This is a genomic window from Vibrio chemaguriensis, from assembly GCF_012275705.1.
GTDB classification, from domain to species: Bacteria; Pseudomonadota; Gammaproteobacteria; order Enterobacterales; family Vibrionaceae; genus Vibrio; species Vibrio diabolicus.
The window spans coordinates 230686-346028 of record NZ_SHOE01000002.1 but is presented as its reverse complement, the minus strand read 5'-3'; the positions used below and the strand labels follow the sequence as shown (position 1 = coordinate 346028).

General features: G+C 44.3%; 107 protein-coding genes, 2 tRNA genes and 1 riboswitch (2 of these 110 only partly in view). Of the genes, 56 read left to right on the top strand and 53 right to left on the bottom strand.

Annotated elements, in window-relative coordinates:
* The 12 genes from thrS to pheT form a co-directional block, all read left to right on the top strand.
* A protein-coding gene (gene thrS, locus EX191_RS03850) for a threonine--tRNA ligase (protein ID WP_005395892.1) crosses the window boundary here: on the top strand, positions 1–1196 show its 3' portion. Its footprint begins 733 nt before the window's first position; 1196 of the gene's 1929 nt are visible here — the last part of the coding sequence; its start codon lies off the left edge, out of view; its stop codon occupies positions 1194–1196.
* Between the two features lie 3 nt (positions 1197–1199).
* Positions 1200–1751 carry a translation initiation factor IF-3 gene (gene infC / locus EX191_RS03845; RefSeq protein WP_074191168.1) on the top strand — a complete coding sequence of 184 codons (552 nt, stop codon included), beginning with the start codon at positions 1200–1202 and terminating at the stop codon, positions 1749–1751.
* 121 nt (positions 1752–1872) lie between these two features.
* Positions 1873–2067, top strand: a complete 195-nt coding sequence (gene rpmI, locus EX191_RS03840; protein ID WP_005377932.1) for a 50S ribosomal protein L35 — start codon at positions 1873–1875, stop codon at positions 2065–2067.
* Between the two features lie 40 nt (positions 2068–2107).
* Complete coding sequence (gene rplT, locus EX191_RS03835) at positions 2108–2461, top strand: 50S ribosomal protein L20 (RefSeq protein WP_004727974.1); 354 nt, start codon at positions 2108–2110, stop codon at positions 2459–2461.
* Positions 2462–2651: 190 nt separating this feature from the next.
* Entirely contained in the window at positions 2652–2969 is a 318-nt protein-coding gene (locus EX191_RS03830) for a heavy metal-binding domain-containing protein (protein ID WP_005377919.1), read from the top strand.
* 366 nt (positions 2970–3335) lie between these two features.
* Complete coding sequence (locus EX191_RS03825) at positions 3336–4145, top strand: helix-turn-helix domain-containing protein (protein ID WP_046874836.1); 810 nt, start codon at positions 3336–3338, stop codon at positions 4143–4145.
* A 489-nt stretch (positions 4146–4634) separates the two neighbouring features.
* Positions 4635–5423 carry a TetR/AcrR family transcriptional regulator gene (locus EX191_RS03820; protein ID WP_005395898.1) on the top strand — a complete coding sequence of 263 codons (789 nt, stop codon included), beginning with the start codon at positions 4635–4637 and terminating at the stop codon, positions 5421–5423.
* Between the two features lie 247 nt (positions 5424–5670).
* Positions 5671–8049 (top strand): efflux RND transporter permease subunit, encoded by a 2379-nt coding sequence (locus EX191_RS03815; protein WP_193447170.1) that lies wholly within the window; start codon positions 5671–5673, stop codon positions 8047–8049.
* An 18-nt stretch (positions 8050–8067) separates the two neighbouring features.
* Positions 8068–8859 (top strand): outer membrane lipoprotein-sorting protein, encoded by a 792-nt coding sequence (locus tag EX191_RS03810; protein ID WP_048626274.1) that lies wholly within the window; start codon positions 8068–8070, stop codon positions 8857–8859.
* 10 nt (positions 8860–8869) lie between these two features.
* Positions 8870–10045, top strand: coding sequence for a hypothetical protein (locus tag EX191_RS03805; protein ID WP_167426676.1), 1176 nt, complete (start codon positions 8870–8872; stop codon positions 10043–10045).
* 191 nt (positions 10046–10236) lie between these two features.
* Positions 10237–11220, top strand: coding sequence for a phenylalanine--tRNA ligase subunit alpha (pheS, locus tag EX191_RS03800; RefSeq protein WP_005385470.1), 984 nt, complete (start codon positions 10237–10239; stop codon positions 11218–11220).
* Between the two features lie 18 nt (positions 11221–11238).
* A complete protein-coding gene (gene pheT, locus EX191_RS03795) occupies positions 11239–13644 on the top strand; it encodes a phenylalanine--tRNA ligase subunit beta (RefSeq protein ID WP_193447169.1) in 2406 nt (801 codons plus the stop codon).
* Between the two features lie 217 nt (positions 13645–13861).
* Here pheT and EX191_RS03790 read toward each other — a convergent pair whose 3' ends face one another.
* A complete protein-coding gene (locus tag EX191_RS03790) occupies positions 13862–14743 on the bottom strand; it encodes an AEC family transporter (RefSeq protein WP_047008656.1) in 882 nt (293 codons plus the stop codon).
* A 533-nt stretch (positions 14744–15276) separates the two neighbouring features.
* Between EX191_RS03790 and ihfA the strand changes: the two genes are divergently transcribed.
* A complete protein-coding gene (gene ihfA, locus EX191_RS03785; protein WP_005377899.1) occupies positions 15277–15573 on the top strand; it encodes an integration host factor subunit alpha in 297 nt (98 codons plus the stop codon).
* A gap of 123 nt (positions 15574–15696) precedes the next feature.
* On the opposite strand, the gene EX191_RS03780 is transcribed toward ihfA, so the two are convergent.
* Entirely contained in the window at positions 15697–16476 is a 780-nt protein-coding gene (locus tag EX191_RS03780) for a RelA/SpoT domain-containing protein (RefSeq protein ID WP_006741655.1), read from the bottom strand.
* A 316-nt stretch (positions 16477–16792) separates the two neighbouring features.
* On the opposite strand from EX191_RS03780, the gene EX191_RS03775 reads away from it, so the two are divergent.
* Positions 16793–17443, top strand: a complete 651-nt coding sequence (locus EX191_RS03775) for a thiopurine S-methyltransferase (RefSeq protein WP_193447168.1) — start codon at positions 16793–16795, stop codon at positions 17441–17443.
* Between the two features lie 71 nt (positions 17444–17514).
* Here EX191_RS03775 and purT read toward each other — a convergent pair whose 3' ends face one another.
* From purT to EX191_RS03740, 7 genes are all read right to left on the bottom strand, one after another.
* On the bottom strand, positions 17515–18690 hold the full coding sequence (gene purT / locus EX191_RS03770) for a formate-dependent phosphoribosylglycinamide formyltransferase (protein WP_193447167.1): 1176 nt from the start codon (positions 18688–18690) through the stop codon (positions 17515–17517).
* A 145-nt stretch (positions 18691–18835) separates the two neighbouring features.
* A complete protein-coding gene (gene cdd / locus EX191_RS03765) occupies positions 18836–19723 on the bottom strand; it encodes a cytidine deaminase (RefSeq protein ID WP_005397788.1) in 888 nt (295 codons plus the stop codon).
* 443 nt (positions 19724–20166) lie between these two features.
* Positions 20167–20844 (bottom strand): LrgB family protein, encoded by a 678-nt coding sequence (locus EX191_RS03760; protein WP_193447166.1) that lies wholly within the window; start codon positions 20842–20844, stop codon positions 20167–20169.
* 1 nt (position 20845) lies between these two features.
* Complete coding sequence (locus EX191_RS03755) at positions 20846–21220, bottom strand: CidA/LrgA family protein (protein WP_005397786.1); 375 nt, start codon at positions 21218–21220, stop codon at positions 20846–20848.
* 55 nt (positions 21221–21275) lie between these two features.
* Positions 21276–22697, bottom strand: a complete 1422-nt coding sequence (gene sbcB / locus EX191_RS03750; RefSeq protein ID WP_085343178.1) for an exodeoxyribonuclease I — start codon at positions 22695–22697, stop codon at positions 21276–21278.
* 156 nt (positions 22698–22853) lie between these two features.
* Positions 22854–24227: an L-cystine transporter gene (locus tag EX191_RS03745; RefSeq protein ID WP_054867346.1), complete on the bottom strand. Its 1374-nt coding sequence runs from the start codon at positions 24225–24227 to the stop codon at positions 22854–22856.
* 200 nt (positions 24228–24427) lie between these two features.
* Complete coding sequence (locus tag EX191_RS03740) at positions 24428–25117, bottom strand: NAD(P)H-binding protein (RefSeq protein ID WP_193447165.1); 690 nt, start codon at positions 25115–25117, stop codon at positions 24428–24430.
* A 247-nt stretch (positions 25118–25364) separates the two neighbouring features.
* Here EX191_RS03740 and cobT point away from each other — a divergent pair, with 247 nt between their 5' ends.
* From cobT to btuD, 8 genes are all read left to right on the top strand, one after another.
* Positions 25365–26408 (top strand): nicotinate-nucleotide--dimethylbenzimidazole phosphoribosyltransferase, encoded by a 1044-nt coding sequence (gene cobT, locus EX191_RS03735; protein WP_193447164.1) that lies wholly within the window; start codon positions 25365–25367, stop codon positions 26406–26408.
* Complete coding sequence (locus EX191_RS03730) at positions 26408–27214, top strand: adenosylcobinamide-GDP ribazoletransferase (protein ID WP_193447163.1); 807 nt, start codon at positions 26408–26410, stop codon at positions 27212–27214. The genes cobT and EX191_RS03730 overlap by 1 nt, the downstream gene beginning before the upstream one ends.
* Positions 27211–27744: a bifunctional adenosylcobinamide kinase/adenosylcobinamide-phosphate guanylyltransferase gene (gene cobU, locus EX191_RS03725; protein ID WP_005397778.1), complete on the top strand. Its 534-nt coding sequence runs from the start codon at positions 27211–27213 to the stop codon at positions 27742–27744. Before EX191_RS03730 ends, cobU begins: the two co-directional genes overlap by 4 nt.
* Positions 27745–27755: 11 nt before the next feature.
* Positions 27756–28370 carry an alpha-ribazole phosphatase gene (gene cobC / locus EX191_RS03720; RefSeq protein ID WP_193447162.1) on the top strand — a complete coding sequence of 205 codons (615 nt, stop codon included), beginning with the start codon at positions 27756–27758 and terminating at the stop codon, positions 28368–28370.
* Between the two features lie 128 nt (positions 28371–28498).
* Positions 28499–30295, top strand: coding sequence for a M3 family oligoendopeptidase (locus tag EX191_RS03715; protein ID WP_193447161.1), 1797 nt, complete (start codon positions 28499–28501; stop codon positions 30293–30295).
* 274 nt (positions 30296–30569) lie between these two features.
* Positions 30570–31598 (top strand): succinylglutamate desuccinylase, encoded by a 1029-nt coding sequence (locus EX191_RS03710; RefSeq protein ID WP_005377878.1) that lies wholly within the window; start codon positions 30570–30572, stop codon positions 31596–31598.
* An 82-nt stretch (positions 31599–31680) separates the two neighbouring features.
* Positions 31681–32676 carry a vitamin B12 ABC transporter permease BtuC gene (btuC, locus tag EX191_RS03705; RefSeq protein ID WP_047008668.1) on the top strand — a complete coding sequence of 332 codons (996 nt, stop codon included), beginning with the start codon at positions 31681–31683 and terminating at the stop codon, positions 32674–32676.
* Entirely contained in the window at positions 32663–33430 is a 768-nt protein-coding gene (gene btuD, locus EX191_RS03700; protein WP_193447160.1) for a vitamin B12 ABC transporter ATP-binding protein BtuD, read from the top strand. The genes btuC and btuD overlap by 14 nt, the downstream gene beginning before the upstream one ends.
* 68 nt (positions 33431–33498) lie before the next feature.
* Here btuD and EX191_RS03695 read toward each other — a convergent pair whose 3' ends face one another.
* From EX191_RS03695 to EX191_RS03685, 3 genes are all read right to left on the bottom strand, one after another.
* Positions 33499–34074 (bottom strand): nucleoside triphosphate pyrophosphohydrolase family protein, encoded by a 576-nt coding sequence (locus EX191_RS03695; RefSeq protein ID WP_193447159.1) that lies wholly within the window; start codon positions 34072–34074, stop codon positions 33499–33501.
* A gap of 110 nt (positions 34075–34184) precedes the next feature.
* Positions 34185–34757, bottom strand: coding sequence for a DUF1415 domain-containing protein (locus EX191_RS03690; RefSeq protein WP_012841901.1), 573 nt, complete (start codon positions 34755–34757; stop codon positions 34185–34187).
* Positions 34758–34846: 89 nt separating this feature from the next.
* Positions 34847–36070: an MFS transporter gene (locus EX191_RS03685; RefSeq protein ID WP_193447158.1), complete on the bottom strand. Its 1224-nt coding sequence runs from the start codon at positions 36068–36070 to the stop codon at positions 34847–34849.
* A 106-nt stretch (positions 36071–36176) separates the two neighbouring features.
* On the opposite strand from EX191_RS03685, the gene EX191_RS03680 reads away from it, so the two are divergent.
* The gene (locus tag EX191_RS03680; RefSeq protein WP_136976270.1) at positions 36177–37046 is read left to right on the top strand and encodes a LysR family transcriptional regulator; all 870 of its coding nucleotides are present in this window, start codon (positions 36177–36179) and stop codon (positions 37044–37046) included.
* A gap of 27 nt (positions 37047–37073) precedes the next feature.
* Here the strand turns inward: EX191_RS03680 and EX191_RS03675 are convergent, their stop codons facing one another.
* Positions 37074–37304, bottom strand: a complete 231-nt coding sequence (locus EX191_RS03675; RefSeq protein WP_005377871.1) for a glutaredoxin family protein — start codon at positions 37302–37304, stop codon at positions 37074–37076.
* Between the two features lie 138 nt (positions 37305–37442).
* On the opposite strand from EX191_RS03675, the gene EX191_RS03670 reads away from it, so the two are divergent.
* Positions 37443–37958 (top strand): M48 metallopeptidase family protein, encoded by a 516-nt coding sequence (locus tag EX191_RS03670; protein ID WP_054867354.1) that lies wholly within the window; start codon positions 37443–37445, stop codon positions 37956–37958.
* Positions 37945–39072, top strand: coding sequence for a 23S rRNA (adenine(1618)-N(6))-methyltransferase RlmF (gene rlmF, locus EX191_RS03665; RefSeq protein WP_193447157.1), 1128 nt, complete (start codon positions 37945–37947; stop codon positions 39070–39072). Before EX191_RS03670 ends, rlmF begins: the two co-directional genes overlap by 14 nt.
* Before the next feature lie 72 nt (positions 39073–39144).
* Here the strand turns inward: rlmF and EX191_RS03660 are convergent, their stop codons facing one another.
* The 6 genes from EX191_RS03660 to EX191_RS03635 form a co-directional block, all read right to left on the bottom strand.
* Complete coding sequence (locus tag EX191_RS03660) at positions 39145–39465, bottom strand: hypothetical protein (protein ID WP_005397755.1); 321 nt, start codon at positions 39463–39465, stop codon at positions 39145–39147.
* Between the two features lie 70 nt (positions 39466–39535).
* Complete coding sequence (locus EX191_RS03655) at positions 39536–41128, bottom strand: S41 family peptidase (protein WP_193447156.1); 1593 nt, start codon at positions 41126–41128, stop codon at positions 39536–39538.
* 364 nt (positions 41129–41492) lie between these two features.
* Positions 41493–42257, bottom strand: a complete 765-nt coding sequence (locus EX191_RS03650) for a transcriptional regulator (protein WP_193447155.1) — start codon at positions 42255–42257, stop codon at positions 41493–41495.
* 30 nt (positions 42258–42287) lie between these two features.
* Positions 42288–42962, bottom strand: coding sequence for a GntR family transcriptional regulator (locus EX191_RS03645; RefSeq protein WP_005377862.1), 675 nt, complete (start codon positions 42960–42962; stop codon positions 42288–42290).
* A gap of 152 nt (positions 42963–43114) precedes the next feature.
* On the bottom strand, positions 43115–44647 hold the full coding sequence (locus tag EX191_RS03640; RefSeq protein ID WP_193447154.1) for an aldehyde dehydrogenase (NADP(+)): 1533 nt from the start codon (positions 44645–44647) through the stop codon (positions 43115–43117).
* Between the two features lie 21 nt (positions 44648–44668).
* On the bottom strand, positions 44669–45670 hold the full coding sequence (locus tag EX191_RS03635; RefSeq protein WP_193447153.1) for a 4-hydroxyproline epimerase: 1002 nt from the start codon (positions 45668–45670) through the stop codon (positions 44669–44671).
* Between the two features lie 109 nt (positions 45671–45779).
* On the opposite strand from EX191_RS03635, the gene EX191_RS03630 reads away from it, so the two are divergent.
* The 7 genes from EX191_RS03630 (at position 45780) to EX191_RS03600 (ending at position 53590) form a co-directional block, all read left to right on the top strand.
* Positions 45780–47036, top strand: coding sequence for an NAD(P)/FAD-dependent oxidoreductase (locus tag EX191_RS03630; RefSeq protein ID WP_193447152.1), 1257 nt, complete (start codon positions 45780–45782; stop codon positions 47034–47036).
* Positions 47037–47160: 124 nt separating this feature from the next.
* Positions 47161–48234 (top strand): polyamine ABC transporter substrate-binding protein, encoded by a 1074-nt coding sequence (locus EX191_RS03625; protein ID WP_017633955.1) that lies wholly within the window; start codon positions 47161–47163, stop codon positions 48232–48234.
* A gap of 87 nt (positions 48235–48321) precedes the next feature.
* Positions 48322–49296: a bifunctional Delta(1)-pyrroline-2-carboxylate/Delta(1)-piperideine-2-carboxylate reductase gene (gene lhpI / locus EX191_RS03620; protein WP_193447151.1), complete on the top strand. Its 975-nt coding sequence runs from the start codon at positions 48322–48324 to the stop codon at positions 49294–49296.
* A gap of 56 nt (positions 49297–49352) precedes the next feature.
* Positions 49353–50267, top strand: a complete 915-nt coding sequence (locus EX191_RS03615; protein WP_005377851.1) for a dihydrodipicolinate synthase family protein — start codon at positions 49353–49355, stop codon at positions 50265–50267.
* 73 nt (positions 50268–50340) lie between these two features.
* Complete coding sequence (locus EX191_RS03610) at positions 50341–51462, top strand: ABC transporter ATP-binding protein (RefSeq protein WP_048626301.1); 1122 nt, start codon at positions 50341–50343, stop codon at positions 51460–51462.
* Positions 51459–52739 carry an ABC transporter permease gene (locus EX191_RS03605; RefSeq protein WP_193447150.1) on the top strand — a complete coding sequence of 427 codons (1281 nt, stop codon included), beginning with the start codon at positions 51459–51461 and terminating at the stop codon, positions 52737–52739. Before EX191_RS03610 ends, EX191_RS03605 begins: the two co-directional genes overlap by 4 nt.
* 2 nt (positions 52740–52741) lie before the next feature.
* The gene (locus tag EX191_RS03600; protein ID WP_005393492.1) at positions 52742–53590 is read left to right on the top strand and encodes an ABC transporter permease; all 849 of its coding nucleotides are present in this window, start codon (positions 52742–52744) and stop codon (positions 53588–53590) included.
* A gap of 121 nt (positions 53591–53711) precedes the next feature.
* Here EX191_RS03600 and EX191_RS03595 read toward each other — a convergent pair whose 3' ends face one another.
* On the bottom strand, positions 53712–54146 hold the full coding sequence (locus EX191_RS03595; protein WP_193447149.1) for a hypothetical protein: 435 nt from the start codon (positions 54144–54146) through the stop codon (positions 53712–53714).
* A 301-nt stretch (positions 54147–54447) separates the two neighbouring features.
* Between EX191_RS03595 and EX191_RS03590 the strand changes: the two genes are divergently transcribed.
* A complete protein-coding gene (locus tag EX191_RS03590) occupies positions 54448–56892 on the top strand; it encodes a collagenase (protein ID WP_193447148.1) in 2445 nt (814 codons plus the stop codon).
* Positions 56893–57053: 161 nt separating this feature from the next.
* Here EX191_RS03590 and EX191_RS03585 read toward each other — a convergent pair whose 3' ends face one another.
* The 7 genes from EX191_RS03585 to EX191_RS03555 form a co-directional block, all read right to left on the bottom strand.
* The gene (locus tag EX191_RS03585) at positions 57054–58850 is read right to left on the bottom strand and encodes an aminopeptidase P family protein (protein WP_193447147.1); all 1797 of its coding nucleotides are present in this window, start codon (positions 58848–58850) and stop codon (positions 57054–57056) included.
* On the bottom strand, positions 58850–59842 hold the full coding sequence (locus EX191_RS03580; RefSeq protein ID WP_193447146.1) for an ABC transporter ATP-binding protein: 993 nt from the start codon (positions 59840–59842) through the stop codon (positions 58850–58852). Before EX191_RS03580 ends, EX191_RS03585 begins: the two co-directional genes overlap by 1 nt.
* A gap of 9 nt (positions 59843–59851) precedes the next feature.
* The gene (locus tag EX191_RS03575) at positions 59852–60835 is read right to left on the bottom strand and encodes an ABC transporter ATP-binding protein (protein ID WP_170890591.1); all 984 of its coding nucleotides are present in this window, start codon (positions 60833–60835) and stop codon (positions 59852–59854) included.
* 9 nt (positions 60836–60844) lie between these two features.
* A complete protein-coding gene (locus EX191_RS03570; protein WP_005377839.1) occupies positions 60845–61777 on the bottom strand; it encodes an ABC transporter permease subunit in 933 nt (310 codons plus the stop codon).
* Positions 61778–61786: 9 nt separating this feature from the next.
* On the bottom strand, positions 61787–62707 hold the full coding sequence (gene oppB, locus EX191_RS03565; RefSeq protein ID WP_005377838.1) for an oligopeptide ABC transporter permease OppB: 921 nt from the start codon (positions 62705–62707) through the stop codon (positions 61787–61789).
* Positions 62708–62851: 144 nt separating this feature from the next.
* Entirely contained in the window at positions 62852–64462 is a 1611-nt protein-coding gene (locus EX191_RS03560) for a peptide ABC transporter substrate-binding protein (protein WP_193447145.1), read from the bottom strand.
* Positions 64463–64722: 260 nt separating this feature from the next.
* A complete protein-coding gene (locus tag EX191_RS03555; protein WP_150918575.1) occupies positions 64723–65829 on the bottom strand; it encodes a M20/M25/M40 family metallo-hydrolase in 1107 nt (368 codons plus the stop codon).
* Positions 65830–66368: 539 nt separating this feature from the next.
* Here EX191_RS03555 and hppD point away from each other — a divergent pair.
* From hppD to EX191_RS03515, 8 genes are all read left to right on the top strand, one after another.
* A complete protein-coding gene (hppD, locus tag EX191_RS03550; RefSeq protein ID WP_005377835.1) occupies positions 66369–67442 on the top strand; it encodes a 4-hydroxyphenylpyruvate dioxygenase in 1074 nt (357 codons plus the stop codon).
* Positions 67435–68565, top strand: a complete 1131-nt coding sequence (locus EX191_RS03545; RefSeq protein ID WP_193447144.1) for a homogentisate 1,2-dioxygenase — start codon at positions 67435–67437, stop codon at positions 68563–68565. Before hppD ends, EX191_RS03545 begins: the two co-directional genes overlap by 8 nt.
* Before the next feature lie 9 nt (positions 68566–68574).
* Entirely contained in the window at positions 68575–69612 is a 1038-nt protein-coding gene (locus tag EX191_RS03540; RefSeq protein ID WP_006741620.1) for a fumarylacetoacetate hydrolase family protein, read from the top strand.
* A 21-nt stretch (positions 69613–69633) separates the two neighbouring features.
* The gene (gene maiA, locus EX191_RS03535; RefSeq protein ID WP_006741619.1) at positions 69634–70302 is read left to right on the top strand and encodes a maleylacetoacetate isomerase; all 669 of its coding nucleotides are present in this window, start codon (positions 69634–69636) and stop codon (positions 70300–70302) included.
* Positions 70303–70496: 194 nt separating this feature from the next.
* The gene (locus EX191_RS03530) at positions 70497–71156 is read left to right on the top strand and encodes a DUF2726 domain-containing protein (protein WP_005393459.1); all 660 of its coding nucleotides are present in this window, start codon (positions 70497–70499) and stop codon (positions 71154–71156) included.
* Positions 71157–71276: 120 nt separating this feature from the next.
* Complete coding sequence (locus EX191_RS03525) at positions 71277–71615, top strand: hypothetical protein (RefSeq protein WP_005377830.1); 339 nt, start codon at positions 71277–71279, stop codon at positions 71613–71615.
* Between the two features lie 179 nt (positions 71616–71794).
* Positions 71795–71871, top strand: a tRNA-Val gene (locus EX191_RS03520).
* 32 nt (positions 71872–71903) lie between these two features.
* A tRNA-Val gene (locus EX191_RS03515) sits at positions 71904–71980 on the top strand.
* Positions 71981–72118: 138 nt separating this feature from the next.
* On the opposite strand, the gene EX191_RS03510 is transcribed toward EX191_RS03515, so the two are convergent.
* Together EX191_RS03510 and EX191_RS03505 are read right to left on the bottom strand one after the other, a co-directional pair.
* Positions 72119–72415 (bottom strand): YkgJ family cysteine cluster protein, encoded by a 297-nt coding sequence (locus tag EX191_RS03510; protein WP_193447143.1) that lies wholly within the window; start codon positions 72413–72415, stop codon positions 72119–72121.
* A gap of 223 nt (positions 72416–72638) precedes the next feature.
* A complete protein-coding gene (locus tag EX191_RS03505; RefSeq protein WP_005393454.1) occupies positions 72639–73085 on the bottom strand; it encodes a DUF3291 domain-containing protein in 447 nt (148 codons plus the stop codon).
* 388 nt (positions 73086–73473) lie between these two features.
* On the opposite strand from EX191_RS03505, the gene EX191_RS03500 reads away from it, so the two are divergent.
* On the top strand, positions 73474–74970 hold the full coding sequence (locus tag EX191_RS03500; RefSeq protein WP_006741617.1) for an EAL domain-containing protein: 1497 nt from the start codon (positions 73474–73476) through the stop codon (positions 74968–74970).
* Between the two features lie 173 nt (positions 74971–75143).
* Here EX191_RS03500 and EX191_RS03495 read toward each other — a convergent pair whose 3' ends face one another.
* Positions 75144–76031, bottom strand: a complete 888-nt coding sequence (locus EX191_RS03495) for a DMT family transporter (RefSeq protein ID WP_005393452.1) — start codon at positions 76029–76031, stop codon at positions 75144–75146.
* A gap of 110 nt (positions 76032–76141) precedes the next feature.
* On the opposite strand from EX191_RS03495, the gene EX191_RS03490 reads away from it, so the two are divergent.
* The 5 genes from EX191_RS03490 to EX191_RS03470 all read left to right on the top strand — a co-directional run bounded on the left by EX191_RS03490 (position 76142) and on the right by EX191_RS03470 (position 78857).
* Positions 76142–76624 carry a MarR family winged helix-turn-helix transcriptional regulator gene (locus EX191_RS03490; protein WP_005393451.1) on the top strand — a complete coding sequence of 161 codons (483 nt, stop codon included), beginning with the start codon at positions 76142–76144 and terminating at the stop codon, positions 76622–76624.
* A gap of 24 nt (positions 76625–76648) precedes the next feature.
* A complete protein-coding gene (locus EX191_RS03485; RefSeq protein WP_005393450.1) occupies positions 76649–77002 on the top strand; it encodes an MmcQ/YjbR family DNA-binding protein in 354 nt (117 codons plus the stop codon).
* A 77-nt stretch (positions 77003–77079) separates the two neighbouring features.
* On the top strand, positions 77080–77514 hold the full coding sequence (locus tag EX191_RS03480) for an Mpo1 family 2-hydroxy fatty acid dioxygenase (protein WP_012841889.1): 435 nt from the start codon (positions 77080–77082) through the stop codon (positions 77512–77514).
* Positions 77515–77722: 208 nt separating this feature from the next.
* Complete coding sequence (locus tag EX191_RS03475; protein ID WP_046874879.1) at positions 77723–78034, top strand: hypothetical protein; 312 nt, start codon at positions 77723–77725, stop codon at positions 78032–78034.
* A gap of 208 nt (positions 78035–78242) precedes the next feature.
* Complete coding sequence (locus EX191_RS03470; protein ID WP_104971620.1) at positions 78243–78857, top strand: sugar O-acetyltransferase; 615 nt, start codon at positions 78243–78245, stop codon at positions 78855–78857.
* Positions 78858–78901: 44 nt separating this feature from the next.
* Here the strand turns inward: EX191_RS03470 and EX191_RS03465 are convergent, their stop codons facing one another.
* From EX191_RS03465 to metA, 7 genes are all read right to left on the bottom strand, one after another.
* Positions 78902–79993, bottom strand: a complete 1092-nt coding sequence (locus EX191_RS03465; RefSeq protein WP_193447142.1) for an outer membrane protein — start codon at positions 79991–79993, stop codon at positions 78902–78904.
* Between the two features lies 1 nt (position 79994).
* Complete coding sequence (locus EX191_RS03460; RefSeq protein ID WP_005393443.1) at positions 79995–80471, bottom strand: hypothetical protein; 477 nt, start codon at positions 80469–80471, stop codon at positions 79995–79997.
* A gap of 9 nt (positions 80472–80480) precedes the next feature.
* A complete protein-coding gene (locus EX191_RS03455; protein WP_414718279.1) occupies positions 80481–83648 on the bottom strand; it encodes a response regulator in 3168 nt (1055 codons plus the stop codon).
* A gap of 157 nt (positions 83649–83805) precedes the next feature.
* On the bottom strand, positions 83806–85965 hold the full coding sequence (locus EX191_RS03450) for a GGDEF domain-containing phosphodiesterase (protein ID WP_193447140.1): 2160 nt from the start codon (positions 85963–85965) through the stop codon (positions 83806–83808).
* On the bottom strand, positions 85965–86894 hold the full coding sequence (locus tag EX191_RS03445) for a phosphate/phosphite/phosphonate ABC transporter substrate-binding protein (protein ID WP_193447139.1): 930 nt from the start codon (positions 86892–86894) through the stop codon (positions 85965–85967). The genes EX191_RS03450 and EX191_RS03445 overlap by 1 nt, the downstream gene beginning before the upstream one ends.
* Positions 86895–87163: 269 nt before the next feature.
* The gene (gene pilW / locus EX191_RS03440; RefSeq protein ID WP_109168405.1) at positions 87164–87889 is read right to left on the bottom strand and encodes a type IV pilus biogenesis/stability protein PilW; all 726 of its coding nucleotides are present in this window, start codon (positions 87887–87889) and stop codon (positions 87164–87166) included.
* A 178-nt stretch (positions 87890–88067) separates the two neighbouring features.
* Entirely contained in the window at positions 88068–89009 is a 942-nt protein-coding gene (gene metA, locus EX191_RS03435; RefSeq protein WP_006741610.1) for a homoserine O-acetyltransferase MetA, read from the bottom strand.
* Between the two features lie 340 nt (positions 89010–89349).
* Between metA and EX191_RS03430 the strand changes: the two genes are divergently transcribed.
* Both EX191_RS03430 and EX191_RS03425 read left to right on the top strand, forming a co-directional pair.
* Positions 89350–89736, top strand: a complete 387-nt coding sequence (locus EX191_RS03430; RefSeq protein WP_182036544.1) for a DUF6559 family protein — start codon at positions 89350–89352, stop codon at positions 89734–89736.
* A 173-nt stretch (positions 89737–89909) separates the two neighbouring features.
* Entirely contained in the window at positions 89910–90245 is a 336-nt protein-coding gene (locus tag EX191_RS03425; protein WP_065646842.1) for a DMT family transporter, read from the top strand.
* A gap of 74 nt (positions 90246–90319) precedes the next feature.
* Here EX191_RS03425 and EX191_RS03420 read toward each other — a convergent pair whose 3' ends face one another.
* On the bottom strand, positions 90320–91747 hold the full coding sequence (locus tag EX191_RS03420; protein ID WP_150918594.1) for an APC family permease: 1428 nt from the start codon (positions 91745–91747) through the stop codon (positions 90320–90322).
* A gap of 696 nt (positions 91748–92443) precedes the next feature.
* On the opposite strand from EX191_RS03420, the gene EX191_RS03415 reads away from it, so the two are divergent.
* A complete protein-coding gene (locus tag EX191_RS03415) occupies positions 92444–93394 on the top strand; it encodes an LpxL/LpxP family Kdo(2)-lipid IV(A) lauroyl/palmitoleoyl acyltransferase (RefSeq protein WP_041853039.1) in 951 nt (316 codons plus the stop codon).
* 70 nt (positions 93395–93464) lie between these two features.
* Here the strand turns inward: EX191_RS03415 and EX191_RS03410 are convergent, their stop codons facing one another.
* A complete protein-coding gene (locus EX191_RS03410; RefSeq protein WP_193447138.1) occupies positions 93465–94937 on the bottom strand; it encodes a carboxypeptidase M32 in 1473 nt (490 codons plus the stop codon).
* Positions 94938–95160: 223 nt separating this feature from the next.
* Between EX191_RS03410 and EX191_RS03405 the strand changes: the two genes are divergently transcribed.
* A complete protein-coding gene (locus tag EX191_RS03405; RefSeq protein WP_047008704.1) occupies positions 95161–95796 on the top strand; it encodes a LysE family translocator in 636 nt (211 codons plus the stop codon).
* A complete protein-coding gene (locus EX191_RS03400; RefSeq protein ID WP_193447137.1) occupies positions 95796–96362 on the top strand; it encodes a threonine transporter RhtB in 567 nt (188 codons plus the stop codon). The genes EX191_RS03405 and EX191_RS03400 overlap by 1 nt, the downstream gene beginning before the upstream one ends.
* 114 nt (positions 96363–96476) lie before the next feature.
* Here the strand turns inward: EX191_RS03400 and EX191_RS03395 are convergent, their stop codons facing one another.
* Positions 96477–97853 carry an alanine/glycine:cation symporter family protein gene (locus EX191_RS03395; protein WP_193447136.1) on the bottom strand — a complete coding sequence of 459 codons (1377 nt, stop codon included), beginning with the start codon at positions 97851–97853 and terminating at the stop codon, positions 96477–96479.
* Positions 97854–97975: 122 nt separating this feature from the next.
* Positions 97976–98075, bottom strand: a riboswitch (glycine riboswitch).
* A gap of 530 nt (positions 98076–98605) precedes the next feature.
* On the opposite strand from EX191_RS03395, the gene EX191_RS03390 reads away from it, so the two are divergent.
* Together EX191_RS03390 and EX191_RS03385 are read left to right on the top strand one after the other, a co-directional pair.
* On the top strand, positions 98606–98764 hold the full coding sequence (locus tag EX191_RS03390; RefSeq protein ID WP_005377784.1) for a hypothetical protein: 159 nt from the start codon (positions 98606–98608) through the stop codon (positions 98762–98764).
* A 31-nt stretch (positions 98765–98795) separates the two neighbouring features.
* A complete protein-coding gene (locus tag EX191_RS03385) occupies positions 98796–99530 on the top strand; it encodes a hypothetical protein (protein WP_046874891.1) in 735 nt (244 codons plus the stop codon).
* A gap of 91 nt (positions 99531–99621) precedes the next feature.
* Here EX191_RS03385 and EX191_RS03380 read toward each other — a convergent pair whose 3' ends face one another.
* The 13 genes from EX191_RS03380 to proV all read right to left on the bottom strand — a co-directional run bounded on the left by EX191_RS03380 (position 99622) and on the right by proV (position 112724).
* Entirely contained in the window at positions 99622–100005 is a 384-nt protein-coding gene (locus tag EX191_RS03380; RefSeq protein ID WP_005393414.1) for a hypothetical protein, read from the bottom strand.
* Between the two features lie 100 nt (positions 100006–100105).
* Entirely contained in the window at positions 100106–100471 is a 366-nt protein-coding gene (locus EX191_RS03375; RefSeq protein ID WP_193447133.1) for a VOC family protein, read from the bottom strand.
* Positions 100472–100612: 141 nt separating this feature from the next.
* Entirely contained in the window at positions 100613–102562 is a 1950-nt protein-coding gene (locus EX191_RS03370; RefSeq protein ID WP_193447132.1) for an LTA synthase family protein, read from the bottom strand.
* Between the two features lie 186 nt (positions 102563–102748).
* On the bottom strand, positions 102749–104161 hold the full coding sequence (locus EX191_RS03365; RefSeq protein WP_193447131.1) for a sensor histidine kinase: 1413 nt from the start codon (positions 104159–104161) through the stop codon (positions 102749–102751).
* The gene (locus EX191_RS03360) at positions 104151–104807 is read right to left on the bottom strand and encodes a response regulator (protein WP_109168399.1); all 657 of its coding nucleotides are present in this window, start codon (positions 104805–104807) and stop codon (positions 104151–104153) included. The genes EX191_RS03365 and EX191_RS03360 overlap by 11 nt, the downstream gene beginning before the upstream one ends.
* A 3-nt stretch (positions 104808–104810) precedes the next feature.
* The gene (locus tag EX191_RS03355) at positions 104811–105446 is read right to left on the bottom strand and encodes a tetratricopeptide repeat protein (protein WP_193447129.1); all 636 of its coding nucleotides are present in this window, start codon (positions 105444–105446) and stop codon (positions 104811–104813) included.
* Positions 105447–105460: 14 nt separating this feature from the next.
* Positions 105461–106255, bottom strand: a complete 795-nt coding sequence (locus EX191_RS03350; protein WP_193447128.1) for an SDR family oxidoreductase — start codon at positions 106253–106255, stop codon at positions 105461–105463.
* A gap of 8 nt (positions 106256–106263) precedes the next feature.
* The gene (locus EX191_RS03345; RefSeq protein WP_193447126.1) at positions 106264–106947 is read right to left on the bottom strand and encodes an iron-containing redox enzyme family protein; all 684 of its coding nucleotides are present in this window, start codon (positions 106945–106947) and stop codon (positions 106264–106266) included.
* A 25-nt stretch (positions 106948–106972) separates the two neighbouring features.
* Positions 106973–108532 carry an AMP-binding protein gene (locus EX191_RS03340; RefSeq protein WP_193447125.1) on the bottom strand — a complete coding sequence of 520 codons (1560 nt, stop codon included), beginning with the start codon at positions 108530–108532 and terminating at the stop codon, positions 106973–106975.
* A gap of 80 nt (positions 108533–108612) precedes the next feature.
* A complete protein-coding gene (locus tag EX191_RS03335) occupies positions 108613–109224 on the bottom strand; it encodes a thermostable hemolysin (protein ID WP_193447124.1) in 612 nt (203 codons plus the stop codon).
* 216 nt (positions 109225–109440) lie between these two features.
* Complete coding sequence (gene proX / locus EX191_RS03330; RefSeq protein WP_005393392.1) at positions 109441–110448, bottom strand: glycine betaine/L-proline ABC transporter substrate-binding protein ProX; 1008 nt, start codon at positions 110446–110448, stop codon at positions 109441–109443.
* A complete protein-coding gene (gene proW / locus EX191_RS03325) occupies positions 110441–111532 on the bottom strand; it encodes a glycine betaine/L-proline ABC transporter permease ProW (RefSeq protein ID WP_046874899.1) in 1092 nt (363 codons plus the stop codon). The genes proX and proW overlap by 8 nt, the downstream gene beginning before the upstream one ends.
* Positions 111533–111536: 4 nt before the next feature.
* Entirely contained in the window at positions 111537–112724 is a 1188-nt protein-coding gene (gene proV / locus EX191_RS03320; RefSeq protein WP_005393388.1) for a glycine betaine/L-proline ABC transporter ATP-binding protein ProV, read from the bottom strand.
* A 438-nt stretch (positions 112725–113162) separates the two neighbouring features.
* Between proV and EX191_RS03315 the strand changes: the two genes are divergently transcribed.
* Positions 113163–115043 carry a DUF294 nucleotidyltransferase-like domain-containing protein gene (locus EX191_RS03315; protein ID WP_006741594.1) on the top strand — a complete coding sequence of 627 codons (1881 nt, stop codon included), beginning with the start codon at positions 113163–113165 and terminating at the stop codon, positions 115041–115043.
* A protein-coding gene (locus tag EX191_RS03310) for a 3'-5' exonuclease (protein WP_005393383.1) crosses the window boundary here: on the top strand, positions 115043–115343 show its 5' end (the start). The gene runs 446 nt beyond the window's last position; 301 of the gene's 747 nt are visible here — the first part of the coding sequence; it begins with the start codon at positions 115043–115045; its stop codon lies off the right edge, out of view. Before EX191_RS03315 ends, EX191_RS03310 begins: the two co-directional genes overlap by 1 nt.

Sequence of the window (115343 nt, the reverse complement as noted above, 5' to 3'; positions counted from 1 at the left end):
ACCGTAAGATTGGTAAGCAACTAGACCTATTCCACATGCAGCAAGAAGCACCGGGTATGGTGTTCTGGCATCACAATGGTTGGTCTATCTTCCGTGATCTAGAAGTATTCATCCGCGCTAAGCTAGATGAGTACGGTTACCAAGAAGTAAAAGGTCCGCTAATGATGGACCGTGTTCTTTGGGAACGCTCAGGTCACTGGGATAAATACGCTGATGCAATGTTCACAACTTCTTCTGAGAACCGTGAATACGCAATTAAGCCAATGAACTGTCCAGGTCACGTACAGATCTTCAACCAAGGTCTAAAATCGTACCGCGACCTACCGCTACGCATGGCAGAGTTCGGCTCATGTCACCGTAACGAACCATCTGGTGCACTGCACGGCATTATGCGTGTACGTGGCTTTACTCAGGATGATGCTCACATTTTCTGTACTGAGAGCCAAATCCAAGAAGAAGTAACAAACTGCATCAAGATGGTGTACGATACGTACCAAACATTTGGTTTCGACAACATCGTAGTGAAACTGTCTACTCGTCCAGAGAAACGTGTAGGTTCAGATGAAATCTGGGATCAATCTGAAGAAGCATTGAAGCAGTCTCTTGAATCGATGGATATCCCATACGAAATTCAAGAAGGTGAGGGTGCGTTCTACGGTCCTAAGATTGAATTCACACTATACGATTGTCTAGACCGCGCTTGGCAGTGTGGTACTGTCCAGCTAGACTTCAACCTACCAGGTCGCCTAGGCGCTACTTATGTAGGTGAAAATAACGAACGTCTTGTACCGGTAATGATTCACCGTGCGATTCTAGGTTCACTAGAGCGCTTCATTGGTATCCTTATCGAAGAATATGCTGGTTTCTTCCCAACTTGGTTGGCGCCAGAACAAGCAGTTCTTATGAACATTACTGATAAACAGTCAGGTTATGTTCAAGAAATAGTACAAAAACTACAAAAAAGTGGAATTAGAGCTAAAGCGGACTTGAGAAATGAGAAGATTGGCTTTAAAATCCGCGAACATACTTTGAAGCGTGTACCGTATATGCTTGTTGTTGGTGACCAAGAAATGGAAGCTGGCGAAATTGCAGTACGTACTCGTAAAGGTAAAGATCTTGGTAAATTTAAAGTGGATGATTTTATTGCATACATCCAAGACGAGATCTCTAGCCGTAAGCTCAATCTGGAGGAATAAGCTATTAAAGGCGGAAGACGTGGCCAACAGCCGGTAAAACAAAACCCGCACCGTATCAACGGTGAAATTCGTGGTATTCGTGAAGTTCGACTAACAGGCGCTGACGGTGAATCAGTTGGTGTTGTATCGATTCAAGAAGCCATTGCAGCTGCTGAAGAAGCTGGTATGGATCTCGTTGAGATCAGTCCTAACGCCGAGCCACCTGTTTGTCGTGTGATGGACTATGGTAAGTTCCTCTTCGAGAAGAGCAAAACTGCTAAAGAGCAGAAGAAGAAGCAAAAGCAGGTCCAGATCAAGGAAGTAAAATTCCGTCCTGGAACTGATATTGGAGACTATCAGGTAAAACTACGCAACCTGACGCGTTTCCTTGAAGAAGGCAACAAAGTGAAGGTAACAATTCGCTTCCGTGGCCGAGAGATGGCACACCAAGACATCGGTGTTGACGTTCTAAATCGTCTTAAGGAAGATACTGCAGAACTTGCTGTAGTTGAATCTTTCCCTAAGAAGATTGAAGGTCGCCAGATGATCATGGTGCTAGCCCCTAAAAAGAAGTAATTAACGGCTCATCAAGTAATTAAAACCTAGCCGCTTTCCTTTCGATAAAGGCATAACGGCTGGGTTTTGTTCGCCCTAATTACGTTGTTTATTAAACCTACTCAATGCGGAGTTATTCATCATGCCTAAGATGAAAACCAACAAAGGTGCTGCTAAGCGTTTTAAGAAAACTGCTGGTGGTATTAAGTACAAGCACGCTACAAAACGTCACATCCTGACTAAGCGTACTACTAAGAACAAGCGTCAACTACGTCCGAATGCAATCCTTCCAAAATGTGAAGTGGCTGCAGTAATCCGTATGTTGCCATACGCTTAATTCTTTTTAGTTATCAATCGTTTAGTTTAGGAGAAGCATAATGCCTCGCGTAAAACGTGGTGTACAAGCTCGTGCACGTCATAAGAAAGTTCTAAAACAAGCTAAAGGTTACTACGGTGCGCGTTCACGTGTTTACCGCGTAGCTTTCCAAGCAGTTACTAAAGCTGGTCAATACGCTTACCGTGACCGTCGCGCTAAGAAACGTCAATTCCGTCAACTATGGATTGCACGTATCAATGCGGCATCTCGTCAAAATGGTCTATCTTACAGCCGTTTCATCAACGGTCTTAAGAAAGCATCTATCGAGATCGACCGTAAGATCCTTGCGGACATCGCAGTATTCGACAAAGCTGCATTTGCAGTTCTAGTTGAAAAAGCGAAAGCTGCTCTTTAATTAGCAGTTTAGGATTAAGAGAAGGAGAGCATTAGCTCTCCTTTTTTATTGCTAAAATATATACCCAAATATTTTTCAGTTTTTCCATTCAGAATCTTGTCTATCAGTCTTCCCGATTTGATTAGTGATCGCTGCTCTATTGGTAATAAAATGGCTTGGGTATATATTTTACGTTTATAAGGGACTAAAAATGATCTACACAACGACAGAAAGCATTCCGGGCAAGCAGATCTCTGAAATAAGAGGGGTTGTAACTGGCAATGTTGTTCAATCAAAACACATCGGTCGTGACCTCATGGCGGGTATCAAAAGCATTGTTGGCGGCGAAATTCGCGGTTACACGGAAATGATGACCGACGCGCGTGATATAGCTATACAGCGCATGGTAGCAGATGCTGAATCTAAAGGTGCCGATGCAATTGTAGGGATTCGATTTACCACAAGCTCAATCGTAGATGGTTCTTCGGAAATTTTGGCATTTGGTACTGCAGTGAAACTGGCGGACTAGTCTACTTGAATAGCATTGCAAAAATGCTAACAGAGAGCGGTGAATTATTATGCATTTACCGTTCTGTTCCTTTTAGGTTAATTATTCTAGATTTTTGCAGAGCGAATAGGTTTATATTCTCAACTCTACGTTACTATTAAAATTAATTGCGATAATTTAGAGTAATTGCTTCACTTTTGTTTTGTGTATCATTTTATATTCATAATGAAATTGAATTCATATTGAATTTTCCATTTATTTTGTGAATTTTGATTTCGATATATTAATTCATATTTTTCTTATAAAAATATGAACTTATACCTTGCCAAGCGGTTCTAAATTGTTACAAATACTATACAGCTGTAACATTGCCAAAAGGAATTGTAGATGAGAGATCTGACTCCCGAATACTTGCTAGCCGCATTACGCCAAGCGATTAAAACAAAAGGGCTAACATATCGAGAGCTATCTGAGAAAATGGGCATGCCGCTGTCCACTTTTAAGAGACACTTAACAAGCACAAATCTCGCTTTGGATAAACTGCTTGAATATTGTAGAGCTGTTGATTGCACGTTAGATGAACTACAAAAGCTTGCGAATCAATTACAAGGCGAAGACGAGGATTACTTTAGCCGTACGCAAGATGAAGTTTTTTTTCAATTTCCCCATCTTTACGATTTTTATCGTGAATTGAGAATGCTGCGAGGCAAAGATGGATATTCCATTTTAAAGAAAAAGTATGATTTGTCTGAGCAGAGCATGTCTGATTACCTAAAAGCTTTGGAGTTATTGGATCTTGTTTACGTTGATGAAGATAAAAATATAACGTTGCACGGGCCGTTATATTACAGCTATGCAGAAAACTCCAAGCTCAATGATAAATATACGGAAATCATAAAAGAACAGACAACAACCCACGATAAATGCGTTCGTGTGGCTTTGGCACGCATGAAAATTACCGAAGAGCAGCTTTTGCAATTGGAAGATCAAGTCGCAAAAACGGTTATCGATTTTCATTCCCAAAATGTTGTGGCAGAGAACTTCAACGTCTCTGATTTTACTAATATTGTTCTACTTGCAGGGCCACATCAACCAGTCACATTCTCTGATGGAATTATCGAGACAGAAGGGCGATTTATTGACGATATTCGTTATGCCATTGCATCTGCAGGTGATAAACCAAGCCTCTCGATTTAGAAATTCAGTCTTTTACTTAAAGAGAATCGCTTTCTCACTATGTTATTGAGTTTTGTAGCTCTAATATTGAAAGGAAGCAGTAAAAGAAAAGCCCAAGACAGAGCACACTATTGTAAATAGAGCATCTATCAGTTGCTGTTTTGAATCCAAACTTTAAGTGTTTTGGGCTTTTTTGAATCACATCATTTCAATATCACTCGTTGTCCAATTTTTAAGGTTCTGATTTTTGGGGTTATTTTCCCGTACTCCACTCTAGCCTTTCCTTACAATCAAATCATTCTCGCTGAACCAAGCATCTTGATGTTACTTGGTTATATATAATTAAAGCTTATTTTTCGATTAGCTATAAATTCATACTTGCAATGTTTGTTTTTTGATCTATTATGACGAAGTGTCATTTGTGACGGTTCGTCAAATTTAGTGGCGTTCCTGTATTCAAGAATCGTGTTACAATTATTGGGAGTGTGTTGGTATACGGATCAAAGGATTATGTTTAACTTTCGCTGTAAAAAAGATAGCAAGCAAGACGGATGTCGTACGTCTTCAGGGCTAACTAAAAAACAACAGGCGATTGCTGATCGTGAAATAGAGCTTATTCAATTGGCTAAGTCTCTGGTTCAAGAGCAAGGCTTTGCCAACTTAACGATGGACAAGCTCACAGCGGCAAGCCCTTACTCGAAGGGAACGATCTACAATCATTTTTGCAGCAAAGAAGATGTGATTCTTGCGCTTTGTATTCACTCGCTGAGAAGCGAGGCAATATTTTTCGAACGTACCGCTAAGTTCAATGGCAATACCAGAGAAAAAATCATTGCTATGCATGTAGGTTATCGTATTTACGCTCGTATGGAGCCTGTACTATCAACCTGTGCGATTGTTGCAAAGACGCCTTGGGTCCTAGAGAAAGCTTCGCCTAAGCGTGTGAATGAATTGAACAACTTAGAAGAACAAGTAATAGATGGTGCTGATGCGTTGGTGAATAATGCGGTGGAATGTGGAGACCTTAAGTTCTCTCCCGCAATTGGTTCTGATGCCATCGTATTTGCTAACTGGTCTATTGCCTTCGGTTCAAACGCTCTAGCGCAAAATGCATCGAACAGTCGATGTATTCAGCGAATTCAAGATCCATTCTCAGTACTGCATAACGCGAATATGTTACTTGATGGTTTAGGGTGGTCACCTTTATCGACAGAGTGGGATTACCGTAAAACGTGGCGTCGAGTGGAACAGGAATTGTTCAGCGAAGAGCTTGCTTATTTAGAGTCTGTGAATCGCTAATCGTTATAGAGGCCATCTAATATTTTAGTTGGCTTTTTTATTACACCATTGTGACGAATCGTCAAAAAATTAGAGATTGGTACTCAAGTTACCGATCTCGAGAAGTATAGGAAGTTACTCAAAAACTAACTTATATAACCAAATAAATTCGATCTGATTTTTATATGTTGAAGTTATCTGGTTATCACAGCATTCGCTGTTTTTTTTAGTTTTTAAATTTGACGAAACGTCACAAAAGGAGAGTGTGATGCCACATCACAACGTTCAACAACAAGCCCGAATTGGCTGGGTCAAGCTACCAACGAATTACAGTGTGTTGGTTGTACTTGCTACCGTTTTATTGATTGTTATAGCAACTATTGGAGGAAAAAATCTTTACTTTAGAGGGGATTACGACATCTTTTTTGATGGAACAAATGAGCAGTTACTTGCGTTTGATGAAATTCAGACTACCTTTGCAAAATCTGACAGTCTTGCTTTGGTCATAGCGCCAAAAAGTGGCACTGTTTTTACTCCTAACACCTTATCTCTTATTCAGCAGATCACTGACGAGGCGTGGCAAGTCCCATACTCCACCCGTGTTGATTCCCTTGCCAACTACCAGCATACCGAAGCGTTTGAAGATGATCTTCTTGTCGAAGATTTACTGTATAGCGAATATGAGTTGACGCCTCAGCGAATCGAGAAAGTCAAAAGTATTGCGTTGAGTGAACCGGTTCTGAAAAGTTCATTGATTTCCGAAAAAGGGGATGTCACGGTCGTGAATATTACGGTCCAACTCCCTGAGGTCGATAAAACCGCTGAAGTACAAGAAGTGGTTGCCTACATAAACGGAATGATTGAGCGTTATCAGCAAGTGTACCCGGATACTGAGTTCCACAAGGCTGGTATTATTGCAATGAACTACGCGTTTATGACCGCAGCCCAAGATGATAGTGCAACATTAGTGCCTACTATGTTACTAGTGATATTGGTGTTTCTGACCATCATGCTGCGCTCATTGCTTAGCGTCATCGCGACACTCATCGTTATTATCGGCTCAGTTATGGTGACAATGGGCTTATCAGGATGGGCTGGTATGTTCTTAAGCACGGCGACAGTTAATGTGCCTACCTTGGTGATGACGCTTGCCGTCGCCGACTGTGTACATATCATAGCGACGATGCGTCAGTCTATGCAAAACGGCTTTAGTAAAGCACATTCTATTGAGCGAAGTATTGCGCTCAATTTCATGCCCATCCTGATTACCTCCATTACCACCGCGATCGGCTTTTTAATGATGAATATGTCGGATTCTCCAATCCTGAGAGATTTCGGCAACCTATCAGCCCTTGGCGTCATGATTGCTTGTTTCCTTTCCATCACATTACTTCCGGCGTTACTTCATATCCTTCCTGTTAGGGTGAAGTCAGACACTGCTGATGAAAGAAAGCACTTTATGGATCACTTAGGGGATTTCGTGGTGTCAAAGCGACATGCGTTATTGCCGTTGTCGGTGCTTGTCATTGTCGCGAGTGCGAGTTTGATTCCGCTGAACAAAGTCAACGATGAATCCGTCGAATATTTTGGTCATAGCAATGAATTTCGTCGAGCGGCTGATTTTATGGAAGAGCGAATCAGTGGCATGGCGAACATCAGTATCGCGATAAAAACTAACGAATCGCAGGGTATTGCGGATCCTAATTTTCTCAATACCGTGGGTAAATTTACTGACTGGCTAAGGTTGCAGCCAGAAACGGACCATGTTGCGACCTTGAGCGATGTTTATAAGCGCCTAAACAAGAACATGCATGGAGATGATCAGACTTATTACTCGCTTCCTCAAGACAGAGAATTAGCGGCTCAATATCTGCTGCTTTATGAAATGTCACTACCGTATGGTTTAGATTTGAACAACCAAATCAATGTTGATAAGTCGTCAATCAAGATGGTTCTCACCGTGGAGAACTTGGGCAGCGTCGAGCTTGTTGATTTGGAAAATCGTATTTACCAATGGTTTAACGAAAACGCGCCTCAGTATGATGTTGTTGCTTCTAGTCCATCACTGATGTTTGCGCATATTGGCGAAACGAATATGGCTAGCATGCTGTCAACCTTGCCTATCACTTTGATCTTAATTTCGGCATTACTGATCTTTGCCTTACGCTCGTTCAAGCTCGGTTTAATCAGCCTGGTCCCGAATATCGCCCCTGCGCTTATTGGTTTTGGTATTTGGGCGTTGGTTTCTGGTGAAATTAATTTGGGGTTGTCTGTTGTTGTGACGTTGACGCTTGGCGTTGTGGTTGATGATGCCGTTCATTTTCTCTCTAAATACCAACACGCTCGTAAAGATGGCCATAGCGCGGAACAAGCGGTTCGTTACGCTTTTCGCACCGTGGGGCGCGCGCTTTGGATTACGACTGTCGTGCTTGTTGCTGGTTTCTCTGTTCTGGCGATGTCGAGCTTCCGCTTAAATGCCGATATGGGACAGTTGAGTGCCATTGTTATCTTCATTGCTCTTGTTGTGGATTTCATCTTTCTACCGACTCTACTGATGTTGTTTGACAAAGGCGTCTACGACGAGGTGGGCCGCCGAAACAAGCTTAAATCAACTGACTCTCAAACCACGGCTGTTACTCAGTCATAACGAATCAAAGGATTGAACATGAATTTACTAAAAAATGCCTTAAAAGTATCTGCACTTTCTGTCTCGCTTTTTATGAGTCATGCGGTGTTAGCGGATGAAGCGAAAGGATTAGAAATTGCTCAAGAGCGCAAAGCCCGTGATGAAGGGTGGGGGGATTCTGTTGCTACCATGAAAATGATTCTGCGGAACGCACAAGGAGAAAGCAGCACACGTTTAATGCGCCTCCAATCACTCGAAGTTGAGGACGATGGTGACAAAGGACTCACAATATTTGATGAACCAAGAGATGTGAAAGGCACCGCGTTTCTCAACCACTCTCATACAGTGGGTGCCGATGACCAGTGGCTTTACCTTCCAGCACTGAAGCGTGTGAAACGTATTTCCTCGCGTAACAAATCAGGCCCTTTCATGGGCAGTGAATTTGCGTATGAGGATCTCAGTTCCTTTGAGATTGAAAAATACCGTTTCAACTACCTAAAAGATGACAGCATAAACGGGCAAGATGTTTTCGTCGTAGAGCAAATTCCGACCGATAAGAACTCAGGTTATACCAAGCAAACGGTGTGGTTAGATAAAGCGCATTACCGCCCACTGAAAGTTGAGTTTTACGATCGCAAAGGGTCGTTGTTAAAAACGCTTTCTTTTTCCGATTACAAGCAGTACCTCAACCAATATTGGCGAGCGCACACTATGGCGATGACAAATCATCAAACAGGAAAAAGCACTGAGCTAACAACAAGTGAAATGCGCTTTAACACTGGGCTCGAAGACAATGATTTTCATAAGAATGTGTTAAAACGAGTGAGGTAGTGGAGGAGAAATGAACCGATCAAATGTTGGGTTGTTGCTTAGCGCAGCAACCTCTTTTTACTCGATGCCTCTTGCCGCCGTTGAGCTTGCTGGACAAGTCAATATTGAGCATCGTCAGTTTTTTGAAACTGGCTCTCAGGGCCAGAGCAAAGCGCAAACGTCATTGGTTTTGCAGCCAGAATTTTACTGGGAGATGCAAAATGGTGATGCGAGCTTTACCCTCACACCTTTCTATCGTTTGGATAGTCTAGACGATGAGCGAAGTCATGGAGACATAAGAGAGGCGCTTTATCTGACGTACTGGGATGATTATGAGCTTCGAGTTGGGATTAGTAAGGTTTTTTGGGGAGTGACGGAATCCGCCCATTTGGTTGATGTAGTAAACCAGACAGACGCCATTGAAGCCGTCGATGGTGAAGATAAGCTCGGTCAGCCGATGTTGCATTTTACCTCATTCAAAGATTGGGGCACCGTCCATGCAATGTTATTACCTTACTTTAGGGAGCGAACGTTTGCGGGTACTGACGGGCGCTTGCGAACCGAACCTGTTGTCTCAGATGATGCTATCTATGAATCAAGCAGAGAAGAAAAGCAGGTAGATGTGGCTTTTCGATATTCGAAAATGCTTGGCGATTGGGATGTAGGCCTGAGCTATTTATATGGAACAAACCGGGATCCTTACTTTCGTTTTGAGTACGGGGAATTAAAGCCTTACTACGCTCTGATGAGTCATGTCGGTCTCGATGTACAAGGAATCGTTGGCGATTGGTTATGGAAACTGGAAAGTGTTTATCGAGATAGTGCTGATAATCATGTCGGTCTTGTGACGGGTTTTGAGTATACCTTCGTCGGTGCATTTGACACGGTTTGGGATGTGGGGGTTATTGGTGAGTACCTCTATGACAGTCGTGGGAATAACGCACAAACTATCGGTCAAAATGATGTGTTTGCAGGCATTCGTTGGGCTCTCAACGACGAGGACGGAACGGAATTATTGACGGGAATCACAAAGGATTTAGATAACGCCGATGTTTACAATGCCAAGTTAGAAGCCTCGAGCCGAATATCGAATAACTTTAAGTGGCAAATTGATGCTTGGTTGTTCAAAAATGAAACGCCAAACGATTTGCTCTATTTCGCCCGAGATGACGATTTTATCGAGCTATCTATTCAATACTATTTCTAAAACAAAAGGGCACAACTTAACGTCAGATTAATGAAAGATGACATTTTTGACGTTTTTGTGCTCTTTTTATTCAATAACCTCTTCTTTTCGTAATTCAATTTGGCATTGGTGCCCGGTTTGGCTACTATGTACAGCTATCAAAAAACCAATCACTCCCTTATGGACACTACCAACAGGTAGATGAGGAAACGATGCAACATCTAGAAGAGATCATTGCTAGCGCGAGCACTGCAATTGAAGCTGCCGAATCGCTAGTCGCACTTGATGAAGTGCGTGTTCAGTATCTGGGTAAAAAAGGTGAGCTAACTGCTCAACTTCAAAGCCTAGGTAAACTACCACCAGAAGAACGCCGTGAAGCTGGTCAAGAAATCAACAAAGCGAAAGGCGTCGTTCAGCAAGCTATCGCAGCTCGTAAAGACGCACTACAACGTGCTGAGCTTGAAGCGAAACTAGCAGCAGAAACAATCGACGTAACACTACCAGGTCGTCGTATTGAGAACGGTGGTTTACACCCAGTAACTCGTACTGTAGAGCGTATTGAGAAGTTCTTTGGCGAACTTGGTTTTAACACCGAAGCTGGCCCAGAGATCGAAGATGCATTCCACAACTTTGATGCGCTAAATATTGCCGCTGACCACCCTGCTCGTACTGATCACGATACTTTCTTCTTCAACCCAGATTTAATGCTTCGTACTCACACGTCAGGCGTACAGATCCGTACGATGGAAAATGGTAAACCACCATTCCGTTTCATCGCTCCGGGCCGTGTATACCGTAACGACTACGACCAAACTCATACCCCAATGTTCCACCAAGTGGAAGGTATGCTGGTTGATGAGAACGTAAACTTTGCACAGTTGAAAGGCATCCTGCACGATTTCCTATGTAACTTCTTCGAAGAAGAAGTAGAAGTACGTTTCCGTCCATCTTACTTCCCATTCACTGAACCTTCAGCTGAAGTAGACGTGAAAGGCAAAAACGGTAAATGGTTAGAAGTACTAGGCTGCGGTATGGTTCACCCGAACGTACTACGTAGTGTAGGCATCGATCCTGAAAAATACTCTGGTTTCGCATTCGGTATGGGTGTTGAGCGTCTAACGATGCTTCGTTACGGCGTGAACGATCTACGTGCGTTCTTCGAAAACGATCTTCGTTTCCTAAAACAGTTCAAGTAATCCAGAGGGTTCATCAACATGAAATTCAGCGAATCATGGCTTCGTGAGTGGGTAAACCCAGCGGTTACTACTGACGAACTCACTCATCAAATTACAATGGCCGGCCTAGAGGTAGACGACGTTCTTCCTGTAGCGGGTTCTTTCACTGGCGTTAAAGTGGGTCACGTTGTTGAATGTGGTCAACACCCAGACGCAGACAAACTTCGCGTTACTAAAGTTGACGTGGGTGAAGAAGAGCTTCTAGACATCGTTTGTGGCGCACCTAACTGTCGCCAAGGTCTGAAAGTAGCGGTAGCAACAGTTGGTGCTGTTCTTCCAGGCGATTTCAAAATCAAAAAAGCGAAACTACGTGGCCAGCCATCTCACGGCATGCTTTGTTCGTTCACTGAACTAGGCATTGATGTTGAGTCAGACGGCATCATGGAACTAGCAGAAGACGCAGTAATCGGTACTGATTTCCGTGAATTCCTAGGTCTAGATGACGTAACGGTAGACGTAGATCTAACAGCAAACCGCGCTGACTGTTTCAGCATTCGTGGTCTAGCTCGTGAAGTTGGCGTACTAAACCGTGCTGACGTGACTGAGCCATCAGTAGAAGCAGTTGCCCCTTCAATCGACGATAAAGTGTCTATTGAAGTGAAAGCTCCTGCTGCGTGTCCTCGTTACCTAGGTCGTGTTGTTAAGAACGTAAACGTTCAAGCTGAAACGCCACTATGGATGCAAGAGAAACTGCGTCGTTGTGGTATTCGCTCTATCGACCCTGTTGTAGACATCACTAACTATGTTCTTCTAGAGCAAGGTCAACCAATGCACGCATTCGATCTAGCGAAGATCGAAGGTGGCATCGTAGTTCGTATGGCTGAGCAAGGTGAGGAGCTAACACTTCTTGACGGCAGCGAAGCAGAACTAAATGCAGATACATTAGTTGTAGCTGACCACAACAAAGCACTTGCAATCGCAGGTATCTTTGGTGGTGAAGAGTCTGGTGTAACAACTGAGACTAAAGACGTTCTACTAGAGTGTGCATTCTTTGCACCTGACCATATCCGCGGTCGCGCTCGTAGCTATGGTCTTCACACTGATTCTTCAATGCGTTTCGAGCGTGGTGTGGATTACGCACTACAAGTGAGCGCAATGGAGCGTGCAACTCAGCTTCTTGTTGAAATCTGTGGCGGTGAAGTAGCACCTGTTGTTGCAGTAGAGTCTGAAGCAGACCTACCTAAGCCAAACAAAGTTGCTCTACGTCGTACGAAGCTAGACAACCTACTAGGTCACCACATCGCTGATGCTGATGTAGTAGAAATCCTAGAGCGCCTAGGTTTGACTGTTGAAGCTTCAGAAGAAGGTTGGATGGCAGTAGCGCCAACATGGCGTTTCGATATCGCTATCGAACAAGACTTGATTGAAGAAGTTGGCCGTATCTACGGTTACGACAACATTCCTAACCAACACCCAGCAGCAGCACTTAAGATGCACAACCACGTTGAAGCGGATCTTCCACTGAAACGCGTTCGTGATCTTCTTGTTGACCGTGGTTACCACGAAGCAATCACATACAGCTTCGTTGAGCCTGAGCAACAAAAGCTAGTTGTACCTGGTGTTGAGCCTCTAGTGCTTCCAAACCCAATTTCTGCAGACATGTCAGCAATGCGTCTTGGTCTTATCCAAGGTCTGCTGAACACGGTTGTTCACAACCAGAAACGTCAACAGCCACGCGTTCGTCTATTCGAATACGGCCTACGTTTCATTCCATGTGAATCTGCAGAAAACGGCATGCGCCAAGAGCCTATGCTTGCAGGTGTTATTGCTGGTACTCGTGGTGAAGAGCACTGGGATATCGAAACTAACACCGTTGATTTCTTCGACCTTAAGGGCGATCTAGAAGCGATTCTAGAGCTATCTGCGAACGAAAAAGCGTACTCTTTCGCTGCACTGTCACCTGAAAGCAAAAAAGCTAACCCAGCACTTCACCCAGGTCAATCTGCGGCAATCATCGTAGATGGCAAAGAAGTGGGCGTGATCGGTACCGTTCACCCTGAGCTTGAGCGTAAGTTCGGTCTAAACGGTCGTACTATCGTATTCGAAATCGAATGGTCTGCAATCAACAGTAAAGTGATCCCAGAAGCGGTTCAGCTTTCTAAATTCCCATCAAACCGTCGTGATATCGCTGTAGTTGTGGACGAAGCGGTAGCATCTGGTGACATCGTTAATGCTTGTTTAGAGCAAGGTGGCGAGTTCCTTAAAGATGCGAAGCTGTTCGACGTTTACGTAGGTAAAGGCGTTGAAGAAGGTAAGAAGAGCCTAGCAATCGCTCTGACTCTACAGTCAGTTGAGCGTACGCTTGAAGATGCAGATATAGCTGGTGCGGTTGACGCTATCGTTGCTCACGTTTCTGAGAAGTTTGGTGCGTCTCTACGTGACTAAGCGTTAGACGAACTATCTCTCTTAAGAAACTAAAAACCCTGTCAAATCGGCAGGGTTTTTTTATGTTGAGCATTATCTTATTGTGATTCACGTACTAGGCCGTTTACGTCACCTCCCACAACCTCAAAAATCTGGACCAAACTCGAGGTAACGCTTAATCGAGACTTGGCATATATCGTTTTTCAGCCAACAGACGCTAACGCTAGCTTATTGGCGGCTAGGCGGCGAGTGAGAGGGTATAGCTAAGCAGAAGTGGGAGCGTAAGAATACTGAAAAAGTTGCCAAATAGTACCATTGACGCCACTTTCATGGGCTCTATATTTAGCCTTTCCGCAAATAGGTAATTCATGACGGCTGGTGGCAGCATTGTGAAGAGTACCATCATTTGCAATTGCATCGTTGGAAGGGGAATTAACCAATAAATAAGTGCGAACGCAACCGCCCCAGTTGCAAGCGACTGCACGGTACACAATACACCAACCTTTAAACCGTCCACTCTTAAATGACACATTTGTGCCCCCAGGGATAAAAGCATCACGGGTACTGCCGCTTGCCCAAGTAGAGCAGTCGCTTCGTATAAAGGTGCCCATGCCCCCACATTTGACACGTTGAGAAACAGAGCCAACGACGCAGCTAAAAAGATTGGCATCTTGACTATTTGCTTAAAAGGGTTGCCATGACTAAGTAGCATTACACCTAAACTAATGTGCAAGCATGCTGATACGACAAATAGCAGTACTGCTGAGGATAGCGCAATTTCTCCAAACGTATAGGTAAACAAAGGAATAGCAAGGTTTCCGCTATTGCGAAACATATGTGGTGGTGCCCAGGTTTTAAACGACAGTGACGTCAATCGACATACTGGGATCATGAGTAGTGCGGGAACCAAAACCGCGACAATTGCTGCAAAAAGGAGTGGTCCCTGATTCGAGTCTAACGGCATGCTAACGAGCGAAGAAAACACCAGCGCAGGTGTGAAAACCTCAATGTTAATGCGGTTGATTGGACGAAAGTCAGGCTTGATGTAACGACCTACCAAATAGCCGACGCCGACAAGAGCAAAAACAGGGAAAAGAATATTTATGATTTGATTAATCATGGTCGCCTAGATGAAGTGTAAGGAGCTAATGTGGAGATACACGAAGAACCACATTATCAACCTTTATATATTGCGTCATCGCTGAACAGTGAGAAGCGTGGGTTTAATCAAGCTTTCTAAGCACAGTTGCAAAGCCAGGTGGTCATACCATTTAGTTCAATTGTTACGTATCGAGTTACATACAAATCACTGAATTTACGACAAGTTCTATGTCAAGTGTCTGTTAAATAACCAATCTCTGATATTTTTATTAAATAGTGATTAATGTTGATATTTAAACTACTTTTAGTTTTATCAGCTGGATGTTTTTCCTATTAAAGAGAAAACAAAAACAAAAATATCAAAATGTTGGCGTTTAACAATAATTTACATAGTGCTATTCCTTTTGTTCGCCAAGAAAAAAGTTGGCGAAAATCATAAGCTTGTCATACACTTCCTGATGTAACCCCGATATGTTGTTGAATTGGTAGGGTAAAACTGCTCTGGCGCTACACTAACGTAGCATTGTTTAACATAGCTTTGAGGAAAGTTTTATGGCGCTCACAAAAGCCGAACTGGCAGAAAACCTGTTTGATAAATTAGGATTTAGTAAGCGGGACGCCAAGGAAACGGTGGAAGTGTTCTTTGAAGAGATTCGTAAGGCACTGGAAAGTGGCGAACAGGTAAAACTGTCAGGTTTTGGTAACTTTGATCTTCGTGACAAGAATGAACGACCTGGTCGTAACCCGAAAACCGGTGAAGATATTCCAATTACTGCTCGACGTGTAGTGACTTTTCGCCCGGGTCAGAAGTTAAAAGCTCGTGTAGAAAACCTGAAGAAAGTACAGTAAGCCGAATAAATGGATCACGCTAAGGCGTGGTCTTTTTTTTGCGTAAAACTTGTGTCGCATATAAACGAAAACCACCGCAATGCGGTGGTTTTTCTGTTTTTGAGTATATCTTAATGATATGGATTACGCTGCTTCTAGGTGCGTTGTTAAGTATGGTTGCCATGCTTGTTGGTACAAGTTTTTAGACTGTGCACGCATGTTGCGAATAGAAGCGAGTTCTAGTTCGCTTAGTTCGCGTTTCTCCATCATCGCTTGGCGTTCTAGTTTCTGGATTTTTTCGTATAGGTCGTGTTCAGGACCGCTTTTCACATCTGCGATGGCTTTTAAGTGTAGTTGAACTTCGGCAACCAGATTTGTCTTTGGTAAACGAACGAGTAAGTTCAAGTCTCTATAGCCTGAAGGACCAGGTTTTTTGAAGCGATTTTTTACTTTAACAATTGTTGTTTCACGCTCTAAGGTTTCATAAATGGAGACTAAGCTCGCGACGTCTTCAGCAACAATTGTGGCACGGGCTAGGTCAGTAATGCGTTCGACTTTTCCATCTAACTCCAAAGCTATTTTTTCTTCTGCTCGTTGTTTGGACTTTACGCCTGCGAAGTATGGCTGAGCATCATTAAGAAGTGCGGTACTTTTACAGATAGTTTCAAGCTCAAATTGTGCTTGGTGAGCTTTGCTATAAAGAATGTCGAAGTCAGTGTATGGCTGAGTTGGAGTTGCGTCGATTGACTGAATACCATACAAGCCGCTAAGGCTATGTTTAAAGAGTTTCGAACAAACTTCGTTTTGACTTGTTGAACGATTTTGATCGCCACTCGGCGCTGGGGTAATTGGAAGTGCGGCAAATGCCGGTGCACGGCTAAGTACCAAAAGCATCAATGCTGTAGTACGAAGAAATAAGCTCATTCACTCTCCTTAACTTGCTTGTACTTAGAAAATAGGGAACATAAAGGTCGCTAAGTTCGGCAAATCAGGTACTAACTTATTAATGGGGTCATTACGAAAGATTCCAAGGTTTCAGTTTTGTCTTGAAGTGGAATCGTGCGTTAGATCACCATTTCTCTTTTCTTTATTCTGTTTATCAGATAAAGGCGTGGTTCCTATAAGAACGTTTACATCCTACCACCGCTGTATTAACCAAAGATGAACGGCATAGACAAATTGAAAAAAATCGTTAGTCTTACTTCTCAAAATGAAAATCAGCCGACAAGTAGAAAGTAAAATGAGAGACCAAGAGTTTTGGCATAATAAATGGGCCAGTAATCAAATCGGATTTCACTTGGAAGATGTAAACCCGCTATTACCTGCATATTGGCAACACACAAACCCAAAGCGTGAAGACAAAGTGTTAGTGCCTTTGTGTGGAAAGTCAGAAGACTTGATTTGGTTAGCGATGAAGCATGATTCAGTTGAAGGTGTTGAGCTGAGCCATATCGCTGTTCGTGCCTTTTTTGCTGAACATTTTTATACGCCAACCGTGACGCCTGTTAATGGTATGCACGAGCTTTATCAATTTGATGAGCTCTCTATTTATACTGGGGACTTTTTCACTGCACCAGTATCTCAAGCCGATATCATTTATGATCGCGCCGCGTTGGTTGCTTTACCGCAAGATATGCGAGAGGAGTATGTAGAGCGTCTCAAGCAACTTTTGAATCCAGGCGGTCGTATTTTGCTTGTTACACTCAACTATCCTCAAGAAGAGATGGCAGGGCCTCCATTTAGTGTGCCAGTCGAAGAGATTGAGCAGTTATTTTCAGGTTACAAAGTTACCAGTTTGAACGTAGATGAAGCTGATGAAAACCATCCTAAAATTGCGAAAAAAGGCTTAAGTCGCTTCTCTGAAGAAGTGTACCTAATCGAGAGTGAATAGGTTTTTTTGGTTTGTAAAACGAAATAGCGCAGCAATTTGAGCTGCGCTATTTTTGTATAAGTGGTTCGTATTTAATAAGTGATATTAACTTTTGAAGCACTTTCAACAGCATCTTGAACGGCTTCTTCGGTGGTTTTTCGTCGCGTAAGGACAACACCTAAACGACGGCGACCATCGATTTCTGGCTTGCCGAATAGACGAACTTGCGTTTGAGGTTGAGCTAAGGCTTTGGTTAGGTTGTCAAAGCGAATGTTTGTAGAAGTCCCTTGACCAAGAATAACGGCCGACGCAGATGGACCATATTGTACGATATTATTAATCGGCATTCCGGTAAATGCACGTACGTGGAGAGCAAACTCTGACATTTCCTGAGAAATCATAGTGACCATGCCTGTATCGTGCGGGCGAGGAGAGACCTCATTGAAAATGACCTTATCGCCTTTAACAAATAACTCTACACCAAAGATGCCGTAGCCACCGAGTGCGTTGACTACTTTCTCTGCCGTGTATTCTGCTGCTTTTACTGCGTTTTCTGACATGGCTTGTGGTTGCCATGATTCGCGGTAGTCGCCATCTTCTTGACGATGGCCAATTGGAGCACAGAAGTGAACACCGTCAACGGCTCTTACGGTCAATAAAGTGATTTCGTATTCGAAGTCGATAAAACCTTCCACGATCACGCGACCTGCACCCGTACGTCCGCCTTCCTGTGCGTAATCCCATGCTTTTGCTACGTCGTCTTCGGTCTTGATGACACTTTGCCCTTTACCTGAAGAACTCATAACTGGCTTTACTACGCACGGGATGCCTACATGCTCAACCGCGGCTTTGAAGTCTTCAAAAGTATCTGCAAAACGATAAGGTGATGTCGTCAGTTCTAGTTCTTCTGCAGCCAAACGTCGGATACCTTCACGATTCATTGTTAGCTTGGTTGCCTTAGCGGTTGGAACAACATTCAGCCCTTTTTCTTCAAGCTCTACCAGTTTGTCGGTTGCGATAGCTTCGATTTCAGGTACGACGTAAGTAGGTTGTTCCTTTGTAATAACTTCTTCTAAGGCGCTTCCATCTAACATATCGATGACGTAACTACGGTGAGCAACTTGCATCGCTGGAGCATTAGCATAGCGATCACAAGCAATCACTTCTAAACCAAGTCTCTGACATTCAATTGCGACTTCTTTACCGAGTTCGCCAGAGCCTAAAAGTAATACACGGGTAGCATTTGCGCTGGTTGCAGTGCCAAACATAGTGTTCCCTTACAAAATAGAGTGGTGAGACAGAAATTGCAGGAGATCATACTGAAGTTTCATGACAAAGCAAACGTTTGCTTTTGGTTTTTAGGCAATAAAAAAGCTCTACATGCCGTAGAGCTTTTTATACTGAAATTGTCGCTTATACGTTGACAAAACTAAGTGGAATATCTGGATTCAACGCTTCTAACGTTGATTGCGTATCAGCCAAATGACTGATCTTGCCTTCTGAGTTTTCTACCAGAGCAGCGGCTTTGATATTGTCAAAAGTTTCACCCGCAAGTAGTACTTGTATCAACGCAACTTGTAACGGCGGCAAGCTAGGGTTAAACGCCGCATTTTCCGCATAAGCACCTTGGAATACACGGCCGCTAGCCATTTCTAATGCTAAGCCACTCAGGTTGTTGGTATATGGTGAGTGGCTCATGTTCATCGCTTCAACAGCGCTTTGAATTAGAGTGTCTTCATCATCGCATGAGAACTGATGCTTTACTTCTGCCATTAAGCCGGATTCGATACCGAGATCGTTTGGTCCAAAGGCTTCAGGTAGGTATTCATGCAGCGACTTTTCTTCGCGTTCTGGTAGCTGGATTTTAAGCTCGTTTGCGGTAGATAACTCGTTCATGAACTGACGGCAGTGACCACATGGGCTGAAGTTAATAGTGATATCTTTAATACCACGTTCACCTTTCATCCAAGCGTGGCTAATTGCAGACTGCTCAGCGTGAACTGTTTGACCTAACTGAACACCAAAGAATTCCATGTTGGCACCGAAGTAAAGGCGACCTGAGAGACCACGAACGATAGCACCGACATAAAATTCAGAAAGAGGAGCATAGGAATATGCTGCGGCAAAAGGAAGTAGAGCAACACGAAGCTCTTTATCTGATAGACCGGTAGCTGAAAGCAACTGCTCAAACTGTTGAACTGAAAGCGTAGCATCAAAATCATCAGCTTGGATGATAGGAGCAAGTTGTTTGGAAAGTGCTTCTGGAGCGCCTGCTAGCGCCTGTTCAATGCGACTTTTCATGTTGAATCCTTGTTATTGCATGGACAGTTATTCTATGTGAAGGATAGAAATGTTCCGTGCGTTAGATCACGATAAATAATGCAATTGATAATTCTGTTACATAATTAGAGTGAGCTCACACATGTATTCGATTGCACTGACGTGAAGCGTTATCTCCGTCTCACAATTAACCATATCAGTATATATTCATATGACCAAGACGCTGGGATATGTTAATTACGATGCCTACATGTCCACACAACGTTATTCCTAGATATCTAAGCAACGTTGAGTCAGTAATATTGCACTGAATGTTGAAGTTATTAGTGTGTATCTCGTCAGAGTACCTTAACGATCTTACTAGAACGGGTTGTTAGATGAGGTAATACAGAATTTTGGAAGGGATAAGGAAGAAACGGGAAGGCTACGGCCTGCCGGAAGGAGGGCAGACCGAGAGCGCTTAACTATTGATATAGCCAGACAGCTAAAGCAAAAAAGCTTGGAGCCAAAATAGAAGTGATGATGCCGCATAAAACCAATGCAAGTGATGAGAACGCGGCATCAATGGGCTGTTTCTCTGCACATGTCGCGGTGCCTAAGGCATGAGACACGGTACCCATTGTTAGGCCACGTGCAATCGGGTGTTTAATTCCAATTAAGTTGTAAATTGGGTATGCCAAAATCGCGCCCAATAAACCAACAATCAGAACCAAGATCGCCGCAACGGCAGCTTCACCACCGAGGTGACTCGAAATTTCCATTGCTATTGGCGTAGTGACGGATTTACCCACTAGACTTGCGATTAAACTGATATCCGCTTTGAAAGCGACTGCGATCAAGGTGGTTGTCATCATCGACATCACACTGCCTACTGTGCAAGCAAAAGTGATGATTCGCCAGTTTGCTTTAATCTGTGGTAGTTGTTCATATAGCGGGTAAGCCAGAGCAACTACGGCTGGTTGAAGTAAAAAACTGATCCCGTTGTTATCCGCATAATACGTTTCAAACGGTACATTTAAGTAAGTAAGCAAAGGAATGAGCACTGCAATACTGATCAGCAAAGGATTTGCTAGAGGATTATTCACTTTGATTGCGATTTGGCGCGCGACAAGAAAAACCGCAATAGTAACAACTAACCACATATCAGTGCTTCTCCTTTAGCAAGTAGTCCAGCAGCCAAGCGAGGCTGACTAGTACAATGAGTGAGCCTCCAACTGCGCTAGCAATGATAGGGAGGGCATTAGCGAGTAGCATATCGAAATGTTGCATTAATCCCACGCTAATAGGAACGAACAACAAAATCATGTAGCGGATAAATAGCGTGGCGCCCGGTTTGACCCAATCGACCTTTACAAGCCCAAGAGTCATGGAGAAAAACAGTACCAGCATACCGATGACACTTCCTGGGACGGAAACGCCAGTGAACTTTTGAATGGTAATTCCGATGCCAAGCGCCCCCATAATGAGGAAGATTGAAATGAGCAGTTGGATCAGTTGTAAGAATCGTTCTTTAATCATTTTGACAGTATATAAACAACAAGCACACCATAAGGTGCGCTTGTATTGGGAGGAGTTAAGAAGCTAAGCTCTCTACATAACGGTACACGGATTTTAATATCGCAATCTTCTTTTCGTCACTTTCATGTTCGTGAACTAAGTTTTCTAAATTCAGCATGTACTCTTCAATTTGGCTTTCAAACACTTCTCGACAGTGTAATGCCCAGCGTCTCTGTTCTTGCTCGTCTAATGTGCCTGGGAAGTTACGCGCACGATAGCGGAACAATAGAGGTTTAATGCGCTTGTCATCAAATTCAATGTCCAATGCGGCAAGATTATTCGGGTCGGTTTCTCGAATGATATCCATGGCTGCGCGATCGGCCGGAGAAAAGAACCCGTCGTAAAGTTGTGTATCGACGTCATCACTTTTATCGAATTTACGCTCGACTGAAAAGAGGCTAATCAGCTTTTCTCTAATTTCAGGATGTTGGCGCAACAAAGCGAGATTAGCGAGACATTGCTGGCGATCAATGCCAATAGACTCCGCATTTTCAGCCGTTAACGTTTTTGCAGGGGCGAGAATAGGGCATTTGTTTAAATGAACCAACTTAACTGGTACTGGTAGCAAGTCACCAAGATCTTCTCGCTTAGTGTAGAGTCTTTCGTGTAGCTCTTCTGCGGATAGCTCAAGAATAGGTTGAGGGTCTTTCGCTAAATCGATGGTGATAACAGCGTTGTTATTGGTTGGATGCCAAGCAACAGGCACAATCCAGCTAGTGTACTGGCATTCGCGCCCTAGCATGCCTGAAACGTGCATCAACGGCGTCATGTTGACGATGTCGACTAATTCATTGAGCTTACGCTTTTGGCGCATAGAAAAGAAGTAGTCAAACAATTTTGGTTGCGCTGCTTTTACTTTCTTTGCCATTTCGATAGTCGCAACCACGTCTGCCATCGCATCGTGCGCGTTACTATGTTCTATGCCGTTAGCAACAGACAAGTGCTCTAATTTAAAACTAGTGAAGCCATCTTCGTTTTCTGGCCACTCTACGCCTTCTGGGCGAAGGGCATGGCACGCGCGTAATACATCGAGTAAATCCCAACGCGAGTTACCGTTTTGCCAACTCCATGCGTATGGATCGATAAAGTTGCGATAACAAGTATAACGTGTCACTTCGTCATCAAAGCGAATGCTGTTGTAGCCTAAACTGGTGGTATTTGGTTTCGCGAGTTCAGCGTGAATCTTAGCGATAAACTCAGGCTCAGAAAGGCCTTCTTGAACCGTTTTTTGCGGAGTAATACCAGTAATAAGCGCAGCTTCAGGAGACGGAAGATAATCAGCCGGTGGTTGACAGTACATGACTAAAGGCTCGCCGATGATATTGAAGTTTTCATCTGTACGAACACCAGCGAACTGGCTTGGGCGATCTTTCGCGGGGTTTGTTCCCCATGTCTCATAATCAAAGAAGAAAAAAGTGGGCTGATTATCTTGGTGCATTCTGCTTACCGTTTACAAAACCGATAACAGTATTAGACCATTCAACGCCTTGACTAGCAACGAAAGATGCAAGTTGAATTTTTGAAAATGAAAAAGCCGATGGCGAACCATCGGCTTGATATTTTACGTTTTATTGCTTGGGAAGTAGTTTGAGCTTTACGCTCGTGTTTCTTCCAATGCTGTTTCGCTTTCTGGTGACTTCAGCACTCGGCTAGCAATCGTACCCGCAGTCATTGATCCTGAAACGTTCAGTGCGGTACGTGCCATGTCAATCAATGGTTCAATAGAGATAAGTAGCGCCGCGATGGTGACAGGTAAGCCCATTGCAGGGAGAACAATCAATGCTGCAAACGTTGCACCTCCGCCGACTCCAGCAATACCAAATGAGCTGATAGTGATAATCGCAATCAATGACAGGATAAAGTGCAGATCCAGTGGGTTGATGCCCATTGTCGGAGCTACCATCACTGCCAGCATTGCAGGATAGATACCTGCACATCCGTTTTGGCCGATAGTGGCACCAAACGATGCTGATAGGTTTGCAATCGCTGGTGGAACGTTAAGCTTGGTGATTTGCGCTTCTACGTTTAGTGGGATCGTTGCTGCTGAGCTACGAGATGTAAACGCGAAGGTCAGTACAGGCCAGATTTTCTTAAAGTATTCCGCAGGGCTAACGCCGACAAACGAGACTAATACGCCGTGAACAACAAACATCAGAGCGATAGCAACATAAGACGCCACAATAAAGCCAAGTAGGTTTAGGATGTCGCCTGCGCTTGATGTTGCTACCACTTTTGCCATCAGTGCTGCGATGCCGTATGGCGTTAACGCCATGATCATCTTCACTAATCGCATAACGATTGACTGAGCTGCTTCTACGAAAGTACGAATCGGTGATTCTAACTCTGCTTTTTCCATCATCACTTTGCGAGCGGCGATACCGGTTAATACACCGAAGATAACGACAGCGATAATTGAGGTCGAGCGAGCACCTGTTAGATCAGCAAATGGGTTGGTTGGAATGAAGCTAACTAGCATTTGAGGAATAGTCAGGTCACTTACTGTACCAGCACGGCTTTCTAAAACGGCGATACGAGCGGTTTCACGAGCGCCTTCAGTTAAACCTTCTGCTGACAGGCCAAAGGTTGTTGTCACCAAGATACCGATAAGTGCAGCAATTGCAGTCGTTACTAGAAGAACAGAGATGGTCAGGCCAGATATTTTACCTAATGATCCACCTTTCTCCAATTTAACAACTGCAGAGATCATCGATACCAATACTAGTGGCATGATGACCATTTTCAGTAGACCAACGTAGCCACTGCCTACAATGCCTACCCATTCAAGTGTTTGAGCAATTGCGCTGTTGCCTTCACCGTGAATGAGTTGCAAAGCAAGACCAAAAAGAGAACCAGTAACAAGACCGATTAAAACGAGACGAGAGAGTGTGTGTTTCTTTTGTTGTTGGTTAAATAGAAAGAACAATATGCCAACAAAGACGGCTAGAGAGGCTATCACTGCAAAATTCATAATCTGACCTTATCAACCTGCCGAAATGGCGGTTGTTTTTTATACGGGGTTTTATACGGATTTGTTTATGGGGCGTAAGATAACGCTCGCGATATAACTTTAAAAATGACAAACGGGTATTAGCTAGATCTAAAATGAATATAAAAACGAGATCTAAGTCGCGTGAGAGTGTGAATTAGCACGTTAAATGTACAAAATGGTTATTCGTAGTGATGCAGTAAGTCACGCATTTCTTGCCTTTGTAAGTAAACCACCGAGTCTTCTTGATAACTGAAAAGTTGATAAATCATCGCTTTGGCGACATCTTCCGCTCGAATAGGTAAAAAGTTGGACAGTTTGCCAAGCATGAATGGGCGAATTACCTTAAACAGAGTTTGCACTAACTTCTCGTCCGTTCTTGGGCTTTGACGTTGACCAACAAGCGGGCCTGGGCGAACAAACACGATTTCCTCAAAACCCATAGCTTCGATTCGTTGTTCCATTTGTCCTTTACAGGCTAAATAATGGGATGGCGATTTACTATTTGCACCAAGGCTAGAAACAACCGCAAGGCGTTTGACTCCGATCGTTTTCATCTGTTGGGCGACTTTACACACCAGATCAACATCTACTCTACGTAAATTATCCTTACTGCCTGCTTGCTTAAGGGTTGTGCCTAAACAGATAAAGCCGATGGTCGGTGTTGGTTGGTTATCATCCCATTGGTGGATAGAGAGGTCGGCATCAATGAGAGGAACAAGCTTATTGTCCGCATCTATGACGCCATCGAGTGGGCGGCGAGAAAGATAATATAAGGTACCAACACCTGATTGATTTATTAGGTTTGTAATGACTTTTGAGCCGACTAAGCCAGTTGCCCCAGCGATGATGGCGCAGGTGTTGTTATCCATGTCCTTTCTCCTATCTGGGAATATAGCCTAAGCTATTGTAGCGGATTTCAAGGAGTTACTTATAATCGAATGCTCGAAAGGTGAGACGCTCTGCGAACTCAGTAGACTTTCCTAACAGAAATCTGATTAGCGCTGCCCCAAGCGGATGCAAGGGTATACAATAGTGGACGCTCAAAACTGGGGCTGAGCAAGATTTCTTAATCAATGTAACACCTCTCACCCAGACAACATCAAAGGAACGTAAAAAATGGATGACTCTTTTGCAGTGGAGATACAAGCGCGCATAGATAACAAAACCAAACCCGTCGGTTCTTTAGGCTTATTGGAAAAGGTGGCACTACAGCTAGCTCTTATTCAAAGTCAGGATAAACCTCAGCCAGTTGATTCCATCGCTATCTGTAAACCGAGCATGCTGGTATTTGCTGGAGATCACGGCGTTGCAGAGGAGGGCGTAAGCATTGCGCCAAGCGAAGTCACTCAGCAAATGGTGGCTAACTTTCTCGCCGGCGGCGCAGCCATCAACTGCTTTTGCGACATCAATGGCATCCAACTCAAAGTAATAGATTGCGGCATGTTGGCACCTATTGATGTGCTGGTTCCAGAATTTAAGTTTCATCCAAACTTGGTTGAACAACGGTTGGGTAACGGTACGGCTAATTTTTCTAAACAATCAGCGATGTCCCCAGAACAAGTGGCGCTAGGTTTAGAGTATGGTGCGAAGATTGCTGAGCAAACCATTTTGTCTGGCTCAAATCTATTGATGTTCGGTGAGATGGGCATTGGTAACACCAGTTCGGCTTCCGCACTGTTATCGGCGCTGAGTTCATTAGATATTGATTATTGTGTTGGTGTCGGTACAGGAATCAATCAACAGCAGTTGAGCCGTAAATATAAACTAGTGGCACAGGGCGTGAACCGATGTCGAGGTCTTGATACTAAAGCGATTCTCGCACAGGTTGGAGGCTTTGAAATCGTACAAATGGTGGGCGCATTTTTAGAAGCCAAGCGGCTTAAAACCCCAGTTTTAGTGGATGGATTTATCGTATCGGTTGCTGCGTATATTGCAACGTTGCTAGACGAAGAAGCACGCGAATACATGTTGTTTGCCCACCGCTCCGAAGAAAATGGACATAAGTTTGTATTAGAGTACCTAAAAGCAGAACCTCTACTCGATCTTGGTTTACGATTAGGGGAGGGAACCGGAGCCGCTCTTGCCTTACCCTTGTTAAAAGCTGCTGCCCAGTTTTACAACAAGATGGCGAGCTTTGAGAGTGCAGGAGTTACAGTATAGTGTCAGTCCCTGATAATTCTGAGAACGTCACGCCATCATCGTTAAGATACCAGTGGGAGTTGTTTCTATTAGCTATCAGTTTTTTTAGTCGCTTACCCGTACCCCAAGCGTTGCCATACAGTGAAGAACGCATGAATCAGGCCGGACGTTATTTCGCGTTAGTTGGTCTCGTGCTTGGAGCGCTTTGTGCTCTGGTATTTTCGCTCACCTCAATTCTTTTCCCAGAATCGGTTGCCGTAGTATTAACGATGGTGTTTAGCTTATTGTTAACAGGGGCATTTCACGAAGACGGCTTGACTGATATGGCGGATGGCATTGGCGGTGGCATGACCGTAGAGCGACGCCTCTCTATTATGAAGGACAGCCGCATTGGCACTTATGGTGCAGCCACTCTCATTATGGCGTTATTGGCTAAGTATGTTTTTTGGAGTGAACTGGCTAACTTGCCGCAGTTTTGGTTGGTCATTGTCGTCGCTTATACCGCAAGCCGAGCACTAGCCGCGACGCTTATTTATGACATGCCTTATGTCAGTGACAGTGATACGTCGAAAAGTAAACCGCTGGCAAATAGCCAGTCTTCTTTAGAAGTCTCCATCTTGTTGTTTACTGGTGGCATAACATTGCTTGTGCTTGGTATCACGCAGGCGATCTTTATATCGCTTGTTCTCGTGGTATTTCGTTTGATGTTCAAACGTTGGTTAACCAAGCGAATTGGCGGCTTTACGGGGGATTGTCTTGGCGCAGCGCAGCAGCTAGCGGAACTGCTTGTTTATCTCACTATGATTGGGTTTTATCACATCTCATGAAGCAATTGATACTCGGTGGCGCGCGCTCTGGGAAGTCGCATTTGGCGGAAAAAACAGCCAAGCAATTATCGACCACTTCTCAACACTCATTACATTATGTTGCAACCGCGCTGCCATTTGACCAAGAAATGCGAGAGCGAATAGCGCATCATCAAAAGCAACGAGGGGGCGAGTGGCAAGAGCATGAATGCCCCCTTCATTTATCTGAGTTACTGACAAATTTCGCTAACACCGATGTTGTACTGGTCGATTGTTTAACCTTGTGGCTCAATAATTGGATATTTGAGTTAGGTGATGAATGTTCCAATGAGAAGCTAGAAGCAGAAATTGAAAAGCTTATACAGGTGGTACGTGGCTCAGATGCGACGTTAATATTCGTCTCTAACGAGGTTGGAATGGGTATTGTGCCTTTGGGGGCGGTTAGTCGTTACTTTGTGGATAATGCAGGACGGATGAATCAAAAACTAGCCAGTGTTTGCCATCGTGTTACCTTTGTTGCTGCTGGTTTGCCGTTGGTTCTTAAAGAGTAGGATGGAACAAAATGAAAACACTCAATATCTATCTTGTGCGTCATGGAAAAGTAGATGCTCCACCAGGACTCCATGGCCAAACAGATGTAAAAGTTACGCCTGCTGACCAAGAAAGCATTGCTCGGGCTTGGATCGAGAGTGGACGAGGTGTGGGTGGAGTGATTTGTTCTCCTCTTTCACGTTGTCAAGAACTGGCAAATATAATTGCTGAACAGCAATTATTACCAGTAATGACGGATGAATCTTTACAAGAGATGGCATTTGGTGATTTTGATGGTATGCCTTTTGATATGCTCACTGAGCAGTGGAAAAAGCTAGATGCTTTTTGGCAATCGCCAGCACAACATACGTTGCCGAACGCTGAGAGCTTAAGCACATTTTCTGAGCGCATATGTCGCGTTTGGTCTCAAATCATCAACAATATCAATGACAATCTACTTATCGTCACGCATGGTGGCGTCATTCGTATGATTCTTGCTCATGTATTGGAGTTAGATTGGCGTAACCCCAAGTGGTATTCGACGTTGTCGATAGGAAACGCTTCTGTCACGCATATAACAATTACCATAGATGAGCAAATTTACGCCTCGGTGCGTTCGATTGGCGTACCTCTTTTAACTCGTTAATTTATAAATATTAAAATGCCCAAAGCGATACTGCTTATGGGCATAGTCACGGAAGATGTCAGTGGAAGCCCATCTGCTAGGTGCAGGAAGCGAAAATTGACTCAGTTACATAAAAAGGAAATATAGAAATGACAACGCCGAGTTGGGATTTGTCCATCGTTTATAACGACCTTTCTGACCCACGAATTCAAGACGATATTGCTCTTGTTGAACAATGTATTGATCTTTTGAATAAACAATCAGCAGATTGCGGCAACGTAGAGATCATGCAAAATGCGATTTTGACCAATGAAGCCGCGAGTCGTTTAGCGGGCACAGTTGCAAATTTTGCGAGTTGTTATGCTTCTGTTGATGCAACAAACGCCGAAGCGAAATCGTTACTTGGTAAAATGACCCGTATCTTTTCGGAGCTTTCTCAAGCGTTCAGTCCCTTTGATTTGACACTAACGCATGCCGACGAAGAGTTTATCTTGCGCGTGTTAGATCATGAGAATCCTGATATCAGTGGGCAAGCATTTTCTATCTTGAACTCCAGAAAGCTGGCGGATACTCGTCTTAGTAACGCCGAAGAACAGTTACTTGCTGCGATGAGTGTGGATGGTAAATCGGCTTGGGGTAACCTATACGATAACCTGACTGGCTCATTGAAAGTGAAGCTTGAGTATGCAGATGGTAAGAGTGAAGTGCTTGGGTTTTCTCAAGCGGCAAGCATTCTTTATGGTTCTGAATTCGAGCGTCAAGAAGCCGCTTGGCGAGGCGTACAAGATGCAATGCAAACGCACCAAGAATCATTCGCTGCAATTTTGAATGCGTTAGCAGGATGGCGTTTAACTGAAAACAAAAAGCGTTCGACGAAGCGTGAAGTTCACTTCCTCGAGCCGAGTTTGCATGGTAGCCGAATCCAAGCTGAAACTTTAAATGCGATGATGACAGTAGCCAAAGACAGTCGAGCTATTGGTCAGAAAGCGGGTTTATTGATGGCGCAAGTACATGGTCTGGATGAGATGAAACCTTGGAATCATCTGGCGGCTATGCCTGCTTTGAGCGGTGAAGCGAAGGTTTACGACTTTGATGAAGCGATTGATGTTATTTGTGAAGCATTTGAAACAGTAAACCCTGAGATGTCGGAATTTGTCCGTTTGATGGTACAAAATGGTTGGATTGATGCCGCGCCAAATGCTAACAAGCGTCTTGGCGCATACTGCACCAAACTGCCAGCAACGCGAACACCACTTGTGTTTATGACTTGGAGTGGCAGTCGCTCAGACCTTATGACTCTGGCACATGAACTTGGCCATGCGTTCCATAACTGGGTTATTCGTGATTTGCCACTTTGCCAAACTTACTACCCAATGACGTTAGCAGAAACCGCCTCTATTTTTGCAGAAAACATCGTTCGTGATCATTTGATTTCGAAAGCGGAGAGCGTCGATGAAAAGCTAGAGATGTTGTGGGAAGAGTTGTCATCTGCGCTAGCTTTAATGATCAACATTCCGGTCCGCTATGAGTTTGAGAAATCGTTCTATGAACGCCGCCAGGATGGAGAGTTTACCGCAGATGAATTCTGTGAGTTGATGTCTGAAACTTGGAAAGAATGGTATGGCGACGTAATGAGCGAGCCGGATCCGTACTTCTGGGCAAGCAAGCTGCACTTTTCTATCGATAGTGTGAGTTTTTATAACTACCCATACCTGTTTGGTTTCTTATTCAGCAAGGGTATTTATGCACAGCGAGAAACCAAAGGCGAAGCGTTTTACACCGATTACATCAATTTGCTGCGCGATACCGGCTGCATGATGGCGGAAGATGTTGTCGAAAAGCACCTGTCGATGGATTTAACCCAACCAACGTTTTGGCAGCAGAGCGTTGAGCTAGTGCGTGAAAAAGTCGATGAGTTTGAGCGTTTGCTCGCACAGCGCGGCTAAGTTTTTCGCATTGTTGATGCATAATCTGCTTTATAGCTACAAAAATTTGATCAAATCATAATGATCTTAATCAGGGCTGTGGTAAAGTTCACAGCCCTAACACTTTGTAATTGTTTAAAAATTAAACGCCTCAATGCTTGATTTGAGTGCCTGGCGCGAAAAGGTATCGGATTTTCGAGGGAAATAGTGATTTCTACTCATAAGTGAGATCGCAGCAACAAAAATCCTTTGTACAATTTATTAACATACCCGCCGTGCTATTAAGGAGTAACGCATGACGAAGTCTCTCTTTCGCCAATCGTTTTTAACTGACACGTTAGATGTTCATATCGATGTTGCACCAGCGGAGCAGGTGCTTTCTAACGGTGTAAAACTTAAACTCTATCAGCGTGGTGTATTAGAAGTAATCCCTGCGAATTATACTCAGGATACGAAGAACATCATCATCTCTTGTGGGGTTCACGGAGATGAAACCGCACCGATGGAGCTGGTGGATTCCATTATTCAAGACATAGAATCTGGGTTCCAGACGGTCGATACCCGTTGTCTATTCATTATCGCTCATCCAGAATCCACTCTGGCGCACACGCGATTCCTTGAAGAAAACCTCAACCGTCTTTTTGACGAAAAAGAACACAAGCAGACAAAAGAGCTTGTCATCGCTGATACGCTAAAGTTGCTCGTTCGCGATTTCTATCAGGATACCGACCCGACAACACGCTGGCACCTTGATTTACACTGCGCGATTAGAGGTTCGAAGCACTATACGTTTGCAGTAAGTCCTAAGACTCGTCATCCTGTGCGAAGCAAGGCATTAATCGATTTCTTGGACAGTGCACACATTGAAGCTGTGCTCTTGTCAAACTCACCATCGAGTACGTTTAGCTGGTACAGTGCCGAGAACTTTGGTGCGCAGGCTCTGACAATGGAGCTTGGTCGTGTGGCTCGTATTGGTGAAAATGACCTCGATAAATTGACTGCGTTTGATTTGTCTTTACGTAATTTGATTGCGGAAACGAAGCCAGAACACCTACCAAAACCATGCATTAAATATCGAGTAAGTCGCACAATCGTTCGCTTGAACGAAGATTTTGACTTTATGTTCGACGACAATGTTGAAAACTTCACTTCATTTGTTCACGGCGAAGTGTTTGGTCATGATGGCGACAAACCATTAATGGCGAAGAATGAAAACGAAGCGATTGTCTTCCCGAACCGCCACGTCGCAATAGGTCAACGTGCAGCTCTGATGGTTTGTGAAGTGAAAACCCGTTTTGAAGAGGGCGAGTTGGTTTACGATTAATCCAACATTGCTTTGAGAAGTTAATTGCAATTTACCGAGGCTTAACTGTAAGGTTAAGCCTCGTTTGTTTTTATCGGCCGCTATGGATTTTCAACAACTTATCCTGAACAAGGAACGACGCTGGCAACGTAACCTGATGGTTATGTCGGTCGTGCTCGCTGTACTCTCTGCCATCCACTTGATGGTCGGAGAAATTTTCCTTTCTCCTTTTCAATCTTTATCTGCATTTGAACATAAGCTACTGGTGGACTTACGTTTACCGAGGTTGGTGTCTGCGGCAATTATTGGTGCTGCGTTAGCGGTATCTGGCGCGACGTTACAAGTGTTGCTTGGGAACGTTTTGGCTGAACCCGGCGTGCTTGGTATATCAGGTGGTGCAAGCTTAGCAATGGTCTTAATCATGTTCGCGTCACCTGTTCTTCCCACCCCGATTGTTTTTATGTTGGCAGCGATTGCAGGCTCGATGGTATTCACGTTTGTTTTGGTGGCGATAGCAAGGGCAATGCATCTGACGACGGCTCGATTGCTTTTGGTTGGTGTCGCATTGGGTATTTTATCGAGCGCGATTGTGACGTGGGCATTTTACTTCAGTGATGATCTTAGCCTACGCCAACTGATGTATTGGTTAATGGGCAGCATTGGTGGTGCAAGTTGGTATCAACATACCGTTACCTTGGTGATGCTGCCGGTGCTTATCTGGTTGTGTTGTAAAGGCAAGTCGCTTGATAAATTGATGCTGGGTGAGATTCATGCGACCCAATTGGGAGTCGATGTACATCAAATGCGTTGGAAACTGATCCTCGCCATTTCTGTTTTGGTGGGGAGTTCAGTCGCTTTGGGTGGCATCATCAGCTTTGTTGGCTTGGTGGTACCGCACTTGTTGCGTTTGGCTTTTGGTACAGAAAACCGTTATTTATTGCCACTTTCTGCAATATCTGGCGCTGCGTTACTTGTATTTGCGGATATCGGCGCAAGGCTATTATTGGACTCCGCTGAGCTACCTTTAGGTGTCATGACAACATCGATTGGCGCACCTATTTTCATCTGGATGCTGGTGAAGAGTCATGATGCACGTTAAACATATGTCGGTTGGTAGTCGATTATTGCCTCTTTCTTTTGAATGCAAAGCAGGCGAAATCGTACATGTCGTTGGGCCTAATGGTTCCGGCAAGAGTACTTTATTGGCTGCGATTTCTGGTACGTTAAGCCACCGAGAGGGTATGAGTGGTGAAGTGTACGTTGGCGACAAAAACTTGCTTACTTTACCGTTGTCAGAGCAAGCTCATGTTCGAGGTTATTTGTGTCAGCAATCACGCCCTGCATTTAATGTCGATGTTTTTCAGTATCTCGCCCTATCTCTGCCGAGTGGCGCTGAGATTGCGGATATCAAAGTGCGTGATGCCGTCAATATGGTGGTGGAGCTGGTACAGCTGCAAGATAAGCTTCATCGCAGTATTCAAACATTATCCGGCGGTGAGTGGCAACGTGTCCGATTAGCAGGTGTATGTTTGCAGGTGTGGCGTACCATTAATCCTTTTTCGCAGTTTTTAATTTTGGATGAGCCAGCAGCACCATTAGATATTGCGCAAGAGGGGCTGCTCTATCAATTGATTAACGCTATGGCGGCGCAGGGAATTGGAGTATTGGTTGCTAATCACGATCTCAACCGCACATTAAAGCACGCAGATAAAGTATTGCTGCTTAACAACGGTGTGCTGCACTCATCAGGAAGTGCCGATACAGTGCTAACGGAAGAAGCCCTCGGGGAAGTATTCAATACTCAAGTCAAAAAGGTCATCGTAGATGAGCAACCTTATTTAATCTTTGATTAGTATTTAGGGACAATAAAAAACGACCTACTTGAGGTCGTTTTTTTAATCGAAATAGCCAAACTCAACGTTTACTGAGTCAGCGGTTTTAGATCTGCTGGGCGGTAGTAAACAGATTTGAGTACTTTGCCTTTACGAATGGTTTTACCTTCCGATACGAAATCTTCGGCGCATTTCGCGATAATGTATTCACCTTTCTGCACCGCCATCAACTTGATGCCTTGTTCCGCGTAGAATGCCTCTGTTTCTGAGTACTCTTGCTCGTTACGGCATACTTTGCTCATGTTGCTTGAGTGCACTTCATCCCAGCAAGGAATAAATTCAATACCACGGTTTACTGCAACGTTTAATAGAAGATCAATTAAGTAGCTGATCGCTAGGTTGTCTTCTACTCTGCTGTGGCCAAGATGAACGAGACGGCCCATTAATACATACACGCTGTCTACGATGGCATCTGCTTGCTCAGTTTTACAATCTGCTTCTGCTAGCTCTGTTAGCTCTTCGATCGCCAAAGAGGTGTGTAGTGTGTCTGCTTGCGCATCAAGGCTTGCAGCGTCTGCGACTGGTAAGTCGAACGTACAACGGAACTCGGTGATATCACGGTATAAGTGATCAAAAATCTCTTGGGTTAGCTTTGACAGTTGCATTCTAATTTCCATTGAATCGATTGAAGCGGCAATGATATCAAACCGCACTTTGAACCCCAAGGGCATTGCATCTAACTGGTGATAAATCTGCCTTTGGGGAATGGTTGTGCTTAACGAAATAGGTAAGGGAACAGCTTTTTACGTTCTTCCTCTGAAAGGGCGGAAACACGAGCGATGTTTGAATCGGGAATGGATTCAGGGTCAGGATAGTGTTTTAGTACCTTTTCCATACTCTCTTCGCGAATCAAATGGAAGATTGGGTAAGGAGAACGATTGGTTAGGTTTTCGTCGTCTTCAGGCCTTGCGCCGCCAAAACAGTAATCAGGATGGAAAGTCGCTACTTGGAAAATACCTTCCCAGTTCTGCTGCTTAATTAATCCTTCAACCCAATCTATGCAAAAGTTGTAGTCCCAGAAATCTTGTAGCATGTTGGGAACCACAACCAACGTTGTCTCAAGCTGTTCGGGTTCTGTGTTACTCAGCTCAATCAGCTGCAATAAAATATCTTCAAGAAGCGCTTCTTCTTGAGTCGCTTCACTAACAAAAATTTTGATTTGTTTATTACGTTGCGGTTTGGCAGCAAACGGACAAAGGTTGAGCCCGATTACCACATCGTTGAGCCATTGATCGACCTGTTGAGTGATCGCTTCGATATCTGTGTTTTGTGTTGAATGCGTTGACATACGACTTTCTGGTTTTTATTAAAGTAGCGCAAGCATAGCAGAGTTGGTTATCCAAGTAATCAGAGAGGTATTACGCAAATGAGCGTACCTTAGGTACTCTTTAAACTCGCTGCGTCAGGAGTTTGGTCAGTATGCTTTCTTTCGGCAATGTGTTTCAAATACGCAATCGCAGCAAACATCGCTAGGTAGACTGCGCTTCCCCCCATAAGAACACTCGACCAACCACCATGCTGCCAACAATAAAGAAGTAAGAATCCTCCTAAGCTACCGCCTACGTAGTAGTGTACTAAGTAGAGCGCTGTCGCGGTGGCTTTGGCGCGAGTGGCGTTCTGACCGACCCAACCGTAGGCGAGGGTATGAGTAAAGAAGGCACCAAAACTTATCAGCAACAACCCAAATAGCATTGCAGTCAAGCTTTCAACCGCCGCAATCCACATCCCCGTCATGCTCACTATCGCGCCCAAGAACATACCGAGGATTGAGGAATAACGTTTACTCCAGTGACCTGCACAACGAGAGGAGAAAGTCCCTCCCAAGTAACAAATAAAGATCAATGAGGCCAACCCGACGGGCACATTGTGAGGTTCACTCACCAGACGGAAACCCATGACGGAGTAAAGGTTGACGAACAACGCAAAGTTGAGTCCTCCAATCAGCATCGCGAACCACACGCGTTGGTTTTTAAAATGACCAATAAGCGCACGATTTTGATGGCGCAAACTACTTGATGACGGGGTGAAGTTGCGCTGTGTTGGCAATAAATAGTGAACGCCAATGACACCAAGAAGAGTGAATACCATCATAACTTCAATGGCGACATCAACACTGAAATTGTCCGCCAATAAGCCGCCGCTAATACGCCCTGCAATACCGCCTAATGAGTTAGCCGCAATGTACGTTCCAATTGCCATCGAGAAAGCGTGCTTGTCGAGCTCTTCTGCCATGTAAGCCACGGCGACCGCCGCAAAAGCTGCGAGCGCGACACCGATCAGTGCTCGACATACCACCAAAAACAGGAATGAGTCACCAAACAGCATCAAAGCGGAAAGGGTAGGAATCGAAAACAGACCGGCCATCATGACTGGCTTTCGTCCCACTGACTCTGATAACACAGCCATTGGAACGAGGCTAAAAGAGAGAGCGAGTGTTGAGGCCGCAAATAGCCAGTTCACTTGTGTTTCTGAGATCGTGAAAATTTGGGCAAAAGTGGGCAGCATTGGCTGTAGTAGGTATAAATTTGAAAAAACCAAGAAGGAACCAAGCGCTAGCGAGAGCGTAATGCGTTTGTATTCCGGTGTGCCAAAACTGACCATGAATCCTGCCTAATGTGAACAAATGGAGAGACTGTGATCAATCTATCAGTTCGTTGTAAATTAAAAAAATATATTAAAAATATGGACACTATATATTTTTGATCTAATGGAATCGAAACAACTTAAACATTTTCTGGCGGTCGCTGAACATGGAAACATTACCCATGCGGCGAAAGCCCTGCATATTGCCCAGCCCGCATTAAGCATTTCTATCAAAAAGTTTGAGCAGTCTTTGGGCGTTACCCTATTTCGCCGTGATGATAAAAAAATCAGCTTAACGAAAGAGGGCGAAACGCTACTTGTACATGCCAAGCGGGTGATTCAACAGTTGCACGACGCGCAGCTCGCGATTGATGAGTTGAAAGGTTTAGCGAAAGGCGAAGTACGACTCGGGACGCCATCAATGATGGGCAGTTATTTCTTTCCACGAATTGTGATGGCGTTTAAGAGCCAGTTCCCGGAGTTAAAATTGACCTTGGTCGAAGCTGGGACTCAATCGATTCGTCGTATGCTGCTTAATGGTCAACTCGATATCGGTGTGATCAGTTGTGATAACGTGCCTGATGACCTAGAAACTGACCATTTGTTTACTAGCCAAATGGTCGCCGTTGTTTCACCTGAGCATGAGTTAGCCCAGCGAGACGCTCTTACTTTTGATGAGTTCTTTGAACACGATTTGGTTATGTTTCAGCATGGCTATTTTCACCGTGAATTTTTGGATCAGGTGAGTGAGGAGCATGGGTTTACCATGAAGTCATCATTCGAAACCAACTTACTGCCTTTGATTTTGAGTATTGTGAAACAAGAGTTTGCGATTACCGCGTTACTGGAATTGGTGACCCAACATGAGTCAGGCGTTGTTGGCGTGCCGTTTGAACCACCAGTGACGCTGGATCTGGCACTTGCTTGGCGCAAGCAGGGGTATTTATCAATAGCAGATCGAACGTTTATCGACTTTATCAAGCGCTACGTTTAAACGCTGCGCAGATTCATTGTTCGAGCACTAGTCGCCTTTGTACATCTTCTCGAAGTTCTTTGGGTTCCAGCCAATCATTACCCGATCACCAATTTTTAAAACTGGCACTGAACGAGCACCAAGCGCATCAAGTTCTTTGCGACCGCGTTGCATCTTAGCATTGCACAAACGATAGTTAATATTTTTCGAATCCAGATAACGTTGAGCATCTTTGCAGTGAGGGCATTTGTCTTTGACGTAAAGGACGACACGTTTCATTGAGTTTCTCTCCATTATCATTGGGAGGCGAAGTTTAACGGCCTTTCACCATAAATGAAAGGCGAAAGCTAAGGTGAAACTGTCCTTTATCTCAGGTATATTGAGCGCCTTTATTTTGTCATAACAGACGTTAATTCTATGCATCCGTCACTTCGATACATTCAAGGCTACCCACAAAACATCGTAGAGCAGGTGAGCTCATTGATAGCGAGTGGCAAGTTTGTTCCTTGGTTCGAAAAGCGTTATCCCGATAGGCACCAAATCAAAAGCGAAAAGGCGCTCTATGAGTACGCCATGGCAATCAAAAACCGCTACATGAAGAAAGCCGCGCCAATCAGTAAAGTTGTCTACGATAAGAAAATTCACGCGGTAAACAACGCGCTTGGTTTGCACAGTGTTATCAGTAGAAACCATGGCGGCAAGCTGAAGTCGAAAAACGAGATTCGCATTGCCAATGTATTTAAGGATGCGCCCGAGCCACTATTAAGAATGCTGGTGGTACATGAGTTGGCGCATACTCGTGAGAAAAACCACGACAAGGCGTTCTATCAGCTATGTTGCTACATGGAGCCTGAGTATCACCAACTCGAATTTGATGCTCGTTTGTTTATGATTTACCTCGATTTAAAAGCGAATTTGAATGAAGAACAATAATCACAACGCGAAGCAAGCAAAGCCAAAGACTTCAAAGGCGGCTCAGAATAAAGACGCGAATAAAGCCAAGCCGAAGCGTGTTAAAGACAAAGTTGCGCGCAAATCCCCGCAGCCTGCAGGAAATAGCGAAGTCGAGTTCATAAAAATAGCGAAGAATGGTTTGCATGAGCGTAATGTTCATCGAGGTCGTTACGATTTTAAAAAACTCGTGGAAAGTGAACCACAGTTAAAGCCATTCGTTATCAAAAATCCGAAAGGGGAAGACTCCATAAACTTCTCTGATCCTAACGCTGTTAAAATTCTCAATAAAGCATTGCTTGCTGCGTATTATGGTATCGAGTTCTGGGACATTCCCGACACCTACCTTTGCCCACCGATTCCGGGCCGAGCTGATTACATTCACCGAGTGGCAGAGCTACTTGATGGTGAAGCAAAAGGTCAGTACACGCACCAAAAAGTGAAAGCGTTGGACATTGGCGTGGGAGCAAACTGTATTTATCCGATTGTTGGTGTAACAAAATACGGTTGGCACTATACGGGCAGCGATGTCGACCCAAAATCCATCCAATCGGCTCAAACGATCGTAGAGCACAATCGTGTTTTGACGGGAAAAATTGCACTGGTACAGCAACACAGTGATGCCAATATTTATCGCGGTATCATTCAACCGAATGACCGTTATGATGTGACGACATGTAATCCGCCATTCCACCGTTCGGCGGAAGATGCCGCTATGGGCAGCCAGCGTAAAATCGATAATCTAAAAGCAAACCAGCGTAAGAAAGGGCTAAAACCTCAAACCGCACAAGTAAAGACAAGTAAACCTGCGTTGAATTTTGGCGGTCAAAACGCTGAATTGTGGTGTGAAGGCGGAGAAGCGGCGTTTATCCGAAAAATGGCGAATGAAAGCCAAGCTTTTGCCGCGCAGGTCTTGTGGTTTACAACACTTATATCCAAAAAAGACAACGTCCGTCCGATGCGCAAGCAGCTTGAAAAATTGGGTGTGAAAGCCATTCGTGTGGTTGAAATGAGTCAAGGGCAGAAAGTGAGCCGCTTTGTAGCTTGGTCATACATGGATAAGCAACAGCGCAAAGCATGGATTGAACTAAAGTAACGTTGACCGTTTCACACTGAACAATAAAGTAGGAAGCCCGCTGATATCAGCGGGCTTCTCTTTTTGGGAGATCTAAAACTTAATGATGGGCTCACAATCTAGTGAACTGAGAGAGACAAAAGTATCTGTTTTGGCATAGTACAAGCCACAGGTTTCACCTCTTATCTGCAACGTATATTGGTCTGGAAGATCCGTATAGCTGCCATCCAACAGTTGATTGTTGTTCCCTTTTACTCGTCCTTTTTCAATCAACAAATGCGGTGAGGATTCAAATACGTTATTTGCGATTCTAGGTGCTGGTGTCCCTTGGATTTCTGCGATCGCGTTTTGAATCTCTATGACTGTTTCCGGAGAGTTCTTTTTACTCAATGCTTCAACGGGTTCTTGTGACATAGCTTGGCATCCTATCAAAGAAATTGAAGTACCTAAGAAAAGCGCAACCCGAATCAGCATTCGTAAAAAGTTAGTTGATCTCAACATGAATTGCCTCTGTTCGTAGCGGAGAGCGAAGATCGCTTAACTCCGGAGATGAAATGTTACGCGGCATGGCGTTGAAACTTGAAGGGGAGACTGGCGGACAGGTTCCCGTTTCCATGTAGTTTAGTGCCGCAGAAAGCATACCTTCAGACGGATCGCCTAATGGTTTTGTTAGGTCGTCATTGACCCAGCAACCTTCCACTCTATTGTTTAAGCCTAGCTCGGTATTGATTTGGCTCTTTGGAGTAGGAATAAAACCATCAGAGAAGTCGCCAAATTTTTTCTCGTTCGCTGACTTGAACTGAATAGTGTAGTACATAGTGCCGCAGTTTTGTTCTGCTGAGAACCCATACGGTTTACCTGTGGTTGTTGAGCCTATTTGGATAACCTCAACATCAATGCCGCGCAAAGCGTTGATCAACAGTTCACTTGAGGAAGCCGTGCCTCCTGAAGTCAGCACATATACGCGCTTTTTGTTCAGTGTCGGCAGCATTTGGTCCGAATACTTTTGTGCTGCCCAGTCTATTGCTAGATTCGTAAAGCGATAGATGTTATCCCCATCTTTAATGGTACGCATCACTTTGTCGTTGTGAATCAACTCACTGAAGACTCGGTTCTGACCAGCACCGCTTAGCATGTAGCCTACTTGCGAGGACTGAAGTACTAAGCCACCGCCGTTGTAACGTAAATCAACGACGATCTCGTCAACATTCTCTGCCGAGAGCGTACTGAACGCCTCAATAAGTGGGGCTTGAGCGCTTGGTTCAAATGAGTTGTATTGTAGATAGCCGATCTGCATACCATTGTGTGCGATCACTTTGGCATTTTTAACTGGAGAAGTCATGACATCAGAGGCGGTAAGCGTCACGGTTTTCTCTAGGCCGTCAACACTCTCAAATGTGAAGGTGTAATCTTGATTGATGTCAGGGTTAAACAGCGTTCTATTAATAAAATCAATGTCGGACTGACTACCGGTGTTAACCACATCAATATTATTGATTTTCAGAAGCTTATCACCACGAGCAATGCCGCTTCTATCAGCTGGAGAGGCTTCTTCAGTATAGGAGATACGAACGTCTCTAGGTTGTACGCCACGTAGGAATGCCCAGTTAAAACCAAACCCAGCGACTAAACCAGATTGCGATGATTTCATATCATCTTCATAAGGGACGGTAAAGTGGAAGCGATCTTTCGGTTTACCAGTCGTGGTAGTAGCAGAGGTGACCAATGTGTTGAAGTAATCCGTCACGGTTTTGTAGTTTGCTGGATTATTATCAGGAACTTCGTCATACCAAAGGTAAGTTTCGTTAGTAAAAGCTCTTAAAAAGAGTTTTTCGTGTAAAGCAGAACCTAATTCATCTGGATAGGCGGCATAATTGTTATATGGGTCTCGACCCACTCGTGGGGTTTCACACTGGTTGACAAACGAGCTTGATGGTTGGCTAAAATCACCGGCTTTCCATGTTGGTCCGGTTGCGCTGCTAGTTGACGGAGTAGATGAACCATCACCGCCGCCACCGCCACAACCTTGTAATAATGCGAGAGTGACTGCCGTTGCTAAAGAATACTTAAATTTCACTTTTCTATGTCCTTATAAATAATAGAATTATAATTATCTGTTTTGCTTTTGTTTTTATTAGCTAAGTGAATGTATTAATTTAATTCGTTCGTCTGCAAATTTATATTTAAAGAGTGTGAGGTAAATAACGTAAAAATGTTTATCTTTTATTCTTATAAATCCATTAGTTATTCCTTAAGTTCCTTAGTAGTTTCAGCGTAATAATAAGGAAAAAAACAAAGATGAAATGGAGGGTTCTCTTAGTCGACTAATTGTTGTTTGCTAAATAGAAAGTAAGTTTCGGGACGGGAAACTCTACTTATTAGAGATTTGGTAGGAATAAATGATGCGTTCTAGGTTTGGGGTAAATTTTTAATCTGATGTTTTAATTTATTTTAGTCAATTGGGCGACGTGCTTTAACAGGCTTCCATCAATATCCGGCAAGTCATCTGCGAAAAATATCTGAGCGCCAGGAGTGCAGCGCATTAATATATTTGTTAGTTCACCTTCGTTGTTGGAAGTGTTAACTGCGTTAAGTTTCGCTAATTTATTACAAAGCTCGTCCTCTATTTGCACTTTTTGCTCTTCGGTGAGCCTAATGCGACCCACACACACACCTGGGTTGATGTTATGAGAAAGCGACTCTTGTTGAAATCGCTCTTTGAATAAGGTGTCCAATGCGGTACCTTCTTCCATAATAAATCGACGACCAGAACGGTAAAACAAGCCGTCTCCGAAGTTTTCGACATATCCTAGAATTTCCGCGATACGCAAATAGAATCGTAAGCTTGTATCAGAAAGTCCGTAAGTATAGGCTATCTCTTGCGGTTTAATATCACGAGAAGTCAGCATATAAATAAAATCAAGTAAATAAGGATGCTCAACGAAAAGGGCACTCTCTTCATCTGTTAGCATTTGCTCGTTTTGGTGCTGAAGCTCGTTGGCTAAGGTTGCGAGTTCGATGAGATCGGTATTCAGGTAGTTCAGATAAACAAGTACTTTATCCAAACCTAAAGCAGGATTATGTAGGTGGCGTTTAATACTAGATAAAGGGATGCCACTTTTCTCTGACAAGGAATTATAGCAAAGCCCTTCTTCTTTAATTTTTTGTCGTAGCGCTGCGAGTAAAAACTTTGGTCCAACATTCATCCTTGAATATCACCTTATTCGTTATTCCGTTTACTGGCTGATATTTTGCCTTTCAAGCAGCAGGTTTCGAATCGCTGTGCCTGCTTCTAGAATGTGTTTTTTCAGCAGGTACTTGGCGCCTTCTATATCGCGATTTTGGCACATTTCAAACAAGCTTAAGTGCTCTTCTTCTGCCTTTTTAATGCCTGTTGTGAACAATAGCTGCATACGTATGTATCGGTCACACTTTGTGTTCAAGTTGTAAATGACGTCCATAGTTTCAGGCATGTTGGCTGGCGCATATAGGGCTTTGTGGAACTCGTAGTTGTAGTTGCTCCATTCTTCTACTTCGTCGCCACTGTTCACTACTGACTCGAAACGTTCGCGAACTTCGCGCGCCCGTTCAAGGTCAGCGTCTGTCATATTTTGAATCGCACGCTCTAAAATGTGGCATTCCACGACAGCGCGCAGTTCAAATAGCTCATTGATTTTCTCTGGAGATAGCTCAGTGACCGTCGCACCTTTGTGAGGTTCAAAGCTAACGAGTCCTTGTGCTTCCAATTGAACTAACGCTTCACGCACAGGAATTCGGCTAACATTAAACTCTTTTGCTAACGCATCTTGACGTAAAGGTTGACCAGTTTTTAACTCGCCCTTCAAGATCTGAGTTCGAATTGCTTCCTCAACGAGCTGAGTGCGCGTTTTAAAAACAGGTTTCTGTGACATTGAAGTCTCCCGTGAAATTAATATTGTATCCAATCCATTTTACTTTAGTAGTTTATTGTTTTTCTGGCACAAACCAACTAGGAAAGAAGGTTTTGAGAAGTAGAGTGAAATAAAAGGCATCAGTTGATGCCTTTTTGAGCCATTTGGTGATCTTATTGGGACACACTGCCATCTATGGCGCGTTGAATACCCAGTGGGTTCGACGCTTTTAATGAATCCGGCAATAAAGATTCTGGTAAAGCTTGATAAGCGACGGGACGCAACCAACGATGAATAGCCTCTGCCCCGACAGATGTTGAGGCAGAATTGGTTGAAGCCGGATATGGTCCACCATGAACCATAGCGTAACCAACCTCGACGCCAGTTGGCCAACCGTTGAATACAAGGCGTCCGGCGATTTCTTCCAAACTTGGAAGCAGTTGCTTGGCTTGTTCTTCGTCTTCAGCGGTAGCGTGAAGGGTTGCGGTGAGCGAGCCAGTCAGTGAATCACTCAGTTTCAACATGTCATCGAAATCTTCACAGATTACGATTAACGATTGAGGACCAAATATTTCTTCCTCCCATTGTGGGTTTTTACGCCAGTTTTTACTGTCCGTCACGAACAGTACTGGTGCGACATTGGTCACTTCTGCTTGTTCAGAGCGAGTTACATTAATGCCCGTTTCGGAAGCTCGCTTGTTAACTTCTGATTCATACGTTTCTCGGATTCCTTGCGTTAGCAAAGTGGCCGTTGATTGTTGTCGAATTAACCCTTGAGCAGTTTCGATAAAGGCTTGCGTTTCTGGGCTATTCAAGACAAATACAACGCCTGGTTTTGTACAAAATTGTCCACAGCCCAAAGTCATAGAAGCCACAAACTCTTCAGCCAATGATGCGTTTGCTCGTATGGCTGAAGGGAGAATAAATGTTGGGTTAATCGCCCCTAGTTCGCCATAGAAGGGGATTGGCTCTGGTCTTTGCTGAGCTAGGTTAAACAGCGCACGGCCACCACCGACTGAGCCTGTAAAACCAACCCCTTTAATTTTTGGATGGGTAACGAGTGCTTGGCCAAGTGCGCGTTTGTTGCCTTGCAATAGCGTGAAGATGGCTTGCGGTAAGCACTCTTTCTCAAGTGCAGCCTCAATACACTCAGCAACAAGTTGACTGGTGCCAGGGTGGGCGGTATGGCCTTTTACAATCACAGGACAGCCAGCTGCCAGTGCCGAAGCCGTATCACCACCTGCCGTAGAAAATGCGAGCGGAAAATTAGACGCACCAAACACGGCGACAGGGCCAATTGCGATTTGCTGACGACGAATATCTGGTTTCGGCAGTGGTTGACGGTCTGGGTTTGGCGTATCGAAAATTGCTTGATGGTGATTACCCGAGCTCACAACCTCGGCAAATAGTCGTAATTGGTTGGCGGTACGTCCTATTTCACCGCTTAAACGTGCTTCGGGAAGGGCAGTTTCTAAATGACCACGAGCAACGATTTCTTCACTCTTCACTTCCAATTCAGAGGCGATAGAGCAAAGTAAGCTCGCTCGCTTTGCATTGCTTAGTTGGCGAAACTCACGCGCAACGTTTTGGGCGGCTGAGGCGGCTTGATTAACTTCTTGCTCTCCATGTACCGGAAACGCTGTGGGTAGAGGCTCACCAGTAAAGGCGTTGACTGCGTAAAAAGTGGTTGGTTCTTGTGGGTTCATCATTCTTCCTTACTATCCTTATTACTTAACTTCAAATCCGTACGCATATGGGTCTTCATCGTCTACCCATATCGTGTTGTGACCGTATACTTGTGCCCATCCTTCAATACTTGGCAAAATAGCGGCTTTGCCATTCACTTCGGTAATGCCTTCTATACGTCCTTGAAATAGGCTGCCGATGATACTTTCGTGAACAAAGTCTTCCCCTTGATTGAGTTTGCCTCTTGCATGCCATTGCGCCATGCGCGCACTAGTGCCCGTGCCACATGGCGAGCGATCCAACGCTTTGTCGCCGTAAAACACAGCATTTCGAGCGGTGGCGTTTTCTTGAGTGGGCTCTCCGGTCCATAGCACGTGAGAAACACCGCACACTGTTGGATCTTCTGGATGTACGCACTCAACCGCTCGAGATACCGCTTCGCGAACTTTTGGAGAAAGCATCAAAATTTCATCTGGAGAGTAGTTTTCAAGTCCGGCGTAGTTATCTTGAGGGTCGACGATTACGTAATAGTTTCCGCCATAAGCAACATCGACGGTGAGCTCACCTAAGCCCTCTATGTCCACGGTTACGTCTTGGTGGGCAAGGTAAGCTGGTACGTTAAATATCTTTACCGACGTGACCTTGTCACCTTTTGTTTGGTAGTGCACTTCGATTTGTCCTGCTGGGACATCAAGTATCAAACGACCTTCTTTTTTGGGAGTGATAAGGCGATTCTCGATAGCGGTGGTGACGGTTCCAATGGTGCCGTGGCCACACATTGGTAAGCAGCCACTGGTTTCAATAAACAGAATTGAAGCGTCTGCGTTATCGCTGCAAGGAGGCAAGACAACGGACCCCGACATCATTGAGTGGCCGCGAGGCTCAAACATGAGTGCCTGACGAATCCAATCATAATGCTCCAGAAAGTATTGGCGCTTTTCGCTCATGGTATTGCCTTCGAGTGGAGGCACACCACCTGCTACCAGCCTAACTGGGTTGCCGCAGGTGTGGGCATCAATACAGAAAAAAGTTCCTTGTCTCATTTTTCGCTCCTTGCTGAAAAAATGGTTGAATTAAACAATAGTGATGTTAACGTAATGTAAAATATATTGTATACAATCTACGTTTTCAAGTGTGACTCGGAGCATATTTATGTTGGTCAAGGATGAAACCAAAAAGGAAAGGATCGCCGTGATAGGTGCGGGGATTATCGGCTTATCAATTGGATTGAAGTTGCAGCAGCAAGGTTATCAAGTCACGACTTTTGATCCCAATGGCGTGGGGAATGGATGCTCTAAGGGAAATGCAGGTCATATCGCGACTGAGCAAATCTTCCCTCTTGCAACGCCAGCGCTGCTTCCACAATTACCTAAAATGCTGCTAGATCCCAAAAGTCCGGTTTCGATCCGTTGGCAAGATATTCCAAGCACTATCGGGTGGATGATTCGTTTTCTATTACAAACAAAGCCATCAGCCGCGAAGCGGGCAAAAAACGCGATTAAGAGTCTTAACGAGCGGTCAGTGGCAAGTTGGCGTGACGTGCTTGATTCAATCGGAAAAGCACATCTAATAAAAATGAATGGTTCATTGCTCACTTTTGAAAACGAGAAACTGTTTAAAGACTACCAAAGTACGCTTAACTCACTGGCTAAAAACGGTGTGGCGTATCAAGTTTGGACACAAGAGGCGATTCGAGAGCGGATACCTGATCTCAGCCATAAGGTTTGTATCGGCGTCTTTTTTCCCGATACAGGTCATACGCTAGACCCTTATCAGCTCTGTGTTGAGCTAAGTGAAGCTTTTGAAGTTCTTGGCGGTAAGGTTTTACAAAAAGGTGTATCTGCGTTGGCGAAAAATGGCGAGGTGCTGGTTGAATCTCAAACGTATTCATTTGACCGAATCATTCTTGCCGCTGGTGTACATTCTAAGCCTTTGATACGGCAGCTAACCGGAGTCAAAGTGCCTATTCAAGCCGAGCGAGGTTATCACCTAATGGTGGACGACAAGCATGATGTACTGCCATTTCCTATTAGCTCTGCCGATAGAAAATTCATCATGACTCCGATGTCTGGTGGGCTACGCTTGGCAGGCACTGTTGAGTATGCCGATGTAGAGTCACCACCCAATATGAAACGTTCAGAAATGCTTTTTCAGTTAGGTGATGAGATGTTTGAATCGGGGTTACATCCACTCAAGCAAGGAGAAAAGTGGATGGGTAATCGGCCTTCAACAGTCGACTCGTTACCGGTTATTGATAGCATTTGGGATGGAAATGTATTACTGGCATTTGGCCACCAACACCTTGGATTAACTCAAGCGGCGATTACGGCAGATCTCCTTTTAGAGCTTATCGAAGGAAAGCCGACATCGATTGATCTTTCACCTTTTTCATTACAACGATTTGCCTGAAAAATTTAATATTAAATATTGTATAAAATATATTAAATGCTAATGTTAACTTAATTTTAACAAAAACTGGTGTCCAACAGCCGTACTCGGATGCCTCCAGAAAAACAACTAAAAGGAGTAAAACATGTCACGAATGACCAAAGCACCATTGGCGCTGTTGATTTCAGGAATGCTGTTGGGGACCTCTGCTTATGCTGAAGACAAATTGACGGTCGTATCTTGGGGTGGTGCATTCACCAAGAGCCAAGTGGAGGCATATCACAAGCCTTTCATTAAAAAAACAGGTGTAGAGATCGTATCCGAGGATTTCAGCGGCGGATTAGCCGAAATTAAAGCGCAGGTGGAAGCGAACAACGTGCGCTGGGATTTGGTTTCTCTCGACAAGCCGGACATTGTTCGTGGTTGTGCAGAAGGGCTATTAGAACCAGTGAGCCCAAGTATTTTGCCTCCGGGCGCAGATGGAACACCAGCACAAGAGGATTTCATTGATGGTGCGATTCACGAATGCGCAATCAATACCATCGTTGTGTCCACAGTATTAGCGGTGAACGAAGACGCGTTTAAAGGTAAGGCTTTGCCTAGCAAGTTGACCGATCTTTTTGACCTAAAAACTTTTCCAGGTCGACGTGCATTGCAAAAACAACCTCAGGGCAATCTTGAGTGGGCACTATTGGCTGATGGTGTAAAGCCAGAAGAGGTCTACAGCCTGCTCGAAACCGAAGCGGGGCGTGAGCGTGCTTTTGCTAAGTTGGATACGATCAAATCAGAAGTGCTGTGGTGGACAACAGGAGCCCAGCCACCTCAAATGCTTGCAGACAAAGAAGTGGTGATCGCCTCGGCGTTTAACGGCCGAATTCACAATGCCCGTAAAGATGAGGGTCAACCATTTCGGATTATATGGGACCGTCAAATGGGTTACATGAATGGATGGGCAATACCTAAAGGGAGTGAGAACACAAAGCTTGCATTGGACTTCATCGCTTTTTCTTCAGGAACAAAACCATTAGCTGATCAAGCTAAGTACGTTGCCTACGGGCCTACGCGTAAATCCTCTTCGGCGGAGGTGAACCCAGACATTTTAGCGAACCTTCCTACCGCACCTCAAAACTTCCAAACCGCCTTCCTGATTAACGATGAATGGTGGTCAGACTACGCGGATGAACTAAATGAAGAGTTCAATACCTGGCTGCTTAATTAGGCGTTAATTTGTGTATGGGGCCGAGTTTTCATCTATAAGAGAGGTTCCGTACTTTTCCTCAACTGTATTTATGTTTTCGGAGAAATGATGAAAGTCATCGAAGCACAGCAAGTCGCGCAATGTTTAACAATGAAGTCTCTTATTGAAACGATGCGTGAAATGTACTCGCGGCCAGCGACAATACCTCAACGCCGAGTTATGCCCTTAGAAGAGGGAGAATACGAGGCGTTTGCGCTACTTCCAGCTTGGAACCAGGAGTTGATTGCGGTGAAAGCCTTTACGTATTTCCCGCATAACCCCGAGCAAGGAAAAGATACGCTTGCATCTAAGCTGCTTGTTTTCAAACGAAACGATGGTGAGCCGATCGCACTCGTGGACGGTAAAGTTTTAACGTTTTGGCGCACCGCCGCAGCTTCTGCGTTGGCAGCGGACTATTTAGCGCGCCCCAATGCTGATCGTCTGTTGATCTGCGGAACGGGCAATCTTGCGCCTTATTTTGCGTGGGCATACGCTGCGGTTCGCCCACTTAAGCAGATTTACATTTGGGGGCGCAACCCAGACAAAGCCGAGGCGACGGTAGATGCCATTGTGTCATCTTCAGAGTATCAGTCGCTTCCTGATGAGCGTCGGTTTCGCGTTTCAGTCGTTGAAAATGTGGACCACGTTATCAAACACGTTGACATCATCAGCTGTATTACCGCATCAGCTGAGCCTTTGTTTAATGGCGCGGACGTGCATCCGGGCACCCATATTGATTTGGTCGGTAATCATGATTTGGATAAGCGTGAATGCGACTCCGAAGCAGTGCAACGAGCACAGGTGTATGTCGATAGCCGCATTAACGTATTAGCCGAAGCGGGCGATCTTCTCATTCCAATTCAAGAGGGCGTATTCACGTCAGACGATATCAAAGGGGAATTACCGCAGCTTTGCGCCCAACAAATCTCAGGACGTCAAAACGATGAGGTCATTACTTTATACAAATCAGTTGGCAGTGCTTTGGCTGATTTGGCCGCTGTAAAGGCGGTGTTGTTAGAAAATGGCATAGATAGCCATGCCTGAGCATTTTTGCTCGTTCATTTAAATTGCATACAATATACATATAAGGAAAGTAGTTCATGAAAATTGATTGGAAAGGTGTTTATCCGGCGGTCAGTACGCAATTTCGTCAAGATCAGTCAATCGACTTAGACGCAACGCAAACCGTTATAGATAACCAAATTAAAGATGGTGTGAATGGCATTATCTGCTTGGGTACCGTCGGTGAGAACTGCGCGTTGTACCCGGAGGAGAAACGCCAGGTCTTGCAAGCGGCAAAAGAAGTCGTAAATGGCCGTGTGCCTTTGATTGCTGGTACAGCAGAGTCTATTACCACAGCAGCTGTTGATTACATGCAGGATGCGTACAAAATTGGTATCGATGGTTGTATGGTGATGCCTGCCATGGTTTACCGCACGTCTGAGAGCGAAACGTTCGAATATTACCGCACGCTAGCAGAAGCAACGCCAGAAATGCCAATCATGATTTACAACAACCCGGTTGCTTATGGTGTCGATGTAAACCTCGATATCATGGCGAAACTGGCTGAGTTTGAAAGCATTGTGGCTATCAAAGAGTCGACCACTGATACTCGTCGTATCACTGAGCTTTACAATAAATTTGATGACCGCTTTACCGTGTTCAGCGGTGTTGATGACATCGCTCTTGAATCATTGATGCTAGGTGCGACCGGCTGGATTTCTGGTTTAACCAACGCATTCCCAGAAGAGTCCGTCGCGATTTATAAACTGGCAAGCCAAGGTCGTTATGCTGAAGCGTTAGAAATCTACCGTTGGTTCTTACCGCTACTGCGTTTAGACACCATTCCTACGCTGGTTCAGTGCATTAAACTGGCCGAGCAAGTCTGCGGACGTGGATCTGAACAAGTTCGTGCGCCACGCCAACTTTTACAAGGTGAAGAGCGTCAACAAGTCATTCAAATGGTTGAACATGCGTTAGAAACCCGCTTAGACCTATCCAAATACAATCTGTAGTTGTGCTGTTTAGTAGAGCGTTAACTGACGCTCTACTCATTCGTAATATTCAAAAAATGAGAAGAGGGAAGTCATGAGCACGGAAAACAAGGACTATGTCAGCTTTCAACACGTTAAGAAAACCTACGATGGTACGAATTTGGTGGTGAAAGACTTCAACTTAGATATTGCTCCTGGAGAGTTCGTTACTATGTTGGGGCCGTCAGGATCGGGAAAGACTACTTGCTTAATGATGCTAGCGGGCTTTGAAACCGCGACCGGTGGAGACATTTATATCGATGGCGTTCCCGTTAATCATCTCGCGCCGCACAAGCGCGATATTGGTATGGTGTTTCAAAACTATGCGTTGTTTCCACATATGACTATTGCTGAGAATCTTGCGTTTCCTTTGAAGGTGCGAAAACTCGACAGTGACACGATTCAAAGCAAAGTTCAGAGTGTATTAGAAATGGTCGAGCTTGAGCATGTTGCGACTCGATACCCAAAGCAGTTATCAGGTGGTCAACAACAGCGTGTTGCGCTAGCGCGAGCATTAGTGTTTGAACCTAAACTCGTGTTGATGGATGAGCCGCTAGGCGCATTAGATAAGCAGCTGCGTGAGCAAATGCAGATGGAGATTAAACATTTGCATGAAAAGCTTGGCATCACCATTTTGTATGTGACGCACGATCAAGACGAAGCTCTCACTATGTCCGACCGTATTGCGGTTTTTAATCACGGCGAAGTGCAACAACTCGCGACACCAACCGAGCTTTATGAATCTCCGAGTAATACGTTTGTGGCGCAGTTTATCGGAGAAAACAACCAACTCTCAGGTTTAGTCAAAGAGTGGAACGGAAAGTATTGCCAAGTGCTCGTTGGGAAAGAGTTATTTACTGCGAAACCTGTCAGAGTATCTGAGCAAGGGCAGAGGACAACACTTTCCATTCGACCAGAAAAGATTGTTATTCAACCAGAGAAAGCGTCTTGTGAGAACCAAGTCTCAGGCGTCCTACGAGAATTGATTTATCACGGTGATCATTATCGTTTGGTCGTCGAAGTAGAGAGCGTTGGTCACTTCATCGTTAAAGTACCTAACGATAATCGTAAACACTTGCAGTTAACGCCTGGCTCAATTTGTCGTATTGGTTGGCAAAGTGACGATTGCCATGCTCTTGATGGGACACAAACTCAAAGTAGCGAGGTAGCAGCATGAGTCGAGAGCTAACCGCATTAGATTCTGTATTGGAAATCGAACGTCAAGTTCATCAACAAGAAACCAATCTGAAAGCGCAGTTGCAAAAGGCGGAGCGCCGAAAAAAGCTTCGCTCCATTATGCTCACAACGCCATTGGTGTGTTTTATTCTGCTTACGTTTGCTTTTCCTATCCTCGACATGCTTTATCGAAGCGTGGATAACCGAGAAATATCCCAGTCACTCCCACAAACTATTCAAGCCTTAGAAAGTTGGGATTATCAAGGTCAGCCTCATCAAGAAGTCATTGAGACATTCTCTGTTGAAGTACTTGCGCTTTATCAAAGCAAAGAGCTACCGAAAATAGCCAGCCGGATGAATATTGAAGTGTCTGGTATGCGCAGCTTATTGATGAAAACAGGTAGAAAGTTGTCTCGTTTGGCGTCGCTGCCTAGCTCGGTGACACAGTTGGCCAAGCTTGATAAGCGATGGACTAATCCTAAATATTGGGCGGCGTTTAAGAATCTTAGTGGCGCACTAACATTCAGTCATTATCTTGCTGCGCTAGACTTGCAAGTGAATGAGTTTGGAGACATTGAGCCCCAACCAGAAAAACGCCAAATATACGTCGACCTTTTCTTTAAAACTTTTTGGATGTCTATTTCAATCACCTTAATTTGTTTGGTGATGGCGTACCCCGTTGCTTACCTGCTTGCCAATTTACCTGATAAGCGCGCGAACTTACTTTTAATCATTGTACTGCTGCCATTTTGGACGTCATTATTAGTCAGAACCACGTCTTGGATTGTTCTGCTGCAAAACCAAGGGGTCATTAATGATCTCCTTATTTGGTCGGGTTTTACTTCCGAACGAATTCAGATGATTCACAATACCTTCGGAACGGTGGTGTCTATGGTTCACATTCTGTTGCCGTTTATGATCCTGCCTCTGTATAGCGTAATGAAAGGAATTAGCCCAACTTATTTCCGTGCAGCTCGTTCTCTAGGCGCGACGCCTTTCATTGCGTTCATGAAAGTTTATATGCCGCTTACGTTACCAGGGATAGGTGCGGGGGCCTTGCTCACTTTCATTCTTTCTATTGGTTTCTACATTACGCCCGCTTTGGTTGGTGGAAGAAGCGGACAGATGATATCCAATATGATTGCCTATCATATGCAGACATCACTGAACTGGGGGATGGCTGGCGCATTGGGTGGACTGCTTTTGTTCGTTGTACTGGTTCTGTTTTATATGTTCAACCGTGTGGTTGGCATTAACAACCTTAAGGTAGGGGGATAACCATGGCATTACCAAACTATGCATCAAAAGTAGAGCGAGTCGCTTACGCAGGTTACTTAGTTTTTTGTGGGTTGGTGCTGTTCTTTTTAATCGCTCCGATTCTGACCATCATCCCGTTATCGTTTAATGCAACGCCTTACTTTACTTTTACCGAGGGGATGCTAAACCTTGATTCGGCAGCGTATTCTACTCGCTGGTATCAAGAAATGTTTACTAGTGATCAGTGGCTGTTGGCGCTGAAAAACAGCACGTTCATTGCTTTTATGGCGACACTCGTTGCAACAGGGCTAGGAACTCTGGCGGCGTTGGGTTTAGCCAGTAGTAATTTGCCTTTTCGCAATACGATTATGGCGCTGTTGATCTCACCTATGATCGTACCAGTCATTATCTCTGCTGCTGCGATGTACTTTTTCTACACACGTCTTGGCTTATCACAAACTTATCTAGGCGTCATTTTGGCACACGCTGCGTTAGGTACGCCTTTTGTCGTCATTACCGTTACTGCGACGTTAAGCGGCTTTGACCATAGCTTGGTAAAAGCGGCGGCTAGCTTAGGAGCAAACCCTGTTTATACTTTCAGACACATTACCTTTCCGCTGATTCGTCCGGGGATGATTTCTGGCGGCTTGTTTGCCTTTGGCACATCGTTCGACGAGGTTGTGGTGGCGTTATTCCTGACTGGGGCAGAACAAAAAACCGTTCCGAGGCAGATGTGGTCAGGAATTCGAGAGCAAATTAGTCCGACCATATTGGCGGTCGCTACGTTGCTGATTTTTATGTCGGTGTGTTTGCTCGTGACTTTAGAAGTTCTACGTAGGCGTAATGTACGCATTCGAGGCATTCAAGAATGACCAGACTTTTTCTTTGTTGGTCACTTTGCACTTTTGTTTAGGGGGCACCTCAATTTTTGATCAAATGCGCCTCATTGTAGGCGCTTTTCTTTTGTGTTTGTCGTCATCGATGACTGACATATCACTCTTGTAGCTTAATGCCAGCTTGCTCGAAACGTGCCAAAGGCGACTTGTTCGATTGCTGATACCAACTAGCTGGCATGTTTGATTTAAGTTGCGCTTTTTCTTCCTTGCTAATCACAACATAGTGCAAAAACGTATTAAGTGTGGTTACCATCACGTCAAACGTCATTTCCCCATCTTTGCTGATGGTTTTCAATAACCCAACGACGGTTTCCTCAGGGACTAACGATTCAACCACCGCCTTTTTTCGCTCTTTTATTGATGTTGAAGCGGGCAGGTTTGCACGTGCCGTCTCCCAGCAAACTTTGTTGGTTTTACTGACAAGGTTGTGCTTGTAGCAGTAGTAACTGAATAAAAAGCGTGGCAGGTTTTGCCAGCGTTCGGTTTGGACTTCTAACCAAAGGTGTTGTAGCTCGATATCAGCGTCGGTCATAGGAGTTGTTTAGCAAAAAGAAAAGAACCATTTTATAGCTTTTGTGAGGAGCAATAAAAGATATTTGAATGGAAAGATAAACAACTAGTTGATCAATATTACTAAAGCAAATCGATTTCTGGCAAGCTCGTTCAACGGCAAATCGAGTACCAAAAACTGATACCGCCACATCCAGTTGTTAACAAAATGTTTCTTCTTGTCTTGCGAGTAGATTATATGGAGATGCTCTTGCAGTAATAAGGGCAGTGGCGATGCAAAAGACGTAATGCATCTAAGGAAAACTCAATATAGAAGAAATTAGATGGAACTGAAGATTTTGAGTGTCGCGATTGCGACAACATTAACCAGCACTGGCGTATTTGCGTTAAGCGAGCCAGTTTCTCAAGTTACAGAGCAACATGCACATTCGGCTCATACACACGGTGTTGAATCCAATCGAGTTGAATACCAACCAACCGCAACTCTCCCAATTCAGCCCTCTAAGGTAACTCGAGTACAGTCACTTGAAAGCCTTGATGAGTCGAGCACTGCTTGTGATTTGGAGGCATTGATTACCGAAAGTAGTAACCAATTGATCAGCGAAATTTTAAGTCAGGGCGCGACGTGTGTGAACCAGTTATTCTCTGCTGAAAGTCGGATTCAAGAGTCGGTATTTAGCTCCGATCATATGTACAACATCGCTAAGCACACTACGACGTTGGCGAAGGGGTATACGGGTGGCGGGAGCGATGAACTAGAAACGTTGTTCTTATACTTACGCGCGGGTTATTACGCCGAGTTTTACAATGACAACATCTCATTTATTGAATGGGTCACCCCAGCGGTGAAAGAATCAGTGGATGCGTTTGTTAACAACGCAAGCTTCTACGAGAACAGCGACCGTCACGGCAAAGTGCTTAGTGAGGTCATCATCACTATGGATAGTGCGGGCTTGCAGCACGCGTACTTACCGCAAGTGACCCAGTGGCTTACTCGTTGGAATGATCAATACGCCCAGCACTGGTATATGCGCAATGCGGTTAACGGTGTTTTCACTATTTTGTTTGGTGGGCAGTGGAACGAGCAATTTGTGCAAGTAATTGGTAACCAAACAGACCTTGCCAAAGCTTTAGGCGATTTTGCTCTAAGGGCGTCATCAATCGGTGCTGAAGATGAGTTTATGGCCGCGAATGCGGGGCGAGAGCTCGGGCGTCTGACCAAGTATACGGGTAACGCGAGTTCTGTTGTGAAGAGTCAGCTGAGTCGAATCTTTGAACAGTATGAAATGTATGGTCGGGGTGACGCGGTTTGGCTTGCGGCGGCGGACACCGCCTCATATTACGCAGATTGTAGTGAGTTCGGAATTTGTAATTTCGAAACTGAGCTAAAAGGCTTGGTGCTATCGCAAACTTATACTTGTAGCCCGACAATCCGAATTTTGTCTCAGAATATGACGCAAGAGCAACACGCGGCCGCATGTTCTAAAATGGGCTACGAAGAGGGTTACTTTCATCAGTCATTAGAAACTGGTGAACAGCCAGTAAAAGATGACCACAATACTCAGCTCCAAGTTAATATCTTCGATTCAAGCACCGATTATGGTAAGTACGCAGGGCCAATTTTCGATATTAGTACTGACAATGGCGGTATGTACTTGGAGGGTGATCCTTCCCAGCCGGGGAATATTCCCAACTTTATTGCTTATGAAGCCTCTTATGCGAACGCGGATCACTTTGTCTGGAACGTAGAGCACGAATACGTGCATTACTTAGATGGTCGATTTGATCTCTATGGAGGGTTTAGTCATCCAACTGAAAAAATAGTGTGGTGGAGTGAAGGCATTGCAGAGTATGTCGCTCAAGAAAATGACAACCAAGCAGCACTTGAGACGATTCTAGACGGTTCGACATATACCTTAAGTGAGATTTTCGAGACTACTTATGATGGGTTTGATGTCGATCGAATTTATCGTTGGGGGTACTTAGCTGTACGTTTTATGTTTGAAAATCATAAAGATGACGTAAACCAAATGCTGGTGGAAACACGCCAAGGGAATTGGAGCAATTACAAGGCCACGATCACCCAATGGGCGAATTTGTATCAAAGTGAGTTTGAGCAGTGGCAGCAAGCCCTTGTCTCAAATGGTGCACCTAATGCAGTCATAACCGCAAACAGTAAGGGGAAAGTCGGTGAAAGCATTACATTTAGCAGTGAAAACAGTACAGACCCAAACGGGAAGATCGTCAGCGTCTTATGGGACTTCGGTGATGGCTCGACAAGTACACAAACCAAGCCGACGCACCAATATGGGAGTGAAGGGGAGTATTCGGTCAGTCTAAGTGTTACAGACAGTGAAGGCTTGACGGCAACCGCCACTCATAGTGTTTTTATCTCAACGTTGGGCGGTAATGACACATTGCCACAAGACTGCGCGGTGCAAAGTAAAGTAAGCGGTGGGCGCTTAACAGCAGGAAAACCAGTTTGCTTGGCAAATCAACAAACCATTTGGCTGAGCGTACCAGCGGTGAATGAGAGCTCAAACCTAGCGATAACGACGGGGAATGGTACGGGCAACCTAAAGCTTGAATACAGTAACTCTGGTTGGCCGGATGATACTAATCTTCACGGATGGTCAGATAATATCGGTAATGGAGAGTGTATTACGTTGTCAAATCAGAGTAACTACTGGGGCTACGTTAAAGTCTCTGGTGACTTTGAGAATGCCGCCATCGTCGTTGATTTTGATGTTCAGAAGTGTCGTCAGTAGGGCAATTTAACTACGTCATTTAAACTAAGTGGAGCGCCTCGCTAACATCGCGGGGCGTTTTTGTTTTTCACGCCGTTATCTCTATAAAAAAAACCAGCCCGAAGGCTGGCAAACAAGGAGTTTGAGATGAAAATGAAAACGTTATAAAACTGGCTTATATCCTATTTCTCAATAAGTTGGGTTGTGCTTTGCAGCCAGTTTTTATCTTGCGTATCAAGAAAAGGGCTAAGCGCCTGATAGACACGTGAATGGTAATGATTAAGCCAGTCTAGCTCTGCTTGATCTAGCATTGATAAATCAAGGGCGTTGGTCGCAATTGGAGCAAGAGTGATGGTCTCAAAACCGTAGAACGTGCCGAACTCATTTTGTTCTACTTCTACAACTTTAAGAATGTTCTCTATTCTTACCCCGTACTCACCTTCGCGATAAACGCCTGGTTCATTAGTAATGACCATACCCGGTTTTAGCTCAACCTCGTGGTGGCTTTGCGAGAAATTTTGTGGGCTTTCGTGAACATTCAAGCAAATGCCTACGCCGTGTCCAGTGCCGCACTTGTAATCAATACCATGTTGCCATAAGACGCCACGCGCCATGATATCAAGATTGGCACCCGTAGAGCCTTTCATGAATCGAGTCTGAGTCAGTCGGATGACCGCTTTGAGCACCAAGGTATAATCTTTGCGTTGCTTAATGGTCGGTGACCCGAAGTGGAAAGTACGGGTGATGTCTGTTGTCCCGCCAAGGTATTGGCCACCAGAATCTACGAGAAAGAAGTTGCTTTCATTGACTGCCGCATTGCTTTCTTCATCGGCGGCATAATGCATTTTTGCCCCGTGAGCTGCGAAGCCTGCGATAGTGCGGAAACTGTCACTCACATAATGTCGGGTTTGACGGCGATAGTGATTCAGTTGTGCCTCAGCAGACAATTCTGTAACGAGTCCGCTTGGAACTTGCTCTTCGAGCCAGTTCATAAACCTTACTATTGCCACACCATCGTCTGTTAATGCCTGTTCTAGGCTAGTTAGCTCGGTCGCATTTTTTATGGCCTTCATTGCCGTTACAGGGCAAGCCATTGGCTTTAGATTCACATTCCGTTCAATCGAACTTACCAATAAGCTGTCTGTGTGGGTCGGGCTAAAAGCGAGCGATAATCCCTCACATTGCTGATTTAAATACTGGCTTACGTAGTTGTAATGGCGAATGTGTACACTCTGCTCGGTCAGCGCTCTTTCAACGTCTTGAGGCAGTTTGGCTTTATCAATAAACAGTGTCGCAAGTGATTGCTCTACGATTAGATACGCTTCAGAAACTGGGCAATAATTCGTATCACCACCTCGAATATTCATTGTCCACATGACATCATCTAGCGTTGACACTAATAAGCTATCTACTTGGTTCTCGGTTAACCAAGAACGGATTCTCGCTAACTTATTTTCTGTGTCAACGCCAGCAAAAGCGGTGGGGTGCTCGAATACGGGTGCACTTGGGCGAGGTGGTCTTTCAAGCCAAATCGGTGCGAGTAAATCCAGGTCGAGAATGATCTTAATGTTTTTCGCTTCAAAGGCTTGTTTGAGGCCTTGATAAAAAGCGTAACTGATGGCGCGCCCGTCAACTGCGACAATACTGCTTTCTGGGAGCGTGGTAGCCAGCCATTTGGCAATTGTCGGCGTTTCTGGTTGTTTGGCTTTAAACAGTTCAAGTCCTGTGCCGTGTAACTGTTCTTCAGCTTGAATATAGTAACGACCATCAGTCCAAAGGCCACCTCCTTGTTGGGTAATGACGACATCGCCTGCTGAGCCGGTAAAACCTGAAATCCAGCTTCGCGCTAACCAATGATCCGCTGAGTATTCGCTGTTATGCGGGTCATTGTTGGTCACGATATATGCAGACACGTTGTGAAAGGACATTGCCTCACGCAATAACGTAAGGCGTTGGTTTACTGAGTTAGTATTGTTCATTAAATGGTTCCTAAAGTCATATTTGAGCAATAGATATGATGCTGCTCCGAGCCTGTTTTTATTGGGTTCTGTTGCTCGCATACTTCTGTGGCTTCTGGGCATCGAGTACGAAAAACGCAACCGCTCGGTGGGTTAAGTGGAGAAGGAAGATCGCCGGGCAATAGTTGTATTTCACGGTCACGTGCTAATTGCGGATTAGCTATCGGGACAGCGGATAACAGTGCTTTGGTGTAGGGGTGTTGTGCATCATCAAATACTTTATCGTAACGTCCTACTTCCATAGGTTTACCAAGATACATCACCATAACGCGGTCGCTGATGTGGCGCACCACGCTTAAGTCGTGCGCAATCATTACCAGTGTTAACCCCATTTCTTGTTTAAGAGCGTCTAGAAGATTGATGACCTGAGCTTGTATGGAGACATCTAGCGCACTAACGGGTTCATCACACACGACCAAATCTGGATTGAGAATTAATGCTCTGGCAATGCCCACACGCTGGCATTGACCTCCGGAAAATTCATGTGGATAGCGGTTTCGCTGGCTCGCCAAGAGACCCACTTTATCCATCATAGCGATGACTCGCTTTTCTACCTCTGCCCGTTTAAGTTGCGGCTCGTGGGTGAGCAGTGGTTCGGCGATGCATTCTGAGATGGTTAATCTCGGATTCAAACAAGCGGATGGGTCTTGAAACACCATCTGAAATTCTCTGCGTCGAGAGGAAAGCTCTTTTTTACTAAACCCGAGCATGTCTTGACCTTTCCAAGTCAACTCGCCATGTGTAGGTTCAATTAAGCGAAGTAAGGCGCGTGCAAGCGTTGATTTTCCGCAGCCTGATTCCCCCACAATGCCAAGTGTTTCGCCTCGATAAACATCTAAGTCGATACCATTGACCGCTTTCACGATTTTACGTCGACTTGGAATAAGGTGACGCGACACAGGAAAGTGGACGTTTAAATCACGAGCAGACATGAGGACTTCTTTTTTATTCATAACGCCTCCTTAAGCTTTTATTTGAATAGGAGTGATAACACTGGGTGCGTTAACGTGACAGGCAATGGACTGGCTCGTGTTTAATGGAGAAAACCGTGGGGTTTCGTATTGGCAACGCGTCTCTCGATGCTCGCACCGCTCTCTAAACGGACACCCTTGATGGTTAATCAACGCACTTGGTGGGTTACCTGGGATGGTTGGTAAACGTGGCATATCTTCAGTGATAGAAGGAATAGCCTTTAGCAGGCCTTGAGTATAGGGGTGAGCAGGTTGAGCGAACAATGTCTCGGTATCTGATTGCTCCATTTTTTGACCACCATACATGACCAATACGCGATCACACATCTCGGCGACGACGCCCATGTCGTGAGTGATCAGTAAAATTGCGGTGTTGAACTCTTGTTGTAAGTCTCGTAATAGCGTCAAAATTTGAGCCTGAACGGTTACATCTAACGCGGTGGTTGGTTCGTCTGCAATTAACAACTCAGGCTTACACAACAACGCCATCGCTATCATGATTCGCTGACGCATTCCGCCAGATAGCTCGTGAGGGTATTGATTCATCCGAGTGTCGGGAGAGGGAATACGCACCGCATCCAACATGTGAATCGATTCAACTTTTGCTTGTTTTCGGCTCATTCCTTTATGAATCATGAGAACTTCACAAAGCTGCTTGCCAATTTTCATGAATGGATTAAGTGACGTCATCGGATCTTGAAAGATCATTCCGATTTTCTCTGCACGGATGCGGTTGAGCTGCTTTTTCGACATCGCGAGTAAATCATCACCGTGGAACATCGCGCTGCCAGACACGGCGCCGTTATCCGCGGTTAACCCCATTAACGCGAAGACAGACTGGCTTTTTCCCGAGCCTGACTCTCCAACAATCCCAAGAGTTTCGCCTGCTTTAATCGAGTAGGAGAGATTACTGACCGCTTGCACTTGCCCATCTGGCGTATCGAAGCGCACGTTCATGTTTTCAATAGATAGCATGGTTTGTCCTTATCGGTCTTTCGGGTCAAGAGCATCACGCAAGCCATCGCCGATGAAGTTAAAACAAAAGAGGGTGGCAACTAAAAACAGAGAGGGAAAAAGCAGCATCCACAATGCAACGTCAATCGTTTTTGCGCCTTCGGAGATTAGGATTCCCCAGCTTGTATCCGGTGGTTGAACACCAAGCCCTAAGAAGCTTAAAAACGATTCGAACATAATGAATCCAGGCACCATTAAGGAGGAATAAACCATCACGATACCAAGCACATTAGGCAGAACATGGCGTCGGACAATTGTCAATTTAGAAACCCCAATAGAGTGTGCGGCTTCGATGAATTCTCGCTTTTTGAGACCGAAGGTGACACCACGTACAACACGGGCAATGCCTAACCAAGATACCATTCCGATCACAATAAAGATCAGATAGATGTTGTTGCCAAAAAGGGTAACAAACAGGATAACCATAAACATAAATGGCACCGAATCGAGCACCTCAATAATGCGCATCATTACGCTATCGACAACGCCGCCAAGATAGCCGGAAATACTTCCCCAAATCGTACCAATAACAACGGCGACTAAGGCACCAACAAAACCTACCAAAATAGAAAGCCTGCCGCCTTGCATCGTGCGAGCAAAGACATCTTGCCCGAGGTCATCAGTACCAAAGTAATGGCCACTGCTCAGTGAAGGTTTCCCTAGCTCGTATGGATCGATGAGCACTTCCCAGTCAATTTCATCATGGCCAAAAGCGGCAAGAGAGGGGCCGAAGGTAATGCATAAGGTAATGAACGCCAAAACATACACTGATGTCATCGCGGCTCTGTTTTTACGAAATCGAGTCCATGCATCCTGCCAAAGACTGCGACCTTCGACGGCTTCAATATTGTCGACGACTTGATCTTGAAGAGCTTGTGTATCCAGTTTTTTGATCGTTAACATGCCGGACTCCTAAACGCGTATACGAGGGTCGATAATCGTATATAGCAAGTCGACCACAAGGTTAAAGAAGATAGTGAGTGAAGCGACAATCAGAGTAATGCCCATTACTAGGCCGTAGTCGCGGTTGAGAGCCCCAGACACAAAGTGTTGTCCCATGCCACCTGTACCAAAGAAAATGTCGATAATCACCGAGCCTGTCACGACAGACACAAACGCAGGGCCGAGCATTGCAACGACGGGAATCAAGGATGGTCGCAAAGCGTGATGGAATAAAATGTAGGTTGTGGACAAACCTTTGGCCTTTGCCGTTCGAATGTATGGCTGGTTGAGCGTTTCAATCATTGCGCCACGCATGACGCGTGCAATACTCGCAATGGAACCAATCGCCAGGCTGAGCACGGGAAGAACAAGAAAAGCCAGCTTTCCTCCTTCCCAACCACCAGCAGGGAACCAGCCGAGCTGAATAGCGAAGATCATGACTAAAACTGGAGCAAGCACGAAAGCCGGAACCACAACTCCAGTCATCGAAAGTGTCATCAGGCCGTAATCTAGGCGGCTATTTCGGTTCAATGCCGCAATGGTGCCAAGTAACATGCCAAGTGGAACGGAGATACAAAAAGAGAGTACGCCTAATACTGCTGAAACTGGCCATGATTGTGCGACGAGCTGTGTAACACTGAAGTCTTGATAAACGAAGCTCGGACCGAGATCTCCTTGTATGAAATTACCAATGTAAATCCAAAACTGAGTAAGGAAGGGCTGGTCCAAATGGAATTTTGCTTCGATATTCGCACGTACCACTTCTGGCATAGGCCGTTCCATATCAAATGGTCCCCCTGGTGCAATGTGCATCAGCCAAAATGATACGAGTGCGATGAATAGAAGCGTGGGGATAGCGATAGCTAATCGCTTAACAATGTACCAAATCATGATCCATCATCCTTTGGTCATCCGAAATCACTTCGAACGGTTATGAATAAAAAATGGTCTGAGCTCAGGTTGCCTTCTCCACCGAGAGATATGAGGAACGACAAGTAAACATTGAACTTGCGGACTCAGACCGAAAACATGCTTTTAGTGGGCTTTTACATAGACATTCTTGCGGTAGTACGACGACTCAGGGTTTGTCAGTTCGTAGCCGCCCACGTAAGGCTTGATGAGGTATTGATCGTTACCCGGACGATAAATAGGAATAATGGCCATGTCTTCAATCAGCATGCTTTCTGCTTGTAGATACAGTTCTGATGGGTTGCTCATGGTCTTTGAGCGAGCCATTAACTCGTCGTATTGCGGGTTGTTGTAACGAGAATCGTTGTACTCGCCATTAGAAACAAAGATATCTAACCATGTAGAGGCTTCATTGTAGTCGGCCGTCCAGCCGCCGCGAGTAATGTCGGTCGGCTCTTTAAGTGCGTAGAACACTTTCGGTTCTAGCTGTTTTATTGTGACTTGCGCACCCAAACGGCTTTTCCACATACCTGACATGGTCGTTGCCATTTTTACGTCCATCGAGAAAGTTGGTACGGTAAACGTCAACTTAAGCGGATTGCTTTTATCGTATCCAGCTTCTGACAGTAATTGCTGCGCTTTTTCGATACGTTTATGACGGTTCCAAGTTGCGAACTCAGGAGTGTGAGATTTAAAACCATCTGTTTGAGGTGGCACAAGGGTATACATTGGAACCCCACCGTTTCTCAAGATAGCACCCGTTAACAGTTGACGGTCAATGGCATATGAGAGGGCTTTACGGACCCGCACGTCTTTTGTTGGTCCTTGTTGAGTGTTGAGGTAATAGAATGTGGAGCCAAGAGACGCACTGGTGCTTGCCACTTCTTGTGGGCGTTGTTGAATTAACTTTTTCTTCTGAGCGGCAGGAATGGAAACCGCTTGGTCTATCTCACCGGCTAGGTAGCGGTTTAGCACTACGTTTGCATCACCAATTGGTAGCCAGGTGACTTTTTCCAGCACTACATTGCTTGCGTCCCAGTAATGTGGGTTTTTAACCATCACCATTTTTTCGTTAACTTTCCATTCAGAGACAGTAAACGCACCATTTGTAACGATATGCTCAGGCTGGGTCCAGCGGTTGCCATGTTTTTCTACGGTCGCTTTATGAACGGGTGCAAGCACGGGATGACTTAATAGTTTCGTAAAGAAGGGAATAGGCGCTTCGAGTGTTACCTGGAACGTTTTTTCATCCAGCGCCTTCACGCCCAAGGACTCAGGATCGGATTCGCCCTTCATAATGGCTTGCGAGTTTTCGATATTTGGAATGGCGGCAAACCAAGCGTACGGTGAAGCAGTGCTTGGATTCAGTAAGCGTTGCCAGCTGTAGACAAAATCTTGTGCAGTGACCGTTTCGCCATTTGACCATTTTGCATCACGTAAGTGGAAGGTATAAACCGTATTGTTGTCATTGACTGACCAAGACTCAGCAACACCAGGAATGGTTTTACCTTGCTTATCTTGAATTACCAGGCCTTCAAATAGGTCTCGACCGAGATTAAAAGCGGGCTCTGCGGCTTGCTTGGCTGGGTCAATAGAAGTAACTTCAGCCCCATTGTTTAGCGTAATTTCTTGTGTCTCATCGAGGGTCACACCTGCGGGATACGGCGCGGCATAGCTTGATGTTGCCAGTATTGGGCTCATCATCGATGCTAACAGAAGCAACTTAGGTAATTTCATCCTTGTCTCACACTTTTCATCCTGAAAGATGCTAGAAATGTATATTGTATAAATTGTCCACACAATCGAGTTTTAACAATGTTGTAACAGGGTGCCAAATGTTGGGCTATTTGGTCTCAAAAAGTGAGCTGGGGGATTGATATGGAGCCGGCACTAAGTCCGCATTACGGGGTAGGCTTTGTTTCGCGCAAATAAAAAATCCCCTTCAAGCACGCGCTAAAAGGGGAGGGTAGGTCGTCTGCTCTTCAAAAGGTACGACGTTAACTGACTAGGAAATGTTTTACGAACTCAGTGATTTTGACAATATCACTTACCGCGATAAACTCTTCTGTCGTGTGTACTTTTGCCATGCCAGTTGAAAGATTGACCGTTGTGAGACCTTTCTTGTTAAAATTGTTAGCATCGCTACCGCCGCCAGTGCCTTTTGTGAAAGCCTCAATTCCCAACTCTGCAAACGCTGCTTGTATAGCGTTTACGTGTGGGTGGTTTTCTTCAATAACAAAAGCGTCGTAGGCTCGGCTAGATTCAATTTCGACTTCTGCACCGTGTTTTTCACAGACAGACTCTAATGTTGAGATCATATGATTGACCTGAGCATCTAGTTTATCGCCATTCAGGGAGCGTGCTTCCGCCACGATTCTTAATTCAGGCATAACAATGTTTGTGGCCTGACCGCCGTTAACCATACCGATGTTGGCTGTCGTTTCTTCGTCGATGCGAAGCAGCTTCATTTGGTTGATGGCATCTGCCGCCACCATGATAGCACTGATGCCTTCTTCTGGCGCAAGCCCTGCATGTGCTGGTCGACCTTTGATTGTTGCCACGATTTTTTGCTGGCCTGGGGCTGCGGTCACAATAGTGCCAATAGGACCACCCGTATCTAACACGATTGCTTCCGTTGAAGTGACGTGTGACATATCGAAGTATTGTGAACCGAATAAACCGCCTTCTTCATACACGGTGAAAGCAAGCTCTAACGTTTTGTGCTCAAGGTTTTCCGCTTGAATACAACGAACGGCTTCCATGATGGCAGCAATACCAGATTTATCATCGCCACCAAGAATCGTATTGCCTTCTGAACGGATAACGCCGTCTTCGATGATTGGCTCAATGCCAATACCTGGAGTGACCGTATCCATATGACAGCTCATTAGGATAGAGCCGTCTTTTTTGCCGTCTAAACGGGCGTACACGTTAAAACCGTTAGAAATATGCTCAGGCACTGGAAGCTTGTGCACGGTAAAGCCTAGCTCGCCTAGCTGTTCTGCCAGTGTTTCTGCAATTTGTTTTTCGTTTTTTGATTCGCTGTCGATACGTACTAGTTGGCAAAAGTGTTCAACTAGGCGTTCTTGATTGATGTGTGTCATTAGATGTCTCTTTTTCTGATCGAGCGTGAAGCACTGTGGCTAGGGCTCGATAGGGAACAGAGCACCACTTATGGCACAGTTACTTTTGAATAAAACTGAGGTGAATCAATAAAGGAGTATCCATGACACGATTCTGACCGATGAGCCTTTCGAACTGTATGAAGCGTCACGAAACATTACTTTTGATGTTTTGCAGGATCAAATGAATAAATCGGATAGAGATAGGGTGCAATAGACTTTCCATCCCCTTTTACTTTTTGAGCTACGTTGCCAAGATAAAATGCCAAAGTAACAACTTGTTTACATTTTGTGTGTTGGCGTAAAGCCGAAAATATCAATCTAATATATTGAAAATAAGCAGTTTGTTTGATGTTTACGAAAGTGGGTTCGATGTGCCTACTGTGTGTAACATATATTTTACAATTGTGCGTAAAAATCGCCAAGGTAAAGATTTCTCCCCACGTATTCCAATTTCTCAAGACCTGCGCCAAGTTAGAAAAATAAGTCCAAACAAAAGCTACTGAGACAAGGAGAAAGTCATGGTTGATGCATATAACCCACTAGGAACAGACGGATTTGAGTTTGTTGAATATACCGCTGCTGACAACAAAGGCATTCAACAGCTTAAAGATCTGTTTATATCGTTAGGTTTTGCGGAAATTGCAAAGCATCGCTCAAAAGAAGCGTGGTTATATCGACAAGGTGACATTAGCTTTATTGTGAATGCGCAGCCGCATAGCCAAGCTGAGGGATTCGCCAAAGTCCACGGTCCGTCGGTTTGTGGCATGGCATTTCGAGTGAAAGACGCGACCGTTGCTCTGGCGCATGCGTTAGAGAATGGCGGTAAAGAATATAAAACGGAAATTGGGCCGATGGAGCTAAGCATTCCTGCTATTTATGGCATCGGTGAAAGCTTGCTTTATTTTGTCGATCGTTATGGAAAGCAGAGTATTTATGATGTCGATTTTCGTTTTTATGATGATGCTGATGAGCGTTTATCAAAAGCGAATGTTGGTCTTTACGAAATCGACCACTTAACGCACAACGTTAAGCAAGGCAACATGGATGTCTGGTCTGGTTTCTATGAGCGCATTGGTAACTTCCGCGAAATTCGTTATTTCGATATCGAAGGTAAGCTGACTGGTCTTGTCAGCCGTGCGATGACCGCACCTTGCGGCAAAATCCGAATTCCTATCAATGAGTCGTCAGATGATAAATCACAGATTGAAGAGTTTATCCGTGAATACAATGGCGAAGGTATTCAACACATCGCATTGACCACTGACGACATCTACGAAACGGTCAAAACCTTGCGTGAGCGAGGCATGGACTTTATGCCAACGCCAGATACTTATTACGAGAAAGTCGATCAGCGTGTTGAAGGCCACGGTGAAGATGTAAGCAAGCTTCGTGATTTACAGATTCTTATTGATGGCGCGCCAACGAAAGATGGCATCTTGCTACAAATCTTTACTCAAACCGTTATCGGCCCTGTGTTCTTCGAAATCATCCAACGTAAAGGCAATGAAGGCTTTGGCGAGGGTAACTTCAAAGCGTTGTTTGAATCGATAGAAGAAGACCAAATTCGCCGAGGAGTATTGAGCGATGCATAAATGGATCACATTCCCTCACCGGGAGGGAGTGTGCTCTAAACAAGCGCATGCTGACTTCCCGGAAGAGGCAATTTATGAACGTGAGGCAGGTCGAAGTGGCTTCTTCGGCCCCGCAACACATTTTCATCATCAACATGCCCCAACGGGATGGTCTGAGTGGGAGGGCGATCTACGTCCACGAGCGTTCGATTTTAATCTAGTCGAGAAAGCCAGCCATATTACCCCTTGGGCAGTCCCACATCTATTACACAACGCGAATTGTAAAGTTCGTGTCTGGCGTATGGATGAAAAAATGGACTTCTTGGTGAGAAACGCTGATGGCGACGAACTGCTATTCATCCACCAAGGTACGGCAGATCTGTATTGTGATTATGGTCATTTGAAAGTGAGCGAAGGGGATTATGTCATGATCCCACGCTCAACGAGCTGGCGTTTAGAACCAAGCGAGCCGATGTTCATTCTGATGATCGAAAACACCGATGCGGCCTATACATTGCCTGAAAAAGGCATGGTTGGAAACCACGCGGTGTTTGATCCGGCGGTTTTAGAAACGCCGTCGATCAACGATCAGTTCCGTGCTCAATATTCTGAGAATCAAACACAGGTTCAGGTGAAACGCCACGATAAAGTCAGTGTTATCACTTACCCATTCAACCCGTTGGATGCGATTGGCTGGCATGGTGATTTGGCGGTGGTAAAAGTGAATTGGCGTGATATTCGTCCACTTATGTCACATCGTTACCACTTACCACCTTCTGCACATACTACATTTGTAGGAGCAGGATTTGTGGTGTGTACCTTCGTTCCTCGTCCAATTGAAAGTGATCCTGGAGCGCTCAAGGTACCGTTCTATCACAACAATGACGATTATGACGAAGTCTTGTTCTACCATGCAGGTGATTTCTTCAGCCGTGACAACATTGAAGCAGGCATGGTGACATTCCATCCAGCAGGCTTTACACATGGCCCTCACCCGAAAGCTTTCAAAGCAGGGCGAGAGCATAAGAAGACTTTTACCGACGAAGTCGCGGTGATGATAGATACGCGTCACGCACTTCAGTTTTCGGATGAGCTGGAAAAAGTAGAAAACAAAGAATACGTCTATAGCTGGCAAGAGAAGTAAGAGGCAAGGATGAAATTAGCAACCAAGAAAAATGGCACTCGTGACGGTTTGTTGATGGTCGTGAGCAAAGACTTAACGCGCTGCGTACCTGCGACAGAAATATTCCACCCAATGAATTTGGCACCGACGATGCAGGTGGCACTTGATAACTGGGATGCGCTAGCACCGCAACTGGAAGAGCTATACGTTGCACTGAATAATGGCACAGTCGCAGGGTATGAAGAGTTTGAAGCGCACTACTGTGAGTCGCCGCTTCCTCGCGCTTATCAGTGGGCTGATGGCAGTGCTTACGTAAACCACGTTGAGTTGGTTCGAAAAGCTCGCGGCGCTGAAATGCCAGAGAGTTTTTGGACGGATCCGCTGATGTACCAAGGAGGCTCTGATGCCTTTATTGGTCCTTGTGACAACATCGAGTTTGCGAGTGATGAATGGGGTATTGATTTCGAAGGCGAAGTTGCTGTGGTAACTGGTGACGTACCAATGGGCGCAAGTGTTGCAGAGGCTCAGGAGTCGATTCGTTTGATCATGCTGGTGAATGATGTCTCACTGCGTGGGCTAATTCCCGCAGAATTAGCTAAAGGGTTTGGTTTTTTCCAATCTAAACCTTCTTCTGCGTTTTCTCCTGTGGCAGTAACACCTGACGAACTAGGCGATGCGTGGTACGAAAACAAAGTGCATTTACCATTGGTCTCGACCTACAACCACAAGCCGTTTGGTCGCCCGAATGCAGGTATCGATATGACGTTTGATTTCGCAGACTTAATTGTTCACGCGACTAAAACGCGCCCGCTATCTGCTGGGGCGATTATAGGCTCAGGTACGGTATCCAACAAGCAGGGAACGGAACATGGCACTTCTATTGAAGAAGGTGGCGTTGGCTATTCATGTATCGCGGAAGTTCGCATGATTGAAACCATTCGTGATGGTAAACCGTCGACTAACTTCATGTCGTTTGGCGACTCAATCAAACTGGAAATGTTTGATGCGGATGGCAACAACATCTTTGGCTCGATTGACCAACAAGTTAGCCAATATCTCAAGCATTAAGAGCGCCAGTTGGGAGATGATATGAGCGATGGCATGATTTTATACGGATACTGGCGATCATCGGCGGCGTATCGTGTGCGTATTTGTTTGAATCTTAAAGAGTTATCGTATGATTCAAAATCGGTACACTTGGTGCGCAATGGTGGCGAACAACACAGTGACGAGTACCATGAGTTAAACGCTTCTGAACTGGTTCCTGTGCTGGTGGATGGGGAGGTTCAGTTAACCCAGTCACTGACCATCATTCAATACTTAGAAGAACACTATCCGGATGTCACTGTGATCCCCGAGCAAACGCCGCTTCGATACCAAGCGCTAGCTTTGGCTCAGGATATTGCAATGGAGATTCATCCCCTGAATAACTTAAGAGTTCTACAGTATTTAGAGGGGGAGTTAGCTTGCGAGCCAGAGCGCAAAGTCGCTTGGATTCATCACTGGATCCACAAAGGTTTTACGGCATTAGAAGAGAAACTTCAGAAGCATCGTAAACTAAATGGTGATTGTAAGTTTAGCCTGACAAGCTCGCCATCTATTGTCGATATTTGTCTGGTACCACAATTTTATAACGCACAACGCTTTGGTGTAGATACTTCTCTTTACCCAACCATTAACGCTGTTGTGCAAGCATGTAATCAATTGCCTGCTTTTATTGATGCGATGCCAGAGAATCAGCCAGACGCTAATAGTTGATTCTTAGCATCATAATGTACTAACAAAATTTAAACGAGCCAATCAGAGTGTGTGATTGGCTCTTTTTTATTGGGGAGCAAAATTTTCTGTTTCTCGCTATCGTCGTGGCTCCTCAAAATTGCGAGGTTTTGTTGCTCTGCATAGCATTTCCATTTACGCTTTGAGCAACGAGTTGTTTTGGATGCACTTTATTTATGACCAACATTTTTATCATTGTTGTTCTTCTGGTTTTATTCTTCTTTGTTATTCAAAAGTACGTGATTAAGCACGACGACACGCGTGATTATCCTTATCGCTCGAAAGGACCGTTACTCAGGGGGCAAGAGAGCGCATTCTATAATGCGTTGAGGGCAGCGGTAGGTGAACATGCGGTGGTATTCGCGAAAGTAAACATGTCCAGTTTGGTTACGCCAAAAGAAATCAAAAATAAGAAGCAGTTTTTTGTCGCGAACAATCGCATATCTCGAAGTTATTTTGATTACGTTATTTGTGATCCTAGGACGCTAGAGCCGCGTGTGATCGTTGAATTGGATAACGGGCAAGAGTTAAGCAAGGGCAAGGTAGAAAGACAAAAGTTACTGATCCATGTTTGTAAGACAGCAAACCTACCTTTAATCGGCGCTTCGATAAAGCACAGTTATCAAGTTGGGCGATTACGTCGTTTGCTTGCGGCGCATATAGATTTGATTGAGCCTGATAAAGAAGTGCGCTTTTGCAAAAAATGCGGCAGTCCGATGATCATTAAAACCGCAAGCCAAGGTGAATTCAAAGGTCGACGCTTCTTTACTTGCAGCCGCCAACCAAATTGTACTTACACCGAGAATTACAATGTGGTGTTTGATTCGGACGACTAAAGACGACAGTTGAACAGCAAAACGGATGAGGCTTTGATTCGAGATGATCAAAGCCTTTTTTGTATCAGTCCCCAAGGCAAGACCTATACTTTGAAAAAGAGTGCAGAATAGGGAAGCCATATGCGATACGGATGGATTTTGTCAGCGTTGTTCATCGCATCTAATGTTAGTGCGATACCTAATTTGAAACCTCTGGAGTGTGAGTTAACGGAGACACCCCAAGATCATTTCTTGTTTTACCGAGAGCAAATGGTTTACCACAGTGAGCAGTTTGTCATATTTCAAAACTTCAAAGGCAGGGTGAGCACTCAAGTGGATGTCAAAACAGGAGAGTTGATCCGTACAACCTATATCGGCGAACCATTTAAACCTAAATATCAGATTTTATTTGGTACTTGCCCTAAGGTATCGCAAACCTTACAGATTTGGATGCTCAGTGAAGTGCCTTACGACAATTAAGTGAGATAATAAAAGTTATATAGATCACACTTTTAAACCCTGCAGGCTCAGTCCTTGTCGATAAAATCATCTGAAAACGCGTGTTGAGTTTACATTTTCGCCAAACGGTTCAAAGTTGGTAAATTTGTGCTTGCACCGTCGTTCGCTTATAGCTAATATCCTCGTCGTTCCAGAGAAATGCGTCCGTAGCTCAGCTGGTTAGAGTATCGCCTTGACATGGCGGGGGTCGGTGGTTCGAGTCCACTCGGACGCACCATTCTGAATTGAATGGTTAGGAACACAAAATTTGGGTCCGTAGCTCAGTTGGTTAGAGTACTACCTTGACATGGTAGGGGTCGGCGATTCGAGTTCGCCCGGACCCACCAAATTTTAGAAAAAGCCCACCAAACGGTGGGCTTTTTTGTATCCATAATTTGTTGATACTCAGATTTAAACACCTTACTTTTCCTTTGCACACTTTCTACAAATACTCCGCATTGCCATCAGTGTAAATTTGAGTGGTTTTACAAGAATTTAACTCGTTCATCTAAACATTCATTGGAGCCCATTTCGAATTCGCGGCAAATCCAAGGCCTATTTTCGTAAATCGTACACATTAATGTGTCTCTGTCTAAAGCTGCACACCAACCATCATTTAGCCGCATCATTGTTTCGCCTCCATATTGGTCACGCGCAATAAACTCTTCAGGTACGCCAGTATCTGAAATAATCATAACCTCGAGACGGCAACAACAAGCCTTACAGCTAGAGCAAGATACATCAGAGGGCAGGGGAGAGGGAGTCTTAGTTGGTATAATCATGAATAACTACAATTTGGTCAATTGTGCATGGTACCGTAAATTTAGCACGAATGAACTTTATTTCTGAAATAGAACACCCTATGAACGATAAACCTAGTGAACGCATTTTATGCGTTCACTTGTATTTCTTTCCGAGTAAGTCGGTAGAACTGACAGTGATTCACACCAATTAACCTTATAGTCAGTGTAAATTTGAACGCCGGTTCTTTGGCATACGTGTACTTTACACAAGATCTGCTTCTGTAAAGTTTGTTTTAAATGTGAAAGCAAATGGCGTATCTCCGTTTTCGCGCAAATGCTGAAGGCGTAACAAGGCTTCTTGTGGTGTTGGTATATAACCGTCTTCTACCCACCACAGAACATAGCTATCCTCCGCTAGACGATGAAACCATTCGCTTTTTCGGCGCATAAAATCTCTATGACCGGTACGAAACATAAAGTTTTTAAGTGAGTCAGTACTTTCCCAAATAGACATGTTTACAATCATGTTCGGGTCATCAAATAATTTAATGCTTGTTGCATCACCGGAGTCGTCTTTTAGACGCCAGATAAAGCCTTCACTTTCTTCAGCTATACCATTAATTAAGTCCAAATTGTCTACGAAATCTTTAATTTCTGGTGCATCCAAAGGATATTTAGCAAGCGCAATATTTAATTGAGCTAATTTCATTTCATGACCCTCCCTGGTCGATAAGCCTGTAATGCTGGTAAAAAGCTCTAAGTAGCTTTTCCTATTTTATCATGCAGTGTGTTGCGAGTGCCTTCAAAGGTCAATTAGAAAGTTAGTGACTGTGGCGAGTCATTGGATGGCAAAAAAGTCGTTTTATACATTGGTTATGTTGAGCATAAGCCCCTCTTTTCTCGCGATTATCGTCGGTAAGTCTCACTCAAGAGAGTTGCTATCTTGGATATGCAGCAGTACTCTTATTTTCTGTGGCAAGCCTTGCGCTTCTATACTTCTTATTGAGATTCGATCCTCACTTTTTGGTGTGTGAACGTGAGATAGTGTTCATGTCACTCTTTAATTTAAGTTGTTTGGCTGAACGTTAGGAGGAACTTTGATTACAAAGATAACAAGAAATGCCATTTTGCTTGGCCTAGTTCCCATTGCAGTTTTTGTTGTGGCTTTTAATTCAATAGCCAATTTTTACATCAGCTATATCAAAGAGACTAAAATAGACACCTATGTCGATTATTTACACCAACGATCCATGTATTTGGATGAGGCGATTGTAAAGCAGGTTTCGCAGTTAGATTTCACGTGCAGTAATAGTGATGTTAGAACATTACGCGACCCACGTTTTTATAATCGTTACATCCGTTTTATTGCGATGGAAACGAATGACGGTAAAACATGCTCCACGATTGGTCGCGAAGTATCTCATTTATCCAATGCGCAACGATTTCAGCTTGGCGAAAACTTTTTTGTATCACTTATTTTACCGGAACACCAAGATCAAGTTGAGTGGATGGTCATTTATGAAAATGAACATGTCGAAGTTATCTGGGTTCTCGATAATAGTTGGGTTAAAGAAGTGATCAAAACGCCTTGTGAAGACTGTTTGTTCGTCGAGTTTATATATGATGAGCCTGTATTTGGAGATTTAACAATAAGTCGAGGAAAACCAGCCATTGCAGCAGAAGAAGCGGCAGTTTCAAAGGAGTTATTCTTCTCGGCTGATTCTCAAGCCAATATGCTCATCAAAATACACAGTGGCGAGAAACTGAAGAGCTATGCTCAGGAAAGAGTCTTTCTATGGGGAGGCCTAGTCAGTGTGCTTATGGGGCTGGCTTTTGCGTTTGTATATGTGTCCAGTAAGAGCTTGAGAAAGTCTATCAAAGGCTTGATCCAGAATGGGATTAATAATGCGGAATTTGTCCCTTATTACCAAGCGATTGTCGATAGCCGTGATGGTGCGACAGTGGGATATGAAGCACTGATTCGGTGGTCTCGTCGTGAGGGTATGGTGTCGCCAAACATGTTCATTGGCGCTGCAGAAGAAAGTGGTCTGATTGTCCCAATGACGAATCAGCTTATTCGTAAAATCATACAAGATCTTAGTGTATTGCCTGAACATGTGTGGGTCAGCATCAATATTGTTTCTTCCCATTTAGAATCAGGTGAACTCACTAAGTTACTGTCAGAACTGAATTGGCCATGTCCGAAGAGAGTGCATTTTGAGTTGACCGAGCGAATTCCTGTAAAAGATACAGAGGCAGCGAAAAAAGAGATTTTGTATCTGGCGAATAAAGGCTACAAGTTCAAAATTGACGATTTTGGGACTGGGTATGGCGGCTTTTCTTATTTGCAAGATCTGGGTATCCGATGCTTAAAAGTGGATAAGATGTTCATCGATCCAATAGGCTCTGATGACCAAAAATTGAAAGTGTTAGATTCTATTGTCTCGGCAGCAAAGAAAGCGGAATGTGAGATGATTGCAGAAGGTGTAGAGAGCGAGGCTCAAGTCGCGTATTTGGCTCAGCATTCTATTTACCTTATTCAAGGGTATGTCTACGCTAAACCAGAGCCTATTAACAACCTTGTGATGACTTAAAGCAAGGCATAATGGGGCGTATTCATTATTAAAGGTGTCTTTCGGCACCTTTTTTATTGCTGAACCTTTTTGGGTTCACTGTTCCATAAAAAACCTGTTGAAGTCTTAGAATTCAAACAGAGTTTACAGAGAATATGAACGCCCGATTTTAGCATCGGGCGTAAGGATTTTACTTAGGAAGAAAGGGCGGCTTTTTTAGTTTTTAATGAAGCGATCAATTGAGGGAGCAATGACATAACAATCATCCCTAGCATCAAGCTGTATTGGAGAGGGGTGAAAGTCTCACCTAATAGCAGCAAACCTGACACAATGCCCGCAACGGGGTTGGCAATGCCACCAAAAGTAAAGTCAACGACCGACATACGCTGCAATAGCCAAACATACATGCCGTAGCCTAATGCAGTGTTCAGAATGATCACCCACAGCAGCCCAAGGGTGTTCGTCATTGATAAGTTTTGAATGGCTGTAACGTATGGCTCTGGATTGTTTATTGCTAGCACGCTTGTTGCGACAGACATAATCACACCACCCAAAATGAGCTGCCATGTTAATACTGTCCACCAATGCATTTTCGTTCCTAGTGATTTCGTTACGCTACTACCTACCACAATACACATGATGGCGGAGATCATCGCCAGCAAACCCATAGGGTTGAGCGAAATAGAGCTAGGATCAAATAAGAACCAAGCCAAAGCAATCAAAGTCGCTCCGCTTATTGCCTGTATTGCGCTTGGCTGGCGCTTATAGACTGCCCAGCCAAATAGCATCGCAAAAACGGGCACTGATACCATACCGACACCTGAGATCGCAGAAGGAAGCGTCAACGCCATGACAAAAATGAGACCAAAGAAGCAAGCGATGTTGATAGTTCCTAAAACAAGCAGCACTTTCCATTCACTCTTTTTCGGGAAAGATGGCTTTATTGCGAGGAGCAAAAGACCCGCAGGCAATGCTCTTAGCGCACCAAGTAAAACGGGAGGCCAGTCCGGAAGCGTAAACTGAGTAACAGCATAAGTTGTCCCCCAAAAAAAAGCCGGGATCATTGCAAGCAAAATATTCATGTTAAATATCTTTACGTTGAGATAATTAATTGTAAAGATATCGGTAAGGTTACTTTTTGTAAAGTATCTTTATGTTAAAATAAAAATTAAATGACGTTTGGAGAGAAACCATGGACGCAATTGATAGAGTGGTAGAGCAGTGGGCTAAGGAGAAGCCAGAGCTCGACACTGAACCGATGGCAATTATGGGTCGGCTAATGCGAATTGCTAAGCACATGGAATGTCGGGTCGCTGACCTACATAAGAAGTACGATCTTAAGATGGGTGAATTTGATGTGTTGGCGACACTTCGCCGAGCAGGTTCACCATATTGCCTTACTCCCTCAGCGCTAATTGATTCGATGATGCTCACTTCGGGCGCGATGACGAACCGATTAGATAAACTCGAGAAGAAAGGCTTTATTACCAGAACACACAGTAAAGAAGATAGACGCAGTGTCACCGTTGAGTTAACTGAAAAGGGCTTAACCTTAATTGACAAGTTGATCTTAGAGCATGTGGACGTTCAGCAATCGCTGCTACATGGTTTAGAAGGCAATGAGAAAGCGCAGGTTAACCAGGCGTTAAGACTACTATTGCCTTTGTTTGAGTAAAAGATACAGGAAGGGTGGGACGGAATGAGAAGCAAAGAGTTAGAAGGTTATTTAAGTACCTTTATGTGTGCGGAGAGTGATTTCCCATTTGGGCCAGAAGCGCTTGTATACAAAATCAAAGGTAAAATGTTTGCGATTATTGCAGAGAGAAACGGTCGGGAGTATGTCAGCGTAAAAGTAAAACCAGAAGATGGAGAAGTCTTAACATCGCAGTTTACGGACATCACTCCTGGTTATCACCTAAATAAGCGTCACTGGATAACGGTTTATTTTAATGGTGATGTGGAAGATGGATTGATTCAGGATTTATGTGAACGCTCTTATACTCTCGTCGTTGCCAAACTACCAAAAGTGCAACGAGCATTGCTTGGTCAGTAATAGCTATTACAGAAAAATTCGCACCTTTTCCATCCTCAAGCTATATAAGAATAAGTAGGCGGAAAAGTAGGAATGATATGCGAGCATTATCTGAATGGCTAAAAGAATATGGGGAGAGCCATCAAAACCCCATCAACCAAAAGATTCACACAATCGCAGTTCCGGGTATTTACCTATCTGTGGTCGGTCTAATTTGGTCAATTCCTCAAATCTCCATCTTGGGTTTCGAGTTTAACTGGGTCTGGATTGCTGTCATACCCGTATGGGTTTTCTATTTTCGTTTGTCTCTCAGCGTCTTTATGATGATGTTAGGGTATACATTAGCGTGCATCGGCCTGATATGGTCTTTGGAGGTATTGGCGCTGCCCGTACTGCATATTTCGATGCTCCTATTCGGTGTACTGTGGATCTTGCAGTTCATTGGTCACAAAATAGAAGGGAAGAAACCGTCTTTTTTCGAAGATTTGCAGTTTCTTCTTATTGGTCCAATTTGGGTGTTCCGAAAACATTAACTCACTCCGTAATTAACAAGCTGATATCTCCCTGTATTGCGCGATCATGCTAGCGTCCATAAGGTCGTAAAATGCGCAGCATGATGTGTCGCTTTCTCATTGCCATGACAAGCATTCGCTTCTAATTCACACTATCATTAGAGTGCAGCTAAAGCCTGTTACTTTGCCTGAATGTTTGTGGCTAGTGACATTGTCACTTGGGGGATGAATGTACGACCGACAACATAAATATGCCTATTGGCGAGAAGAGCGTAAAAAAGGCAAATGGCATTACATCATGAAGTCTTTTTTTATGATTTGTTGCGCACTATTGCTTGGTAAAGTCATTGGTTTATTCATTTTTGGTGAGCTGCACTCCCTGAGTGATATTTTGGAGCAACTGCCCGCGGATCTTTTTATCATGATGCTAGTGGGCTTCCCGGTTAGTGTTATCGGCTGGTATCACGAGGAGTCGAAGTTTTTCCGAGCGTTACGACGTAAAGAAAAGCGCTTGAAAATGAAACGAGATAAACAAAGCTAACTCTGCATCGAGCTTTGTGTTATTTACTCGTCTGATTCACATATTTCTTTCAAGTTATTCGGTATTTTGCGTTAGGCCTCGCAAGCATGTCATTAAACTTATTGCAAAAAACGACATCATGCATTCTGTTAGCCAATCTTGACAGGAACTCGTACTGCGAGGTGTTCCAGCAGCCTGAGGCTACTGGGCAGATAGAACGGAGGATATTATGGATAGTGAATCAATGCTTCATAGTCAGAAAATATATTTTTGTAATGATGAAGCGTTAGTCGAGCAGCAAACACAGTGTTTAGAAGTTCTTTACGATTACAATCAAACTCGGCCTTCTGAATCTGAAAAGCGTACAGAAATATTACGACGTTTGCTCGGCGCTGTTGGTGACAACTGCTATTTTGAGCCGCCGCTTCGAGCGAATTGGGGGAGGCATACATACGTTGGTGATAACGTGTATGCAAACTTTAACTTAACCCTAGTCGATGATACGTATATCTACATTGGCAATAGCGTCATGATTGGACCCAATGTGACACTAGCAACGGCAGGCCACCCGATTGAACCGGAGCTCAGAAGAGAAGTTGCGCAATTCAATATCCCTATTCATATTGGTGATAATGTATGGATCGGCGCTAACTCAGTGGTATTGCCTGGCGTCAAGATTGGAGAAAACAGCGTAATTGGTGCTGGTAGCGTGGTAACGAAAGATATACCAAGTGATGTTGTTGCGGTAGGGAACCCGTGTCGTGTATTGCGAGAGATAGGCGAACATGACAAAGAATTCTATTACAAAGAGCGTCAAATCACGCACAACATGTATCAACGATAACAAAGGTAAATGCCCATGGTTTATACGGAGTCAGTATAGAAAAGTTAAAAAACGAAATTTAACATCAGGGTGTAAAGACTGGCGCTGTTATCTTCTGGTATTGATGAAAACGCGCCAGTATCGTTATTGTGGGCGTTAAACTTTTGCCATTCAGCATTCAGTGACACGTTATAATCTAGGTCGTATCTCACTCCAAACAGATAGCTGTCCCCATTCTTTGTATCACTGCTATTAAACTGCTGGCCGTAAACTATGTAGGGGGTCAATTTATTCACGTTGTAACTCGTTGTTGCGTACCAAGAGGAGGAAATGTTGCTGTTTTGTCCTTCAGCCATTATCACAAGGTTATCAAGCTCATACCTTACTCCTAGAGAAAACTGGTCAATCGTGTTGCCTTTTTCTTTTAGAACCAAGCGGTCAATTAACATGGCTCCCCCTTCAGGTGTGGATTGCTTGGTATTGGAGAGAACCGTAGTTTGGTCATAATCGCCATGTAGATAAGAAAAGTTCAAACGGTAGGCATTTCCGCTGAGTGTTAAGTTTATTCCGGCTGTGTTGTCTGATTCGATCTTCAGTTCAGTATCTTCGTTGAGGGTGACATCACTGCTGTCTTTAAACCCTATAAACGGCATTGCAGTAAGCATGATTTGCTCATTGAGGTCGTGATTCCAGCGAATGGATAAACCATTGTAAGCGGTGATGCCTAATATGCTGTCATACACTTCATTTGGTGGTCGAGCTTGGGTAAAAGCGTGACCGACATAATTATACTCAGACATCAAAAACAGCGGCAGCCTCAATCGTCCCCCACGTATCTCTACATTTTTATAGGTATAAGCTAAATATGCCCACTCTAATTGGGGCGACCTCCAATGATCTTGCGGACGCTTGACTATCTGTGCGGATGCTCGAAATGCCTTGTAAAAGTAATCAAGCTGCAGGCCGAAGGTTGTGTCACAATCGTAGCAGGCTTCATCATGAATAAAGCGGTTGACGAGAACCGTTGTGGAGTTATCCGACTTAGACCAAGATGTCGAACCAAAACCACTCAAAGACAGGTGATCTGATAACTCAATGGTGGCTAAGCTCGGAAAGGCGACAACACTCAGTGATAACATGGTCAAATATTTTTTCATATTAATCCTCCGAGCTCACCACACACAAAATACGAGCATTTCCAGGCACGCTCGAAGCAGGGGCATAACCAATCCGATTGGGCTTTTCTTGCATCCACGTGATCAGCGCATCAATGCTAGAGTTTGCAATCACTTTGGGTGGCCTCGCTTTGCCTGAAAAAGACAAGCTCGCCCAGTGCGCGTTCATTTGCGCCAAGTTTTTATTGAGAAGGTAGCGATAGAACTCCGCTCTCTCCGCTGATGTCGCTGGCCAGTCAGATAGCTCAATTCTCTGCCCTTGTAAGAGTTGCGTTTTTCCTCTGTACAACTTTCGCGCTTTATTGATGGTTAGGGGCGAGAACTCACTATTAAACGAGAAAACGGCGTAGCTCTCTGCAGCAAGTACTTGACTATCTATGGGTAGAAGGAAAACAACAATGAATAGGTAGCGTTTTATGCAGCGCAAAAGAAAACAGAGGAGAGATATGTCGCCGCTCATCATCGCTACCTATATCGCATTTTCAATCTGGTACAACAGCTTTTCTCTACGAACAGGCTTGGGTACATAAGCGTCCATGCCTGAATCGAAACAGCGTTGAATGTCATCATCCACAACACTTGCCGTTAGCGCGATGATGGGAGTCTTAGGAAGACCTTTACTTGCTTCGTAGGCGCGTATTTGTCGTGAGGCTTCGAACCCATCCATGATCGGCATCATGCAGTCCATCAAAATTATGTCAAACCCACCATCTTTTTGGAACATTTCGACCGCAACCTGTCCGTTTTCGGCCACTTCAAATTGATAACCAGCTTTGGATAACAGCAGCGAAGCGACTTTTTGATTTACTCTGTTATCTTCGACGAGCAAAATCCGTTCTGAGCGAATAGGCGTCACGGTCGCTTCTGATTGTTCAGCATGCGAGGTTTTTTCAGGAGTGTGAGTGGTGTTTGTTGCCAGTCGCTTTTCATCAGAAACAATATTGGAAATGCGTAGTCCAATGGCTTTATCTAATTTCTCTTTCAACAAACCCGCTTTAAAAGGTTTGGGCACATAATCATCCATTCCAACATCAAAACACTTTTGAATGTCATCATCGACTACACTTGCTGTTAGCGCGATAATTGGGATTCTGATCGTCCGTTTTTCTTTTGCTTCAATTTGACGGATCATTTTGGTTGCTTCAAACCCATCCATCACAGGCATCATGCAATCCATTAAGATTAAGCTGTATTGATTCTGTTGAAACATATCTACGGCTTCTTCTCCGTTTACGGCGATATCAAAGTCGAAGCCCGCTTTTGTGACGTGTAATCCAGCGATTTTTTGATTAACGGTGTTGTCGTCGACCACCAAGATTTTTGGGAGAGTCTTAGCATTGGGTGTTGTCGTGTTCTCCTGGTTTGCTTGAGGGAAGTTTGCAGCACAAGTTTCAAGTGCTTTTACTAAGCGCTGTCCTAAGAGGGGTTGAGTTACCAATGCACTAATGCTGTTACCAAAATCACGTTGGGTACTATGAAGGTGTTTAATAAGACAAACTCGAACATTTTGCATGCAAAGTCTTTTCATTTCACCTAGATGTTTGGCTGCGGTATTTGGAGAAGTTTCTACGTTGATAACAATGATGCGCTCGTTATCAATCCACGTTGGCAGAGCATCCAGTGTATTTACTGATTGCTGAACATTGATGTGGAAAAAGCTCAACTCGTCACGCAGCTTTTGCTCCAAAGTAGGGTTGTTGCAAACTATCCATATATCGTTGTGATTAAGGGAGTGATAGCCATTGAACTCTTGAGTCACAATTGGAGCCGTAAGTTCGAAGAAAAATCGGCTACCTTTGCCTTTCTCGGATTCAAGCTGAATCTCACCGCCCATCAATTCTACCAGCTGCGTGCTAATCGCAAGCCCAAGCCCTGTCCCTCTAAACTGTCGGGTGGTGGAGTTATCTTCTTGGGCGAAAGGAGCAAATATCTTCTTTTGTTGCTGCTCATCAATACCGATCCCTGAGTCTTTGACTGAAAACTCGATACTCGCTTCATCATTTTTGATTTCTCTAGTGATGACAGAGAGTTCAACGCAGCCTTGTTTAGTGAACTTTACGGCATTGGACATGAAGTTCATCATAATTTGGCGTATACGGTGATCATCCAACATAACGTGATAGGGCGTATTGCGGCTGATGCTGACTTGAACATCGATGCCTTTTTCTTTCGCTTTCGGGGAAATAATAGAAGCAATATCGTAGATGGATTCACGAACGCAGGTTGAATGAGGGCTGATAAGCAACATACCAGATTCAATTTTAGAGAAGTCCAGAACGTCATTTATTAGGCTCAACAGTAATTGCGAGGAGGTTTCTATCGTGTCGACATAATCACGCTGTGTCGCCGTTAGCGGCGTGTCTGACAAAACTTCTGAAATGCCAATAACGCCGTTTAACGGGGTTCGAATCTCATGAGACATGTTCGCCAGAAAGCTACTTTTGGCTTTGCTTGCCTCGATGGCATCATCTTTCGCCTTTTCAGCATCTTCTTTGGCTTGAGTTAACTTTTGTCTTGACTGCTCACGTTCGTAACTCAGTTTTTTTACCTCTTTAGCAAACTTACTGAGCTCATCTTTCCCTTTGGTCAACTCTGTCAGTGGTGAGTTTTCATTGTTGTCCTCTTCGTAAGTGTCTCGACTTAGGAATTCGAGGACTAAATTCAAGTTGCCAGTGACCTTACGCACTAACCTCAGTGTCAAACTCACAACCAGCAATGTCACGAGGCTCATTAGCGCAATGAAGCCAATGCGGTGCTGTGTTGTTTCACTGATCGTCTTGGTTATATCCTCAATAAGTTGTCGTTCCATCTGGTCATCAACGTTGCGTAATAAACTTAAGCGTTTATAAAGCGCAGACAACCCGTCATCTATTTGAGCGGGGGTCAACACGCTAAGGTTTGATGGCTGCAACAAATTGGCTCGAAATGCTTGGCTTTTAACAAACACATTATCGGTAAAGGTTTCGATGAGAAGATGGACTTGCTGCTTATTCGCATTAAGTGTGACAAAACGTTCGAACAGCAGTTGTTGGTTCTGGATTAATGATTGAATACTGGCTTGGATAGCTGGATCGTAAATCTGCCCCTGTTCTGTGGATTCCACTAAGTATTTGCTGAGTCTATGCTCTTCTGTTGACCAAAACATTAACCACTCAAGCTGCATCAATGAGGAGAGGTGAGTGTTGGTTTCATAACTTACATGGCTGAAATAGACTCTATCCAAACTCAAAAGAATCTCTTTGAATGTGTCGGCACGCCACTCAGCAGCATCTAACTTATCTTCTGCATTATTGGACGAGAGCATTGACAGTGTTGCTTCTTCGAAATTCGTGAGCTGATTTAATATATCGGCATTGTCACCAAAAACAGGTGAAGCTGTATCTTGTAAAGTTTGAACGAGTTGGCGGGTTTCTTGAGCGTTATTCGCGACCCTTGGATCGCTCGTCAAATAATACAGTGAGGAAACACGATCTATATATTGGGAGAAGAGCTGTGCTTTTTGAAGTTCTTGAGCTTGGATAGAGAGGTTTTGTACATGTTTGCCCGCCAGAAGCAATAACAATAAGATTGGTAGTAGGACCAATCCAAAAAGTTTCTGCTTTACAGATAGGTTGTTCCAAGCAAATATCCCGACCACACGCGTTTCCATATCCAAAGAGTTGATATGAAAAGTGTAGTGTACCTATCTCAAATGTTAGATTTTAAGAGGAAATTCATACTTGCGAGATGGCGAAGTGTGACCGATATTGCAGAACGAATCCCCTTTAATTCAATGAACGCGATAAATTATTCAGTTAAGCATAGTTGCTGGCGGTTGAGTCATCTATTGCTTGGCGTTGTTGCTCAAACTCTATGATTTCTTCTGCCGGCACCGGTCTACCCAAGAAAAAGCCTTGAACAACGTCGCAGTGAAGCGATTCCATCCTTGTTAGTTGGGTCTGGGTTTCTATGCCTTCAGCTACCACTCTCATTCTTAGGTTATGAGCCATGGATATAATCGCACGGACTAATGAATCATCTTGTTCATTGTTTTGGATTTGAGCGATAAATGAACGGTCAATTTTAAGCCCATCAAACGACATTTGTTGTAGGTAGGCGAGGGCTGAGTACCCAGTTCCAAAATCATCTAGCCACACTTCTACGCCGTTAGCTTGTAATTTTCTGAGCACGTACTGCGCTTTCTCAATATCATCAATAAACAGAGACTCTGTCACTTCAACATGAATGGTTTGAGGGGGGACTTGATATTGTTGTAAATATTTCGAAAAGAGCTGACTTAAATCTTGGCGGTAGATCTGCCTAGGAGACAAATTTAATGCGATATGAAAATCAGCAGTGAAATGACCCGCCCATTGTGCTCGCTGGCTAATTGCTGTCTCGATGAGGTATTCACCAAGCTCTAAAATTAAGTCACTTTGTTCTGCAATCGGGATAAATAATTCTGGGCTGATATAACCCTTCTCTGGGTGATTCCACCTAACCAATGCTTCGACACCAATCAACTGGTAGGTGTTGAGGTCGAACTGGGGTTGATACCAAAGCTCGAACTGAGATAAATCACGTATTGAGCGGCGCAGTTCCTTTTCTATGTATAAGCGCTGCTTCACGGTCTCATCAAACGCGGAATCGTATATCGTCATGATATCTTTGCCGCGTCGTTTAGATTCTTGCGCCGCCAGTGAGGAGAGTTGTAAAAGAGACTCTGCGTTTGAGCCAAATTCCGGATACACCGCGACTCCAAGGCTTGCCGTAATTTGAATATCGTGCTCTTCCAAATTAAAAGGAGAAAGCAATTGGCGATGAATATCGTCCGCTTTTTCTCTAGCGTGGAGGCTGTCTTTGCATGGAAAGACCAGCACAAATTCGTCAGCGCCGACTCGGCTTACGATGGTTGAAAGACGGTAAAGAGGCTGGAAGTAACTCGGCAAACGACCTTGAAGTTCTGATGCGAGATGACCTAGCAATTTATCTCCGATGCTATGCCCGTAGTTATCGTTAATATGTTTAAAGTCATCCAGATCAATAAAAACAACCGCGAGTGAGGGAGATCTGCGGTTCGTTATTTGCTTTTGGATATCAATGAGCAACTTTTCTCGGTTAGGCAGGGAGGTAAGAATGTCGTGATACGCCATGAACTCCACCCGGCTTGTGTATCTGTTCACTTTGTTCGACATTTTGTTATACGCCGAAATAAGATCACCCACTTCATCTTTACTTTTTATATCAGTGATTGGCAGTGCTTGAGTATTTGACTCTGTAAATTGTTCTTTAAGTTGTTTGAGTGGTTTTATTAATGAGCGACCTAAAGCATACGCGATGGCACTTCCGAGCAGAACGGATATCGCACTGATCGTGAGCAGCAAGTTAAACATCTTTTGCTTATCGTTTGAGGTAAGCGCTTGTACTTGAGCAATGTTTTGTTCTTTCTCTTCTAATAGATGTGCTAGGTTGAGTTCAAGATACACCGCGCCCAGTGTGATATTCGATTGCTGAATCGGTGCCGCAATTTCTAATTGATGTTTAGAAAAAGAAATGAGAATTCTAGACTCTTCTATTGCTTTTAAAATAAAGCGAGAACGGTAATGAGGCTGGGCAAACATACTCAGCTGAGTCGTACCGTCGTGAAAGATTAGCCCTTCATTATCAACAACGTGTATCTTCGAGACATCTGGTTGGCTTAATGTTGCTTTAATCTGCTCGTATGCTTGGCTGATATTATCCGTATAGAGTGGGTCAAAAAGTTGCTTTGATAATAACTCTGCGTAAACCAATCCTTTTTGCTTGACGTAAGACTCTGTTTTTTCTTGTGAGTTCTCGGTGATTTGGCGGGTTAAGTTATTTGAGTACGTATCGTAACCATGCATATATAGTGCGAGGTTTATCACTACGACAAACAGGACAACAAAAATGGTCGAGCAAATGTATTTAGTTTCGAGTGAGAGTTTGTGGAACATCAATCCACCTTCGGTAACAAGTGAATAGATGTTCGAACGGTATTTAAGGACGCGGACATTTCTGGCGTTAGAGCGGTGATCTTTTTCGTGTTTTGGAACTGTTTAAGTGCTAGGGCACCTTGCTGAGATGCCTCCATACCGAGCAATATTGACGTGATTTTATGTTGCTGATCTTGGCTTAAGGTCGGAGAGGCGAGAATTAAGTCTCTAGGTATTTCTACCGAGCGAGCGAAAATCGTTAGTTTGTCTTTCATGCTTTCTGGAAGATCTTTAGGGTTGCTCCAATTGAAATTGCTGAACGCTCCTGCAGTGGCTCTCTGCTTATACACCCATACTGAAAGGTTGATTTCATTCGATTGAGCCAAGTGCTCGTCAAGGAATAAATATCCAATACTGTCTTTGGCTGGTTTGTCATCGGAGGAGGGGAGGTATTCTAATTTCTCCCCTTGATTAAGCAGTGTAATAGCGGGTAAGTAATAGCTGCTGGTGGATGTACGCTTTTCAAAAACAAGTGTTTTTCCGCGCAGGTCAGAAATCGACTCGATACCACTCTCTTTGTGGGTAAAGAATACCGTATGATATTTTTGTAAACCTTTTTTCCAGCGTATGGCAATGGCTTGGCTACCAGACTCTGCCTCGAGGGTCATTGCATTGAAGGGGGTGGCTGTTGCAATTTGAACGGTGCCATTTTTTAGTGCCACCGCGAGCTGGCGATAATTTTTAAATACTTTTACAGCACCCTTGGTGTATCCGTATCCGGCCAAACCATTGGTCACGTACTGCGTAAAAGGCGTCGACTTTTTGATTTTGCTTTGAGCTTTATTGGAAACAATGCCAAACGTGAATGTTTTTTCAATATTTTCTTGTGCACTGACGACAAAAGGCGAACTCAGCAAAGTGAGTGATAACAGAGTGCAGGCAGGTTTCATCCGGCTTCAACTTCCTTCTGGTGCATGTCAGTAATATTTAGCATTTATCAATGCGCCCCAAATCAATAGTAGAAACAGTATGATGTACAAATTTCGTTTTACTAGCGCACTTTTATAATGTGACTTGGTCACTTATTCCGTTCAAATAGTACCGAATTTGAAGTTTATGTACAGGATGAATGTGTCACCGTGGGTTTTAATTCACTGGATTCTTAGTCAAGTTCAGTAGTGTCTGTGAGCGAGTACACCTTCTTTATCATGATGTCGTGTTAAGAAAATATCTCCAATTGCTTTTGATATTTTTTCTCGAGTGCTTCATTACCTGCTGCACGTTCAAGTTGAATCATGAGCTGTAAAGAGGGTTTCTTAACGCCATACATTTGATTAAATCTCATTAATCGAATTCTGGCTTCAGTGTAATTGCCGCTATCAATTTCTAGCTTGGCTAGCTGCAAAATAGATTTTGGCCTATGAGGGTCATGATCAATAGCTCGGGCGAAGTAGTATTTCGCTTTGTCTTTATCTTGTGACTTCAACGCGCAAAATGCGGCGTTTTCATAACTGGCCGGAATGAGATAGTAATAAGGCTGCTCAATGGCTCGATTAAACATTTGATCGGCTTTCTCGAAGTCACCCCGCTTGCAAAGAAAGGTGCCGTAGTTATTGAGCACGTTACCGTTTTTGGTGTGTTGGCGTAGAGAGCGTTTATACATTTGCTCGGCTTTAGCATCTTCGCCAACCGTTTCATAGTAGTGAGCCATCGATAACTGAGCACGATAGTATTGAGGTGCGTGGGTTAAGGCTTGTTGCAAGTTATCATGCGCGCGAATCATATTGCCGCCTTCTAAATAACCTAGGCCAAGTGCGATACGTGATTCTGCCATTGCTACAGGATCGGCTTTAACGACAGGACTACCATCTTCTTTCACCGTCACGCAGCCCACAAGTGCAAACTGAGAGATTAATAGTAGTGCACCGAGCTTTGTTGTTTTCATTCTTTGTCCCTACATCCCTGAATCTCCCAGCATGATATGAATTACGTAGCAAAAGCCTATGGAGGAAAAAACACTATGCGATCAGGTTTGCAAACTGGTATGAAAAAGCCGCCATATGGCGGCTTGGTTCACATATTACATTTAGGCATCATAAGCGCTTTGTTTGCGTGCTTTGAGGTTAATCGTCTTTAGTAAAAGCGTCTTCACTGAAGTGATCAAGATCATAAGGTGTTTGCTGGTAAACGCAGTAGTTCAGCCAGTTTAAAAAGAGGAGATGTCCATGACTTCTCCAACTGGCAATTGGTGGATTATCAGGATTGTTGTTTGGATAGTAGTTGACGGGAATGGCTGGTTCCATGCCTTCGCTCAAATCGCGGATATATTCGTTATGTAAGGTATGCGAATCGTATTCAGGATGCCCAGTAACAAACACATTTCTCTTGTCTTTTGTTGTCGCTAAGTAAACACCTGCAACATCCGATGTGGCTAGGATGTCTAAGTCGGTATGTTCTTCTAAAAAGTGAGGTGAAAAGTCGGCATAGCGTGAATGAGGCGCTAAAAATGTGTCATCAAACCCACGTAACATAGGATGGAATTGATGATGAATCTGGTGATGGTACACGCCTGAAAGTTTTTCTTTACGCGTTTTTTTAGGTAGATCGTAGAGCAACTTCAGCCCTGCTTGTGCTGCCCAGCAGACATAAAGAGTCGATGTCACATGATCTTTTGCCCATTCCATGATGGTTTTTAGGTGGTCCCAATAAATGACATCTTCAAATTGAACCAAACCTAGTGGGGCACCAGTAATGATCATGCCATCGAAGTTTTTATCTCTCACCATTTCAAATTGACGATAAAAAGTATCCAAATGTTCGGTTGGCGTATTTTTGCTTGGGCGGTTATCAATGCGCAATAACTCGACATTGACTTGTAATGGGCTGTTTGAGAGTAGACGCAAAAACTGAGTTTCAGTTTCTATTTTTTTTGGCATCAGATTCAGGATCAGCACTCGTAAAGGACGTATTTCCTGACTCGCAGCACGCGTTTCACTCATTACGAAGATGTTCTCTGTCCTTAGCACATCGGTAGCTGGTAATTGATCTGGAATTCTAATTGGCACGACTTTCTCTCCCTAAGTATAGTCAATCTAGACGTCTATACTTCTAAAGCTAACTTAATTAAGTTTAGATGTCGATACGAAATATGACTTTTCAATCTACTCTTTACATTATGGTAAACCGAGCTCGAAGCTGTCACACAATTGTGACTAGAGCGGAGTTTCTGATGAGATATGTTTGAAACGCTGGTCGTACTATTTGCTGGTAATTATGTGATCACGTTAATATGCGAAAGTGACTTCGTTGTAAGGAAGTCTCAGATTAATGAGCCATACTAAAAACAATCAGCTCACCAATATGCATTAAAGTGTGTATTTGGAAACATCGTCAGTGGAGGACATTATGTTCGGTATTTTTAAAAGAAAGACAAAAATTCAGAGCATCGCTCAAGAGGTTCCTAGCGTACTATTGCGCTTGTTTGGCGATAAAGACACTTATACGCCGAAAGAAATTGATCAAGCCCTTCAAGAACTTGGTTATGATAATAGCAAGGATCTAAGTCATTATCAGTATGCCTATGGAATGTTTGCCAATGAACCTTCTTACGAGCAGTTAGGGTTGACGGATGAGTTAGGTAATTATGGTCACTTTCAACGAGAAGTGGGCAAGATGCTACTCAATACACCAGAGCCAATTGATATGCACATCTACTTTGAAATTGCTCGGCAGCACCAAAAAGCAGGCCTGTCGCTTACTCATCAAGAAGTGAGTGAAAGCGATGGCGTGTGAATGTCTCTATATTCAAGTGATCACGCTGTGAATCCTGCATTTTGAAGCTGCTTGAGTAAGAGGTATTCCATCGAGAGATGAGTTGGGTATAATGCGCGACCTAATTATCCGGACGTGTTGTCGGTTACATTTCTGTTGAGCGTTAATGCCTTATGTTCAAAATGCTTGTCTCTATGCCGCCAATGTTGGCGCTGTCGATCGCGATTGTATGTGAAGTGATTGCCACTTCCTATATTCCCAAAACAGAGCAATTTACGAAAATGATGCCGAGTACAGTCGTTCTGATTGGTTACGGCATTGCTTTCTTCTTGCTTTCCGTCACGGTAAAAACGATGCCTGTTGGGGTTGTTTACGCCATATGGAGTGGGGCGGGTATTGTTTTAGTTGCGACGGTTGGCTACTTTGTTTATGGACAGCGGCTAGATTTGCCGGCGCTTGTTGGCATTGGGTTTATCCTCACTGGTGTGATGATTGTTAACCTGTTATCCAAGACTGTAGGACACGGATAACTAACACAACTTGTGATGCCAAATAAAAAGCCGTAGCGAGAAATTGCTGCGGCTTTTTAATGTCAATCCAATAGTTAACTTACTAGTACCTCAAGCATTTTGCTTTGTTGACGATGTTTTCGATTGCGATACATCACGGCGGCGAACGCTGGGAGGCTAAATGTGATAAACCCTAATATCAGTGCATATGCACCAGTTTTTGCGCTAATTCCTGCTGGCACGTCAAAAGATACAACAATCGTCACCAAGCAACTCATCAAGCCTAATCCTGCCACTAAACACATTCCTATTTTTCCGCCCGCAACTCGAAATGGGCGCTCAATATCTGCGTGTTTGTAGCGTGAGACCAAAAAGCTAACAAAAATACAGATGTACATCACCATATAGAGCTGAGTCATCAGGATATTCAATAACCACATGCCTTGATTGACGTTAGGAACAAAAATGAAAACCAAAGAGAGCACGCTAACAATCGTGCCTTGCAAGAGCAACAATGAGACGGGGGCTTGGTTGCGGTTTTCTTTGGCGAGCGACATCGGCATGAAACTATCTTTTGCGGCAACATGTAGACTTTTCGTTGGGGCGATTATCCAGTTATTCAGGCTTGCAAGCGTGCCAAAAACAATAGCAAGGGCAATGACAGGCAGCAGGAATGAGAGGTGCAGATCATCAAAAAAAGTTTTGAAGGCAAGTATCACTCCTTCACTCAAACTAGAATGATCACTTGAGACGACCGAAGAAATAGACAGTGAGCACGCCGTCAGAGAAACCAAGATTAAGGTTGTGGAGATCAGCAGAGCTTTGGGATAGGCTTTTTGCGGATTTTCTACTTCGCTTGCATAAGAGGTCGTGATTTCAAGGCCTGTAAGTGACAGAACTACCGCAGTAAACCCCGCTCCGATCCCATCTTGAGAAAGGTCCGGCAACCAGTCAGATACGTGGCGAAGCGAGATATGAGACTCACCAGGATGGGTATACGCCCAGTACCCGCCTAATCCGATAATCAATAGAATCGGAAATATCAAACCTAGGGTGCCGAATACATTTGTAATCAGGGAAGAGAGGCGCAAGCCAAAGATATTAACTAAAGTTAACGCCCAAAAAATCACATTAATCATCACCAACATAAACATGTTGTTTTGCGCCAGGTCTGGGAAAAAAGGGTAGGCCCCCGTTGCAACAATGAATGAAATTAACGGTGGATAGTAAACAATATTTTCAGCGTATTGATACCACACGGTGGCAAAGCCAAAGTTTGGCCCTAGTGTTTCTTTGCCCCAAAGATATACACCACCTTGCTTTGGATAAGTGGTACTTAGCTCAGCACACACTAGCGCTGTAGGGACAAAAAAACAGAGTCCAGCAAGTAAGAAGAAAGAAATGGCATGGCTACCAAACAAAGCCGCCCCAGGAATGTTCCTTATGCTGTCGACCGAAGTTATGGTGATCATGATGATAGAGAAAACACTCAATTTAACGGCGGATTTAACGATATTGCTCATTCGATACCTTTAATGGATGAGCGCACAACTTCTAGGCTGTAAAAGTAGCGTGCTACAAGTAAGACTCGCGTATTGTAGATTCCTCATAAATAGTGGGTATATAGCGAAAAACGGTATGTATTTATCCGAAAATGAGCTGAAAACAACGCGCTTTATTTCCATGGGATATAAACGAGTGATATGTCGGATAAATAAACACTTATAGCGATAAATTAGAACCTTTAGGTAAAGGTTTGACTTTCCCCTAAGGTCAAGGAGTACATTAACGCCATATCGAAATGAAACGATGGAGAAACATAATGGGATGCTGTAACCAAGCGCCAAAAGGTGGCACCGGAAAGTTGTCTTACTTGTTCAGGGTAATGGTTATCATGTTTATTGTTATTTTCATGATAGCTGCATTATGGGGTTAAAAAAACACCATTATCTAGCGCATTGAAAACACAAAGTTATGTTTGTCCAAACTTTATGAAAGTGCGGTAGATTAATCACTCCAATCGATGTTAACGTGGTGATTCATCTTTGCTGCTTTTTCATCCCCCTACATATTTCTGCAAAGTTCTTATTGTGTAGTGTGTCGAAGAACCATAGAATCCGCGCGCTTTAATTTATGTTATTAGCGCTATCAATGATAAAAGTGCAGTCCATTATCATTGTTTTTATCACTTATAGATGGGCACATCTGACAATACTCACATGAATAAATACCAAAAGCCTGAATTCAAGGCTGAATTTCTTTTGCCTCGTTACTGGGGAACCTTAATTATCATCAGCGTAATGTACTTACTCAGTCTCCTTCCTTTCAAAGTTCAGTTAGCATTAGGACGTGGCATTGGCCGTTTAGCTATGCGAATCATGAAAAAACGTCAAGTTACGATTAGGCGCAATCTTGAACTTTGCTTTCCTCAGATGGAAGAATGCCAACGCGAAGCAATTTTAAAAGACAATATCGACAATACAGGTATTGCGCTATTTGAGACCGCGATGGCATGGTTTTGGTCTGATAAACGGGTAAACAAACACGTTACGATAAAAGGAATGGAGCACCTCGAGGCTTTAGAAAAATCAGGCAAGGGGGCATTAATGTTGGCCGTACACTCGATGAACTTAGAGTTAGGTGCTCGTGCTTTTGGCATTAAAAAGTCTGGAACTGGTGTTTATCGTCCAAACAACAATCCTTGTTTTGATTACTTTCAATACAAGGGGCGTTCTCGCTCTAATCGTACGCTTATTGACCGCAAGAACGTTAAAGCCATGCTTGAAGCGCTTAGAACGGGTGAGCGGGTCTGGTATGCACCGGATCATGATTATGGAAACCGACGCTCAACGTTTGCGCCATTATTTGCCGTTAAAAATGCTTGCACGACGACAGGTACAAGTCTGCTGGTTGATTCGACAGATTGTGCCATCGTGCCTTTTACGATGGTAAGAGGAAAAGACGGACACTATACCTTGACGATTAGTGCGCCAGTCGACGGTTTCCCGAAAGAAGATCCTCAAGGTGCGGCAGTTTTCGTGAATAAGATAGTTGAAACGTCAATCATGGCAAGTCCGAGCCAATATATGTGGCTTCACCGTCGGTTTAAAACCAGACCTGAAGGCGAGGATTGTTTGTACAAGCCCAGACTTATCCCTAGCTTGGCATAGCATAGAAAGAGCTTAAAAAAGCCCAAGGAACATACAAACCTTGGGCTTTTACGTTCTATTCTTTTTCTATTTACAAGTAGCGGCCTTTTAGGTGCGCTTGGAAGTGCTTAGCATTTAGTGTTTCACCCGTTGCTTCTCTTACGAGATCATCTGTTGTTAATAAGCTACCTTTACTCCAGATGTTCTTCGACAGCCAATCGAATATCGGCGTCAGATCGCCAGAGCGAATAACCGCGTCCACATCTACTGTTTGCTTCATTGCGGCCATGAACTGGGCTGCGTACATCGCACCGAGAGTGTAAGACGGGAAATATCCAAAACTTCCATCTGTCCAATGAATGTCCTGCATACAGCCGTTTTTGAAATTTCCTTCCGTTGAGAGTCCCAAATACGCTTTCATTTTTTCGTTCCAGAGCTCTGGTACGTCTGTATGCTTGATGGCACCGTTAATAAGATCACGTTCAATTTCGTATCGAAGAATAACGTGGGCAGGGTATGTTAATTCGTCCGCATCTACGCGAATAAAGCCTTTCTCTACTCGAGTGTAGATTTTGGCTAGATTGTCTTTTTCAAATTCATCCCCAGAAAAATGCTTGGAAGCCATGTGAGCAAGGTGGTCGATAAATGCGTTGTTTCGTCCTATTTGCATTTCAAAGAAGAGCGACTGTGACTCATGAATTCCCATAGAGCGGGCTTGACCAGCTGGTGTTCCTGCTAAATCTTTTGGTAGCCCTTGCTCGTATCTGGCATGGCCAGTTTCGTGGACGATCCCCATCAATGATTGGACAAACTCGCTTTCATCATAACGTGTTGTAATACGCACATCTGTTGGCACACCGCCACAAAATGGGTGGACACTTTCATCAAGCCGGCCGTGTTCAAAATCGAATTGAAGTAGCTTCATGACTTCCAGTCCCAGCGCTTTTTGTTTTTCCGCAGGGTAGTACGCAGTTGGCAATAAGATGTTGTCTGATTGCTGTTTTTCAAGCGCTTCGTCTATCAAGGAAGGTAGCCACGTTTTTACGTCAGCAAAAAGCGTGTCTAACGATGCAGACGTTGTGCCTGGTTCATAAATATCAAGCATGGCATCGTAAGGCGTTGTGCCGTTTGCTTCGGCTCTAATTTGCGCTTCTTCTTGCGATAGTTTGACGACTTCTGCCCAGTTCTTTTCAAAGCCAGACCAGTCATTTTCTCCGCGTTGCGTACGCCATGCATGTTCACATTTGGAGCCAGCAAGAGATTGAGCTTGAACTAATGATTCTGGTAGCAAGTTAGCTTGTTGCCATTCACGTTTCATTTCTCGTAGGATGGACTTTTCACTTGCAGATAGCGTCTCTTTTTCTGCCTGAGCGAAAAGCTCGCCCAAGTGTGGCTGAGTCATCAATGAGTGGATGTGTACATCAAGTTCTGCCATAGCATTGGAGCGCGCTTTAGCGCCACCAGATGGCATGACCGCTGCTTGGTCCCAACCTATGATGGAAGAGAGGTGCTCAAAGTTTGCCACTTTTTTGGAATGTTCAATGAGTTTTGTAAATGCTTTCATGTGACTACTCTTATTTTTTTGTTCTTTCCCTAAACACCCGATAACGGGTCCTTTACGTCGAGTTGCACGAAACAACCTGCGTTAATTTACTAATAATTAACAATTAATCTTCACTCATTGTCCATAAATTCACTCAGTTGTATAGCTCTCTTAAAAAAGAAGCTTGCGAATCTCGTGGATTGACGGTATTGATGACGGATTAACAATTAATTATCACGATAATATGGATATCTTGAATTTTGAGGCATTTATTATTGCCATCACTATTTTAACGCTAACGCCGGGTTTAGATACGGCCCTTGTTATCCGTAATACCAGTCGCGCGGGTTTAAAAGACGGATGTACAACCAGTTTAGGGATTTGCTTTGGCTTATTTGTGCATGCTTTCTTTTCAGCGGTTGGAATTTCGGCCATTCTGGCGCAATCTGCAGAGTTGTTCCAAATCGTAAAAATGATTGGTGCAGCTTATCTTATTTGGCTTGGTCTGAGCAGTTTAAAAGCCCTGATGGCGTCGAAGAATGGTTTGTCAGTGACTGAGCAGGTTCATGAAGTGTTTAATGGCAAACGCTCTTTTAGAGAGGGCTTTCTTTCTAACGTCTTGAACCCAAAAACGGCAGTTTTCTACTTGGCGTTCTTGCCACAGTTTGTGAATCCAGAAGGTTCTCCTTTGCTTCAATCAATGATGATGGCATCCGTGCACTTTATTATTGCGATGGTTTGGCAGTGTGGTTTGGCTGGCGCACTTAACTCAGCTAAGAGCCTGTTAAAGAATGCGAGCTTTATGAAGTGGATGGAAGGGGCGACGGGCGCTGTCTTAGTCGCACTTGGCGTAAAGTTATTGATTGAAAAGCCCGTGTAATGCGCAATATTTACCACCTTTTGATATTGCTCGTTGTGTTTATTACTGGCGTGGTTGGTGCCATTGTTTGGCAGACATGGCCACAGGTACAGTTTGCGCAACGTGGCATGACCTGGTCTTGGCACTGGGGCTATTTCGAGCCATTTTCCAATGGAATACAACAGACGCGAACTCAAGATACGAAACAGCTATTACTTCGACGTGTGTATATGAATGACGGTATTGTCGTTTTTGTCTCGACAACAGTGGACAATAAATTTGAAGTTGATGTTGTAAAAGAGCAAAGTTGCGAACCTAAAACGACAACTTGGGCTTCAGTATCCGTCAACCATCAACGCATGAGACATGTGCCGATGGTTTGTGATGCACTGGGGCAGAGCTACTTTTATCGCTACATCGGGAAGCATCTTGAATCGATTGAAGTTGGGGTTGGAGATTCGTTCGTGACAGAGGCGTTTTCAGACTGGCCGCTATCAGAGCTGAAGTCGGATCAATTCAAGCAAAAAAATGCGAAGTTTTTTCAAGAACGTGGAGAAAATGTTGAGCATCGATGGTTGAGAGATTAACCGCTTAGCTTAAGATAAAATAAAGCCCGCTGAATACCAGCGGGCTTTATGTTTTTACCATTTCCAATTTACTTTCAGCGATTGACGGTTCATTACTGAACACTTGTCATGTCACTAAGCTTTTACTGCTTCAATTTCATCAGATTGCGATGCTGAGCTAAAGAACAGCTTGGTTTCTGCCAGTACGACGTGACGCAGTGCGATCAAACCGATTAGGTTAGGAATCGCCATCAGACCATTTACGATATCGGCGAGTAGCCAAATCATGTCTAGATGGAGGAACGCGCCTGATGCCACCAAACCAACGAAAATCAGCTTATAAGGAAGCACCGCTTTTGTACCAAAGAGGAACACAACGCAACGCTCACCGTAGTAGTTCCATCCAAGAATGGTTGTGAATGCAAAAAACATCAAACCAATTGAAACCAGCATTGGGCCAAATGTATCCGCATTCAAACCTACCGCAAAGGCATGAGTCGTCATTGCTGCACCAGAAAAGTCGCTTTGCCATGCGCCAGTAAGGATCAAGGCTAGGCCCGTCATGGTACAAATAATGATGGTATCAAAGAAGGTACCTGTCATTGAAATCAGGCCTTGTTTCACACAAGAGTCTGTTTTCGCTGCCGCTGCTGCCATAGGCGCGCTACCCAAACCAGATTCGTTTGAGAATACGCCACGAGCGATACCTGATTGGATTGCCAGCATGATACTTGCACCTAAGAAACCGCCGGTCGCTGCTGTTGATGTAAATGCTGAGACCAACACTAATTCAACGGCGTTGACCAATTGGTCTGCATTCATGATGATCACGCTTAGACACGCCAACACATAAAATACAGCCATGGTAGGAACCACTTTTCCTGCAACGTTAGCAATGGATTTGATGCCACCCAAAGTCACGAAAGCAACCAAAAGAGTCAGTACAAAGGCAGAGAGCTCACGGTCAACACCGAGAGATATCTCACTTGCATCCAGAATCGCGTTTACTTGTGGAAACGTACCAATACCAAAACAAGCAACACCCAAAGCAAACACTGCAAACATGATCGCGAGGGCTTTTGAGCCAACACCGTATTGCAGATAGTACATCGGGCCACCAATCATTTGGCCTTTATCATCGACTCTTCGGTATTTAACCGCTAACAAACATTCGGCGTATTTAGTCGCCATTCCGAAAAGGGCGGCGAGCCACATCCAGAATAGGGCACCTGGTCCACCAAGTTTGATCGCGGTGGCAACACCAACAATGTTACCAGTACCAATCGTTGCTGAGAGCGCAGTACAAAGTGCTGCAAAGCTAGAAACGTCACCTTGTTTATCAGATGGCTTATCTTTACTGAATACCATCGCTAGCGCTGTTGGGAGATGTTTAAACTGGATCAAGCCGAGGCTAAAAGTGAAGTAAACACCGGTACCCACTAGCAAAATAAGCAGTGGTGGACCCCAGACAAAATTATCGATGGTTTGTAGTAAAGATTGTAGGTCGTTCATGATTTCCCCTTAATAAAACAACTAATAAGGAGAAGAGGGAAAGGACGAGATCAACGATCTCTAAAAGAACTAAGCTATTGGTTGTAGGCGGGAAGGCCAAGCAAAATAGTTAGGTTGTAACTTTCCACTCCTCTGTCCTTTTGCCTGAGAGTTTCACCTTGCGTGAGTGCAAGACTTGCTCCTTCGGCGACCGATTTAACGGTTCTCTCCAGAGGTTCCTCCAACTACAGTCCCCGCTACCTAGGTAGCACCTGAAATAGTTAATTCTTCGGCGAGTTATGCTAATCAAATGTTAAAATTTGATTAATAACCACTCTCCTGCAGTCTTCATCGGAACAATTACTCAATTAAATGAGTAAAGGTTAGTTAATGATGCTGGTCATCATTAACGTGTGAACTCTATCATGTTTTTGGTCCATTTCAACACCCTATGTCAATTTATTTTCAACGAAATAACCCCACTTAATTTTCACGAAGCTATGTTTACCCAAGTTTTTTGTGTGAGTAACTGCAAAAACAAAACTTATTGGGCTAGGGAATAGAACCAAGAACACACTTCAGAACGATAAATGTGTTTCGATTATTACGGCATAAGTTATTCAATTGAGAACACAAATTTGATTAAAATCGAAGCACTTATTTTAAAATCTACGCTAAGTTGACCTTATGGGGCGTATAAATGAGTTACAATAAATCTTTGTGAAACCGTCTATGGACCTAGGCAGTTTTTCATAAGTGGACAAGGAGGCGGTATGACCAGATTATTAGCCATTGCGGTGTTGATTGCAGTAGCATTTGTGCTGTTTCGTTATCGAACCAATGAAAAAGTCCAAAAAGCGACCGTTATAACATTAATTGGCGCCTTTCTGATTTATACAGCATCGATTATGTTTGCGGAATTGATCCGCTAGCAAAGTAAAAGAGTCCTTGGAGTAGTATACGGTGAGTTCTCAGAACAAGATGGAAGAACAAGACGACGTTGTTGTCATTGAAGAGCGTGACAAACGTACTCATATCTATATCGCGATTGCTGCGGTATTAGGCTTGGCATTTGGTGGCCTTGTTGGTTCGATTGTCACTGCGAACAAGTGGGAATCGACTTATCATGTGCTAGAAGAAAAATACCAAGCGTTGACGCAAGATAAAACGCAGTTGGTGTCTCAAGTAAAAGTGCGCGAAGAAGCGCTCGACCAAGAAATACAAGATAAAGTCACTGAACTGCTCGCTGCGAAAGATGAAGCGCACGAGAAAGCGCTTAAGAAGTTACAAAAGCAATTGACTGAGGTCGAGAAAGTTAACCTGTCGCTAGAGTCTCAATTGAAACAACAGGCAGATAAGATCAATACGACAAAATCAGAAAATGAGAAGCTGAGTCGTCAAGCGGATATGCAAGCGACTATCTTTGAACGATCGCGCGAGGTGTTTCAAAAAGAGCTGAAAATTTCGCAAGAATTGGAGTCTCTAGAGAAAGAAAGGGCGAAACTATTGCCTAAGATCGAGAAACTCAAAAAAGAGTGTGATGTATTTTTGGAAGGTAAATCTTGGGACGTGAAATCGGACGCGTGTGATAAACACGATGAAGCCAATTCACGACTAAGTCAGGTCGATCAAATGATTGAAGTTTATAAAATGGATCTCAAGCAAATCAAAGCAATAACTGAAGATATCGGCCTCTAGATCTTTTATACCTGATTTTGGAAAGTAAAAGGAGCTCTTTAAGAGCTCCTTTTTCGTTGCTAGCTTTAAACTCGGGAGCTAACGTTTATTCTTAGATACGCGAGGCGTCATAGCCTGAAGCAAGCAGCAATTCTCGCTCATGTTTAATCAGTTGGGCGCGATCTTCAATCAGCTCATTGAGAGCTAGTGAGGGCTTGCCTGCTAAAGCCTTGAACGACTCAAAAGATTCCGCGGTGTCGATTTTATCAATCATCTGACTGATGACATTACGAGCCTCACACGGGTTACTCGTAGTGGTAAAGTATTCCACTTGCTTTGCTGCCGATTTCATCTCTGTCAACAGCTCAAGTGGGCTGCTCTCTTTTGCTACCGCCATGTAGTTATCCAGCACGCGCTTTGCGTAAAGCAGTTCTTTGAGGGGGATATCTCTTCCACTCTCGATTAGAGATTCGCTAAGGATCATACTTGAGCTCATGGGCATTCCTTCTTATATACAACGCAGCTTTTGATGTTTCCCTGAGTCTAATTTATTGAAGTCACATTGGGAATGGGTAAAAAGCATTTTTAACGCATTTTTATTCACTAATGAAAACGCGAATGCGATGTTTATCCGGATCGGTAGCCACAAAATTTAAGCCATACACCGAAGTCATTGGTGGTTGAGCAAACTCAACGCCCATGTTTTTCCAACTGTTGTAAACGTGCTCTAACGTATGGCGGTTACGCACTGCAAATGTTAACTCGGTGCCACCACCTTTGATGTCGCTGGAAGGGGAAAGAACATCACTTTGCTTGAGTGTCAGTTTTAAGCCATTTGCGAGTGGCATAGAAGCAAATGTTGGAGACAAAAACGTGACCTCATAATCAAACAGTTTCGAGTAAAAAGCTTGGCTTACGTGGATGTCCTCAACATAGAGGACGAATGAATTGATAGTTAGCATGGTCTGTTTCTCAATTTACTAGAAGTATGAGGTTGAATCTAACGGAAGGCTAAGACAGGTTTTGTCAGTAGAAGATTCGAAGGAGAGTGTAAGAATAAAGAAAGGAGCCAGTTGGCTCCCTTTTCACTGAATCAGCGGATATTAGTTGGTACGTTTCGAAGCGTACCAGTTGTTTTGATACGCCTTAGATGCAAACAATGCGTTTGCTTTTGCGCGTTCAATAACGGATTCATCGACTTCTAGCGGTTTCATGGTTTGGCTTTCAAAGTCGTACGCCAGGGTCGATACTTTTTCACCAGGAGAAAGCACAACTAGGTTGTCACGCGTTAAATAACCAAAGTTTTTGTCGTATTGCATCATTGCGCGTTCATCTTCGCGAGCCAGTGGTTTCGTTAAATCACGACCAATCATCGGCGTTTTGGCGTCTACGCCAATAAGAGACAACAGCGTAGGCGGCATATCTATGTTGTTTGCGATACGGTCATCTTTACGTGGTTGAATGTCTTTACCAATGATCAAGGCAGGAATGTGGAAATGCTTAACCGGAACCAAGTTAGCGCCAGACACGCGGGCATCGTGGTCTGCAATGACAATGAAAATAGTATCATCCCAGTAGGATGAGTTTTTCGCCTTTTCAAAGAACGTACCCAAAGCGTAATCTGAATATTTCACCGCGTTGTTACGCGTCATGTGTTCGGAATCGTATGGCTCAATTTTACCTTTCGGATACTCATAAGGACTGTGATTGCTTGACGTAAAAACTAAGCTGAAAAAAGGTTTGTCGCTTTTTGAAAGACGTTCAAACTCTTCGTCTGCTTTGTTGTATAAATCTTCATCACTGACCCCCCAAGAGCCAACAAAGCTTGGGTTATTGTAATCATCTTCTTCGACGATTTGATCAAAACCATTACCGAAGAAGAAGGTTTTCATGTTATCGAAGTTTGCTTCACCGCCATAAATAAATTGCGTGTGATAGCCTTGTGCTTTGAGTAAGTCTGCGATGGTAAAGAAGCCTGTTTGGCTTTTGCTTAGTTTCACCACTGCGCGAGAAGGGGATGGTGGAAAACCCGTGGTTACGGCTTCGATACCACGAACAGAACGAGTACCCGTTGCGTACATTTGCGTGAACTGCCAACCTTCAGCCATGAGTTCATCCAGGTTTGGCGTAAGAGGCAGACCTCCCAAAGAACCCACAAATTGCGCTCCTAAGCTCTCTTGTAGCAAGATCACTAAGTTCTTACGTTTACCATGGTAAGTCGCGGGGTTACTGTTCATGGTTGGAAGCAATGTTGGATCAAAGTCGGACTTTTTTGACGAAGCGCGAACTAGCTCCAGCATCTTTTGATTATCCATCTTGCCGTAGAACTGCTCTGCGCTTTTTTCTGACTTCATGCTGTTGACAGCAAACAGCAGTGAGTAAGATGAGTTTAATGCTAAGTCGTTAAGCAGTGGATCGTTAGAAAACGCCACCATGGCTGGGTTTAGTGGGCGGTGGCCTAAAGACGAGCGTGCGCCTGCAACACCAAGAAGCACAACAAAAATGGCTAATAGTGGGCGCCATTTCCAGTTGATCTGCTGTGCATTGTCGGTCAGTTTTTTGCTCCACTTCCAACCCAAAACTAGAGTTAATGCCGTGCCTAACGCGCCAATAAACAGCTCTAGCTTATAGCCAGTCCAAAGCATGCCCATGACTTCTTTCGGATAGATAAGGTATTCCACAAACAGACGGTTTGGGCGTAGGTCATATTCTTGAATGAATGGTGCCGTTGCCAGTTCCATGTACACGAGAATCCAAAGCCCTAAAACCATCCATATGCGCAATATCCATTTCCAGTATTGCCCAATCTTGCCGTTTAATGGCATTAGGGCTGAAAGCAGTGCAGGGAGGATGAATAACCAGCACAATGTTGCAATGTCTACGCGTAAGCCTTGGCCTAGGATGTAAATTAAGTCGTTGAAAGAGTCAATTCGATCAAGTTGCCAAAAGGCGAGCAAAACGCGTGAGATAGACAAAAATATAAGTGAAAACAAAGAAAAAGCAGCAATTGGCTGCAAAGGCCCCCACACAGAGCCCTTAGATAAGTTTTTCATATTTATTCGAATAGTTTAATTGTTATGTTGTGTTGTTTTTAACAAAGCAAGCGTGAAATAAACGTGAATTATAATGTGGGTTTATGGTCGAGTAGTGTAAGTGTTGGTATGTCTATGTAAGTGTGGAATGAAGCTCATGTTCGGCTGGAACATAAATTAAACAGGTTATGGTCTGTATCGCTTTTGTTAGCACTTTGGGAAAGTGACGACAAACGTATTCCTACTATTTTCTCTGGGAATGAGCTCAAGTGTTGCACGGTGTAGTGCTGTAATGTCTTTGCAAATTGACATCCCTAAACCCGCACCGTCGCCATGTTCGGAATGACCCCGATAAAACTGTTCGAAGATTCTTTCACGAGTTTCTTTCGGGATTTCTGGACCAGTATCGGAAATTAAGACTTTGATTGTATTATTGTTCTCAGTGAGGCTGACTTGTATGTCACTGTGCTCGCCGGAGTAACGAATCGCATTATCGACGAGGTTACGAAATAACACCTCTAACAACATTCGATCACCGGATATAGCGATGTTGGAAGATGATAAACTGATGTCTTGCTTCTGCTTCAATGCTAACGGTGCCAAATCAGCAACAACGGTTTGCAACAAAGGGGTTAGCTCAACGGTGTCGAATACACGTTCTGATAAGCTATCTACTTTAGCTAAAGTCAGTAGCTGATGGATAAGGCGGTCAGTGCGTTCAATGCCTTGCAGAATGTTGTGTAAATCTCCTCTCAGTTGCTCCGGATCATTACTTTCAAGTGCATTTTCTACGTTAAGACGAAGGATTGTTAGTGGGGTTTTTAGTTCATGCGCTGCAGCACGTGTAAAGCGTTTCTCTCTTTGCCAGGCTAACTCTAGTTCAGAGAGGAGAGAGTTGAGCGAATCGACAAGTGGTGCGAGTTCAACGGTGTTGTCTTTTACATGAATGCGATCTAATCGGTGTACGTTTCTTTGTGTGATGGCGGTGCGCAGGTCGTTAATCGGTCGGAAATGTTTATCGATCAACCAAAACAGCAAAAGCAACAAAGTTGGTAGTATCAGCAATTGTTCTATTGATGTGGATAGGGCTATTTCGTGGATGATCTCTTTACGTATCTTGTATTTTTCTGCAACCACGACGTATTCATTATCATGTTTTGTTTGTGGCAGTGAAATCTGAAATGTACGCCATTGTGTACCGTCTTTTACGATATCAGCGTAGCCGTTATTATCAAAGGACGTAGAGAGTGCGTGCAAGGTTTGATCAGAGCTCCAGAGCAGTGTGTTGTCTCGATAGAATTGAAAAACCAAGTTTTGTTCATAAGGGTGGCCGAACGTTGTCACATTGTCATCGTCAGACTTTGACATTGACTCAATGTTTTCCATCCACTCATTAAATAATTCTCGATGGTTAGCGAGAGTCCTCTCTTCCGTTGAAATTGAGAGCGTCAGCAACATTAATTTTGCGGATTGTCCAAGCCTAGCGTCATAAACTTCTTCGACCTCGTGCTTCGCAGATTGGAAACTGAAATAAAGTGAGATGAGTAAGAGAACACTTACCAACACGCCTACTGATAGAGTTAACTGACGTTTGATCGAGTACGATTTCTTATCTTTCAAGAATGTACCCCACACCGCGAATATTTTTAATGACCACTTTGGGCGCTTTTTTACGCAAATTGTGAATATGAACTTCGATAGCGTTGTCGCTTGAACCTTCATCCCAGCCGTGCAGTGATTGTTGCAATTGCTCCTTACTTTGCACGCGTCCGGCGTTCGTCATCAAACTGGTGAGGATTTTAAATTCATTGCGTGTGAGTTTAAGCGGCTCGTCATCGTAGCGAATGCTTTGTTCCGATAAGGATAAAGATAACTGTCCAACTTGAATGATTTCTTCTGCACTACCGGATTGACGGCGAATCAACACACGCAAGCGAGCGAGCAACTCTTCGAGTGCAAACGGTTTTCCGAGGTAGTCATCTGCGCCGCCGTCGAGGCCTTGAACGCGATCGCGAATGTCGTCTCGTGCGGTAAGTATCATCACTGGGAGCTTAAATCCGCCTTTGCGAATATTACGCAGAACTTCCAATCCATCGATATCGGGGAGAGTGAGATCCAAAATTACTGCAGTGAACGCTTCTGTTTTGAGTGCGCTAGTCACGCCAGAGCCTTTTTCCACCCAATCCACGGTGTACCCATGGCGACTTAATGAAGTCACCATGGATTGACCGAGTAGTTTGTCATCTTCTACGAGTAATAAGCGCATGGTTTATTTCAATCTCCCAAGAGTCGCTTCAATTTCCAGTTTTCGACCTTTATCAGCCAAAGGTCGGTCAGGGCGAGGTGACGCCTGCATTGCGCGAGTCAAATACACTTTCGCTTCCTTGTCTCGACCTTCTTCTGCAAGGAAGTCTCCATAAAAATAGTTCGGATCGATGCCTTTTGGATTGATCTCTAACGCTTTTTTCAACATTTCTTCGGCTTTACCGTCATCACCAAAGCCAATTGGCCACCCCGGAACTTTGTAATACAGAGAACCTAAACTGGTGTATGCAGATCCATCAAGCGCTTGCGGTGAAGTTGCGATTACCCCTTCGAGTAAAGATTTGGCTTCTTTGGCGAGTGATAGTGCACCCAAGCCACCTTGAGCACCAGCCAGCGATGCTTTATTGATTGCCAGCCAAACAGTGAGTTCGGGATTGCCCGGTTCTCTGTCGAGATAAATACTGGTTTTGGCAATCGCGCGATGGAAGCATTGTTCCTTTTCGTCACCATCGGGCGTGCTGTACTGACATTCCGCCCATTTCTTTTGAACCTGTTGCAGTGGAGCATTACCTGCCAACGCAGCGGTCGAAGCTAACGTTGAACAAACCGTCAAAGCGCAAAGTAGTTGTTTGGTATTCATCGTCCATGTCCTCTTCAATGACTGACCCGGTTTACGTATTGGTGAATGGTTTCTTGTTGCTTACGAATCGCAGAAGAAACCACGCTTGGAAGCAGTTGATTGATGCGTGCAAAAAGCTTTTCTGGCCAACCAATCCATTTCGCGGAAATTTCTTTTTCCAACATGGTGACAACGTGATTGGCAACAACTTGCGGCGAGTCCGTTTTGTTACCCAGTTGTCGATTCATCTCATTGACGGCATCGCTATTGAGTGAGGTTTCTGTCGCTCTTGGTGCCAAATACAGCGCACGGATTCCGGTTGCGAACAGTTCTCTGTCGAGCGATTCGGTAAAACGGTGCAATCCCGCTTTTGCCGCGCAATAGGAGGTATAGCCAGGGTAGCCAATTGAGCCGAATGTGGAACCAATATTGAGAATTACCCCAGGCTGTTTTAACCACGTCAACGCCGATTGGCACAGCAGCATCGGCGCAACGAGATTGAGTTGGATTTCGTCTGCAATCTGCGTTGGTCGCTTGTGGCTTAACAACGAGAAATCGTTGCTGCCCGCATTGTTAATTAGTGCGTCCACTTTTTGATGTTGGCGAGCTCGATCTTTAATCGCAGTTAGTCCTTCTGATGAGGTGATGTCTGCAACGACTAGGTTATGGCGCTCTGGATTCGACAGTTCACGCTGTAGTGTTTGCAAGCTATCTTCGTTTCGCCCAACAAGAATGAGGCTGGCACCGCGTTTTGCTAACTCTTGCGCGATGGCTTGCCCAATTCCGCCCGTTGCGCCTGTCAGGAGAATGGTGCTGTTGTTAATGATCATGCTTCACCTCACGCCGCTTGTTGGGTTGAGAAAGAAGGCAAAGAACGCAGCATTTGTCCGTACAATGCGAACACCATTTTTGCGGAGTCGATGATGACTTGTTGATCTTCCACTTTGGTGATTTTGTTCATCAGTGATTCAAAAAATTGCAGATGATCTTGGTCTAACACGCTGTGTGAAACTAGGTAAGTCATTGCCGAAGGCGGTAGGCTTAGCGTTGACTGGATTTTTTCAGCCATTTGGCCACCAATGCCGACGCTGGTGCCTTCTAATACCCACACCATGCCAAACAGCGCGAGTGGGTTGTGGCGGTCAATGTTGTGGTAAAGGTAGGAAACCATCAGTTCAATCGGTGCTCCTACTTGACCTACATCTTTGTTGTTGCGCACTGCTTCGGCATCGCCGCCGCACGCTTTGATGTCATTTAAAATCCATTCTTGATGGCCTCTCTCTTCCTCGATGTACTCGGCAATGGCATCTCGTACCCATTCGTATTCGCCAGGTAGTCGGCCTCCACACGCCATCAGCAAGGGAACAGTGTGCTTAACGTGATGGTAAGCTTGGGTTAGAAAGGCGATATACATATCTTTGGAAATGTTGCCTTGTTGAACGTCTGCGATGACTGGCGCAGTTAACATTGCTTGTTGAGCTGCGGCAGTGCTTTGTTTGAGTTGTTCGAAAAATAAAGTCATAACCTTCTCCTTAAGAAGCCGTTAACTAAGATGCAGTTTGGAAAGACGTAATGTGTTGCTGGAAGGGCAAATCGATGCGTTGGAGCTTTTGCGCTTGCAGCGTTAATTCAGGCGTTGTGCTCGCTAATGACTGAGCCACATCATGTTCGATTTGATTTCGTTTGAGCTTGCCGTTATCCGTGTACCAACCAGAGATGGCTCGTGGGTTGTCAAGTAGCAACAAGGTTCGGATTTGAGCGTAATCGGGTAGGGTTTGGTTTAATGTATGAACCTTTGCTTCGACGTCTTCGCTATTGGCAATGACAGCGCATAATGTTTGTTGGCTATCGCCCGTAACGATCAGTGGCGTCATCGGCAAAAACGCCAACGCTTCTGATTCAATCCATTCCGGTAAGACATTTCTGCCATACGCGGTGACGATAAGGTTCTTCTTACGTCCCGAGAGAGAGACAAAGCCTTGTGCGTCAATTTGGGCTAAGTCGCCAGTCGCTAACCATTCTTGAGTAAACGGTTCATTCAAATAACCAAGAGCAACGTTGCCTTTGACGAGCAGTTCACCATCTTCCGCGATACGAATCTGAGCGTGGGGAAGCGGTTTGCCACACGTTCCTGCTTTAAATGCGGCTGGTGTATTCAAACAAACAACAGAGCCACATTCAGACAAGCCATAACCTTCAAACGCAGGGATGTTCAGTGCATGCGCGGCGTTAATCAGTTGAGACGACACTCTTGCGCCGCCAACGGCGACAAATTTTAGAGAATCCACAAGAGAGGGCTGCTGTTTCGCGATCTGAATGAGCGCAAGCAATAAAGCCGGTGTTAGCACTAAGCTTTCTGGTTTGATGGTCGCTAATGCTTGTGCAAACAGACGCGGTTCGAATTGGCTTGAACCGAGTAAGCCGGTTTGCTCTCCGGGTAAAATATATGACGTCACGCCCAACATGAGTGGAACATAAACGCCGGTTATGTTCTCGAGAAGTGTCGATAACGGAAGCAGCACTAAGTGCGAGTGTGCCGTGCCGTTTACTGCATCGGCGAGCGATTTCGCCACCAAACACAAATGATCATTGCTTAAACACACGCCTTTAGGCTGACCAGTCGAGCCAGACGTAAATGTGATTTTTCCGGTTTCTGGTAGATAAGCTGCCTGTGTATCTTCATCTCCCAACTGGTTACGACGCAGCAAAGGCAAATTGGTAATGGAAAACGGATGGTCTTGCTGATTAAAGCTTTGCTTAGGGTTAGAAGCCAACCATGCTTGCCAATCGCCGACTAAAGCATCGACGCGTGATTGCTCTAACGTATGTTCAACCTGTGCATCAGAGAAAAAAGTCGGAATAGGTACGACGACTATGTCTGCCGCCATCGCCGCCAAATCAACAATGGCCCAATTGATGCTGTTTTCTGCGCGTAGCGCGAGTGCTTTGATGTTCTGTGCAATAAGTTCGGCGGCAACGAGTTCGATCTTGTTTAACAATTCAGAGTAAGTCAGTTCAACGGTTTGATTTGCTTCGTAGCCGACAAGTGCTACTCGGCCTGGTGTCGTTTTTGCCCATTTTGTAATGGCATCGAGGAGAATATTCATACGTCACCTATATTCTGGCGTGGTGTTTAACCAAGTTGTTCTGGTTGTGTTTGCGGTTTTAACGACGTTTACTTTTCTATCTAGGCTTGTTCACGTTTTTTTTCTTGGACTAATCGAAGGCGTTCGAGTCCTTTTTGCAAATTGCCAGCTAACACACGCGGTTGATGCTCGTAGTACGCCCCCCAAGTGGACTTGGCATCGGGGACTTTATTTTGATCGGCCTGCGCGATGATATGAGGCTCCAATCCTAGGCGCGCCATCATGGCGTGAAGAGGGTCTGTTGCGGTGAAGATGCACCATTCAAAACCGAGATTGACCAGCATTTCTGCGATCAGGTAGAAGTGCAGAGATGACATGCCCTTAGCGAAAGATGCCAAGTGACCAAACTCCACTAAGTTCGAACGTTTTACGTCGCAGTTAAATACGTTAGAAACCAGCTTTTGGGCGTCGTCTTCTAAATACTGTTCAAGGAACAAAGGTTCATCTTCGGCGATGCGAAAGCCGCATACGGAAATAATTTGACCGCCGTCAATGAGGGTTAAATACGCCGGCATAAACTGTTTGAGCTCGGCAAAGAATGCTTCTTGATAACGCTGAGAAACATGCTCGATAACTTGGCTCCAAAGCGGATGCATTGGATAGACGATGTCTAAAGTAAAGCCATCTACAGAAATTTGTGCATGGTGTTTCATGAGCGCTTCCTTTGTTTGATTGGTTATCAACAAAATAAAACGCGAAACTTAAGAAACTCTTAAGGAATGAAATTAAGTAGAAACTTTAAGAAAATACTTAGGAGCAGGGCTCAATATTGTTGTAACCCTTTTTACTACGGTGAATAAAATTAGAGCCAACCGATGTGATCGGTTGGCTCTAAAGTTAGGTGTCACGTATTTTAATGGTTGTGCCGATTACATGGCTGCTTTTTTAGCTTCGTCTACCCATGCGTCGAACTTTTTCTGGTTCGCTTTGATCCAGCCATTTACATGAGACTCGATGTCTGCTGAGCTGTTCTTACCTTGGCTCATCATCATATTCTGCGCACTAACATCATTGATGTTTAGCTTGATGATTTCAAACAGCTTCGCTGCTGCTGGGTTCTTTTCAGTAAACTCTTTGTTCGCAACGATGCGCATAGAGTTCATCTCAAAGCCGTAGTTCTTACCGTTCTCTAGTGTTGTGTCGATGTCCTTACGCTCACCAGGAAGTGAAGAGAATGGCACTTCTAACCAAACAACATCTTTACCCGGAACTAAGACGCCACTTACCCAGTAAGGTGTCCAAGTGTAGTAAAGAATCGGATCGCCTTTTTTGTAACGAGAAATCGTGTCAGCGATAATCGCAGCGTAGTTACCTTGGTTGTGCGTTACTGTGTCACGAAGCTTGAACGCATCCAACTGATGCTCAACGACCATTTCACAACCCCAACCTGGGTTACAACCTGTTAAGTCCGCTTTACCGTCACCGTTGGCATCGAAAAGCTTGGCCAGTTTTGGATCTTTTAATTGACCAATATTTGTGATGCCATATTTTTCAGCGGTTTTTTTATCGATCAAGTAACCTTGAGCAGCACCACTTACATATTGACCTTTGCGGAAAAACTTATCATCACCGCCAGACATCGTGTACTTATCGGCGTGAAGAGGGAACCAACCTACAGCTAAGAAAGTGGCGTCGCCTTTAGCAATAGAGGTATAGCCTACGTTGTAATCGACTTCTTTAGTCGGTTTTACATCGTAACCAAGCTCTTCAAGTGCACGGTTTACGATCAATGTTTGAAACGTTTCCTCTGCAACGGTTGATTGAACTGGCTGAACAGTCACACCTTCACCCGGTAGTTCGCTTGCCACACCATAAGTTGAAAATGCGATAGTACTTAGAGCTCCAACAGAGAGCGCTTTCTTCCATGAATTATTCATTGATGTTTCTCCTAAGTTTTAGATCGTCTTGGTTCGTCTTTGTTTTCAGTTTTAATAGGTATGAAACAGGACCTGTGTGATACCAGCGAAGCTTGGTGTTACCCGCATTAACCCCTAATACTTGGGTAATACGGTCTAATAAAATGGCAAGAATTACGATGCCTAAGCCACCGACGGCAGCAAGACCCATATCAAGTCGGCCGATACCACGAAGTACCATTTGGCCCAAGCCGCCAACCGCAATCATTGAAGCGATCACGACCATAGAAAGTGAAAGCATCAAGGTTTGGTTTACCCCTGCCATAATCGTTGGTAACGCCAATGGCAATTGGATGCGGTAAAGCATCTGTTTTTTGTTTGCCCCGAAAGAGTGGCCCGCTTCGATCAGCTCTTCAGGTACTTGCTGAATCCCTAAAATAGTCAGGCGCACAACGGGAGGCAGTGCGAAAATGATGGTTACTACAACGCCAGGAACGTTACCAATACCGAATAGCATAACGATTGGCACTAGATAAACGAACGCGGGGGTCGTTTGCATTGCATCGAGTATTGGTCTAACAAATTTGGCTGCGGTTTGGCTTCTCGCCAACCATATCCCCATCGGTAGCCCGATAAGCAAACAGAAGAAGACGGCGGTTAAAACCAGTGCGAGCGTTGTCATCGCCTGTGACCACGCACCAATTAGGCCGATAAAAACAAGGGATACAAGTGTTGAAAAACCGAGTTTTACATTGGAAAACTGCCACGCCAGCAAAAATAAAATGAGCACCATGATAGGCGCAGGTGTGGACACCAAAGCAGTTTCAAACGAGGTAAGAATAAAGTCGATTGGAACTCGAATTGCTTGGAAAACAGGGCGACCATGTTCCACCAACCAGTTCAATCCCGATTCTACCCAGCTATCAAGTGGTAGAACCGCATCTTGGAATGGGTTCATAATGTCGAATGGCGCTTGCTCTACAGTTTCTGAGCTTAACCAGTCATTACTTGGGGCAGCGTCAGCACCTGCACCTTGTGACCAAGGATCATCTTGTGCAGGAGCGGTATTCGACCAGGGATCATTGTTAGTTTGCTCTGAAGACATCGTGTTAATCCTTATCTAGTGTTTGTAGAAGACGTGATTTAGTCACGACACCAAAGTAAGTACCTTGCTCATCAACGACAGGTACGGCATAAGGAACGCCTGCAACTAGCCCCAAAATGTCATTGATTGACTGCTCTGGCTGAAGAGTGACTTCATCCGTCAATTGAGCACTGGCTAGAGAGCGGTTTTCTTTGTGAGCCAAACGTAGTGAGTCAAGAGACACGATGCCGGAGTATCGGCTAGATTTATCGACGACAATGCCGTAATCACGGTCATGATCCATTAGAATCTGCATCGCAGAGCCCGGGCCATCATTTTCCGATTTCTTAAAGACGGCGGCTGGTTTCTTGCGAGCGATATCTTTTGCTGTCAAGACACTTGCGATGTTTACGCCGCGGAAAAACGCTTCGACATAATCATTTGCTGGGCTGTGCAATATTTCATCAGGCGTGCCAACCTGAACAACCTCACCGTTTTGCATGATGGCGATACGATCACCAATACGCATTGCTTCATCCAAATCATGAGAGATGAAGACAATTGTGCGTTTGTCATCGTTTTGTAGACGAATAAGCTCATCCTGCATCTCAGAACGGATTAATGGGTCTAAAGCGGAAAACGCCTCGTCCATTAATAGAATGTCTGGGTCACAAGCCAATGCCCTTGCTAAACCCACACGCTGTTTCATACCACCGGATAACTCGTCAGGGAAAGATTCTGCATAAGGGTCTAAGCCAACTCTTTCCAAGGCGGAAAGGGCACTTTTCTGACGTTCATTAACATCAATGCCAGCAAGTTCTAAACCGAATGCAGCGTTTTCGATCACCGTCATGTGAGGCATAAGTGCGAAACTTTGAAACACCATTGAGATATTGTTGCGACGAACTTCTCGAAGTTCGTCTTCAGAGATATGGGCAATATCTTTCCCTTTGAGATAAACACTGCCTTTCGTTGGCTCAATGAGTCGGTTTAGGAGTCGAACGAGAGTAGATTTTCCCGAACCAGAAAGCCCCATGATTACGAAAATTTCACCTTCGTTAATGGTGAGAGATACATCGTTTACGCCGACTGTTAAACCTGTCTGTTCAAAAATACCGTCCTTATCGATACCTTTTTCGATAAGCGAGAAGGCTCTTTCTGGGTCTTCTCCAAACACTTTATACAGTCCCTTAACTTCCAGTATGGGATCCATGTTATCTGTCCTTTTTTGTGTGTTTATAACTGTTTAACGATTTGTACTCTAATTAATTTTAGTTCAATTTTCAACGAATGGGGTTCGGTTAACTGGGTTTTATGTGCATACAATGAACAATTAAGTAGGTGTGGCTAAATGGTGTTTTCATTAATTAAAATAGATACTTACGGTTGGTCTTGTCTTTGCGTAACTTTTCCATGACATTGGTTTGAATTTATTTTGAAGTTTTTAGTACATTTCAACTCAGCCCACATGCATAGCTATAAGGAGAAATAGATTAGAGGTCTATATTTAAAAACATTAGAGCTCTAATTTTTGGTTGGAGTTTTATTCTGCGAACTAGGTTAGGTGTTGTTATTCTTAGATTTATTCATTGATTGATTTCAATCTTGGTGATATTTATCGCTGTAGTTTAGGCAACGTATGGAATAAAAGATGGAAGCCGAACAGTTAGAAGTGCTCAACTTCATTAGCCAGTACCCACCTTTCGATGATCTACCCGAAGAGCAGTTAAAAAAGATCGCTCTAAATGCCGAGGTTGCATACTTTCGGCAAGGCACAGAGATACTCAATTTTGGAGACACGATCCGCGACTTATATATGGTGAGAAGCGGCGCTGTGGAGATCTACCGACGTAAAGGCGAACTCTATAACAGGATTGACGCTGGTGGACTGTTTGGACAGATGGGGTTATTAATGAACAACCGTGTGCGTATGCCTGCCAAAGCGATAGAAGACACCTTGGTTTACTGTATTCCGGAGGATATTTTCAACGAGCTTTGTGATGAGTTTGAAAACTTTGCTGACTACATGGAACTGGAAGACAGCGCGCGTTTGCGAAGCGCAATATCCAGCCGCTCAGAAAGTAATGACTTTACCACTGCCAAGGCACGTAAGATCTTAGCGAGAGATCCGGTAACGTTGGAGGCGACGGCATCGATTCAAGAAGCCGCGATACTGATGGCGGAGGAAAATGTCACCTCTTTGCTTATTGTTCGCCCAGCAGAAGAACTCACAGAAGAAGATGATGAACAACTACTTGGAATATTGACTGATCGCGATCTATGTATTCGCGTATTAGCTCAGGGCATTGATACCAATATCCCAGTGAGTGAGGTCATGAGTTATGACGTGGTGTCTCTGGATTACAACGCTTATGTCTTTGAAGCCATGTTAACCATGTTGCGCTACAACGTGCACCATCTCCCTATTTTAAAAGATAAAAAGCCGATAGGAATTATTGGCATGACGGATATTGTCCGTTATGAATCTCAAAACAGTTTGTTACTCGTTAGCTCCATCTTCCAACAAACCAGCGTTGAAGATCTCAAGCAAGTTTCTGAACAAGTGAAAGACTGCTTTGTACGAATGGTGAATGAAGATGCCAACGCTCATATGATTGGTCGAGCCATGTCGGTAATTGGTAGTAGCTTTAAACAGCGTTTGGCTGAATTAGCAGAGCAAGAGCTTGGCCCTGCGCCAATTCCGTATTGTTTGGTCGCTATGGGATCGATGGCCAGGGATGAGCAGTTAATTGTAACGGACCAAGACAACGCCCTTATTCTCGACAACAGTTATGATGTTGAGATGCACGGGGAGTACTTTGAAAAGTTTGCCAAATTTGTTTGTGATGGTTTAGCAGCATGCGGCTATGCTTACTGTACTGGCGACATTATGGCAACCAATCCAGAGTGGCGAAAAACCCGAGCGGAGTGGGAGGAGTGCTTTGGCAACTGGATAGATAACCCAACTCCTGAAAGGTTGTTAAACAGTAATATCTTTTTTGATTTATTAGGTGTTCATGGGCGAGTGAAGTGGGCGGAACAATTAAGCAGCTTTATTGTTAGGCGCGCGAAAAGAAACAACCGCTTCCTTGCATGTATGGCTTACAACGCGATACGTCGTACACCGCCATTGGGCTTCTTCAAAGATTTTGTTATGGAAAAAGATGGTCGTCACCGCAATTCTATTAATTTGAAAAGAAGAGGTACTGCGCCATTGGCAGATTTGATTCGAGTACATTCATTGGCAATTGGTTCCCGTTCGCAAAACTCGTTTGACCGTTTAGACGATATCAATGATGCGGGCATTTTACCTAAAGGTCGAGGAATGGACTTGAGGGATGCAATGGAATTGATCTACATGGTTCGAATTCGTCATCAAGCACTCGATATCGAAAATGGAGATGAACCAGATAACAACATTGAGCCAGAGAACATGTCAGAGTTTGAGCGCCGAAACTTAAAAGCTGCTTTCCAAATCCTTAGTAATGCACAGAACTTCATCAAGTTCCGATACCAGAGAAGTAGCAAATAATGTGGTTCTCAAAAAATGCAGCAAAAGATCAGCCGTTGTTGGATACGTCTCGGACGCCAGAGTGGTCAACGTTATTCAAACAGCTCGCGAAAGAAGCAAGAGACGAGAGGCTCAAACGTTATTACTCGACACCGATGGTTAATGGGGAAACACCAATTGAGGAAGTGCCATTTGTCTCGGTAGATTTTGAAACGACAGGTTTGAATGCGGAAGAGGATGCAATTCTCACGATTGGACTTGTGCCGTTTACCATTGATCGTGTTCAATGTAGTGGCTCTGCGCATTGGGTTGTTAACCCTA

Excerpts from the sequence above, each read along its gene's own strand:
- rpmI (WP_005377932.1), top strand. The coding sequence starts at position 1,873 with ATGCCTAAGATGAAAACCAACAAAGGTGCTGCTAAGCGTTTTAAGAAA.
- rplT (WP_004727974.1), top strand. The coding sequence starts at position 2,108 with ATGCCTCGCGTAAAACGTGGTGTACAAGCTCGTGCACGTCATAAGAAA.
- EX191_RS03830 (WP_005377919.1), top strand. The coding sequence starts at position 2,652 with ATGATCTACACAACGACAGAAAGCATTCCGGGCAAGCAGATCTCTGAA.
- EX191_RS03825 (WP_046874836.1), top strand. The coding sequence starts at position 3,336 with ATGAGAGATCTGACTCCCGAATACTTGCTAGCCGCATTACGCCAAGCG.
- EX191_RS03820 (WP_005395898.1), top strand. The coding sequence starts at position 4,635 with ATGTTTAACTTTCGCTGTAAAAAAGATAGCAAGCAAGACGGATGTCGT.
- EX191_RS03815 (WP_193447170.1), top strand. The coding sequence starts at position 5,671 with ATGCCACATCACAACGTTCAACAACAAGCCCGAATTGGCTGGGTCAAG.
- EX191_RS03810 (WP_048626274.1), top strand. The coding sequence starts at position 8,068 with ATGAATTTACTAAAAAATGCCTTAAAAGTATCTGCACTTTCTGTCTCG.
- EX191_RS03805 (WP_167426676.1), top strand. The coding sequence starts at position 8,870 with ATGAACCGATCAAATGTTGGGTTGTTGCTTAGCGCAGCAACCTCTTTT.
- pheS (WP_005385470.1), top strand. The coding sequence starts at position 10,237 with ATGCAACATCTAGAAGAGATCATTGCTAGCGCGAGCACTGCAATTGAA.
- pheT (WP_193447169.1), top strand. The coding sequence starts at position 11,239 with ATGAAATTCAGCGAATCATGGCTTCGTGAGTGGGTAAACCCAGCGGTT.
- EX191_RS03790 (WP_047008656.1), bottom strand. The coding sequence starts at position 14,743 with ATGATTAATCAAATCATAAATATTCTTTTCCCTGTTTTTGCTCTTGTC.
- ihfA (WP_005377899.1), top strand. The coding sequence starts at position 15,277 with ATGGCGCTCACAAAAGCCGAACTGGCAGAAAACCTGTTTGATAAATTA.
- EX191_RS03780 (WP_006741655.1), bottom strand. The coding sequence starts at position 16,476 with ATGAGCTTATTTCTTCGTACTACAGCATTGATGCTTTTGGTACTTAGC.
- EX191_RS03775 (WP_193447168.1), top strand. The coding sequence starts at position 16,793 with ATGAGAGACCAAGAGTTTTGGCATAATAAATGGGCCAGTAATCAAATC.
- purT (WP_193447167.1), bottom strand. The coding sequence starts at position 18,690 with ATGTTTGGCACTGCAACCAGCGCAAATGCTACCCGTGTATTACTTTTA.
- cdd (WP_005397788.1), bottom strand. The coding sequence starts at position 19,723 with ATGAAAAGTCGCATTGAACAGGCGCTAGCAGGCGCTCCAGAAGCACTT.
- EX191_RS03760 (WP_193447166.1), bottom strand. The coding sequence starts at position 20,844 with ATGTGGTTAGTTGTTACTATTGCGGTTTTTCTTGTCGCGCGCCAAATC.
- EX191_RS03755 (WP_005397786.1), bottom strand. The coding sequence starts at position 21,220 with ATGATTAAAGAACGATTCTTACAACTGATCCAACTGCTCATTTCAATC.
- sbcB (WP_085343178.1), bottom strand. The coding sequence starts at position 22,697 with ATGCACCAAGATAATCAGCCCACTTTTTTCTTCTTTGATTATGAGACA.
- EX191_RS03745 (WP_054867346.1), bottom strand. The coding sequence starts at position 24,227 with ATGAATTTTGCAGTGATAGCCTCTCTAGCCGTCTTTGTTGGCATATTG.
- EX191_RS03740 (WP_193447165.1), bottom strand. The coding sequence starts at position 25,117 with ATGGATAACAACACCTGCGCCATCATCGCTGGGGCAACTGGCTTAGTC.
- cobT (WP_193447164.1), top strand. The coding sequence starts at position 25,365 with ATGGATGACTCTTTTGCAGTGGAGATACAAGCGCGCATAGATAACAAA.
- cobU (WP_005397778.1), top strand. The coding sequence starts at position 27,211 with ATGAAGCAATTGATACTCGGTGGCGCGCGCTCTGGGAAGTCGCATTTG.
- cobC (WP_193447162.1), top strand. The coding sequence starts at position 27,756 with ATGAAAACACTCAATATCTATCTTGTGCGTCATGGAAAAGTAGATGCT.
- EX191_RS03715 (WP_193447161.1), top strand. The coding sequence starts at position 28,499 with ATGACAACGCCGAGTTGGGATTTGTCCATCGTTTATAACGACCTTTCT.
- EX191_RS03710 (WP_005377878.1), top strand. The coding sequence starts at position 30,570 with ATGACGAAGTCTCTCTTTCGCCAATCGTTTTTAACTGACACGTTAGAT.
- btuC (WP_047008668.1), top strand. The coding sequence starts at position 31,681 with ATGGATTTTCAACAACTTATCCTGAACAAGGAACGACGCTGGCAACGT.
- btuD (WP_193447160.1), top strand. The coding sequence starts at position 32,663 with ATGATGCACGTTAAACATATGTCGGTTGGTAGTCGATTATTGCCTCTT.
- EX191_RS03695 (WP_193447159.1), bottom strand. The coding sequence starts at position 34,074 with ATGCAACTGTCAAAGCTAACCCAAGAGATTTTTGATCACTTATACCGT.
- EX191_RS03690 (WP_012841901.1), bottom strand. The coding sequence starts at position 34,757 with ATGTCAACGCATTCAACACAAAACACAGATATCGAAGCGATCACTCAA.
- EX191_RS03685 (WP_193447158.1), bottom strand. The coding sequence starts at position 36,070 with ATGGTCAGTTTTGGCACACCGGAATACAAACGCATTACGCTCTCGCTA.
- EX191_RS03680 (WP_136976270.1), top strand. The coding sequence starts at position 36,177 with ATGGAATCGAAACAACTTAAACATTTTCTGGCGGTCGCTGAACATGGA.
- EX191_RS03675 (WP_005377871.1), bottom strand. The coding sequence starts at position 37,304 with ATGAAACGTGTCGTCCTTTACGTCAAAGACAAATGCCCTCACTGCAAA.
- EX191_RS03670 (WP_054867354.1), top strand. The coding sequence starts at position 37,443 with ATGCATCCGTCACTTCGATACATTCAAGGCTACCCACAAAACATCGTA.
- rlmF (WP_193447157.1), top strand. The coding sequence starts at position 37,945 with ATGAAGAACAATAATCACAACGCGAAGCAAGCAAAGCCAAAGACTTCA.
- EX191_RS03660 (WP_005397755.1), bottom strand. The coding sequence starts at position 39,465 with ATGTCACAAGAACCCGTTGAAGCATTGAGTAAAAAGAACTCTCCGGAA.
- EX191_RS03650 (WP_193447155.1), bottom strand. The coding sequence starts at position 42,257 with ATGAATGTTGGACCAAAGTTTTTACTCGCAGCGCTACGACAAAAAATT.
- EX191_RS03645 (WP_005377862.1), bottom strand. The coding sequence starts at position 42,962 with ATGTCACAGAAACCTGTTTTTAAAACGCGCACTCAGCTCGTTGAGGAA.
- EX191_RS03640 (WP_193447154.1), bottom strand. The coding sequence starts at position 44,647 with ATGAACCCACAAGAACCAACCACTTTTTACGCAGTCAACGCCTTTACT.
- EX191_RS03635 (WP_193447153.1), bottom strand. The coding sequence starts at position 45,670 with ATGAGACAAGGAACTTTTTTCTGTATTGATGCCCACACCTGCGGCAAC.
- EX191_RS03630 (WP_193447152.1), top strand. The coding sequence starts at position 45,780 with ATGTTGGTCAAGGATGAAACCAAAAAGGAAAGGATCGCCGTGATAGGT.
- EX191_RS03625 (WP_017633955.1), top strand. The coding sequence starts at position 47,161 with ATGTCACGAATGACCAAAGCACCATTGGCGCTGTTGATTTCAGGAATG.
- lhpI (WP_193447151.1), top strand. The coding sequence starts at position 48,322 with ATGAAAGTCATCGAAGCACAGCAAGTCGCGCAATGTTTAACAATGAAG.
- EX191_RS03615 (WP_005377851.1), top strand. The coding sequence starts at position 49,353 with ATGAAAATTGATTGGAAAGGTGTTTATCCGGCGGTCAGTACGCAATTT.
- EX191_RS03610 (WP_048626301.1), top strand. The coding sequence starts at position 50,341 with ATGAGCACGGAAAACAAGGACTATGTCAGCTTTCAACACGTTAAGAAA.
- EX191_RS03605 (WP_193447150.1), top strand. The coding sequence starts at position 51,459 with ATGAGTCGAGAGCTAACCGCATTAGATTCTGTATTGGAAATCGAACGT.
- EX191_RS03600 (WP_005393492.1), top strand. The coding sequence starts at position 52,742 with ATGGCATTACCAAACTATGCATCAAAAGTAGAGCGAGTCGCTTACGCA.
- EX191_RS03595 (WP_193447149.1), bottom strand. The coding sequence starts at position 54,146 with ATGACCGACGCTGATATCGAGCTACAACACCTTTGGTTAGAAGTCCAA.
- EX191_RS03590 (WP_193447148.1), top strand. The coding sequence starts at position 54,448 with ATGGAACTGAAGATTTTGAGTGTCGCGATTGCGACAACATTAACCAGC.
- EX191_RS03585 (WP_193447147.1), bottom strand. The coding sequence starts at position 58,850 with ATGAACAATACTAACTCAGTAAACCAACGCCTTACGTTATTGCGTGAG.
- EX191_RS03580 (WP_193447146.1), bottom strand. The coding sequence starts at position 59,842 with ATGAATAAAAAAGAAGTCCTCATGTCTGCTCGTGATTTAAACGTCCAC.
- EX191_RS03575 (WP_170890591.1), bottom strand. The coding sequence starts at position 60,835 with ATGCTATCTATTGAAAACATGAACGTGCGCTTCGATACGCCAGATGGG.
- EX191_RS03570 (WP_005377839.1), bottom strand. The coding sequence starts at position 61,777 with ATGTTAACGATCAAAAAACTGGATACACAAGCTCTTCAAGATCAAGTC.
- oppB (WP_005377838.1), bottom strand. The coding sequence starts at position 62,707 with ATGATTTGGTACATTGTTAAGCGATTAGCTATCGCTATCCCCACGCTT.
- EX191_RS03560 (WP_193447145.1), bottom strand. The coding sequence starts at position 64,462 with ATGAAATTACCTAAGTTGCTTCTGTTAGCATCGATGATGAGCCCAATA.
- EX191_RS03555 (WP_150918575.1), bottom strand. The coding sequence starts at position 65,829 with ATGACACACATCAATCAAGAACGCCTAGTTGAACACTTTTGCCAACTA.
- hppD (WP_005377835.1), top strand. The coding sequence starts at position 66,369 with ATGGTTGATGCATATAACCCACTAGGAACAGACGGATTTGAGTTTGTT.
- EX191_RS03545 (WP_193447144.1), top strand. The coding sequence starts at position 67,435 with ATGCATAAATGGATCACATTCCCTCACCGGGAGGGAGTGTGCTCTAAA.
- EX191_RS03540 (WP_006741620.1), top strand. The coding sequence starts at position 68,575 with ATGAAATTAGCAACCAAGAAAAATGGCACTCGTGACGGTTTGTTGATG.
- maiA (WP_006741619.1), top strand. The coding sequence starts at position 69,634 with ATGAGCGATGGCATGATTTTATACGGATACTGGCGATCATCGGCGGCG.
- EX191_RS03530 (WP_005393459.1), top strand. The coding sequence starts at position 70,497 with ATGACCAACATTTTTATCATTGTTGTTCTTCTGGTTTTATTCTTCTTT.
- EX191_RS03525 (WP_005377830.1), top strand. The coding sequence starts at position 71,277 with ATGCGATACGGATGGATTTTGTCAGCGTTGTTCATCGCATCTAATGTT.
- EX191_RS03510 (WP_193447143.1), bottom strand. The coding sequence starts at position 72,415 with ATGATTATACCAACTAAGACTCCCTCTCCCCTGCCCTCTGATGTATCT.
- EX191_RS03505 (WP_005393454.1), bottom strand. The coding sequence starts at position 73,085 with ATGAAATTAGCTCAATTAAATATTGCGCTTGCTAAATATCCTTTGGAT.
- EX191_RS03495 (WP_005393452.1), bottom strand. The coding sequence starts at position 76,031 with ATGAATATTTTGCTTGCAATGATCCCGGCTTTTTTTTGGGGGACAACT.
- EX191_RS03490 (WP_005393451.1), top strand. The coding sequence starts at position 76,142 with ATGGACGCAATTGATAGAGTGGTAGAGCAGTGGGCTAAGGAGAAGCCA.
- EX191_RS03485 (WP_005393450.1), top strand. The coding sequence starts at position 76,649 with ATGAGAAGCAAAGAGTTAGAAGGTTATTTAAGTACCTTTATGTGTGCG.
- EX191_RS03480 (WP_012841889.1), top strand. The coding sequence starts at position 77,080 with ATGCGAGCATTATCTGAATGGCTAAAAGAATATGGGGAGAGCCATCAA.
- EX191_RS03475 (WP_046874879.1), top strand. The coding sequence starts at position 77,723 with ATGTACGACCGACAACATAAATATGCCTATTGGCGAGAAGAGCGTAAA.
- EX191_RS03470 (WP_104971620.1), top strand. The coding sequence starts at position 78,243 with ATGGATAGTGAATCAATGCTTCATAGTCAGAAAATATATTTTTGTAAT.
- EX191_RS03465 (WP_193447142.1), bottom strand. The coding sequence starts at position 79,993 with ATGAAAAAATATTTGACCATGTTATCACTGAGTGTTGTCGCCTTTCCG.
- EX191_RS03460 (WP_005393443.1), bottom strand. The coding sequence starts at position 80,471 with ATGAGCGGCGACATATCTCTCCTCTGTTTTCTTTTGCGCTGCATAAAA.
- EX191_RS03450 (WP_193447140.1), bottom strand. The coding sequence starts at position 85,965 with ATGTTCCACAAACTCTCACTCGAAACTAAATACATTTGCTCGACCATT.
- EX191_RS03445 (WP_193447139.1), bottom strand. The coding sequence starts at position 86,894 with ATGAAACCTGCCTGCACTCTGTTATCACTCACTTTGCTGAGTTCGCCT.
- pilW (WP_109168405.1), bottom strand. The coding sequence starts at position 87,889 with ATGAAAACAACAAAGCTCGGTGCACTACTATTAATCTCTCAGTTTGCA.
- EX191_RS03430 (WP_182036544.1), top strand. The coding sequence starts at position 89,350 with ATGTTCGGTATTTTTAAAAGAAAGACAAAAATTCAGAGCATCGCTCAA.
- EX191_RS03425 (WP_065646842.1), top strand. The coding sequence starts at position 89,910 with ATGCCGCCAATGTTGGCGCTGTCGATCGCGATTGTATGTGAAGTGATT.
- EX191_RS03420 (WP_150918594.1), bottom strand. The coding sequence starts at position 91,747 with ATGAGCAATATCGTTAAATCCGCCGTTAAATTGAGTGTTTTCTCTATC.
- EX191_RS03415 (WP_041853039.1), top strand. The coding sequence starts at position 92,444 with ATGAATAAATACCAAAAGCCTGAATTCAAGGCTGAATTTCTTTTGCCT.
- EX191_RS03410 (WP_193447138.1), bottom strand. The coding sequence starts at position 94,937 with ATGAAAGCATTTACAAAACTCATTGAACATTCCAAAAAAGTGGCAAAC.
- EX191_RS03405 (WP_047008704.1), top strand. The coding sequence starts at position 95,161 with ATGGATATCTTGAATTTTGAGGCATTTATTATTGCCATCACTATTTTA.
- EX191_RS03400 (WP_193447137.1), top strand. The coding sequence starts at position 95,796 with ATGCGCAATATTTACCACCTTTTGATATTGCTCGTTGTGTTTATTACT.
- EX191_RS03395 (WP_193447136.1), bottom strand. The coding sequence starts at position 97,853 with ATGAACGACCTACAATCTTTACTACAAACCATCGATAATTTTGTCTGG.
- EX191_RS03390 (WP_005377784.1), top strand. The coding sequence starts at position 98,606 with ATGACCAGATTATTAGCCATTGCGGTGTTGATTGCAGTAGCATTTGTG.
- EX191_RS03380 (WP_005393414.1), bottom strand. The coding sequence starts at position 100,005 with ATGAGCTCAAGTATGATCCTTAGCGAATCTCTAATCGAGAGTGGAAGA.
- EX191_RS03375 (WP_193447133.1), bottom strand. The coding sequence starts at position 100,471 with ATGCTAACTATCAATTCATTCGTCCTCTATGTTGAGGACATCCACGTA.
- EX191_RS03370 (WP_193447132.1), bottom strand. The coding sequence starts at position 102,562 with ATGAAAAACTTATCTAAGGGCTCTGTGTGGGGGCCTTTGCAGCCAATT.
- EX191_RS03360 (WP_109168399.1), bottom strand. The coding sequence starts at position 104,807 with ATGCGCTTATTACTCGTAGAAGATGACAAACTACTCGGTCAATCCATG.
- EX191_RS03355 (WP_193447129.1), bottom strand. The coding sequence starts at position 105,446 with ATGAATACCAAACAACTACTTTGCGCTTTGACGGTTTGTTCAACGTTA.
- EX191_RS03350 (WP_193447128.1), bottom strand. The coding sequence starts at position 106,255 with ATGATCATTAACAACAGCACCATTCTCCTGACAGGCGCAACGGGCGGA.
- EX191_RS03345 (WP_193447126.1), bottom strand. The coding sequence starts at position 106,947 with ATGACTTTATTTTTCGAACAACTCAAACAAAGCACTGCCGCAGCTCAA.
- EX191_RS03340 (WP_193447125.1), bottom strand. The coding sequence starts at position 108,532 with ATGAATATTCTCCTCGATGCCATTACAAAATGGGCAAAAACGACACCA.
- EX191_RS03335 (WP_193447124.1), bottom strand. The coding sequence starts at position 109,224 with ATGAAACACCATGCACAAATTTCTGTAGATGGCTTTACTTTAGACATC.
- proX (WP_005393392.1), bottom strand. The coding sequence starts at position 110,448 with ATGAATAATTCATGGAAGAAAGCGCTCTCTGTTGGAGCTCTAAGTACT.
- proW (WP_046874899.1), bottom strand. The coding sequence starts at position 111,532 with ATGTCTTCAGAGCAAACTAACAATGATCCCTGGTCGAATACCGCTCCT.
- proV (WP_005393388.1), bottom strand. The coding sequence starts at position 112,724 with ATGGATCCCATACTGGAAGTTAAGGGACTGTATAAAGTGTTTGGAGAA.
- EX191_RS03315 (WP_006741594.1), top strand. The coding sequence starts at position 113,163 with ATGGAAGCCGAACAGTTAGAAGTGCTCAACTTCATTAGCCAGTACCCA.